This is a genomic window from Pseudomonas sp. Cab53, assembly GCF_018325965.1.
Lineage (GTDB): Bacteria > Pseudomonadota > Gammaproteobacteria > Pseudomonadales > Pseudomonadaceae > Aquipseudomonas > Aquipseudomonas chlororaphis_E.
In genome coordinates this window covers 2,210,386-2,323,549 of record NZ_AP021902.1, presented here as the reverse complement: position 1 = coordinate 2,323,549, position 113,164 = coordinate 2,210,386, and the positions used below count along the sequence as shown (strand labels likewise).

At 63.1% G+C, this 113,164-nt stretch carries 112 protein-coding genes and 3 pseudogenes (2 of these 115 running past the window's edge); 67 read left to right on the top strand and 48 right to left on the bottom strand.

Translation table 11 applies throughout. The features are described 5' to 3' along the window. The 4 genes in view from KI241_RS10250 to KI241_RS10235 are tightly spaced (each overlapping or abutting the next) and all read left to right on the top strand, a layout consistent with a single transcriptional unit that may run on beyond the window. Positions 1-811, top strand: partial view of an FAD-dependent oxidoreductase gene (locus KI241_RS10250; RefSeq protein WP_042728475.1) — the 3' portion only. The gene continues 437 nt to the left of window position 1, outside the view; 811 of the gene's 1,248 nt are visible here — the last part of the coding sequence; its start codon lies beyond the left edge, outside the window; the stop codon is at positions 809-811. Beyond that, complete coding sequence (locus tag KI241_RS10245) at positions 808-1,617, top strand: DUF1365 domain-containing protein (protein WP_042728474.1); 810 nt, start codon at positions 808-810, stop codon at positions 1,615-1,617. The genes KI241_RS10250 and KI241_RS10245 overlap by 4 nt, the downstream gene beginning before the upstream one ends. Then, a complete protein-coding gene (locus KI241_RS10240) occupies positions 1,592-2,854 on the top strand; it encodes a cyclopropane-fatty-acyl-phospholipid synthase family protein (protein ID WP_212803649.1) in 1,263 nt (420 codons plus the stop codon). Before KI241_RS10245 ends, KI241_RS10240 begins: the two co-directional genes overlap by 26 nt. Next, the gene (locus tag KI241_RS10235; protein ID WP_212803648.1) at positions 2,854-3,342 is read left to right on the top strand and encodes a DUF2878 domain-containing protein; all 489 of its coding nucleotides are present in this window, start codon (positions 2,854-2,856) and stop codon (positions 3,340-3,342) included. The genes KI241_RS10240 and KI241_RS10235 overlap by 1 nt, the downstream gene beginning before the upstream one ends. A 12-nt stretch (positions 3,343-3,354) precedes the next feature. Here the strand turns inward: KI241_RS10235 and KI241_RS10230 are convergent, their stop codons facing one another. From KI241_RS10230 to KI241_RS10220, 3 genes are read right to left on the bottom strand one after another with little or no spacing between them, the layout of a single operon-like run. Beyond that, the gene (locus KI241_RS10230) at positions 3,355-3,660 is read right to left on the bottom strand and encodes a DUF6482 family protein (RefSeq protein WP_042728471.1); all 306 of its coding nucleotides are present in this window, start codon (positions 3,658-3,660) and stop codon (positions 3,355-3,357) included. Further along, on the bottom strand, positions 3,657-4,193 hold the full coding sequence (locus tag KI241_RS10225; RefSeq protein WP_042728470.1) for a DUF3833 domain-containing protein: 537 nt from the start codon (positions 4,191-4,193) through the stop codon (positions 3,657-3,659). Before KI241_RS10225 ends, KI241_RS10230 begins: the two co-directional genes overlap by 4 nt. A gap of 2 nt (positions 4,194-4,195) precedes the next feature. Next, on the bottom strand, positions 4,196-4,735 hold the full coding sequence (locus tag KI241_RS10220) for a chalcone isomerase family protein (RefSeq protein WP_042728469.1): 540 nt from the start codon (positions 4,733-4,735) through the stop codon (positions 4,196-4,198). Positions 4,736-4,838: 103 nt separating this feature from the next. On the opposite strand from KI241_RS10220, the gene KI241_RS10215 reads away from it, so the two are divergent. After that, positions 4,839-5,330, top strand: a complete 492-nt coding sequence (locus KI241_RS10215; protein WP_212803647.1) for a DUF1543 domain-containing protein — start codon at positions 4,839-4,841, stop codon at positions 5,328-5,330. Positions 5,331-5,396: 66 nt separating this feature from the next. Here the strand turns inward: KI241_RS10215 and bdcA are convergent, their stop codons facing one another. Next, positions 5,397-6,110: an SDR family oxidoreductase gene (gene bdcA / locus KI241_RS10210; protein WP_123578806.1), complete on the bottom strand. Its 714-nt coding sequence runs from the start codon at positions 6,108-6,110 to the stop codon at positions 5,397-5,399. 28 nt (positions 6,111-6,138) lie between these two features. Then, positions 6,139-7,104 carry an SDR family NAD(P)-dependent oxidoreductase gene (locus KI241_RS10205; protein WP_123578805.1) on the bottom strand — a complete coding sequence of 322 codons (966 nt, stop codon included), beginning with the start codon at positions 7,102-7,104 and terminating at the stop codon, positions 6,139-6,141. A 211-nt stretch (positions 7,105-7,315) separates the two neighbouring features. Here KI241_RS10205 and KI241_RS10200 point away from each other — a divergent pair, with 211 nt between their 5' ends. Beyond that, positions 7,316-7,894, top strand: coding sequence for a TetR/AcrR family transcriptional regulator (locus KI241_RS10200; protein ID WP_123578804.1), 579 nt, complete (start codon positions 7,316-7,318; stop codon positions 7,892-7,894). Positions 7,895-7,970: 76 nt separating this feature from the next. On the opposite strand, the gene KI241_RS10195 is transcribed toward KI241_RS10200, so the two are convergent. Beyond that, complete coding sequence (locus KI241_RS10195; RefSeq protein ID WP_212803868.1) at positions 7,971-8,876, bottom strand: alpha/beta hydrolase; 906 nt, start codon at positions 8,874-8,876, stop codon at positions 7,971-7,973. Between the two features lie 87 nt (positions 8,877-8,963). On the opposite strand from KI241_RS10195, the gene KI241_RS10190 reads away from it, so the two are divergent. The 4 genes from KI241_RS10190 to KI241_RS10175 all read left to right on the top strand — a co-directional run bounded on the left by KI241_RS10190 (position 8,964) and on the right by KI241_RS10175 (position 11,211). Then, positions 8,964-9,353 carry a MerR family transcriptional regulator gene (locus KI241_RS10190; protein WP_123578803.1) on the top strand — a complete coding sequence of 130 codons (390 nt, stop codon included), beginning with the start codon at positions 8,964-8,966 and terminating at the stop codon, positions 9,351-9,353. Positions 9,354-9,507: 154 nt separating this feature from the next. Beyond that, positions 9,508-10,224 carry an AzlC family ABC transporter permease gene (locus KI241_RS10185; protein WP_123578802.1) on the top strand — a complete coding sequence of 239 codons (717 nt, stop codon included), beginning with the start codon at positions 9,508-9,510 and terminating at the stop codon, positions 10,222-10,224. Continuing rightward, positions 10,214-10,522: an AzlD domain-containing protein gene (locus tag KI241_RS10180; RefSeq protein ID WP_123578801.1), complete on the top strand. Its 309-nt coding sequence runs from the start codon at positions 10,214-10,216 to the stop codon at positions 10,520-10,522. The genes KI241_RS10185 and KI241_RS10180 overlap by 11 nt, the downstream gene beginning before the upstream one ends. Positions 10,523-10,569: 47 nt before the next feature. Continuing rightward, positions 10,570-11,211 (top strand): LysE family translocator, encoded by a 642-nt coding sequence (locus KI241_RS10175; RefSeq protein WP_047735645.1) that lies wholly within the window; start codon positions 10,570-10,572, stop codon positions 11,209-11,211. Between the two features lie 48 nt (positions 11,212-11,259). Here the strand turns inward: KI241_RS10175 and KI241_RS10170 are convergent, their stop codons facing one another. The 3 genes from KI241_RS10170 to KI241_RS10160 form a co-directional block, all read right to left on the bottom strand. Then, the gene (locus tag KI241_RS10170; protein WP_042728463.1) at positions 11,260-11,694 is read right to left on the bottom strand and encodes a DUF6678 family protein; all 435 of its coding nucleotides are present in this window, start codon (positions 11,692-11,694) and stop codon (positions 11,260-11,262) included. Positions 11,695-11,712: 18 nt separating this feature from the next. Further along, positions 11,713-12,468 carry a DUF4253 domain-containing protein gene (locus tag KI241_RS10165; RefSeq protein ID WP_123578875.1) on the bottom strand — a complete coding sequence of 252 codons (756 nt, stop codon included), beginning with the start codon at positions 12,466-12,468 and terminating at the stop codon, positions 11,713-11,715. A 141-nt stretch (positions 12,469-12,609) separates the two neighbouring features. Beyond that, the gene (locus KI241_RS10160) at positions 12,610-13,344 is read right to left on the bottom strand and encodes an SDR family oxidoreductase (RefSeq protein WP_042728461.1); all 735 of its coding nucleotides are present in this window, start codon (positions 13,342-13,344) and stop codon (positions 12,610-12,612) included. 112 nt (positions 13,345-13,456) lie between these two features. Here KI241_RS10160 and KI241_RS10155 point away from each other — a divergent pair, with 112 nt between their 5' ends. After that, entirely contained in the window at positions 13,457-13,819 is a 363-nt protein-coding gene (locus KI241_RS10155) for a helix-turn-helix domain-containing protein (RefSeq protein WP_042728460.1), read from the top strand. A gap of 119 nt (positions 13,820-13,938) precedes the next feature. On the opposite strand, the gene KI241_RS10150 is transcribed toward KI241_RS10155, so the two are convergent. Continuing rightward, on the bottom strand, positions 13,939-15,150 hold the full coding sequence (locus KI241_RS10150; RefSeq protein ID WP_212803646.1) for an MFS transporter: 1,212 nt from the start codon (positions 15,148-15,150) through the stop codon (positions 13,939-13,941). Between the two features lie 96 nt (positions 15,151-15,246). Between KI241_RS10150 and KI241_RS10145 the strand changes: the two genes are divergently transcribed. From KI241_RS10145 to KI241_RS10120, 6 genes are all read left to right on the top strand, one after another. Further along, complete coding sequence (locus KI241_RS10145; RefSeq protein ID WP_212803867.1) at positions 15,247-16,068, top strand: helix-turn-helix transcriptional regulator; 822 nt, start codon at positions 15,247-15,249, stop codon at positions 16,066-16,068. A 57-nt stretch (positions 16,069-16,125) separates the two neighbouring features. Continuing rightward, positions 16,126-16,284, top strand: coding sequence for a DUF2986 domain-containing protein (locus KI241_RS10140; RefSeq protein ID WP_080964271.1), 159 nt, complete (start codon positions 16,126-16,128; stop codon positions 16,282-16,284). A 238-nt stretch (positions 16,285-16,522) separates the two neighbouring features. Further along, positions 16,523-17,503 carry an MBL fold metallo-hydrolase gene (locus KI241_RS10135; protein WP_212803645.1) on the top strand — a complete coding sequence of 327 codons (981 nt, stop codon included), beginning with the start codon at positions 16,523-16,525 and terminating at the stop codon, positions 17,501-17,503. A 100-nt stretch (positions 17,504-17,603) separates the two neighbouring features. Next, the gene (locus KI241_RS10130; protein ID WP_212803644.1) at positions 17,604-18,515 is read left to right on the top strand and encodes a LysR family transcriptional regulator; all 912 of its coding nucleotides are present in this window, start codon (positions 17,604-17,606) and stop codon (positions 18,513-18,515) included. A gap of 187 nt (positions 18,516-18,702) precedes the next feature. After that, a complete protein-coding gene (locus KI241_RS10125) occupies positions 18,703-19,656 on the top strand; it encodes an alpha/beta hydrolase (RefSeq protein WP_042730595.1) in 954 nt (317 codons plus the stop codon). 230 nt (positions 19,657-19,886) lie between these two features. Then, a complete protein-coding gene (locus KI241_RS10120; protein ID WP_212803643.1) occupies positions 19,887-22,052 on the top strand; it encodes an ATP-binding protein in 2,166 nt (721 codons plus the stop codon). Between the two features lies 1 nt (position 22,053). On the opposite strand, the gene KI241_RS10115 is transcribed toward KI241_RS10120, so the two are convergent. The 3 genes from KI241_RS10115 to gabT all read right to left on the bottom strand — a co-directional run bounded on the left by KI241_RS10115 (position 22,054) and on the right by gabT (position 24,599). Continuing rightward, entirely contained in the window at positions 22,054-22,542 is a 489-nt protein-coding gene (locus KI241_RS10115) for an Lrp/AsnC family transcriptional regulator (protein ID WP_042730597.1), read from the bottom strand. A gap of 45 nt (positions 22,543-22,587) precedes the next feature. Next, on the bottom strand, positions 22,588-23,244 hold the full coding sequence (locus tag KI241_RS10110; protein WP_212803642.1) for a 2-haloalkanoic acid dehalogenase: 657 nt from the start codon (positions 23,242-23,244) through the stop codon (positions 22,588-22,590). A 62-nt stretch (positions 23,245-23,306) separates the two neighbouring features. Beyond that, positions 23,307-24,599, bottom strand: a complete 1,293-nt coding sequence (gabT, locus tag KI241_RS10105; protein ID WP_042730599.1) for a 4-aminobutyrate--2-oxoglutarate transaminase — start codon at positions 24,597-24,599, stop codon at positions 23,307-23,309. A gap of 287 nt (positions 24,600-24,886) precedes the next feature. On the opposite strand from gabT, the gene KI241_RS10100 reads away from it, so the two are divergent. From KI241_RS10100 to KI241_RS10085, 4 genes are all read left to right on the top strand, one after another. Then, a complete protein-coding gene (locus tag KI241_RS10100) occupies positions 24,887-25,813 on the top strand; it encodes a glyoxylate/hydroxypyruvate reductase A (protein WP_212803641.1) in 927 nt (308 codons plus the stop codon). Between the two features lie 155 nt (positions 25,814-25,968). Next, the gene (locus tag KI241_RS10095; RefSeq protein ID WP_212803640.1) at positions 25,969-27,063 is read left to right on the top strand and encodes a DUF6161 domain-containing protein; all 1,095 of its coding nucleotides are present in this window, start codon (positions 25,969-25,971) and stop codon (positions 27,061-27,063) included. 253 nt (positions 27,064-27,316) lie between these two features. After that, positions 27,317-28,174, top strand: a complete 858-nt coding sequence (locus KI241_RS10090; protein WP_212803639.1) for a GNAT family N-acetyltransferase — start codon at positions 27,317-27,319, stop codon at positions 28,172-28,174. 41 nt (positions 28,175-28,215) lie between these two features. Beyond that, the gene (locus KI241_RS10085; protein WP_212803638.1) at positions 28,216-28,923 is read left to right on the top strand and encodes a cupin domain-containing protein; all 708 of its coding nucleotides are present in this window, start codon (positions 28,216-28,218) and stop codon (positions 28,921-28,923) included. 104 nt (positions 28,924-29,027) lie between these two features. Here the strand turns inward: KI241_RS10085 and KI241_RS10080 are convergent, their stop codons facing one another. The 13 genes from KI241_RS10080 to KI241_RS10020 all read right to left on the bottom strand — a co-directional run bounded on the left by KI241_RS10080 (position 29,028) and on the right by KI241_RS10020 (position 44,678). Continuing rightward, positions 29,028-30,116 (bottom strand): tartrate dehydrogenase, encoded by a 1,089-nt coding sequence (locus KI241_RS10080; RefSeq protein ID WP_212803637.1) that lies wholly within the window; start codon positions 30,114-30,116, stop codon positions 29,028-29,030. 40 nt (positions 30,117-30,156) lie between these two features. Next, positions 30,157-31,614 (bottom strand): NAD-dependent succinate-semialdehyde dehydrogenase, encoded by a 1,458-nt coding sequence (locus KI241_RS10075; RefSeq protein WP_123578794.1) that lies wholly within the window; start codon positions 31,612-31,614, stop codon positions 30,157-30,159. Between the two features lie 324 nt (positions 31,615-31,938). Further along, positions 31,939-33,096: an acetylornithine deacetylase gene (gene argE / locus KI241_RS10070; RefSeq protein WP_042732804.1), complete on the bottom strand. Its 1,158-nt coding sequence runs from the start codon at positions 33,094-33,096 to the stop codon at positions 31,939-31,941. After that, a complete protein-coding gene (locus KI241_RS10065) occupies positions 33,093-34,247 on the bottom strand; it encodes an FAD-binding oxidoreductase (protein WP_123578792.1) in 1,155 nt (384 codons plus the stop codon). Before KI241_RS10065 ends, argE begins: the two co-directional genes overlap by 4 nt. Beyond that, a complete protein-coding gene (locus KI241_RS10060; protein WP_212803636.1) occupies positions 34,244-35,635 on the bottom strand; it encodes an NAD(P)/FAD-dependent oxidoreductase in 1,392 nt (463 codons plus the stop codon). The genes KI241_RS10065 and KI241_RS10060 overlap by 4 nt, the downstream gene beginning before the upstream one ends. After that, a complete protein-coding gene (locus tag KI241_RS10055; RefSeq protein ID WP_042729084.1) occupies positions 35,617-35,925 on the bottom strand; it encodes a (2Fe-2S)-binding protein in 309 nt (102 codons plus the stop codon). The genes KI241_RS10060 and KI241_RS10055 overlap by 19 nt, the downstream gene beginning before the upstream one ends. After that, positions 35,922-37,766 carry an ABC transporter ATP-binding protein gene (locus KI241_RS10050; protein WP_212803635.1) on the bottom strand — a complete coding sequence of 615 codons (1,845 nt, stop codon included), beginning with the start codon at positions 37,764-37,766 and terminating at the stop codon, positions 35,922-35,924. Before KI241_RS10050 ends, KI241_RS10055 begins: the two co-directional genes overlap by 4 nt. Before the next feature lies 1 nt (position 37,767). Beyond that, on the bottom strand, positions 37,768-38,643 hold the full coding sequence (locus tag KI241_RS10045; RefSeq protein ID WP_042729086.1) for an ABC transporter permease: 876 nt from the start codon (positions 38,641-38,643) through the stop codon (positions 37,768-37,770). Continuing rightward, the gene (locus tag KI241_RS10040) at positions 38,640-39,596 is read right to left on the bottom strand and encodes an ABC transporter permease (RefSeq protein ID WP_042729087.1); all 957 of its coding nucleotides are present in this window, start codon (positions 39,594-39,596) and stop codon (positions 38,640-38,642) included. Before KI241_RS10040 ends, KI241_RS10045 begins: the two co-directional genes overlap by 4 nt. A gap of 45 nt (positions 39,597-39,641) precedes the next feature. Beyond that, complete coding sequence (locus KI241_RS10035) at positions 39,642-41,285, bottom strand: ABC transporter substrate-binding protein (RefSeq protein ID WP_123578790.1); 1,644 nt, start codon at positions 41,283-41,285, stop codon at positions 39,642-39,644. Between the two features lie 85 nt (positions 41,286-41,370). Next, positions 41,371-42,645, bottom strand: coding sequence for an FAD-binding oxidoreductase (locus KI241_RS10030; protein ID WP_042729089.1), 1,275 nt, complete (start codon positions 42,643-42,645; stop codon positions 41,371-41,373). A gap of 35 nt (positions 42,646-42,680) precedes the next feature. Then, positions 42,681-43,349, bottom strand: a complete 669-nt coding sequence (locus KI241_RS10025; RefSeq protein ID WP_212803634.1) for a haloacid dehalogenase type II — start codon at positions 43,347-43,349, stop codon at positions 42,681-42,683. 444 nt (positions 43,350-43,793) lie between these two features. After that, positions 43,794-44,678 carry a LysR family transcriptional regulator gene (locus KI241_RS10020; RefSeq protein ID WP_042729091.1) on the bottom strand — a complete coding sequence of 295 codons (885 nt, stop codon included), beginning with the start codon at positions 44,676-44,678 and terminating at the stop codon, positions 43,794-43,796. Positions 44,679-44,772: 94 nt separating this feature from the next. Between KI241_RS10020 and KI241_RS10015 the strand changes: the two genes are divergently transcribed. The 4 genes from KI241_RS10015 to KI241_RS10000 all read left to right on the top strand — a co-directional run bounded on the left by KI241_RS10015 (position 44,773) and on the right by KI241_RS10000 (position 48,930). Then, the gene (locus KI241_RS10015; RefSeq protein WP_212803633.1) at positions 44,773-45,909 is read left to right on the top strand and encodes a DSD1 family PLP-dependent enzyme; all 1,137 of its coding nucleotides are present in this window, start codon (positions 44,773-44,775) and stop codon (positions 45,907-45,909) included. After that, complete coding sequence (locus tag KI241_RS10010) at positions 45,899-46,084, top strand: hypothetical protein (RefSeq protein ID WP_042729093.1); 186 nt, start codon at positions 45,899-45,901, stop codon at positions 46,082-46,084. Before KI241_RS10015 ends, KI241_RS10010 begins: the two co-directional genes overlap by 11 nt. After that, complete coding sequence (locus tag KI241_RS10005; protein WP_042729094.1) at positions 46,081-47,265, top strand: FAD-binding oxidoreductase; 1,185 nt, start codon at positions 46,081-46,083, stop codon at positions 47,263-47,265. Before KI241_RS10010 ends, KI241_RS10005 begins: the two co-directional genes overlap by 4 nt. Before the next feature lie 216 nt (positions 47,266-47,481). After that, positions 47,482-48,930: an aldehyde dehydrogenase family protein gene (locus KI241_RS10000; RefSeq protein ID WP_042729095.1), complete on the top strand. Its 1,449-nt coding sequence runs from the start codon at positions 47,482-47,484 to the stop codon at positions 48,928-48,930. Positions 48,931-48,934: 4 nt separating this feature from the next. On the opposite strand, the gene KI241_RS09995 is transcribed toward KI241_RS10000, so the two are convergent. The 3 genes from KI241_RS09995 to KI241_RS09985 form a co-directional block, all read right to left on the bottom strand. Continuing rightward, entirely contained in the window at positions 48,935-49,327 is a 393-nt protein-coding gene (locus KI241_RS09995; protein ID WP_212803632.1) for a GFA family protein, read from the bottom strand. 62 nt (positions 49,328-49,389) lie between these two features. Continuing rightward, positions 49,390-50,133 carry a CPBP family intramembrane glutamic endopeptidase gene (locus KI241_RS09990; RefSeq protein ID WP_212803631.1) on the bottom strand — a complete coding sequence of 248 codons (744 nt, stop codon included), beginning with the start codon at positions 50,131-50,133 and terminating at the stop codon, positions 49,390-49,392. Positions 50,134-50,172: 39 nt separating this feature from the next. After that, entirely contained in the window at positions 50,173-51,099 is a 927-nt protein-coding gene (locus KI241_RS09985) for a LysR family transcriptional regulator (protein WP_212803630.1), read from the bottom strand. A 141-nt stretch (positions 51,100-51,240) separates the two neighbouring features. On the opposite strand from KI241_RS09985, the gene KI241_RS09980 reads away from it, so the two are divergent. After that, complete coding sequence (locus KI241_RS09980) at positions 51,241-51,645, top strand: Rid family hydrolase (protein WP_212803629.1); 405 nt, start codon at positions 51,241-51,243, stop codon at positions 51,643-51,645. A gap of 110 nt (positions 51,646-51,755) precedes the next feature. Here KI241_RS09980 and KI241_RS09975 read toward each other — a convergent pair. The 4 genes and pseudogenes from KI241_RS09975 to KI241_RS09960 all read right to left on the bottom strand — a co-directional run bounded on the left by KI241_RS09975 (position 51,756) and on the right by KI241_RS09960 (position 54,766). Then, a pseudogene (locus KI241_RS09975) lies at positions 51,756-52,234 on the bottom strand (VOC family protein). A 70-nt stretch (positions 52,235-52,304) separates the two neighbouring features. Then, positions 52,305-53,606 carry an Nramp family divalent metal transporter gene (locus KI241_RS09970; protein WP_042729101.1) on the bottom strand — a complete coding sequence of 434 codons (1,302 nt, stop codon included), beginning with the start codon at positions 53,604-53,606 and terminating at the stop codon, positions 52,305-52,307. Between the two features lie 151 nt (positions 53,607-53,757). Then, positions 53,758-53,985 (bottom strand): hypothetical protein, encoded by a 228-nt coding sequence (locus KI241_RS09965; protein ID WP_042729102.1) that lies wholly within the window; start codon positions 53,983-53,985, stop codon positions 53,758-53,760. After that, positions 53,978-54,766, bottom strand: coding sequence for a VacJ family lipoprotein (locus KI241_RS09960; protein ID WP_042729103.1), 789 nt, complete (start codon positions 54,764-54,766; stop codon positions 53,978-53,980). Before KI241_RS09960 ends, KI241_RS09965 begins: the two co-directional genes overlap by 8 nt. Positions 54,767-54,806: 40 nt before the next feature. Between KI241_RS09960 and KI241_RS09955 the strand changes: the two genes are divergently transcribed. From KI241_RS09955 to kefC, 5 genes and pseudogenes are all read left to right on the top strand, one after another. After that, positions 54,807-54,950 (top strand): hypothetical protein, encoded by a 144-nt coding sequence (locus tag KI241_RS09955; RefSeq protein ID WP_160310716.1) that lies wholly within the window; start codon positions 54,807-54,809, stop codon positions 54,948-54,950. A gap of 42 nt (positions 54,951-54,992) precedes the next feature. Then, a complete protein-coding gene (locus KI241_RS09950; protein WP_042729109.1) occupies positions 54,993-55,703 on the top strand; it encodes a response regulator in 711 nt (236 codons plus the stop codon). Further along, positions 55,700-57,052, top strand: coding sequence for a HAMP domain-containing sensor histidine kinase (locus tag KI241_RS09945; protein WP_042729104.1), 1,353 nt, complete (start codon positions 55,700-55,702; stop codon positions 57,050-57,052). The genes KI241_RS09950 and KI241_RS09945 overlap by 4 nt, the downstream gene beginning before the upstream one ends. Before the next feature lie 209 nt (positions 57,053-57,261). Beyond that, complete coding sequence (gene kefF / locus KI241_RS09940; RefSeq protein WP_212803628.1) at positions 57,262-57,783, top strand: glutathione-regulated potassium-efflux system oxidoreductase KefF; 522 nt, start codon at positions 57,262-57,264, stop codon at positions 57,781-57,783. Between the two features lies 1 nt (position 57,784). Then, positions 57,785-59,598: pseudogene (gene kefC, locus KI241_RS27970) on the top strand (glutathione-regulated potassium-efflux system protein KefC). A 15-nt stretch (positions 59,599-59,613) separates the two neighbouring features. Here the strand turns inward: kefC and KI241_RS09930 are convergent. Then, positions 59,614-60,486, bottom strand: a complete 873-nt coding sequence (locus KI241_RS09930) for an aldo/keto reductase family oxidoreductase (RefSeq protein ID WP_047737169.1) — start codon at positions 60,484-60,486, stop codon at positions 59,614-59,616. Positions 60,487-60,586: 100 nt separating this feature from the next. Here KI241_RS09930 and KI241_RS09925 point away from each other — a divergent pair, with 100 nt between their 5' ends. The 5 genes from KI241_RS09925 to KI241_RS09905 all read left to right on the top strand — a co-directional run bounded on the left by KI241_RS09925 (position 60,587) and on the right by KI241_RS09905 (position 65,442). Further along, positions 60,587-61,486: a LysR family transcriptional regulator gene (locus KI241_RS09925; RefSeq protein ID WP_047737171.1), complete on the top strand. Its 900-nt coding sequence runs from the start codon at positions 60,587-60,589 to the stop codon at positions 61,484-61,486. A 208-nt stretch (positions 61,487-61,694) separates the two neighbouring features. Next, on the top strand, positions 61,695-62,378 hold the full coding sequence (locus KI241_RS09920; protein WP_212803627.1) for an SOS response-associated peptidase family protein: 684 nt from the start codon (positions 61,695-61,697) through the stop codon (positions 62,376-62,378). A gap of 93 nt (positions 62,379-62,471) precedes the next feature. After that, a complete protein-coding gene (locus KI241_RS09915; protein WP_042731687.1) occupies positions 62,472-62,852 on the top strand; it encodes a RidA family protein in 381 nt (126 codons plus the stop codon). Between the two features lie 197 nt (positions 62,853-63,049). Then, positions 63,050-63,589: a thioesterase family protein gene (locus tag KI241_RS09910; RefSeq protein WP_042731686.1), complete on the top strand. Its 540-nt coding sequence runs from the start codon at positions 63,050-63,052 to the stop codon at positions 63,587-63,589. 89 nt (positions 63,590-63,678) lie between these two features. Continuing rightward, on the top strand, positions 63,679-65,442 hold the full coding sequence (locus KI241_RS09905; RefSeq protein WP_042731685.1) for an L-lactate permease: 1,764 nt from the start codon (positions 63,679-63,681) through the stop codon (positions 65,440-65,442). 43 nt (positions 65,443-65,485) lie between these two features. Here KI241_RS09905 and KI241_RS09900 read toward each other — a convergent pair whose 3' ends face one another. Then, positions 65,486-65,821 (bottom strand): hypothetical protein, encoded by a 336-nt coding sequence (locus KI241_RS09900; RefSeq protein ID WP_042731684.1) that lies wholly within the window; start codon positions 65,819-65,821, stop codon positions 65,486-65,488. 245 nt (positions 65,822-66,066) lie between these two features. On the opposite strand from KI241_RS09900, the gene KI241_RS09895 reads away from it, so the two are divergent. After that, on the top strand, positions 66,067-66,723 hold the full coding sequence (locus KI241_RS09895) for a polysaccharide lyase family 7 protein (protein WP_042731683.1): 657 nt from the start codon (positions 66,067-66,069) through the stop codon (positions 66,721-66,723). Positions 66,724-66,834: 111 nt separating this feature from the next. Here the strand turns inward: KI241_RS09895 and KI241_RS09890 are convergent. Beyond that, positions 66,835-67,911: pseudogene (locus KI241_RS09890) on the bottom strand (SMP-30/gluconolactonase/LRE family protein); the annotation flags it as partial. A 250-nt stretch (positions 67,912-68,161) separates the two neighbouring features. Between KI241_RS09890 and KI241_RS09885 the strand changes: the two are divergent. Then, complete coding sequence (locus KI241_RS09885; RefSeq protein WP_042731688.1) at positions 68,162-69,124, top strand: DMT family transporter; 963 nt, start codon at positions 68,162-68,164, stop codon at positions 69,122-69,124. A 76-nt stretch (positions 69,125-69,200) separates the two neighbouring features. Here KI241_RS09885 and KI241_RS09880 read toward each other — a convergent pair whose 3' ends face one another. Further along, positions 69,201-69,734 (bottom strand): cysteine hydrolase family protein, encoded by a 534-nt coding sequence (locus KI241_RS09880; RefSeq protein ID WP_042731681.1) that lies wholly within the window; start codon positions 69,732-69,734, stop codon positions 69,201-69,203. Positions 69,735-69,761: 27 nt separating this feature from the next. Further along, positions 69,762-71,489 carry a gamma-glutamyltransferase gene (ggt, locus tag KI241_RS09875; protein ID WP_047737179.1) on the bottom strand — a complete coding sequence of 576 codons (1,728 nt, stop codon included), beginning with the start codon at positions 71,487-71,489 and terminating at the stop codon, positions 69,762-69,764. Between the two features lie 107 nt (positions 71,490-71,596). On the opposite strand from ggt, the gene KI241_RS09870 reads away from it, so the two are divergent. Further along, positions 71,597-72,031 (top strand): GNAT family N-acetyltransferase, encoded by a 435-nt coding sequence (locus KI241_RS09870; protein ID WP_047737182.1) that lies wholly within the window; start codon positions 71,597-71,599, stop codon positions 72,029-72,031. Between the two features lie 28 nt (positions 72,032-72,059). On the opposite strand, the gene KI241_RS09865 is transcribed toward KI241_RS09870, so the two are convergent. Then, on the bottom strand, positions 72,060-72,410 hold the full coding sequence (locus KI241_RS09865) for a hypothetical protein (RefSeq protein ID WP_047737184.1): 351 nt from the start codon (positions 72,408-72,410) through the stop codon (positions 72,060-72,062). 130 nt (positions 72,411-72,540) lie between these two features. Between KI241_RS09865 and KI241_RS09860 the strand changes: the two genes are divergently transcribed. The 7 genes from KI241_RS09860 (at position 72,541) to KI241_RS09830 (ending at position 76,475) form a co-directional block, all read left to right on the top strand. Beyond that, positions 72,541-72,876: a DUF6388 family protein gene (locus KI241_RS09860; RefSeq protein ID WP_123578775.1), complete on the top strand. Its 336-nt coding sequence runs from the start codon at positions 72,541-72,543 to the stop codon at positions 72,874-72,876. Positions 72,877-73,004: 128 nt separating this feature from the next. Beyond that, positions 73,005-73,397: a sulfurtransferase complex subunit TusD gene (gene tusD / locus KI241_RS09855; RefSeq protein ID WP_042732610.1), complete on the top strand. Its 393-nt coding sequence runs from the start codon at positions 73,005-73,007 to the stop codon at positions 73,395-73,397. Continuing rightward, positions 73,397-73,759: a sulfurtransferase complex subunit TusC gene (gene tusC / locus KI241_RS09850; protein WP_042732604.1), complete on the top strand. Its 363-nt coding sequence runs from the start codon at positions 73,397-73,399 to the stop codon at positions 73,757-73,759. Before tusD ends, tusC begins: the two co-directional genes overlap by 1 nt. Continuing rightward, positions 73,759-74,052: a sulfurtransferase complex subunit TusB gene (gene tusB / locus KI241_RS09845; protein ID WP_042732605.1), complete on the top strand. Its 294-nt coding sequence runs from the start codon at positions 73,759-73,761 to the stop codon at positions 74,050-74,052. The genes tusC and tusB overlap by 1 nt, the downstream gene beginning before the upstream one ends. Next, complete coding sequence (locus KI241_RS09840; protein ID WP_042732606.1) at positions 74,049-74,384, top strand: TusE/DsrC/DsvC family sulfur relay protein; 336 nt, start codon at positions 74,049-74,051, stop codon at positions 74,382-74,384. Before tusB ends, KI241_RS09840 begins: the two co-directional genes overlap by 4 nt. Continuing rightward, entirely contained in the window at positions 74,381-75,382 is a 1,002-nt protein-coding gene (locus KI241_RS09835) for a glycosyl transferase family protein (RefSeq protein WP_212803626.1), read from the top strand. Before KI241_RS09840 ends, KI241_RS09835 begins: the two co-directional genes overlap by 4 nt. Positions 75,383-75,470: 88 nt before the next feature. Continuing rightward, complete coding sequence (locus KI241_RS09830; RefSeq protein ID WP_212803625.1) at positions 75,471-76,475, top strand: glutathione S-transferase family protein; 1,005 nt, start codon at positions 75,471-75,473, stop codon at positions 76,473-76,475. A 138-nt stretch (positions 76,476-76,613) separates the two neighbouring features. Here KI241_RS09830 and cysG read toward each other — a convergent pair whose 3' ends face one another. The 6 genes from cysG to KI241_RS09800 form a co-directional block, all read right to left on the bottom strand. After that, positions 76,614-78,008 carry a siroheme synthase CysG gene (gene cysG / locus KI241_RS09825; RefSeq protein WP_047737197.1) on the bottom strand — a complete coding sequence of 465 codons (1,395 nt, stop codon included), beginning with the start codon at positions 78,006-78,008 and terminating at the stop codon, positions 76,614-76,616. Further along, on the bottom strand, positions 78,009-79,289 hold the full coding sequence (serS, locus tag KI241_RS09820) for a serine--tRNA ligase (protein ID WP_042731100.1): 1,281 nt from the start codon (positions 79,287-79,289) through the stop codon (positions 78,009-78,011). Between the two features lie 15 nt (positions 79,290-79,304). After that, on the bottom strand, positions 79,305-79,679 hold the full coding sequence (gene crcB, locus KI241_RS09815) for a fluoride efflux transporter CrcB (protein WP_042731101.1): 375 nt from the start codon (positions 79,677-79,679) through the stop codon (positions 79,305-79,307). After that, entirely contained in the window at positions 79,676-81,001 is a 1,326-nt protein-coding gene (locus KI241_RS09810; RefSeq protein ID WP_042731102.1) for a replication-associated recombination protein A, read from the bottom strand. The genes crcB and KI241_RS09810 overlap by 4 nt, the downstream gene beginning before the upstream one ends. 145 nt (positions 81,002-81,146) lie before the next feature. Continuing rightward, positions 81,147-81,770, bottom strand: a complete 624-nt coding sequence (gene lolA / locus KI241_RS09805) for an outer membrane lipoprotein chaperone LolA (protein WP_042731103.1) — start codon at positions 81,768-81,770, stop codon at positions 81,147-81,149. Between the two features lie 57 nt (positions 81,771-81,827). Then, positions 81,828-84,233, bottom strand: coding sequence for a DNA translocase FtsK (locus KI241_RS09800; protein WP_042731104.1), 2,406 nt, complete (start codon positions 84,231-84,233; stop codon positions 81,828-81,830). A 318-nt stretch (positions 84,234-84,551) separates the two neighbouring features. Here KI241_RS09800 and trxB point away from each other — a divergent pair, with 318 nt between their 5' ends. The 4 genes from trxB to infA all read left to right on the top strand — a co-directional run bounded on the left by trxB (position 84,552) and on the right by infA (position 87,360). Next, positions 84,552-85,511, top strand: a complete 960-nt coding sequence (gene trxB / locus KI241_RS09795; RefSeq protein ID WP_042731105.1) for a thioredoxin-disulfide reductase — start codon at positions 84,552-84,554, stop codon at positions 85,509-85,511. Positions 85,512-85,596: 85 nt separating this feature from the next. Then, positions 85,597-86,277, top strand: coding sequence for a leucyl/phenylalanyl-tRNA--protein transferase (aat, locus tag KI241_RS09790; protein WP_042731106.1), 681 nt, complete (start codon positions 85,597-85,599; stop codon positions 86,275-86,277). Between the two features lie 57 nt (positions 86,278-86,334). Continuing rightward, on the top strand, positions 86,335-87,042 hold the full coding sequence (locus KI241_RS09785; RefSeq protein WP_042731107.1) for an arginyltransferase: 708 nt from the start codon (positions 86,335-86,337) through the stop codon (positions 87,040-87,042). A 99-nt stretch (positions 87,043-87,141) separates the two neighbouring features. Beyond that, a complete protein-coding gene (gene infA / locus KI241_RS09780) occupies positions 87,142-87,360 on the top strand; it encodes a translation initiation factor IF-1 (protein WP_002553999.1) in 219 nt (72 codons plus the stop codon). Positions 87,361-87,595: 235 nt separating this feature from the next. On the opposite strand, the gene clpA is transcribed toward infA, so the two are convergent. Together clpA and clpS are read right to left on the bottom strand one after the other, a co-directional pair. Further along, positions 87,596-89,866 carry an ATP-dependent Clp protease ATP-binding subunit ClpA gene (clpA, locus tag KI241_RS09775; protein ID WP_042731108.1) on the bottom strand — a complete coding sequence of 757 codons (2,271 nt, stop codon included), beginning with the start codon at positions 89,864-89,866 and terminating at the stop codon, positions 87,596-87,598. Positions 89,867-89,895: 29 nt separating this feature from the next. Continuing rightward, positions 89,896-90,258, bottom strand: a complete 363-nt coding sequence (gene clpS, locus KI241_RS09770) for an ATP-dependent Clp protease adapter ClpS (RefSeq protein ID WP_003180089.1) — start codon at positions 90,256-90,258, stop codon at positions 89,896-89,898. Positions 90,259-90,499: 241 nt separating this feature from the next. Between clpS and cspD the strand changes: the two genes are divergently transcribed. After that, the gene (gene cspD, locus KI241_RS09765) at positions 90,500-90,751 is read left to right on the top strand and encodes a cold shock domain-containing protein CspD (RefSeq protein WP_144419493.1); all 252 of its coding nucleotides are present in this window, start codon (positions 90,500-90,502) and stop codon (positions 90,749-90,751) included. Positions 90,752-90,830: 79 nt separating this feature from the next. Here cspD and icd read toward each other — a convergent pair whose 3' ends face one another. Further along, positions 90,831-92,087, bottom strand: coding sequence for an NADP-dependent isocitrate dehydrogenase (icd, locus tag KI241_RS09760; protein ID WP_042732083.1), 1,257 nt, complete (start codon positions 92,085-92,087; stop codon positions 90,831-90,833). 496 nt (positions 92,088-92,583) lie between these two features. Here icd and KI241_RS09755 point away from each other — a divergent pair, with 496 nt between their 5' ends. The 16 genes from KI241_RS09755 to nuoG form a co-directional block, all read left to right on the top strand. Further along, complete coding sequence (locus KI241_RS09755) at positions 92,584-94,809, top strand: NADP-dependent isocitrate dehydrogenase (protein WP_042732084.1); 2,226 nt, start codon at positions 92,584-92,586, stop codon at positions 94,807-94,809. A gap of 196 nt (positions 94,810-95,005) precedes the next feature. After that, a complete protein-coding gene (locus KI241_RS09750; protein WP_042732085.1) occupies positions 95,006-95,452 on the top strand; it encodes an NUDIX hydrolase in 447 nt (148 codons plus the stop codon). A gap of 59 nt (positions 95,453-95,511) precedes the next feature. Further along, positions 95,512-96,636, top strand: a complete 1,125-nt coding sequence (gene mnmA / locus KI241_RS09745; RefSeq protein WP_042732086.1) for a tRNA 2-thiouridine(34) synthase MnmA — start codon at positions 95,512-95,514, stop codon at positions 96,634-96,636. Next, entirely contained in the window at positions 96,633-97,256 is a 624-nt protein-coding gene (gene hflD / locus KI241_RS09740) for a high frequency lysogenization protein HflD (protein WP_042732087.1), read from the top strand. Before mnmA ends, hflD begins: the two co-directional genes overlap by 4 nt. A 272-nt stretch (positions 97,257-97,528) precedes the next feature. After that, positions 97,529-98,899: an adenylosuccinate lyase gene (gene purB / locus KI241_RS09735; protein WP_042729779.1), complete on the top strand. Its 1,371-nt coding sequence runs from the start codon at positions 97,529-97,531 to the stop codon at positions 98,897-98,899. An 84-nt stretch (positions 98,900-98,983) separates the two neighbouring features. Continuing rightward, entirely contained in the window at positions 98,984-100,150 is a 1,167-nt protein-coding gene (locus KI241_RS09730; RefSeq protein ID WP_042729780.1) for a cupin domain-containing protein, read from the top strand. Next, positions 100,143-100,568: a GNAT family N-acetyltransferase gene (locus KI241_RS09725; RefSeq protein WP_042729781.1), complete on the top strand. Its 426-nt coding sequence runs from the start codon at positions 100,143-100,145 to the stop codon at positions 100,566-100,568. The genes KI241_RS09730 and KI241_RS09725 overlap by 8 nt, the downstream gene beginning before the upstream one ends. Positions 100,569-100,928: 360 nt before the next feature. Continuing rightward, the gene (locus tag KI241_RS09720) at positions 100,929-103,127 is read left to right on the top strand and encodes a hypothetical protein (protein WP_212803624.1); all 2,199 of its coding nucleotides are present in this window, start codon (positions 100,929-100,931) and stop codon (positions 103,125-103,127) included. A 190-nt stretch (positions 103,128-103,317) separates the two neighbouring features. Further along, entirely contained in the window at positions 103,318-104,079 is a 762-nt protein-coding gene (locus tag KI241_RS09715; protein WP_042729783.1) for a secretin N-terminal domain-containing protein, read from the top strand. Between the two features lie 504 nt (positions 104,080-104,583). Beyond that, on the top strand, positions 104,584-105,909 hold the full coding sequence (gene aceA / locus KI241_RS09710) for an isocitrate lyase (protein WP_041021072.1): 1,326 nt from the start codon (positions 104,584-104,586) through the stop codon (positions 105,907-105,909). Positions 105,910-106,533: 624 nt separating this feature from the next. Next, positions 106,534-106,947, top strand: a complete 414-nt coding sequence (locus tag KI241_RS09705) for an NADH-quinone oxidoreductase subunit A (RefSeq protein WP_030141323.1) — start codon at positions 106,534-106,536, stop codon at positions 106,945-106,947. 10 nt (positions 106,948-106,957) lie between these two features. Further along, a complete protein-coding gene (locus tag KI241_RS09700; RefSeq protein ID WP_030141322.1) occupies positions 106,958-107,632 on the top strand; it encodes an NADH-quinone oxidoreductase subunit B in 675 nt (224 codons plus the stop codon). A 74-nt stretch (positions 107,633-107,706) separates the two neighbouring features. Next, a complete protein-coding gene (gene nuoC / locus KI241_RS09695) occupies positions 107,707-109,491 on the top strand; it encodes an NADH-quinone oxidoreductase subunit C/D (protein WP_042729784.1) in 1,785 nt (594 codons plus the stop codon). Between the two features lie 2 nt (positions 109,492-109,493). Next, on the top strand, positions 109,494-109,991 hold the full coding sequence (gene nuoE, locus KI241_RS09690; protein ID WP_042729785.1) for an NADH-quinone oxidoreductase subunit NuoE: 498 nt from the start codon (positions 109,494-109,496) through the stop codon (positions 109,989-109,991). Further along, on the top strand, positions 109,988-111,346 hold the full coding sequence (nuoF, locus tag KI241_RS09685; protein ID WP_042729786.1) for an NADH-quinone oxidoreductase subunit NuoF: 1,359 nt from the start codon (positions 109,988-109,990) through the stop codon (positions 111,344-111,346). Before nuoE ends, nuoF begins: the two co-directional genes overlap by 4 nt. A gap of 142 nt (positions 111,347-111,488) precedes the next feature. Further along, positions 111,489-113,164, top strand: partial view of an NADH-quinone oxidoreductase subunit NuoG gene (gene nuoG / locus KI241_RS09680; protein WP_212803623.1) — the 5' portion only. It continues 1,039 nt past the right edge of the window; only the first 1,676 of its 2,715 coding nucleotides appear in the window; the start codon lies at positions 111,489-111,491; its stop codon lies beyond the right edge, outside the window.

The following is a 113,164-nucleotide window of genomic DNA, read 5'->3' as shown; positions in this document are numbered from 1 at the left end:
CAGCTACCTGCAAGCGCAGGGCTACGGCCAGCGCTTCATCGAGCACTACATCGTGCCGATGGGCGCGGCGATCTGGTCGATGTCCCCCGCGGATATGCTCGACTTTCCCCTGCAGTTCTTCGTGCGCTTTTGCCGCAACCACGGCTTGCTATCGGTGAATCAGCGTCCGCAATGGCGGGTCATCGAAGGCGGCTCGCGCAGTTACATCGCGCCGTTGTGCCAACCGTTCGCGCAACGTATCCGGCTCAACTGCAAGGTTCACCGGGTCAGCCGCGACGAAGGCGGCGTAACGCTGACCAGCGCCGCCGGCCCGGAACGCTTCGACAGCGTGGTGTTCGCCTGCCACAGCGACCAGGCCCTGGCGCTGCTGGAAGCGCCCAGCCCGCAAGAACGCGCCGTACTGGGCGCCATCCGCTACGCAGACAATGACGTCGTGCTGCACACCGACAGCCGCCTGCTGCCGCGCCGCAGGAGGGCCTGGGCCAGCTGGAACTATCGTCTCGGCGGCAGCGACCAGGCCCCGGCGGCCGTGACCTACAACATGAACATCCTGCAAGGTATCCAGGCATCGGAGACCTTCTGTGTAAGCCTCAACCAGACAGCGTTGGTGGACCCGGCAAAGATCATCGCCCGCTTCCAGTACGCCCATCCGCAGTACAGCCTGGCCGCATCGGCTGCGCAAGCGGACCACGCGCAACTGCAAGGCCAGCAATTGAGTTACTACTGCGGTGCCTATTGGGGCAACGGCTTTCACGAGGACGGGGTGGTCAGCGCGCTGAAGGTGGCTGAGCATTTCGGAGAAACATTGTGAACAGCAGCCTTTGCCTGGGCTGGATCAGCCACCGTCGCCTGTCGCCACGGCGCCATGCCTTCCGCTACCGGATCGGCCTGTTCTACCTGGACCTGGACGAGCAAGCCTGGCTGCTCGGCCTGTCGCGCTGGCTGCGGCGCTGGCGCCTGGCACCGCTGAGCTGGCGCGAGAGCGACTACCTGCCGGCGCGGACCCGTCAAGGCGAGTCACTGGCCCAGGCCGCCCGCCTGCTGGTCGGACAGGCCACGGGACAAACGCCCGAGGGCCCGGTCCACCTGCTCACGCAGTTGCGTTGCTGGGGCCTGTCGTTCAACCCGGTGAGTTTCTATTTCTGCCACAACCGCGACGGGCGCCTGGCGGCGATCCTGCTCGAAGTGCGCAACACGCCGTGGCGTGAGCGATTCCACTACGTGCTGCCGGTGCAAGACGACCTCGCCAAACCGTTCGCCGTGGCCAAAGCCTTCCATGTGTCGCCGTTCATGCCGATGGACATGGACTATCGCCTGCGATTCGCCCTGGACGAACAGCACGTGCGCATCCACATGGAGAACTGGCAAGGCACCGACAGGGTTTTCGAGGCCGACCTCGCCTTGCGCCGCCAGCCGCTGGATCGAAAGGCGTTGCATCGATACATCCTGGCGTTCCCCTGGATGAGCCTGCGCACTGTCTCGGCCATTTACTGGCAAGCCTTGCGCCTGTTGTTCAAGCGCACCCCAATCCATGACCACACGACCCGCCCGGGCGACCTGGCGCTCGGCCAACCTTGCGAGAACCCCGACCATGTCCAATTCCACCCTGAGCGTTAGCAAGTCCACGGGCCTGGCGCCTTTGCTCGGCGGGCTGGCCCGCACCGCCGTGCTCGCTCAACTGGGCAAGCTGCGCCACGGTCACCTGCGGCTGCTCAGCCATGGGCGGCAATGGAACTTCGGTGATGCCGCCAGCCCGTTGCAGGCCGAAGTGGAGATCCTCGACGACACCACCTGGGGCATGATCGCCGGCAACGGCTCAATCGGCGCGGGCGAGGCCTATATCCACGGCTTCTGGCGCAGCCCGGACCTGGCCTTGGTGACCCGCCTGTTCGTCGCCAACCTGGACGTGCTCGATGCCCTTGAAGGCGGCCTGGCGCGCCTGGGTCGCCCGGCCCTGCGACTGCTGCATCGGTTGAACCGCAACAGCCGACGCGGTTCCCGGCGCAACATCCTAGCCCACTACGACCTGGGCAATGCCTTGTTCGAGCGGCTGCTGGACCCGACCATGATGTACTCCGCCGCCCAGTTCGAGCACGCCGGGCAAACACTGGAACAAGCCCAGTTGCACAAGCTGGAAAACATTTGCCAGAAGCTTGAGCTGCGCCCCGACGATCATCTGCTGGAGATCGGCTGCGGCTGGGGCAGCCTGGCGATCCACGCGGCCATCCGGCACGGTTGCCGGGTCACCACCACGACCCTTTCCGAAGCGCAGTACGCCTATACCGTGCAGCGCGTGCAGGCCCTGGGGCTGGAGCAGCGCGTGACGGTGCTGCGCGAAGACTACCGCGACCTCAAGGGCACCTTCGACAAGCTCGTCTCGATCGAAATGATCGAGGCTGTCGGCCACCGCTACCTGCCGGTGTATTTCCGCCAATGCGCGGCACTGCTCAAACCCGAGGGCCTTATGCTGTTGCAGGCGATCACCATCCGAGACCAGCGCTATGCCCAGGCACGGCGCTCGGTGGACTTCATCCAACGCTACATCTTCCCCGGCGGCGCCCTGCCCTCGCTGAGCGTGATGCTCGACACCGCCAGCCGTCACACCGCCCTCAACCTCGTGCACCTGGAGGATTTCGGCCTGGACTACGCCCGCACCCTGGAACATTGGCGCGATAACTTGCGACAGGCGCGTACCGAACTGACGACGCTGGGCTACGACGATACGTTCCAGCGTCTGTGGGAGTTCTACCTGTGTTATTGCCAGGGCGGTTTCCAGGAGCGCGCCATTGGTGTGGCGCACCTGCTCTGGGCCGCGCCCCAGGCAAGGCGTGCGGCCTTGCCTGGACAGGCTTGATGCCCAGGCGATGGCTGGTCGCCAATGCCCTCTGGTTGCAGGTCGGCTGGTGGATCTGCGTACTAGGGGCTCAGCATCCCTGGCTGTTGTTGCTGGTGCCCGTCGGCCTGGCCCTGCATCTGTGGCTGTGTCCGGACTTCAATGGCGAGGTAAAGGCCCTGCTGCGCACCGCCCTGGTCGGTTGTGCGCTGGATAGCCTGCTAGGGGCGTTGAACGTATTCCGCTTCGACAGCTGGCCGCTGCCCCTGTGGCTGGCGCTGTTGTGGCTGGTCCTGGCCAGCGGCTTGCGCCACAGCCTGGCCTGGACCGGCCGGCCCGTCTGGCGCGCGGCGATGCTCGGCGCAGTGGGAGGTCCGTTGGCCTACCTGGGCGGCGCCAGGGTGGCGCAGGTCGAGCTGCCGCTGGGCGTCATGGAAACGGGCCTGCTGTTGAGCGCGGTCTGGGCATTGGCCTTTCCCCTGCTTGTGCGCCTCGCGGCGTGGCGCTGACCCACGGCCTAGCTACCACTGGCTAGCCAGCGTCAACGGCAGCCGCAAGGGCGTGATGGGGCCGTCACGCTGCCCACACATTTCATCATGCACCACATGCTGCACCAACGTGCACGGCACGGGTGGCAGATCGATCAGCAACTGGCGCAGCTCGGTGGATGAACGCAATCGAACAGGCTGGCCCTGGGCATCGCTCAGGGTGACCGGACCGGTACCGGTCATGGCGCGCAGGAGGTAGAAGCCGCCTTCCAGCGACAGCAACTCAAGCGCTTCGACTTCACCGGCCGTGACTCGCTCAGTGAGTTGACTCAAATTCATGGCGTGCCCTCCGGCAAGCGGCGGAAGAACAAGGTGATCTGGCCGATCTCCACCCCCAGTTTGCTCATGCTCGAACGGTTGATCAGGGTGTCTTCATCCATCAGGTACATCCAGTCGTCCAGGTCCACTTCCCAATGCCGTCCTTCCACGGGCAAGTCCAATCGGTAACGCCAACGCAGTGCGTTACCGGCCACTTCGCCCCGGGCCTCGCCGATCACATCCCCGGCGGTTCCGCGCCAACGACCCGGGCCGTCCGGCACAATCGTCCAGGTACGCTGCTGTCGCGTGCCGTCGCTGTAGAGGAAGTGTTCATCGAGGATCAGACGCTCGCCTTCACGGCGACTGTCGATGCGAACGTGGAAGCGCTTGACCACTTCTCCGGACCGCTTCTGGAACATCCCCCAGGCCTGCACCGGTCGCGAGAAGAACGCCGCCAGGTCCAAGCGCGGTTGTTCCCCGGCATAGTGCTCGACGCCGACATTGCCGCAACTGCCGAGAAACAGGCAGGCCACCAGCAAAAGTGCTTTGTACATGTTCAGGTCCCTCGGTCGTTGTCCGCCAGGCCTAGCAGGCGCTGGCGCAATTGTGGGTCGCGGGCCCGCGGATCCAGCCAGATGGCGAAGAACGCCCGGGCAAACACCGGGTCGGCTACTTCATGGCTGAGCTTGCCGTCCACGTAGAAGCGGCAACCCTTGCCCGGCAGGTACAGGCCAGTGATGCGCATGCCGGGGCGCACGTCCACGAATGCGGCCTGCATCGCCTGGGTCCAGGCCTCAACGGATTGGGCTGTCACGCTGTCGGGGCCTAGCCGCTGCATTTCCTCGAGGCTGGCCTGCACCAGCGTTTCCCGGGATATCGATCGGTGATAAAGCAACTCCAGCGCGAAGGGCTGGTTCCAATCCTGTACCGGGCCGGCGGTCCACAACCGGGCGGTATACAGGCGCAGGCCGAACCAGGTGAAATCGCCCTCCCCCAGCCGTTGCGCGGTGGGCAGCGTCGTTCGCCAGTCTGCGGCGGCCGAGGCCATCACCGTCAGCATCAGGCAAAGGCAGGCCCAACGAACAGAGTGCGCCATGGAGAACCTGTAGAATACGAAAATATCTGTACAAGATTAGTTTCTTGTACAGATAAATTCAAACTTTGTATAGATTATGCGCAGTCCCTGGTGAGGAGTTTTCATGCTGTACGTAGTCATGCTCGGCGGTCGTCACCCCCGAGCCAGCATCGAAGTACACGACGTGGTGTTCGCCCAAGCGGACTCACTCGAACAGGCGTACCCCCAACTGCGCCAGGCGTGGTTCGGCAGCCGTCAGGGTTTGCATATCGATTCCTGGCTGGAAATCGACGGCATCGACACCTACCGCGTCGAATTCAGCTCGATGGCCCCAGGCCCCGACGAACCCAAGCTGTTTTTCATCAACCTGGGTGGCTACGAGCGCGAAGTGTTTGGTGAAGCCCACCGCTACCTGCTGGTAGTGGCCCGAGACAAGACCCAGGCCAAGCAATTGGGCAAGCGCCGCATGCCGGCGGATTGGCTCAAGGCCCACACCGACGCCGTGCTCCAGGTGGACGATTGCCTGCCGGTGGACTGGGTAAACGGCCACTACGTCCACCTGGTCACGGGGGCTCACAAGGGGATGGGTCAATACAGCGACTACAGTCTGATCTGAAGATCTGATTGCCTGCCAACGACTGAAATCCCCAAGCAAAACGGCTTCAATGCGCCTGGCCGATTGTCAGGCCCCGAACGCGCCATCAATGGTGTGCATCGCGCCTGTGACGAAACCGGCCTCCGGGCCAGCCAGCCAAGCGACCATGGCCGCCACCTCTTCCGGCCTTCCATGGCGTTTGATGGCCATGAAACTGTGCATGAGATCCTTCATCGGTCCGTCCGCCGGGTTCGCGTCGGTGTCAATCGGACCGGGCTGGACCACATTGACGGTAATTCCACGCGGCCCGAAATCCCGGGCGAGTCCACGGGCCAGCCCTTGCAGCGCGGATTTGCTCACGGCGTAGGACGCCATCCCAGGGACCGGCATCCGATCACCGTTGACGGAACCAATGATGAGGATACGTCCTCCTTCGGGCATCCGCCGGGCCGCTTCCACTGCTGCGAAGTAAGGCGCATGAATGTTGATCCGAAAGAGCCGCTCGATCGCATCCGGGTCCTGCTCCAGCGCATCGCCGAAAATCGCGATGCCTGCATTGACCACCAGCACATCCAGAGGACCGCTGTCGCGCACCCGCGCGATGACCGCATCACGGTCGGAACTGTCGGTCTCGACGGCGATGCTGTTTGTTTCGTTGGCAAGCTGCTCAGCGGCCTGTTTCGAGCCGGCATAACTGAACGTCACCGCAGCCCCCTCCGAGGCGAAACGCCGCACGATCGCAGCCCCAATTCCCCGGCTGCCGCCGAGCACCAAAACAGATTTATCGTTGAAAGCTGACATGTGATTCTCCTGGAAATCGCGGGTTCTATTACACGCTGCCGATCATTTGCTCGCTTCTTTCCCAGAGCGCTTGCGCCTTGGAAGGATCAAGCGCGTACGACCTCGCGCCATCAGCAAACGGGTTCGAGGTATCGACAATCGGCGCGACCGCGCAATCTTCGAGATAACGTCCGCCAATCGCGTCTTTTTCTGCGAGGACGGCGGCCCAGACCGAGGTGGCCGCCGCTTGTGGAATCGATTTGAGTTCCAGGGGCGGCAGACCTGCTTCGGCCCGCGCGTTGCCCACGGTTTCAAAAAGGCCCTGCAACGCTTCCTGCGGGAAATGGCGCGGTAGATCGGTCAGGCTGTTGCCAGGCATCACCGCCGCGGCGCGGATGCCACGGCTGCGGTGCCGTTGGTCAAAGGCAACGGCGAACAGTGTGGTGGCTGTTTTCGAGCGGCCGTAGGCGACAAAGGGGTCGTAGGCCTGTTGTTCGAAATTCGGATCGTCCAGATCGATGTCGGCGACGCGATGCGCCTGGGAGGACAGCACCACCAGGCGTCCGTTGTCGACGAGCAGCGGCGCGATGCGATTGATCAAGGCGAAATGGCCCAGGTGATTGGTTCCTAGCTGGACCTCGAAACCATCGACCGTATGCCCGAACGGCGTTGCCATCACACCCGCATTGGCAATGATGGCGTCGAAGGACTGGCCATTGGCAAGTAACCTGTGCGCGGTGGCGCGAACGCTTTGCAAGGAGGCCAGGTCCAGCTCGAGCAACGCCAGGCTGCCCCCCGCTCGCGCAGCTTCTTCAAAAACCGAAGCCGTGGCCTTCTCGGCTTTGGCGAGGTCTCTGACCGTCCCCACCACCGTGGCACCGTGGGCAACCAATGAGCGTGCGGTTTCCAGGCCAATGCCCGAAGACACGCCGGTCACCAGGTAGCGCTTGCCATTGAGTTCGAGACCGGAGAGCACGTCGTCCGCGGTCGACTTTGCGCCAAACTTATTCGTCATTTGATATCCCTTGTTCATGCACTGGAAAATTTCGACCGGCTCGACCTGCGTCGAGGGTCATTCGAACGTCCTGCGCGCTACCCGCACAGCGAGGACTGACTGCATTTAAATTTCATAATCACCGTTACAGTAACGACTGTTATTAAATTGACCTTGCCCCAGGGTGTCAAGGCATTTAATATCGATCGTTATGAAAAAACGGAGGTAAGAAATGGGTCGTCAGCGCGAGTTCGACGTGGATCAGGCGTTAGAGGCTGCCCTGGGTGTGTTCTGGCGCAAGGGCTACGAGGGCACCTCGTACACGGACCTCACGCAGGCCACCGGGGTGGAGCGGCCAGGCCTGTATTCGGCGTTCGGCAACAAAGAGGCCCTGTTCCGCCGGGCGCTGGAGCGCTACTACGAGGTCTACCTCGCTTTCTTCCCCGAAGCGATGTTGCAGCCGACCTCGCGCCAGGTGGTCGAGCACATCCTGCGGGGGGTGGCCGAACTCAATACCCGCTACCCCGACCGCAGGGGATGCCTGGGTATACAGGGAGTGCTGGCCGGCTCGGACGACGCCGAACCCATCCGGCAAGCGCTGATTGAGGCACGGGCAGAGGGAGAGACGGCACTGCGCGAACGGTTCGAGCGGGCCAAGGCTGAGGGCGATCTGCCCGAGTCGGCCAACTGCGCTGCCCTGGCGGCGTTCATCATGGCGGTGACCCACGGCATGGCCGTTCAAGCCAAGGCTGGCTTCAGCCGTGAAACACTCGAGGCGGTGGCCGACCAGGCCTTGTCGACCTGGCCATAGCCTTTGTAATGCGTGGTTGTCCCTCAGGTCACTGCGGTCCCTTGCCTCGGACTATCAACTCGGCCGGCCGCAATGGCTAATGCCGTGTCGCTGCGTCAACGAAGACCGACAGATCGCGATTGAAACGTTCGGCCTCCTCCAGGAAAGGAGCATGCCCCGAGTTCGGATAAAACTTGCCTAGGACTGAGGCATTCAACGCCTTGGCGCGATTGAACGAAGGTTCAGCCTGCACCAGGGCGTCGCGCGCCCCATAAATCAACAACAATGGCTTGTGCATCGCGCCCAGGCCCTTGGGGGCGTCCAGCGACATGCCATGCACCGCTTTCTGCATGTTTTCCGACGCCATGGCCGCATTCGCCACCAAGCGCTGGAACGTATCGGCATCAGGCCGCGTGGCAAAACACAGCGCGACAAACTCACGTTCGGCATCGAGATGGGTCTTGAGATCAGGCGATGCCATTCCACTGTACACACGAGTGTGCGCAACGATTTGCTCGGGTTTCAGCTCAATCACACCCCCCACGTACACGGCACCGGCAATCTTCGCGTCGCCATAGGCTGCCAGGTAATTTGTCGCCACCGCCGCCCCCAGCGACCACCCCACCAGCACAGGCCGTTGGGCGCCGGAGCCCGCAATCACCGCGGCCAGATCATCAGCCCAACGGCGTCCATCACGATAGGCATCGGCACGCTCGGGCCGGCCGGAACCGCCATGCCCCCTCAGGTCGTAGGTAATGAGACGGTAGCGCTGCAGTTCAGGGCTATTGACCTGCTTTTCCCAACTCAGATGGCTGCCCAGCAAGCCGTGAATAAAGAGGATGGGTGAACCATTCGGGTCTCCCGCTTCTTGCACGGCATTGGACACGCCATCGGGCGCCGTCACGGTGTACGGCTGCACGGCAGCCTGTGCCAGCAAAGACACGCCCATGAGCGCGATGCCGGCACACCCGCTTCGCCAGGGGTTGAAGGCCTTGAAAGACATCATGTTAAAGCTCCTGCGAATGGAAAGCGCGCAGCCTAAACCCTGACATTAGTGTCACGGTCAAGCAGCAATGCTATGGTTCGATCCATGAACCAGACATCGCCTCCCGCCCCGCTGAAGATTGGTGCCCTGGCACGAGCAACCGGCGCCAGCGTGCGCTCGATTCGTCATTACGATCAGCAAGGCTTGCTCACGTGCACGCGGGCCGATAACGGCTACCGGGCATTCCCCGCAGTCGCCATCACGCAGGTCAAGCAAATCCAGCGCCTGATCGCCAGCGGCTTCAGCCTGGATGAGATCCGCACCTTCCCCGACTGCATGCTGCTGATCGAAGGGGCGAAAGCCTGCGCTAACATCACCGACACCCAGCGCAAGCGGCTGGCGATGCTCGAACAGCAGATCGAAGCGCTCGAACACCAACGCCAACGCTTGCGCGCCATGCTGATTGAAGGCTCGGAGCCCGATCAGGCGCCCTGACCGCGTCGACTGCAACATTGCTCCCAGCGCCAGACGCTACCATTCGAAATTCGAATGGGACCCATGACGCTTATTCGCTTTTCTGAACCCCACGATTGCTTCCACAATGGCGCCCCTGTAGCGGTACAACTTGAGGCAGTCGTGAGGTGAAGGTGTGTTGAGTGTCGATGCGGGCTCCGTGAGCCTGGATAGGAACCTGGTGTGGAGTGGCTTCAAGCAGCTGTTACCGATTTCCCTGTTCGTGATTGTCTTCGCCGTTGCCTTCGGCCTTGCCGCTGCGCAAACCGGCCTGGACGCAACGTCAACCTTGCTGATGAGCACGCTGGTATTCGCCGGCGCCGCGCAATTTGCCGTGCTTGACCTGTGGGGGCCGCACGTTCCGGTGCTGCCGCTGGTGGTGACGGTATTCGCGATCAATGCCCGGCATCTGCTGATGGGGGCCACGTTGTATCCCTGGCTGCGGGAACTGCCCCGGGCCCGGCGCTATGGCGTGATGCTGGTGGTCTCGGACGCCAACTGGGCGATGTCCATGCAGGCGTTCAGCAACCGCAAGCCAGGCCTGGGCCTGCTGTTTGGCGGTGGCCTGGCGCTGTGGTCGGCCTGGGCGCTCGGCAGTTGGCTGGGGTTGAAGTTCGGCAGCGTCATCCAGGACCCGGTGAGCCTCGGCCTGGACATGGTCATGGGCTGCTTTCTGCTCGCCATGGTACTCGGAGGCCAAAAGAACCTGCGCATGCTGATCATCTGGAGCGTGGCCGCCGGTGCGTCGTTGCTGGCGTACAGGTACCTGCCTGAAAACGCCCACGTGGTCACCGGGGCATTGGCCGGTGGTGTGCTGGGCGCGGTCTGGACGGAGAAAAAACATGAGCATTGAGACCTCAGGCTACGGCACATTCCTCATCATCCTGATCATGGCCGTGGTGACCCTCGCGACGCGTTGGGGCGGCGTGTTCGTGATGTCATTCGTCCCGATCAACTACCGGGTGCAGCAGTTCATCAACGCCATGTCCGGCTCGGTACTGGTGGCGGTGCTCGCGCCGCTGGCGGTCACCGGTGACAACGGTGCGCGGCTGGCCCTGCTGACGACCGCCGTCATGATGCTAACCCTGCGCAAGCCGCTTCCAGCAATTGCCGCCGGGATCCTGATGGCGGCTTTATCCAGGCAATTCTAGGTTTGTCTTGTACTATGCCCGTCTCCAACCACCTATGAATGAGACCAATGGACCTGCACTCAATCCTGGCCTTTACACTGGTCGCCGCGATTGCCATCGCAAGCCCCGGCCCTGCGACCGTGATGGCGATCAATAACAGCCTGGCCTACGGGCCGCGGTACGCAGTATGGTCTTCGCTGGGCAATGCCTGCGGGCTGTTCTGCCTGTCGGCGGCGGCGATGTCCGGCCTGGGTGCCCTGCTTGCCAGCTCCGAATGGATGTTCAACGCGGTGAAGGTCCTGGGTGCCGGTTATCTGTTCTACCTGGGCGCCAGGCAATTGCTCACTCGGCAGCCGATCCTCGCCCAGCAGATCCAGCCAGACGGAACAGTCCAAGCCCCGTCGCGCAAAAAGCTCTACAAGTCGGCGTTCCTGACCGCTGCCACCAACCCCAAGGCGACGATGTTCTTCACCGCCCTCTTCCCACAATTTATCGACCAGGGCGCAGCGCTGTTGCCGCAATTCCTGTTGCTCACCTCGATATTCATGGGGTTGTCGTTGGTGTCACTGAGTCTGTACGCAGCCGCTGCGGCCCAGGTCAAAGGCCTGCTGACCCGTCCAGCGTTCTCCATATGGATCAGCCGGCTGGTGGGCTCGACGTTCATCGGTTTTGGCGCCGCCATCCTTGCGATGCGTCGGCCTGTTTCCTGAAGGGCCTTGGGCGACTCTTCCGTGGCTTCGTCCGACATGCGCAACTTGTCACGCGGGTGGAAAATCCTCATAACACTTAGGCAAGTAACCCCAGATCCTCAACACATCGCCACGCACTTCGAATTCGAATCCAATCCGTGCGACCACTGCCGATAGTTCGTCGGTGTGGTCGATGGTTGTCCGGGCCAGCAGCCGTCCCCGGAACGGGCCTTCTTGCGTCAGGCCGATGTCGAACCATTCGACGCAGGCGAATGGAAACGGCAAATGGTAGAACCATTCCACATCCCACCCCGAGATGTAGCCGGAGACTGACTTGTACCGCCAGGACGGGCACCATCCCTCGCGCTGGCGGAAATGGCTGATCAGTTCATCCCACTTGGTGTTGTTTGACGCACTCGCCAGGTTTCTTGCAGCCACGGCGGCGCTGATCTTCTTGCGCATCGCCTCGTCGTGGCCAATGCCGGCTGTTGGCAGTTCGTTCATGCGCGGTCCACCTGTCAGCTACTCCACATACCGCAACCAAAGGTGCGTACGCCCGTTGATCGCCGCCATGACCCGGGCAATCACCGTTTCGCGGTCTTCGTCACGGGTGTTGTACAACGCACAGAAATCCGCCGCCACCGCAAGGGCCTCCTCTGGGGCGGGCGGTTCTGCGCGCAGGTAGCCGAGATAGGATGCCCCCACCCCGATCAATTCATAACCATGAGTCAGCGCAAAATGGCGGGCCACCGCGAAGTTCTGCGCGGGGTCCAGGTCGCAAGTGAAGTAGCCGTTGGGGAAAGCGGCGAGCGCCTGGTAACTCTGTTCAACCGGCACCACGAGTGCCGAGAGCGGCTGGTCGAGCAATGACACCGGGTCTTGCTGATACGCCTCCCACTCTTGCAGGGCTGTTGTGTCGAGGGTCAGGCCGTGGGCGCAGGCGTCCTGGAATGACGTGGCCGCGACCAGGTTCATGAAATTGCGATAGCCGATGGCGAATTCGGCCTTGGTCGTGGGATACCCCAGGTACTCGCCGTTTTCAAAGCATTCGGGCGGCAACCCGGCGATGTCCTGCTCGGATGCACTATCCAGCCCCAGGTTGTCCCGTGCATGCCCGCAGGTGTAGCGGGCCTGGTGCAGGTCATCAAGCGAAAGCAATGGCTTGGTACCTGGGTGACGGGCCGCGATGTGCTGATAAGCGCCGTGCACGTCATCGAAGCTGGAGATGCCGCTGACGCTGTATTCATCGCAGGTGCCTGCGGACGGATTATGAGGCATTGCGTGACCGCGAAACTGGATGTCCATCGAAGGGTTACCTGCTCCATAGAAGTCATGAGGCGAGCGACTGAGCTCGGATCGCTCGCCATCGTTACACCGCTCCTCGCCACAATCAAATGGTGGCAGCTCTTATGCAGCGAGTCAGATTTGCGCCAGGCCGCCGTCGACCGCGAGTTCGCCAGCGGTCATGAAGCTGCTGTCCTGAGAGGCAAGAAAGGCCGCCGCCGCGCCAAGCTCGGCCGGATCAGCCATGCGCTGGAGCGGGTTCATCGAGGCGAAGACCTTCATGCCCTCCTCGCCCAGCGCCTGCTTGGCGAGTTCGGTCGCCGTCGGCCCGGGCGACAGCACGTTCACCCGGATGCCGGTGCCCTTCAGGTCCAGCGCCCAAGTCCGCGCGAGGTTGCGCACTGCCGCCTTGCTGGCGCTGTAGGCACTGAAGCCCGGCGCCCCCGTGGTACCGGCACTCGAACCGGTCAGGATGATCGAGCCACCCTGGCCCATCAGCGGTAGCGCCTTCTGGACCGTGAAGATCGCCCCCTTCACATTGGTCTCGAAGATTTCGTCAATGTGTTCGGCAGTGATTTCGCCAAGCACAAGCTGGCTTCCCGCCCCGGCGTTGGCGAAGACGATGTCGAGGGTCCCGCGCTCGGCCCTCACCGCCGCGTAAAGTCGGTCGAGGTCGGACAGGTCGGAAACCGAGCCCTTCACCGCACGGGCATTGGCCCCGAGTTCGGCCACGGCGGCATCGAGCGCCTCTTGCCGGCGACCGAAAATGAAGACAAAAGCCCCTTCCTCTATGAACCGTTTTGCCGCCGCAAGGCCGATCCCGGTAGCACCGCCGGTGATCACGGCGGTCTTTCCATTCAGTCTGGTCATATCATGCATCCCTCGTTGGCGTTTAACCCAAGCAGAAAATTGCTCGTTGAGCCCGAGGATGCCGCCCTGATAACCTAAGAACAAGTATGCACCTTTTGGTAAGTATCAAAATATGACCTTTTCTCCTGAAATCTGCGGTACCGGCTGCGGGCTCAACGCCACGTTGCGCATCATCTCGGGCAAGTGGAAACCGCTCGTCCTGTTTTTCCTGCGCGAGGGGCCGAAGCGTTATGGCGAGCTCAAGCGTTTGATCCCAGCCGTCAGCGACAAGGTGCTGATCCAGCAGTTGAAGGATCTGGAAGCCGACCGCGTGCTGGCACGGACCGACTACAAGGAAGTGCCGCCGCGCGTGGATTATGCGCTGACCCCGCTGGGGCGTAGCCTGGCCGAGGCGATCATCCCCCTGTGCACCTGGGGGACCGAGAACGCGGAGCAAATAGCCGGCATCTTTGCGGAGCGCGACGCTTTGCCATAGCACAAGCCAAACAGGCTCCTGCTGCGACTCCCGGTCAGTCGATCACAGCAGGACTAACCGTTCGTGGCTCGACGTTCCAGGCCATGGTGTGCAGGTGCGCCGCAAGGCGCACCTGCGGTTCAGACGCCCTTGGTGGACGGCAACAGGACCGTCAGCACACCCAGCAACGGCAAGTAGGAACACAGGGTGTAGACGTATTCGATACCGTGGATGTCGGCGAGGTAACCCAGCAGCGCGGCACCGATGCCGCCAAAGCCGAACATCAGGCCGAAGAACACGCCGGCAATCATGCCGACATTGCCCGGCACCAGTTCCTGGGCAAAAACCACGATGGCGGAGAACGCCGAGGCCAGGACGAAACCGATGATCATGCTCAGCACGCCGGTCCAGAACAGATCCACGTAGGGCAGTGCCAGGGTGAACGGCGCCACGCCCAGGATCGAGAACCAGATGACCTTCTTGCGGCCGATCCTGTCGCCGATGGGGCCACCGAAGAAGGTGCCAGCGGCCACCGATCCCAGGAACAGGAACAGGTACAGCTGGGAACTGGTCACTGACAGCTGGAATTTTTCGATCAGGTAGAACGTGAAATAGCTGGTGAAGCTGGCCATGTAGAAATACTTGGAGAACACCAGCAACGCCAGGACCACCAGGGCCGCAGTCACTCGCTGCCTGGACAGGCCGTGGGTCGCCTTGCCGCCCTGCTTGAGCTTGAACAGGTTGAGGTGGTTGCGATACCAGCGGCTCAGGCCGTACTGCACGAGGATCGCGAATGCCGCAAACAAGCCGAACCAGGCGACGTGACCCTGGCCATAGGGAATCACGATGGCCGCGGCCAGCAGCGGGCCGAAGGCGCTGCCCGCGTTGCCGCCTACCTGGAAGGTCGACTGCGCCAGGCCATAGCGGCCGCCTGAAGCGAGGCGTGCCACGCGCGAGGTTTCCGGGTGGAAGGTCGACGAGCCAATGCCCACCAGCGCGGAGGCCAGGAGGATGGCACCGAAGCTGCCGACGAACGCCAGCATCAGAATGCCGATGAGGGTGCAGACCATCCCGGCGGGCAGCAGCCAGGGCTTGGGATGACGGTCGGTGTGATAGCCCACCCACGGTTGCAACAGCGAGGCCGTCAGTTGGAAGGTCAGTGTGATCAATCCCACCTGGGTGAAGGTCAGGCCGTAGTTGGCCTTCAGCATCGGATAGATGGAAGGCAGCACGGCCTGGATGAGGTCATTGATCAGGTGCGCGAGGGCGCAGGCACCGATGACCCGCATGACAAGCGGGCTCGTTTGATTGACGACGGAGGCCGTGGTCGGGGCTGTGGCGGTGGTGGACATGACAAAGCTTCCAGGCGATGGGTCTGAAAAAAAAAACGTAGGCAGAAGGTGACAGCACTTTCTGACAGGCGCGGCATCATCCTAGAATCCAAAAAAATGTCTGTCTCACTGGACAAGGGAATCAACCGTCGCAAAAAGGACATCATGATCAAACCGTTGAATGAAGCATTGCTCGAGATCGACGAAGGCGCCTGGACGATGATCGGGAGGGCGACCGATTACCCGGACAATTGGCTGATCGCCTCGCACTCCCATGAAAAGCACCAACTGATCTACGCTGTCGAAGGGGTGATGGTGGTGCACACGGCGTCCAGTCAGTGGACGGTGCCGTCGAATCGAGGGCTGTGGATGCCCTGCGGGCAGGTGCATTCGGTGCGCTGCGTCGGGCACGTGAAAATGCGCAGCCTGTTTGTCCGGCCCGATGCCGCCGCAGACCTGCCGACGGAAACGAAGGCGGTGAGCATTTCCGCCCTCTTGAGCGAATTGATCAAGGTTGCCGTGCACCTGCAACTCCCCTATGCCCCGAACACCCGAGCCGCCCGGGTGATGCAGCTGATTCTCGATGAACTCGCCCTGCTCCCCACCCTGCCCCTGCACTTGCCACAGCCGGCGGACCGGCGCATCAAGAAGATCTGCGTCACGTTGCAAGGCGACCCCGCCGACGGCTCGACGCTGTCGGATTGGAGCGCCCGCCTGGGCCTTGACGAGAAGACCATCCAGCGGCTGTTCCGCAAGGAAACCGGCATTACTTTCGGGCAGTGGCGGCAGCAGGTGCGCCTGTTGCAGGGGGTCGAGCGCATGGCAATGGGCGAGAAGATCATCGACGTTGCGCTGGCGCTGGGCTACGAAAGCCCGAGTGCGTTCACCAACATGTTCCGCAAGCAGTTTGGCAAGACACCGAGCACGTTCTTCAAATAGAGCCGCGCGCTTCACGCTGCTGATATCATCCGCGCGCTTACACACCGAGTAGCCGTCATGAATCGTCGCAAGAAAATAAAGCAGTTGCTGCAGGCCCATGCGAAAAAGGCCAGCGCCAAACTGGCACCGCAGAAACCCAAGTACATCAGCAAGGCGGATCGCCTGAAACTGGCGGCCGAGGCTGAACAAGCGCCGGAGGCGCCTGTCGAGCATTGAGGGGGTGCGCCACTTTCGCGAACAAGCTCGCGAAGGCGCCAGCACTTCCCACTTTCACCTGCCTGACACCCCGCCCGGCTTTGTAGCCTGCATCCCACTGGAGGCCCACGGCTTGAAACTGCTGGCCATCCACCGGGCCGATGCCTCGTATAACCAACACAACCGTTCTCCCTGGTGCGCACCTGACCTACGCTGATTCGCGCGATCAACGAAGCCTGCGCTATCAAGGAGTTTCGACATGTTCAACAAAGTCCCCCTCCCGCTCGCGACACTGTTTACCACCCTGGTTCTGGCGGGGACGATCACCTCGGTAAATGCCGCCGCGACACCGGTCGCGGAGCCCTTACCCATCCACAAACCGCAGGTGGCAGGTGTCTACCGATTCCAGGTCGGCGCCTTCCAGATCACCGCCCTGAGCGACGGCACGCTGCCGCTGGACCTGCACCCGCTGCTGCGAGGCATCAGCGCCGAGAAGATCGATGCGTTGCTGAAAAAAGGCTTTATTCGCAACCCCGTCGAGACGTCGATCAACGCCTATGTGATCGACACCGGCCCACGGGTGCTGCTGGTGGATACCGGAGCCGGCGAGCTGTTTGGCCAGGTGGCGGGCAAGTTGCCCCAGAGCCTGGCGGCGGCCGGTTATAAACTGGAGGACATCAGCGACGTCCTGCTCACCCACATCCACGCCGATCACTCCGGCGGGCTGTCGCGCAACCGGCAGATGATGTTCCCCAATGCGACCGTCCACGTGGCCCAGGCCGACGTCGATTTCTTCCTCGACCCGGCCAATCTGACCAAGGGGCTCAAACCCCAGGACCTGGAGAAGAGCCAGAGGACCGTTGGGCCTTACGTCGATGCGGGCCGGGTCAAGACCTTCAGCGGCCCTACGACCCTGGTGCCCGGCATCACGGTGATCCCGACACCTGGCCATACCCCAGGCCACAGCGTCTACCGGGTCGAGAGCCGGGGTGAGAGCATCGATTTCTGGGGCGATCTCCTCCACGTCGGCCCGGTCCAGTTTGCCCGACCTGACGTGACGGTCACTTTCGACGTCGACCAGGACCGCGCACGCGCCCAGCGCCAACAGCAGTTCAAGGCCTCGGCCAACGAGGCGCGCCTGTCGGCGGCCGCGCACTTGCCGTTCCCGGGGATAGGCCACCTTCGCGCGCAAGCCGGGCACTATGAATGGGTGCCGGCCGACTATCGCAACCGTGACTGAGACGGGCGAGCAAGCCCGGGCCGCCCTGTACAGACCACTGCCTGGTTTGATTTGATGCCCGTACAGCCGCCTGCCTGAAGGCGCTGATCGGGAGATCATGATGAACTACACGGATTTCGACGCGGCACTGCTGCTGACGCTCAAGGCGCTGCTGGAGGAACGCAACGTCACCCGGGCCGCCGCCCGCTTGGGCATCAGCCAGCCGGCCCTGTCGGCGCGGCTGGCACGCTTGCGAGACATCCTCGCCGACCCGCTGTTCGTGCCGGCGGCAAACGGCCGAGGCGTCGTGCCCACGCCCCGGGCGCAAGCGCTGGAGCAAGAATTGCTGCAGGTACTCGAAGGCCTCAGGCGCCTGGCCAGTGAACCCGATGCATTCGATCCGGCCACAACGACCCGCACCTTCGTCATCGCGTTATTCGAAACGCCGGCAGCGCTCCTCGCACCGGCGCTTTGCGCCGGCCTGGCGCGAGAGGCCAAGCACGCCAGGCTGGCTTTCGTTCAGCCTGCGCACGATGTGTTCGAACGCCTGGAGCAAGGGCAGATCGACCTGCTGATCACCGTGCCGGAGGCCCTGCGTGACGATGTCATGCAGCGCGCCCTCTGGGAGGATGGTTTCCTGACCGCCCAGCGCAAAGGCCATCCACGGGGAACCGGCCCGCTCGATCTCGACGTTTTTTGCGCCCTCGACCACGTGCTCGTCTCTTCCGAAGGCGGACGCTTCGCAGGTGTGGTCGACGATGCACTGGTGGGGCTGAACCGCGTGCGCAACGTGGTGTTTTCCATTCAAAGCTATGCCCTCGCGCCCTCGTTGATTGCGGCAACGGATGCGGTGTGCACCCTGCCCGCGCGTTTCCTTGCCCAGTACCGCGACCGCCTGGACCTGTTCGAGCCCCCCGTCGAACTGGCGACCCTGCGCCTGTCGCTGGCCTGGCATCCGCGCAACAACAAGGATGCCGGGCACCAATGGCTGCGCCGCCAAGTTTACCTGGCGGCGCAGGTGGAGCCTGCCTAGCGGGTCTCAGCGCCTCTTTCCCAACAGGTTCGCCCCCACCCAGCGGAGCGAAGCCCAGCTATCGGTCAAGCGCATAGTTGCTATCAATACCCGCACCGTTCTCGACATCGGCGTCCCTCTCTAATCTGCACACCAAGCGATCGACAACGGTCGCAACCAGACAGACCAACCCCTTAGGAGAGAGACCATGAACACACTGAACCGCACCCTGGCCGTCGCCACCTTGGCACTGGCCTCCCTCGGCGCCGAAGCCGCCACCCCGTCCCAGGCCACCGCCCCGGTGTCCGCGGTCGGCAGCGTGATCCAGTCCGCCAGCTACATCACCACAAAAGATGGCGTGCAGCTGTACTACAAGGACTGGGGCCCGCGTGATGGCCAGGTCGTGACGTTCAGCCACGGCTGGCCGCTGGACTCCGACAGCTGGGAAGCGCAGATGATGTTCCTCGCCTCCAAGGGCTACCGCGTGATTGCCCACGACCGTCGCGGTCACGGTCGCTCCAGCCAGCCTTGGGAAGGCAACGACATGGATCACTACGCCGATGACCTGGCAGCCGTGATCGAAGCTTTGGACCTGAAGGACGTGACCCTGGTCGGTTTCTCCACGGGCGGCGGTGAAGTGGCGCGCTACATTGGTCGCCACGGCACCGGACGCGTGAAGAAAGCCGTGTTGGTGTCCTCCGTGCCGCCGTTGATGCTCAAGACCGACACCAACCCCGGCGGCCTGCCCATCGAGGTGTTCGACGGCCTGCGCAAGGCGTCCCTTGAGAACCGCTCGCAGCTGTACCTGGACATCGCCTCGGGGCCGTTCTATGGCTACAACCGCAAGGGCGCCAAACCGTCCCAAGGCCTGATCCAGTCTTTCTGGGCGCAAGGCATGCAAGGCGGCAGCAAGAACACCTACGATTCGATCGCGGCGTTCTCGGCCACCGATTTCCGCGCCGACCTGAAGAAGTTCGACGTGCCGACCCTGGTGATCCACGGTGACGACGACCAGATCGTCCCCATCGACGCCTCGGGCAAAGCCTCGGCCGCACTGATCAAGGGCGCCCGACTGATTGTCTACGCCGGGGCCCCTCATGGCCTGACCGAGACCCACAAGGATCGCCTGAACCAGGACTTGTTGAAGTTTCTTCAGCAATAACGCTGCGCAAGCCGCTCGCTCCCCCAGGGATGGCCCGCAACCAGGCAGTCCATGGGGGAGCGAGCTTGCTCGCGAAGGCGGTGGATCAAGCCATGTTGCAGCGCCTGACCTACCGCCTTCGCGAGCAAGCTCACTCCCACAGATGAAGTGAACAGGCACGGTCATCGATTCGTGTGAACCTAGCCCGCGCCCGGCCCTCGGATATGGAAGACGGAGCAAGGGTGACCCACATGGCAATGGAAGATACGTTACTGCGCCAACGCAAGGTGCTGGCCGAACTCGGTGAGCTGGCGCTGGTGTCGGACGACCTGGAGCACATCCTCGACGAGGCGTGCCGTCTGGTGGGCGATGCACTCGAAACCCACATGGCGAAATTCATGCTGCTGGAAGAGGACGGGCTCACGCTGACCGTGCGCAACGGAGTCGGTTGGGCCCCGGGCGTGGTGGGCCAGGTCCGGGTGCAGGCGCTGGACGGCACCCCCGAACGCCACTCGCTGGACACCGGCAGTGCGGTGATTTCCACGGACATCGCCACCGAAACCCGTTTTCGCTATCACGACTTCCAGATCCAGAACGGCGTCCAGGCTTTCGTCAACGTGCTGGTCCATGGCGCCACCGAAGCGCGACCGTTCGGGATCTTCGAGGTCGACTGTCGCCATCCACGACAGTTTACCCAGAGCGATATCGATTTTTTGCGCGGCTACGCCAACCTGATCGGGGCGGCCTTGAAGCGCTCCGTGACCTTGCACGCCATGCGCCTGACCGAGGCAAAGCTGCGCGAGAGTGAAAGGCACTACCGGATCGCGGCCGAGCTCAACCCACTCTGGCCCTGGACGGCCACCAGCGATGGCGCGCTGCTGTCGCTGGATCCGCGCTGGTACGACTACACCGCCCGGACCCCGGAGCAGACGCTGGGGCGCCAATGGTTGAACGCCGCGCACCCCGACGACAAGCTCACCATCGCCCGGGCGTGGAACCAGTCCCTGGCGAGCCTGCAACCCTTCGACGCGCAGATTCGCCTGCGCCGGCACACCGGCGAATACCGCTGGTTCAGGGTCCGGGCGTTGTGCAGCCTCGACGCTGCCGGGCACTGCGAACAATGGTATGGCACCGTCGAAGACATCAACGAGCGGGTGCAGCTGGAAGCCGCATTGCGAGACTGGAACGACCAGCTCGAAGCACGCATCGCCCAGCGTACCGGGCAATTGGAGGCCGAACAGCACGAGCGCGCCCTGGCCGAGTCGAAGCTGCGGCAAAGCCAGAAAATGGAAGCGGTCGGCCAGCTCACCGGCGGCATCGCCCACGACTTCAACAACCTGCTGGCAGGCATCACGGGCAGCCTGGAGCTGATGCAGCGGCGCATCGACAACCAGCAGTACGCCGAGCTGTCGCGCTACAACGCCGTTGCCTTGACCTCGGCGACCCGGGCCGCCGCCCTCACCCAGCGGCTGCTGGCCTTTTCCCGGCAGCAATCGCTGCAACCGGCCGTCCTCGAACCGCGCAAGGTGGTGGCCGGCCTGGAAGAAATGATCCGCCGTTCCGTGGGGCCGAATATCGTTGTGGAGTGTTCGTTCCGCAACAACGACCCGATCAAATGCGACCCGAACGAACTGGAGAATGCCCTGCTCAACCTGGCGATCAACGCCCGGGACGCCATGCCCGAAGGCGGTGTCCTCAAGCTCGACGTCCACCGCTACGTGATCGAGGAAAACGGCGCCGACGCAAAACTGTTGCCGCCGGGGCCGTATGTAGCGATCGCAGTCTCGGACTCGGGAACGGGCATCAGTGCCGACATCCTGTCCCGGGTGTTCGACCCCTTCTTCACGACCAAGCGCCTGGGCGAGGGATCGGGGCTGGGCCTGTCGATGATCTACGGATTTGCCCAGCAGTCCGCAGGGCACGTCAGGATCCAGAGCAATGTCGGCGAAGGTACGACGGTGACGATGTATTTCCCGGTGGCGCGCCGCGCCTCCCAACGCACGAAAACCGCCGCGCCCGACAGCGCGGCGCCGGTGCAACCCGGCGGCAACGAAACGGTCCTTCTGGTGGACGACGAAGCGGCCATCCGGCAGATGGTCTCGGAGTACCTGGCGGAAACCGGTTATCGCGTCGTCGAGGCTCTGGACAGTGTCTCGGCCTTGCAGCAAGCCGAAAAAGCCGGGGCCATCGACCTGTTGCTGACCGACATCGGCCTGCCCGGCGCCATGAACGGCATCGGCCTCGCCGAAGAATTGCGCAAGCGCGACCCGGGGCTGAAGGTGCTGTTCATCACCGGCTTCGCCGAGGGGGAAAGCCTGGTCAGCGTCAATGCGACGACCTGGATCATGACCAAGCCCTTCAGCCTGACCGACCTGGGGCGCCGGGTGCGCTCGCTGATCCAGTCGGCCAAGCGCTGACTCAATGGCGCAGCAGCTTGCGCAGCGGAATCTCGTCCTTGCGCACCGGAGACTTGATGACGATGTAGCTGAAGTACTTGGAGATGCCGATGTTGCGGTCCAACAGACTTTCCATCACGTCCTGGTAATCCTGGATGCTGCGGGTCATGAAGCGCACCAGGTAGTCGTAGCCGCCGCTGATCAGGTGGCATTCGAGCACTTCATCCACCAGGCGAATATTGGATTCGAACTTGGCGAAATCCTCGCGCTTGTGGTCGCTCAGGGTGACCTCGGTGAAGACCGTCACCGAATCGGTGATCTTGGCCAGGTTCAGATGGGCCTTGTAGCTGGAAATATACCCCAGCGATTCCAACCGCTTGACCCGTTGCAGACAGGGACTTGCCGACAGGCCAACGGCATCGGCCAGGCTGACGTTGGTCATGCGACCGTCTTTTTGAAGCTCTACCAAAATGCTGATATCGATCCGGTCCAGTTTCGCTAAACCTTCCATCGCATACCTCTTGCCTGCCGTTTGTAAGACAATCTTCTAACAAAATCAGCGTCGTAAAGACAGCTGATGCTGAGCCACCAGGTCAGCCATGCTGTCGATGCAGTAGTCCGCGCTGCACGGCCGGGACGCTTTGTCGGGGTCGCGACAGATCAGGCAGGCCGCCCCGACGACCAATGCACGGGCGCCCGGGCGGGTCACCCGCAGGACCGCCTCGGCGTCGAGGGCATTGGCCTGCAACCAGGCGTGATCCTGCAAGGGATCGCTGGCCAGGGAAATGAAATCTTCCGGCTCGATGCCCAGCCGCTCGCACAACACACCGCGATCTTCGGCATCCCGGTCTCCCTGCACCAGCAGGCGATAGAACTTGCGCAGGTAGAGCATCGCACCCGGCCCATCCTCGAACAACGACCAACTGGCGGCCGAGCGGGCGAAACTCATGCCCTCCTCCCAACTGACCTTGAGCCTCCAGTGTTCGGCCAATTGACGGTGGGCAAAGCACAGCAGGCCACTGAAGCCCAGCTCGCCGAAACGCGGGTACAAGGCTTGCAACACCTCGTCGAACTCGGCCAACACCCGGGCCTTGTCCTGCGGCTCGCCACGCTGCTCCAACAGCGGCTGCAACGCCGTCCAGACACCGGAATCGCGGTCCACCAGAACCTCGTCGCAGTCGATCAACAACGCTCGATATTCAGTCAGCCTCATGGGTAAACCTCTGATGAGTCCCTAATGCCGTTCTTCCAAGGAATTGCGCCGAGTGTGGCGATTCAATTCATGACTCGCGCCAACGCGCCCTCGAGAATCTGCAGCGCTTCGTCGACCTGCGCTTCGTCGGTCACCAGCGGCGCCAGGAAGCGCAAGACGTTGCGATAGACCCCGCACTTGATCACCAGCAGCCCGCCCAGCCGGGCCTCGTCGATCAGCCGCTGGTTCAACTCAGCATCCGGCGTGCGGGCTTCGTCGTCCTGGATCAGCTCGATCGCCAGCATGAAACCGCTGCCGCGCACGTCGCCGATACGCGGGTAGCGGGCCTGCAAGCGCAACAAGCCCTGGCGCAGGCGCTCGCCCAGGGCTTCGCCACGGGCCAGCAGGTGCTCCTGCTCGTAGGCGTCGATCACCGCCAGCGCCGCCGCGCACGACAGCGCGTTGCCGCCATAAGTGCCACCCAACCCGCCCGGCAGCGGCGCATCCATGATCTGCGCCTTGCCGACCACGCCCGACAAGGGCAAGCCTCCGGCCAGGCTCTTGGCGACGGTGACCAGGTCCGGCTGGATCCCGGCGTGCTGGTAACCGAACCATTTACCGGTGCGACCGAACCCGGTCTGGATCTCGTCGAGGATCAGCACGATACCGTGCTTCTCGGTCAGCGCCCGCAGCGCCTGGAGGAACTCGGCGGGGGCCGCGAGGAAACCGCCGTCGCCCTGCACCGGCTCGATAATGATGGCGGCGACGCGCTCGGGCGCCACTTGGGTCGCCAGCAATTCGTCCAGGGCCTGGAGCGCCATCTCGCTGGTAACGCCGCGATAGGCATTCGGATAAGGCGTGTGGAAGACCTCCGGGGCGAACGGTCCGAAATTCTGTTTATACGGCTGGCTCATGCCGGTCAACGTGGTGCCGAGCAAGGTCCGACCGTGGAACCCGCCGCGAAAGGCGATCACCGCCGAGCGTTGGGTGTGGGCCCGGGCGATCTTCACGGCGTTTTCCACCGCTTCGGCGCCGGAGGTGAAGAACGCCGCCTTATAGGCCTGCTCGCCGCCGATCATCCGGCACAGCCGCTGGGCCAGGTCGAGGTAAGGCGTGTAGGCCACGACCTGGAAGCAGGCATGGGACACCTTCTGCAACTGGGCCTGCACCGCCGCGACGACCTTGGGGTGGTTGTGGCCGATGTTCAACACACCGATACCGCCGACGAAGTCCAGGTAACGCTTGCCGTCCACGTCCCACAGTTGCGCACCCTGGGCCCGGTCGATCACCAAGGGGTGAGCGGTGACCAGGCCACGGGGCACGAATTGATCACGTTGACGGAGCAGACTTGGGGTTTCTTCGACTTTACTGTTCATTGGCATTTCCCATCGTGAGCCTCGCACCCGGGAAGCGGCTGCGGTGTGATCACAGGTTAAGCGTTCGACACGATTGTCTAAGCCGAACTTGGTCACTGAGAAATTCGGATCGACTGTTTACACGTCGGCAAACAGCAGAATCCGCCAAGGCGCCCCAGGCCCATCGAATCTGCCGCCCCGAGGGCTCTGCAACGCAGCGCCGGGTTTTATCGCCGCGCCTTTCGACAGATCCTGCTCCGCCGTTGAGGCATGCTTGAGGCTCCTTGATTTCAGGCGAGAAGCGATCCATGGCCCTGCTCTACAAAGCTGACCCGGTACGCGGTGAACACTGGCAACGGCTGTTCGCCGAACACGCGCCGGACATCCAATGGCGTGCCTGGCCAGACATCGGCGACCCTCGGGAAATCCGCTACCTCGCGGCCTGGCAGGCACCGGACGACATCCAGACACTGCTGCCGAACCTGCAAGTGCTGTTCGCCCTGTCGGCGGGGGTCGATCAGCTCGACCTCGACCGCTTGCCGGCCACGCTGCCGGTGGTGCGCCTGCTCGACCCGGGCATCACCCAGGGCATGTGCGAATACGCCAGCTTCGCCGTGCTCGGCCTGCACCGCGACATGCTGCGCTACCGCCAGCAGCAGGCCCAGGGGAACTGGCAGGCGCACCGGCTGGTGCCCGCGCAACAACGCCGGGTCGGGGTCATGGGCCTGGGCTTGCAGGCACGGCAGATACTCGCCACCTTGCAGGCCTTCGGCTTCGCCTTGTCGGGTTGGGCGCGTAGCGAACATCGCATCGACGGGGTGACCTGCTTTGCCGGCGCCGAACAACTGCCGGCCTTTCTCGGCCAGTGCGACATCGTCGTGTGCGTGCTGCCGCTGACCGAGCAGACCCGTGGGATCCTCGACCGCTCGTTGTTCCAGCACCTGCCAAAGGGGGCCGCGCTGGTCAACATGGGCCGCGGTGGGCACCTGGTCGAAGCGGACCTGCTCCAAGCCCTGGCGAGCGGCCAATTGAGCGCTGCCGTGCTCGACGTCCTGGAACAGGAGCCGGCCCCGCCGGACCATCCGTTCTGGACTCATCCGCAGATCCTGCTGACGCCCCACATCGCCGCCATGACGCAACCCGACAGCGCCTTTGCGGGGTTGCTGGAAAACATTCGTCGGCATCAACGGGGCGAACCGATGCTGGGATGCGTGGACCGAGCGCGCAGTTACTGACCGCGACGGGCGCAAGACCAGGCCGACAAGAGGCGTGCAGCCGTGGCAAGGCGCTTATCCCGCCGGGCTGCGCTGTTGCCCCACAGCACGCCAACTACCTTTGGCCTCCACCGAAGTGATAGCATTTAGCCTTCAACTTCTGATGGACCGCCTGCATGAATGAAGCTGCAAGGACGCTGATCACATTGAACGGCGAACGCTATGTGTTCGAAAGCATCGCCGCCAAATGCGAGTTCATGAAAAACGAACTGAGCTTCTGGAAAGCGCAACATGAAGCGCTCCAGGTCAAAAATATGTCTGCGAAGCACCAAGCCTTCGAAAACCTGGCCAACAGCCTGGCCGTCCTCCGATACGAGATCGAGGTCAATGAGAACGACTTTATCTACGATGACCAGCCCGAAGAGAGACTCTGGGATGTCTGGCTCTACAGCGAGTCCCCCGCAACGCGCAAATGGCTGGAGTTGCACGCACAACAACCGAAGGTGGCGGAAGGCTTCTATGACGGGATCTTCCTTGGAAAAAGCGAGCACCTGGATTCATTCGATCACCTGACGGGCTACCTGGCGGCTTATGAGTTCAAGCTGCCCCTGGAAAGCGCCTTCGCTGGCCGTGCCGCTGCGCAAACCTTGGCCCTGCGCGACGTCCATTCCAAGTTCTTCAAAGCCAAAGCCAGGCTCACCCGCAAAGCTGAAAAAGAGCTGAGTACGTTTTCCGACTGGCACAAGACCGAAGAGGCGGCCTGGACCCAGCGCCTCAACACGTTGGAAGCCACCTACCGGGAAAAGCTGCGTCTGGAGGGACCGGCCACCTACTGGGCGAAGAAAGCCAGCGAGCACCAGACCCGCGGCTACATCTGGACCGGCGTGCTCGGCGTCATCCTGTTCGTCTCTGTCATCTGGCTATGGACGTCTTTCAACATCTGGTTGAGTGGCGCGCGGACTCCGGTGGGGCTCAGTCAGATTGAAGGCGCGCTGATTTTCGTCTCGCTCCTGTCGACGCTGGCCTTTACCGTCAGGACGCTCTCCAAGCTGATCTTCAGCGCGTTTCACCTGCAACGGGACGCCGAGGAACGAGAACAGCTCACGCACCTGTACCTGTCCTTGAACAACGACACGCAAGTGGACGAAGAGTCGCGAAAGATCATCCTGCAGTCGCTGTTCAGTCGCTCGGAAACCGGGCTCATTTCCAACGAGTCCGGCCCGACCATGCCCGGGCTGACCGACCTGTTGTCGACCTTGAAAAAAGGCTGATCGCCCGCCCAAAGGCCCGTCGCGTGACAGGCGATACACGGCAAGCCCCGCGCCGGGCCACTGAAAAACGGCCCGGTATTTACTGCTGGCCAAGCCGCGCATTTGAGCAAGAAATGTGGCGGCAAAAGCCGCGGCTTACCTAACCTGCCGAATCAATTGCTGGCGCTTGTCAGGGCCCGTTGCAGGTGAGATACAAGCACCAGCAGCGGTTGAATCCGCCCCCATCAAGCACCTTTTCCAGCGGTGACTCGCCATGTCCAATGCGCAACGCCCCACCTATTCCTACCGTTCCATGACGGCCGCCGATGTCCCTTCGGCGCACGCATTGTCGGTGCAGTTGAAATGGCCTCATCGGCTGGAAGACTGGGCCATGTTGCAGCGTGTCGCCCACGGGTTCGTCGTGGAAGACCAAGGCCGCGTGATCGGTTCGGCCTTCACCTGCCCTCAGGGCGGCCATGCCACCATCGGCCTGGTGATTGTCAGCGACGAGTACCAGGGCCAGGGAATCGGGCGCAAGTTGATGGAACTGGCCATCGAGGCCTGCGGCGCGCGGACGGCCATCCTCAATGCCACGCTGGCCGGCGCGCCGTTGTATGCCAGCCAGGGTTTCGTCGACTTCGGGCATGTCCAGCAGCATCAAGGGCAGGCGCGGGTGCCGGCCCTGCAAGCATTGGCCGCCGGTGAGCATTGCCGGGCGTTGACCAGCACCGACAACGCCCGCCTGATCCAACTGGCCAACGCCGGCAGCGGGCTGGATCGGGAAGCCCTGCTGACGGACCTGTTCGAGGTCGTCGAGCATTCGGTGGGCATCGAACGCGACGGCCAGTTGTGCGCCTTCGCCCTGTTGCGCCCCTTTGGCCGTGGCCGCTGCATTGGCCCGGTGGTGGCGCAAACCGCCGAGCAGGCCCGGCACTTGATCACTCAATTGTTGGCCCGGGTGCCGGACGCCTTCGTGCGCATCGACATTCCCGTCCACACGGGCCTGGCGCCCTGGCTGGAAGACGCCGGGCTCAAGCAGGTCGACAGCGTCGCCCAGATGGCCCGGGGCACGCCGCCACAGCCCAGCGGCGGCGTGCAGCAGTTCGCGCTGGCGACCCAGGCCGTCGGCTGAGCATTTACCGTTCCGAACAACATTCCAAGAGAGTCATCGCCATGCTCGAACCCACCGCCATGCTGCTGGCCCACGCCGACGGCCGCCTCCCCTCGACCCCGTTCACCGAAGGCACCCTGGGGCCCAACGATCCGTTCGACAGGCTCATTGCCTACCATGGCGCGGATGGCATGGCGGCCGGGGTGGTCCGGGCGAGCGGACGATTGACCGTCGAGGATTACCCGTTCAGTGAAACGATCGTGGTGCACGCCGGCGACGTCACCCTGCGTAGCCCGGCGCTAACGCTGCAGCTCAAACCAGGGGACAGCGCGGTGATCGGCCGCGGTACGTCACTGGAGGTCGAGGCACACCCTCAGTCGCTCTGGGCCTTCTGCGCCGATGCGCAGGCGATCGATACGCGGATGCCCGGGCTCACGGCACTGCCCGCCCACACCCTGCTCTCGCCTTCGGCGGCGCCCGATGCGCAGATCCTGCTCAGTGCCGCGCCGCAATGTCGCTCGCACAATCTGTTCGTCGAGGAGGCCACCGACCTGCGCGTCGGCCTCTGGGATTCGACGCCCTACACCCGCGGCTCACGACCGCACAAGCTGCATGAACTGATGCACCTTCTAGAAGGCAGCGTCACCCTCCAAGTCGCCGATGGCCGCGAACTGCTGGTCGGCACGGGCGATACAGTGTTCGTGCCGCTGAATGCGCCGTGTGCCTGGAAGAGCCTGGTCTATGTGCGCAAGGTGTATGTCGTCAGGTAGGACAGGTTGAATCCCCCCCCCGCCCCACCCACAGGGTTTACCTGCGCAGTCCCATAAAAAAGCCCGCAGTGCGCGCGGGCAAAGGTGCTGCGAGTGGATGGCGTTCAATCGGCCCGGAGCGCCTCGGTAATTGCCCTGCCGACGTCCTGGGTCGAGCCCTGGCCGCCCAGGTCGGGGGTGATCGGGCCTTCGGCGATCACCTGCTCGATGGCCTTGAGAATGCCGTCGTGGGCGGCGCGGTAACGTTCATCGCCGTTGCCGAGGAAGTCGAGCATCAATGCCCCGGACCAGATCATCGCGATCGGGTTGGCGATGTTCTGCCCATAGATGTCCGGCGCCGAACCATGCACCGGCTCGAACAGTGACGGAAAGCGCCGCTGCGGATCGAGGTTGGCCGAGGGCGCGATGCCGATGGTGCCGGCACAGGCCGGACCAAGGTCAGAGAGGATGTCGCCGAACAGGTTGGACGCCACCACCACGTCGAACCGATCCGGTTGCAGGACGAAACGCGCGCACAGGATATCGATGTGTTGCTTGTCCCATTGCACCTGCGGGTACTGCTCGGCCATCAGCGCCGTGCGCTCATCCCAGTAGGGCATGCTGATGGAGATGCCGTTGGACTTGGTCGCCGCCGTCAGGCGCTTGCGCGGCCGGGCCTGGGCCAGGTCGAAGGCGAACTTGAGGATGCGATCGACACCGCGCCGGGTGAACACCGACTCCTGGAGTACGAACTCGTGCTCGGTGCCTTCGAACATCTTGCCGCCGACGGAAGAATATTCGCCCTCGGTGTTCTCGCGGATCACCACGAAGTCGATGTCCCCCGCTTCGCGTCCGGCCAGGGGGCACGGCACGCCGGGGAACAGGCGCACCGGGCGGATGTTCACGTACTGGTCGAAGTCGCGGCGGAACTTGAGCAGCGAGCCCCACAGCGACACATGGTCCGGGACCTTGTCCGGCCAGCCCACGGCGCCGAAGTAGATCGCGTCGAAGCCCTTGAGGCGCTCGAACCAGTCGGCGGGCATCATCTGCCCGTGCTCCAGGTAGTAGTCGCAGTGGGCCCAGTCGAGCACTTCGATGCTCAGCGCCAACTGCCATGTTTTTGCGGCCTGCTCCAGTACCCGCAATCCTTGCGGCAGGACTTCCTTGCCAATGCCATCGCCGGCAATGGCGGCGATTCGAAAGGGTCTATTCATCTATCGTGGCTCCACGGTGTTGGTTCGAACGGTGACCGGCTCACAGCCCACCGATGTGGAAGGCTTTGACTTCCAGGTATTCATCCAGGCCGTACTTGCTGCCTTCGCGTCCCAGGCCGGATTGCTTGACCCCGCCGAACGGCGCGACCTCCATGGAAATGATCCCGGTATTGAGGCCGACCATGCCGAACTCCAGCGCTTCCCCGACCCGCCATGAGCGGCGCAGGTCCTGGGTGAAGTAGTACGCCCCCAGGCCATAGGGGGTGGCATTGGCCAGGGCCAGGGCTTCTTGCTCGGTGCTAAAGCGCATCAGCGGCGCCACCGGGCCGAAGGTTTCTTCGCTGGCCAACAACATGCCGGCGTGGGCCTCCCCCAGCACCGTCGGCTGGACAAACTGGCTGTCGCCGTCAGGCACGCCCCCACACAGCAGCCGAGCGCCCTGGCTCAGGGCATCGTCGATATGTCGGGCCACCTTGTCGACCGCGGCCGGATTGATCAGCGGGCCGATCGTCACGTCAGCCTCCAGGCCACTGCCAACCTTGAGCTTGCCCACCTCTTCCACCAGGCGCGCGGCGAAACGCTCGTAGATGCCGTCCTGCACCAGGATGCGGTTGGCGCACACGCAGGTCTGGCCGGCATTGCGAAACTTGCTGAGCATGATGCCGGCCACGGCTTGCTCCAGATCGGCGTCGTCGAACACGATGAACGGGGCATTGCCGCCCAGTTCCAGGCTCAGGCGCTTGATGTGCTCGGCGCTCTGGCGCATCAGCAAACGGCCGACGGCGGTTGAGCCGGTGAAGGAAATCTTGCGCACGACCGGGTTGCTGGTCAGCGCTTCGCCGATGGCCGTCGGCAGGCCGGTGACGACGTTGAACACCCCGGCCGGAATCCCCACCCGCTCGGCCAGCAGCGCCAGCGCCAGCGCCGACAACGGGGTCAGGTCCGACGGCTTGACGATCACCGGGCAGCCCGCCGCCAGGGCCGGCGCACATTTGCGGGTGATCATCGCGTTGGGGAAGTTCCACGGTGTGATGGCCGCGCAGACGCCCACCGGCTGCTTGAGCGTGAGCAGGCGCCGGTCGCCGCTGGGCGTCGGGATGGTCTCGCCGTACACCCGGCGGGCTTCCTCGGCAAACCATTTGACGAAACTGGCGCCGTAGCGAATTTCGCCTTTGGCTTCGTTCAGCGGCTTGCCCTGTTCACAGGTCATGATCAGCGCCAGGTCGTCGAGGTTGTCGATCATGGCCTGGTACCAGCGCTCCAGCAGCACCGCGCGCTCGGCAGCCGGGCGCGCACGCCAGGCTGGCCAGGCACGCTCGGCGGCCTCGATGGCGCGGTGGGTTTCGCCGCCCTGCATCGCCGGCACCCGCGCGAGGCACTGGCCGCTGGACGGGTCCAGCACGTCGAGGGTGGCCGCGTCATCAGCGGCGGCCCATTGACCATCGATGTAGGCGAGTTCTACCAGCAGGCTGGGGTCTTTCAGGCGATTCTTGAGCATGGTCGTGTCCTGTTCCGAGGTCATTCCAGTCTAGGGAGATGCCACGGGGCAGGATGCTGAAAGGGTATTTTGGCGCAGTGTTGGATGCTGAAAATCGCGACGGGACGGCAGGCTCTACCGACCGCCGGAATCAACCTGATCCTGATGATTCCCCTTGTTGGAGAATCCCGAGTGGGGGCAAGCTCGCACAGTTGTTTTTGGGGTGGCTGCGATAATTGCGGCAAGCAGAAACCCCGTGGGAACGGGCTTGCTCGCGAAGGCGTCAGGTCAGCTACCTAGGCAGCGGCAGACACACCATTTTCGCGAGCAAGCTCCCACAGGAGTCTAGCGCTTGAGCGATCCCAGCAGCCCATCCAGAAATCGCTCGCCCGCTTCCATCTGGCTGATCTCGATGAACTCATCGGGCTTGTGCGCCTGTTCGATCGAGCCCGGGCCGCAGACCACCACCGGCACGTCCAGGCGTTGCTTGAACAGGCCGCCCTCGGTGCCGAAGGAGACCTTGGCGGTGCCGGTGTCCGGGGCGGCGAAGGCCTTGAGGAAACGCACCGCCTCGACGCTCGGGTGAGTGTCCAGGCCCGGGTAGACGTTCACGGTTTCGATCTCGATGGCCGCCACGCTGGACAACTGCCTGGCCTCCCTGACGATCAATTCGGCGTGTTCGCGCAACTGCTCCAGGAACCCGTCGAGGTCATCGGCCGGCAGGTTGCGCACCTCGAAATCCAGGGTGCACAGGTTCGGCACGATGTTCAGCGCCTTGCCACCGACAATCTGTCCCACATGCACGGTGCTGTAGGGCACGTCGTAATCCGCATCCTGCGCTCCGTGCGCCTGCAACCGCTGCTGGCTCTGGCGCAAGGCGGCGATGAAGTCGCAGGCCAGGTGGATCGCATTCACCGAGCGCGGCGCCAGCGACGAATGCGCCTCCAGGCCACGGCAGTAGGTGCGGTAGGAACCCTTGCCCTTATGGCCGAGCACGAACTGCATGTTGGTCGGCTCGCCGATCACACACAGGAACGGTCGCACCGGCGCCAGGTGCAGCACATCGAGCAAGCGTCGCACCCCCACGCAACCGATTTCCTCGTCGTGGGACAACGCCAGCTGCAACGGCCGGCTCAACGGATGCTCGGCTGCATCGAGCATGGCGTCGATGGCCAGGGCGATGAAGCCCTTCATGTCGCAGCTGCCACGGCCGTAGATCCGGCCGTCCCGCAGCGTCGCCTGGAACGCCGGGACCGTCCAGGCCTGCCCGGCCGCCGGCACCACGTCGGTGTGCCCGGACAACAGGATCCCCGGCAACTCCCGTGGCCCGGTGCTGGCGAACAGGTTGGCTTTCTTGCCGCTTTCATCCTCGACGATCAGTGAATCGATGCCCTTGCTCAGCAACAGGTCGCGCACATATTCGATCAAGGCGAGGTTCGACTGCGAGGAGACCGTTTCAAAGGCCAGCAGGCGTTCGAGGATGGCCAGTACCCGAGGTTTCATGAGGCCTTGCTCCGTTGCTCGGCGGATGAGGCGAACCGGCGAATGGAAAACGGCTCGATGGAAGTGCTGGTGCTGCCGGTGCTGATCAGTTCGGCCATGACGTCGCCGACGCCCGGGCCGAGCTGGAAGCCGTGGCCGCTGAAGCCGAAAGCATAGAACAGACCGTCGACATTGCCGCTGCGACCCATCACCGGCAAAGCATCCGACAGGTAGCCTTCGATACCGCTCCACACCCGGATGATGTTGAGGTTGTCGATGCCCGGCACCAGGCGCCGCATCTGCTCCAGTTGGTTGAGGATGCTGCGCGGCTCGACGTAGGCCCGGCGGTTGAGCATGTCCGGCTTGCTGCGATATCCCCCGCCAATGATGATGTTGCCCCGCGGGATCTGGCGGAAGTAGATCACCTCTTCGGGGATTTTGGTGTACACGCCGATCACCGTCGGCAAGGCATACGGCACCGGTTCGGTGACGGCCATCTGCGGGCCGTTGGTTTCCAGGGGAACCGGTTCGCCGAATTGCGCCGAGAGCTTCTCGCCCCAGGCACCGGCGGTGATCAGCAACTGCGCGGCGCTGAACTGGCGGCCATCGGTGGTGGTCACGCCAAACCCGTCGCCACTCTTGTGCACTTCGGCCACCTCGGTGCGCTCTTCGATCCGCGCCCCGAGCCGCCGGGCCGCCCGCGCAAACGCAGGTGCCGCCAGGCGGGGGTTGGCATGCCCGTCGTGCGGCGCATAGGAGCCGCCCTTGACATCCTTGCCCAGAAACGGGAAGCGCTCGTGCAGGTCGGCGCCCCGGTAGATCTGCAAATCCAGCTGCGCCGCCTCAGGCGCCGCCGCGTAGGCTTGGAGCTCGGCAATTTCATCCTCGCGATAACACACGCGCATGTGACCGCTGGCGATGAATTCCAGGTCATCGTCGATCAACTCCGGCAGGCGCTTCCACAAGGCCCACGAACGGTTCGCCAGTTCCAACTGCCCGAGAAAACGCCCCTGGCGTCGCACATTGCCGAAGTTCACACCGCTGGCGTACTGACCGACCTGGTCACGCTCCAGCAGGATCACCGACTGCCCCCGCTGCCGCAGGAAAAACGCCGTGGCCGAGCCCATCAGGCCGCCGCCGACAATCACCACATCGGCTCGTTGCACCGTCATGGGGTTACCTCCCGGGTCAGCATCGAAAGCGGTTTCACCGGTGCCTGGCCACGTTGGCGCCCCACCTCCTGCACCGGGATGCCAGCGGCGGCGGCGATCACTTCGGCCCCGGCCTGGGAACAGTAACGACCCTGGCAGCGGCCCATGCCGACCCGGCTGAACGCCTTGGCCCGGTTCACTTCGCAGGCGCCCTTCTCGCTGACGGTGCGGCGCAACTCGCCGGCGCTGATCATTTCGCAGCGACAGACGATGGCCTCGTCCGGCAAGGCCCCGGCTTGTTCGGCAGGCCAGGGGAATGCCTCGGCCAGGCCCAGGCGAAACGCATCCATGACCTTGAGCGCACGCTGCTGATCGGCCAGGTGTGTCGCCTCCACCGGCTGCTGCAGGTCAGTGAGCAGCGCCATGGCGACCAGGCGACCGGCATGTTCGGCGGCATCGGCACCGCGGACCTTCGCCCCATCGCCGGCCGCGTAGACGCCACTGACCGAGGTCCGGCCCTCAGCGTCCGTGTCCAGCCACCATTGACTGCTCGCCTCGTCAAAGCGCAGGCGACAGCCCGCCAGGTCGGCCAGTTGGGTCTCCGGCCGCAGGTGGTAACCCAGCGCCAGCGCGTCGCATGCCACGGTCAACGTCTCGCCATTCGCGCGGCGCACCCGCACGCCGCTGACGCCACGGCTGGCCTCGCCGAGCACGCCGAGGGGAGAAATGCCCAGGTGCACCGGGATCTTCGCCCGATACAGTTGCGCCAGCAGTTTCAGCCCGGTGAACAGTAATCCCGGGCGTGCCATGAGCTTGGGCAAAGCCTTGAGCCGATGGCCCAGGGGCGAGGTGTCCAGCACCGCGGCCACCGAGGCCCCGGCTTTCACATACTGGCTGGCGACCAGGTACAGCAACGGCCCGCTGCCCATGAACACCACGCGATGGCCGATGGAAACGGCCTGGGCCTTGAGCGCGATCTGCGCCCCGCCGAGGCTGTAGGTGCCGCCCAGTTGCCAGCCTTCGACCGGCATCAAGCGGTCGGTGGCACCGGTGCAAAGAATCAGGGCGTCGTACTCCACCGTCGAATGCACGCCCTGGCCGACGCAACACAGCTGGCCCGGCGTCAGGTTCCAGACCAGGGTGTCCGGGCGATAGTCGATCTGCGGGCGCAGGCGATCGAAGCTGTCGTGCAAGGCCCTGGCCTTGTCCGCCTCGGTGCCGTACAGCGTCGCGTAGCTGCGAGTGAAGCCTTCGGGCTGGCGGCGATAGATCTGCCCGCCGTCGCGACGATTTTCGTCGATCAGGATCGGCCTGAAGCCCGCCGCCACCAGGGTCTCGGCGCACCGCACGCCGGCCGGGCCCGCGCCGACGATGGCAATTCGATGAGTGTTCATCCGCGCAGTGGCCATATCGCCTCCGGTTGCCGGGTGATGATGTCCAATCCTTCGCGCACTTCATTGGAACAAGCGCGCAGGCGCTCGCCGCCGCGGGTCCAGACCCAGCAATCCTGGCAGGCGCCCATCAGGCAGAAGCCGGCGCGGCTGCCGGGGTCGAACTCCGACTGGCGCAGCGCCGGGCCATGGGTCAACAGCGCGACCATCAGCGTGTCGCCCTGCAACGCCTCGATGGGTTCGCCATCGACCTTCAATCGGACAACGGGCCGGCCCTGTTCGGCCAACCTCACAAAACGCGCGTTCATGCGTAGGCTCCCACGATCATGCTGTTTGAATCCTGTTGGGTCTTGAGCAGCTCGCCGCTGTCGTGATGACAGAGCACTTCGCTGCCGCCGTCGATGATTCGTCGCGGCGGCGCGGTGCGATTGCACACGCCATCGACCCGCACCGGGCAACGTTCGAGAAAGGTGCACAACCCCGGCACATCGGCCCTCGGCCCCAGGGCGGGCAGCGAGCCGCAAGTCGTGGCGCCGCAGCTTTCCAGCCAGCCCTGGCGCATTTCTGGCACCGAATGGATCAACAGGTCGGTGTAGGGATGGAACGGCGCCTGGGCGAAGGCTTGCCGCGCACCGGCCTGGACCTTGTAGCCGCTGTACATCACCACGATGTCGTCGCACAGCGCCCGCACCGTGGAGATGTCATGGCTGATGAACAGGTAGGAAACCCCCAGTTGCTGGCGCAGGTCGCGCAGCAGTTCGAGGATCGCCGCGCCGACCACGGTGTCGAGGGCCGAGGTCACTTCATCGCACAGGATCAGGTCCGGCTTCGCCGCCAGCGCCCGGGCCAGGTTGACGCGCTGTTTCTGCCCGCCGGAAAGCTCGCCGGGGCGGCGTTCGGCCAAGTCCCGCGGCAGGCGTACCAGGTCCAGCAGCTCACCGATACGCTCACGCAGGGCCGCGCCCTTGAGGCCGAAATACATCTTCAGCGGCCGACCCAGGATGGTGCTGATGCTGTGCATCGGATTGAGCGCGGTGTCGGCGTTCTGGAACACCATCTGGATCCGTCGGAACTGTTCATCGGTGCGCTCGGACAGGCTGCCACCCAAGGGTTGCCCGTCGAACGTCAGCCCGCCGACCGCCGGGGTCAGCAACCCCGCCACCACCCGCGCCAGGGTCGACTTGCCCGAACCCGACTCACCGATCACACCGATGGCCTGGCCCCGGCGCACCGTCAGGTCGATGTCCTCCAGGACGCGGATCGTCGGCATGCCGCGCGCATCCTTGTTGCCGTAGCCGGCGGTCAAGCCCTGGATGGTCAGCAGCGGCGTGTCTTGCGCCACGCCGCACGGCGGGCGCAGGGTCATGTCCGGTCGCGCCGCCGCCAACAGGCTGCGGGTGTAGGCGTGGGCCGGGCCCTTGAGCAACGGCGCGGTGGCGCTCTGCTCGAAGATCTGCCCGCCGTTGAGCACCACGATCTGGTCGGCCATCTGGGCCACGACGGCCAGGTCGTGGGACACGTAGACCGCCGTGGCGCCGCGCTCGCGCACCACGCGTTTGAAGGCACGCAACACATCGATCTGGGTGGTCACGTCCAGGGCAGTGGTCGGCTCGTCGAGCACCACCAGCAGCGGGTCGCTGATCAGCGCCATGGCCGCCATGACCCGCTGCAATTGTCCGCCGGACACTTGATGAGGATAGCGGCGGCCGATGCGTTCGGGGTTCGGCAACGCCAGGTCGCGAAACAACTCCATGGCCTTGGCTTCCAGCGTGGCCCGACTGCCCAGGCCATGGATCAGTGCCCCTTCCACCACTTGGTCGATCAACCTCTTGGCCGGGTTGAACGCCGCCGCGGCGCTTTGGGCGATGTACGAGACTCGGTTGCCACGCAAGCCCTGCAACTCGCTTTCGCTCAATGCGAGCATGTCGTGCTCGCCGATCTGCACCACCCCACCCGCCAGGCGACAGCCGCGCCGGGCGTAGCCGAGCAGCGCCAGGGCGATGGTGGTCTTGCCGGAGCCGGACTCGCCGATCAGGGCCAGCACCTCGCCTTTTTCCAGGGCGAAGCTCACGCCCTTGACGATCTCCACGTCACCGCGCTCGCCACTGGCGACCACCCGCAGGTTGTCGACTCGGATCAATTCACTCATATCAATGGCCTCCCGAACGTCGATTGCGCCGTGACGACAGGCGATCGATAAACAGATTGACGCCAATGGTCAGGGTGCCGATGGCCAACGCCGGGATCACGATGGCCGGTGCGCCCTGGTTGAGGCCACCGATGTTCTCGCGCACCAGCGATCCCAGGTCGGCGTCCGGCGGTTGCACGCCGAGGCCGAGGAAGCTCATGCCGCTGAGCAGCAGGACGATGAAGCCAAAGCGCAACCCCAGGTCAGCCAGCACCGGGTTGAGCATGTTCGGCAGAATTTCCACACAGGCGACGTACAGCCGCCGCTCGCCCCGGGTGCGGGCCACTTGCACGTACTCCAGCGCCTCGATATTCACCGCCATGCTGCGGGCGATGCGAAACGCGCCCGGCGTGTAGCTCAGCACCGCCGTGCACACCAGCAGCGTCACCGACGAACCGAAGGCCGAGACCATGATCAGCGCCAGCATCTTGCTCGGGATCGAAATGAAGGCGTCCATCAGCCGACTGATCAGTTCATCCAGCCACTTGGGCGAGACCACTGACAGCAGCGCGCAACTGGTGCCGAGCCCACTGGCCAGGACCGCCGCCACCAGCGCCAGGCCCACCGTGAGGCGCGCGCCCACGAGAATGCGGCTGAGCATGTCGCGCCCCAGGTAATCGGTGCCCAGCGGGTAGGCCGCGCTGAAACTGTCGAAGATATTGTCGGAGACCACTTCGCCCACCGGGTGCGGTGCCAGCCAGGGGCCGAAGATCGCCACCAGCAGCCAGACCGCGCACATCACGGCGCCGATCAGCCCCAGCCAGGACGAACCGTGAGCGTCCTTGCCCAATGCCAGTGCGACCGCCGCCGTCGGGGATTTCACAATGGGATTGTTCATTGGTTTCTCAGCCTCGGATTGGAAAGGATCGCGCACAGATCGGCAATCAGCACCAACATCAGGTACGCCGTGCAGAACAGCATGGTGCAGGCCTGGACCAGCGCCATGTCACGGTTGGTCACGGCATCGACCATCAGGCTGGCGATGCCGGGGTAGTTGAAAATCGTCTCGACGATCACCACCCCGCCCAGCAGGTAGGAGAGGCTCAAGGCGATGGCGTTGGCGATCGGTCCAATCGCGTTGGGCAAGGCATGCCGCAGCACCACCCGCACCGCACTCACGCCCTTGAGGCGGGCCATTTCCACGTAGGGGCTGTCCAGTTGATCGATCACCGCTGCCCGGGTCATGCGCGCCATCTGCGCAACGATCACGCAGCACAGCGTCATCACCGGCAAGGCGTAGGTGCGCATGAACTGCCACGGCGAGGTGATTTCACTGGCGTAGGACAGTGCCGAAAGCCAACCCAGGTTCACCGCGAAAATCAGCACCGCCAGGGTCGCGACCAGGAACTCCGGCACCGCCACCATCATCAGGGTGAAGAAGCTCATGAAACCGTCGACGCGGCCACCACGCCACATCGCCGAGCCAATGCCCAGGATCAATGCCACGGGCACCGAGACCAGCGCCGTGGTGGCCGCCAGCATCAGCGTGTTGGGCACCCTGCCTGCCATCAGCTCGGTGACCGGCACGGCATTGGAGACCGACACGCCGAGGTCGCCACTGAGCAGGCTCGTCAACCAGTGCAGGTAGCGCAGCACGCCCGGCTGATCGAGGCCCATCTTCACCCGCAGCGCCGCGACCTGCTCCGGCGTGGCGAACTGTCCAAGGGCCTGTTGCGCCGCATCTCCCGGCAACACCGCCGTGATGGCGAACACCACCATCGAGACGATCAACAGCGTCACGATCGCGGCGCCTGCGCGCCGGCCGATCAGCCACAGTGTGCTGCTATTCATCACCCTGCCCTCCTGCCCGGTCACCCGGCCGATACCCGACGCTCATCAGGCGTCCAGCCAGACTTGCTCGGCGAACATGTAGCCCATGAAACCGCCCAGCGGGTTGGTGCCATAGCCCTTGACGCGCTGGTCGACGCCGTCGATGTTGCTGATGAACACCGGAATGCCGATGCCGCTGTGGTCGTGCACCAGGGTCTGCATGTCGGCGTACATCTTGCCGCGCTTGGCCTCGTCGGTTTCCCCCCGGGCCTGCACCAACAGTTGGTCGAACTGCGGGTTCTTCCAACCGGACTCGTTCCACGGCGCCGAGGACTGGAAGAACTGCGAAAACAGCATGTCGGCGTTGGGACGCGGGTTGATGTTGCCGAAACTCAGCGGGTGCTTGGCCCAGTGGTTGGACCAGTAGCCATCGCTCGGCAGGCGGTTGACGTTGAGCTTGAGCCCGGCTTCCTTGGCCGATTGCTGCAACAGCACGGCCACGTCCACCGAACCGGTGGCGGCCGGCGAGCACATCAACGGCATGCTGATGCTTTCCATGCCGGCCTTCTTGAGCAGGAACCTGGCCTTCTCCGGGTCGTAGACCCGCTGAGGCAGGTCGGCGTTGTAGAACCGTGCGCCGGGGGCGATGGGGTGGTCGTTGCCGACCCGGGCGAAGCCACGGAAGATCGCCGACTTGACCTGCTCGCGGTCCAGCAGCAGTTTCAGCGCCTCGGTGAACTCGGCGCTCTGGCCGGGCATCTGGTCCTGGCGAATGATCAGGTCGGTGTAGTTGCCCGACGGGGAATCCACCACACGATGGCCGCTGCTGTCCTTGATCCGCGTGGTCGAACGCGGGTTGACCTCGTTGATGATCTGCACGTCGCCCGACAGCAGCGCGTTGACCCGCGACGGCTCGTCGCCGATGCCGATGAATTCGATCTCGTCCAGGTACGGCAGGCCGGGTTTCCAGTAGCCGGTGTTGCGTACACCGATCGAACGCACCCCAGGCTTGAATTCCTTGACCTTGTACGGCCCGGTCCCGATGCCCTGGTTGAAGTCGCTGGTGCCCTCCGGGACGATCAGCAGGTGAGAAACGGCGAGGATCGACGGCAGTTCGGCATTCGGGCCGCTCAGGCGGATCTGCACCTCGTGGGTGCCGGTGGCCTTGACCTCGGCGAACTGCTCCGCCAGCGACATGACCTTGGAACCGGTGATCGGGTCTTTGTGGCGCATCAGCGAATACACCACATCGGCAGCGGTCAGCCCCTTGCCGTTGTGGAACGTCACTTCCTTGCGCAGGGTGACGACCCAGAGCGTGGCGTCGGTGGTGTCGATGCGTTCGGCCAGCTCCAGTTGCGGCACCATGTGGCTGTCGAAACGGGTCAGGCCGTTGTAGAACATGTAGTGACGTACGTAGTCGGTGGACGACGAGCCTTTGGCCGGGTCCAGGGTATCGGCGGTCGAGCTGGAGATGCCCGCGACGCGGATACGCCCGCCGGGCTTGCCTTTGCCGGGGTTGGCCTGTTCATCGGCGAACAACTTGCCAGCGGCGCCGAACAGGCTGCCGGCCCCCGCTGCCGCGACACCCGCCAGCCCCAGCATCTGCAAGGCGTGGCGACGCGACATGCCGCGGTTGAGCCCTTCGAAAACACGCAGACTTTCTGTGCCGGTAATCAACTGGCTGTCGATGCTGTTCTTATTGTCAGTCATGTCAGTTCTACCTTTCCAAGTGATAAGGGCTCGGTTGCGCACGGTTGACGCAACGTGAATGGAACGCCAAGCAACTTCATGAAACTCAGTGCAGGTAGTCCTGCAGCCGGTAGTACGCCCCCACCAACGGCAGGAACCAAGGCTTGCCGAAGTGGCCGGGGATGGCCGGCCAATCGAGTTCACGCCAAGGATTGGCCTCGGCCTTGCCGGCCATGACCTCGGCCATGACCTGGCCCATGTGCACCGACATCTGCACGCCATGGCCGCTGTAGCCCATGGAGTGGAACACCCCGCCATGCTGCCCGGCCCGGGGCAGGCGATCGGACGTCATGTCCACCAGGCCGCCCCAGCAATAATCGATCCGGGTGTTCGCCAGTTGCGGGAACATCCGCACCATCGCCGCTTGCAGCACCTTGCCGCTCTTGGCATCGGACACGCTGTCGGACATGGCAAACCGCGCGCGGCCGCCAAACAGCAGGCGATTGTCCGGCGTCAACCGGAAGTAATTGCCGATCATCCGGCTGGTGACATAGGAGCGCCGGGCCGGCAGCAGGCTGTCGATCAATGCGTCAGGCAACACCTCAGTAGCCACCACGAAGCTGCCCACCGGGACAATGCGCCGCCGATACCAACCCAAGCCGCCCTGCTGGCTGGCGCCGGTCGCCAACAAGACCTGCGAGGCGTGCAACGTGCCCTTGCTGGTGTTGACCCGATAGCCGCCGGCGCTGGCCTTCCAGTCCTTGACCGTGACGCCCTGGAAGATCAGCGCGCCGTGACGCGCCGCCGCCTCGGCCAGGCCGATCCCGAAGCGCCCGACGTGCATCTGCACGCCGTTGCGCTGCAACAGGCCGCCGTGGAACTGGCTGGAGTTGACCTCCGCCCGGGCCTCTTGCGCAGACAGCAATTGGACCTGGGCATCGACCTCCTTGCGAATCAGCTCGCAAGTGCGCGCCAACCCTTCGTAGTGCATCGGCTTGGCGGCCAGTTTGAGCTTGCCGTTGCGCTTGAGGTCGCAGGCAATCCCCTCCTGCTCCACCAGTGAAACGACGCTTTGCACCGCGCTTTCGTAGGCCTGGTAATAGGCACGCGCCTTATCGGCGCCAAGGCTGGCGGTGAGTGCGGCGTAGTCCTGGGCCACGCCGGTGCTGCAATGGCCGCCGTTGCGCCCCGACGCTTCGCCGATCACTCTGCCGGCCTCCAGCACTACCACGCTGGCGCCCTTCAAGGCCAAGGCGCGGGCCGCCGCCAGGCCGGTGAAGCCACCACCCACGATGGCGACGTCGACCTGCCCCGGCAACCCGCCGAGCTGGGCACCGGTGAACGCCGGTGCGGTATCGAGCCAATAGGACTCACTGCCCATGTCTAACCCCTTTGACCTTGAAGAATGCGTGCGCCTCAGAGCCCGACCAGGCCGGGCAAGCCACCGATATCGGCGATCTGGTGGTAGCCGTAGATGGCGTTGCCTGGTTGTTCATGGCCACGGGCGACGAAGGCTTTGTTCCTGATCTTCATGTCGTGGGCGGGCATCAGGTCGTAGCGGAAACTGGACGAGACGTGCAGCACGTCCTCCGGCCCGCAGCCTAAGTTGTCGAGCATGAATTCGAAGGCCGCCAGGCGCGGCTTGTAGGCCTGGGCCTGCTGGGCGGTGAAGACTTTATGAAAAGGCGCGCCGAGCTTGTCGACGTTGGACATGATCTGCTCGTCCATCGCGTTGGAGAAAATCACCAGGGGGATCTTGTCGGCGATCTTCGACAGGCCCGCCGGTACGTCGGCGTGCGGGCCCCAGGTGGGAACGGCATCGTAATAGAGCTGGCCTTCGCCCCGGTACTCGACGCCCCAACGCTTGCAGACCCGCATCAGGGCGGTCTTGATGATTTCATCATAGGGCCGCCAGTCACCCATCACCTGGTCCAGACGATAGGCGGCGAAGTCCGTGACGAACTGGTCCATCTGCCCGGCGCTGACACGGTCGGCAAACAGCTCGCGGGTCATGGTGCCCATCTGGAAATTGGTCAACGTGCCGTAGCAGTCGAAGGTGATGTACTTGGGTCGAAGAAAGCTCATGAGTGCGGGTCCTGATGATGGTTGAGGGCCTGACGTGGCAAACATTGCTGCGGGTCGTGAGGCGTCGCGGCATCGCTGCATCACGTTTTCATTACAACACCATGAGACCGTGGAAAAACGGTTAAAAATACTGGCCGCTTGGTACAAACCACCGTTTTGCGGGGCTCCCTCAGCAGACTTTGCGGGATGCTCCAGGCGTGGGCGCTGCACCCGTGTTTCTGAGGCTTTGCGGGCAGTTATGGTGCGCAAACCGGCGCTGCAAAGGGTGCTTTACGGCAGAATCTACGCCTGGAATAGGCAGTGCTGCCGGCTGTGTGGAATGGACGATCGCTTTCGCGAGCAAGCTCGCGCCCACAGGAGGTATCGGGTGTTGCTGCACTGGATGCACCCCACCAAACCACTGCGGGAGCGAGCTTGCTCGCGAAGGCGGCAGGCCTGTAGAACTCAGGCCTTCAATTCAGCCTCGAAGAAGCTCACCAAGGCCTGTACCCGTGCGCTGCGGAGCTTGCGCGAGGGCACCAGCAGGTTGATCGGGGCGCTGTCGAATTGCCAATCAGCGAGCACCCGCACCAGGCGGCCTTCGGCGATGGCTTTGCTGACGTCCCATTGCGAGCGCAGCACCAAGCCCAGCCCCTGCTCGGCCCAACGCCGGGCCACGCTGCCGTCGTTGCTCAATAGCGCGGGCTTGATGCGCAACGTCTTGCGCCCCTGCCCGTTGCGCAGATGCCACAGCGTGACGTCTTCATCGTTTTCCCGAATACAGATGCAGCGGTGTTCAGCCAGTTGCTCAGGTAACGCAGGCGTACCGTACTGCTCCAGATAGGCCGGACTTGCGCAGAGCCATCGATCATTCTGGGTCAGGGGCCGGGCCACCCACTGGCTGTCACTGAGGGCGCCGACGTGTATCACCGCGTCGCTGTCATGGCGATCAGGCCAGGGCGTTTCGCGCAAATCCAGGTGCAGGCACAGGTGCGGATGCAGCCGGGCGAAACGGGCCAGCAGCGGCGCGATGCGTTGTCGACCATAGCCGAACGGCGCCGCCAGCCTGAGGGTGCCGGCCAGCTGATCGTCCTGTTGCTTGAACGACTCGGGCAGCGCCTCCAACTGCTCCAGCAACAGCGCGCTCTGGCGCGAGAACCGCTCGCCGTCGGCGGTCAGGCTCAGGCGCCGGGCGTCGCGGTTGGCCAAGGTCAGGCCGAGCAGCGTTTCCAGCTTGCGCAAACGCATGGATAGCGCCGGAGGCGAGACATTGAGGGCCCTGGCGGCGGCACTCAACGAATCGGAACGCGCCAGCGTCACGGCCATGCGCAGGTCTTCGATGGCAATCATTCAATTCAACTTAATGATAGATGACGAAGCATTGAACCATAACTTCACGATGGCTGCGTAGAGTCGCCCTGTCTCCCCTCACCGAGTCCTGCCCATGCCTGCCTCCCTTGCCTCTCTCGACACCCCCGTTGCGCTCATCGATGTGCCGCGAATGCAGCGCAATATCCAACGCATGCAGCAACGCATGGACGCATTGGGCGTTCGCCTGCGCCCGCACATCAAGACCAGCAAATGCCTGCCCGTGGTCCAGGCACAGATCCAGGCCGGCGCCAGCGGGATCACCGTCTCCACCTTGAAGGAGGCGCAACACTGTTTCGCCAACGGCATCCAGGACATCTTCTATGCGGTCGCCATGGCTCCTGGCAAATTGCCCCAGGCCCTGGCCCTCAGGCGCAAGGGCTGCCAGCTGAGCCTCCTGGTCGACAGTCTGGCCGCCGCCCAGGCCGTCGTCGATTTCGGCGGGCACCACGACGAACGTTTCGCCGTCTGGATCGAGATCGATTGCGACGGCCATCGATCCGGCCTGCGGGTCGAGGACCCGTCGCTCGTCGACATCGCGCGGACACTCAGCGACGGCGGCATGCACCTGTGCGGCGTGATGACCCACGCCGGATCCAGCTACGAACTCGACACGCCCCAGGCGCTGCAAGCCTTGGCCGAACAGGAGCGGCACGCCTGTGTCAGCGCCGCCCAGCGCATCCGCGAAGCCGGCCTGGCCTGCCCGCAGGTCAGCATCGGCTCGACACCCACGGCCTTGTCGGCGCAGCACCTGGAAGGCGTCACCGAAGTTCGCGCCGGGGTGTATGTGTTCTTCGACCTGGTGATGCACAACGTCGGTGTTTGCGCCGCCGACGAGTTGGCCCTGAGCGTACTGACCACCGTGATCGGTCATCAGAAAGACAAAGGCTGGATCATCACCGATGCCGGCTGGATGGCCATGAGTCGCGACCGGGGGACGCAGCGCCAACGGCGCGACTTTGGCTACGGCCAGGTGTGCAACGAGGCCGGCGACTGGATCGACGGCGCGCGGCTCACCGGCGCCAATCAGGAGCACGGCATCATCACCCTGGAACAGCCCGCAAACGTGGACATCACGACACGGTTTCCCGTCGGCAGCCGCCTGCGCATCCTGCCCAACCACGCGTGCGCCACGGGCGCGCAGTTTGCTCAGTACAGCGCCTGTGAGGCCAGCGGCGAAATCCAGACCTGGAGTCGCCTGCATGGCTGGTGAAATCGACTTGATTCATACCCCCCAGCCTGCCGCGCCGGGTAGGCATTACCCCCAGGCCGTGGTCCCGGTGCCGGCCCTGCATCTCGGTTACCTCATCGAAATCGAAGCGCTGGCCGGTGTCCCCGAGGGCACCTATTCACCCTCGCCCCATGGGCCCATCGAGCACACATCATGAAGCCACAAAAAAGCGATGTACTGATTATCGGCGGCGGCATCATGGGCTCGGCGTCGGCGTTTTTCCTGCGCCAGCGCGGGCGTTCGGTGACGTTGCTGGAACGCGACCTGATCGGCCAGTACGCCAGTGGGGTGAACTTCGGCAACGTGCGGCGCCAGGGACGATTCCTTGGCCAACTGGAGCTGTCCAACCGCTCCTACGGGTTATGGAAACGGCTACCCGAACTGATCGGCGACGACCTGGAATTCATTCCCAGCGGCCACATGCGCGTGTGTTATCGCGAAGACGAGATCGCCGAGCTGCAGGCCTACGCCGACGCCCCCGAGGCTCGGGCGCTGGACTTGCAGATCATCACCGGCAAGGCCTTGCACGAGCGCTTTCCCTTCCTCGGCCCCGAGGTCAAGGGCGGCTCCTACGCCCCCCACGACGGTCACGCCAATCCGCGCCTGGCGGCCCCGGCCTTTGCCCGCGCGGCAACCCGGGCCGGGGCCCACGTCCGCGAACGCACGGAAGTGGCCGACGTGCAAAAGGTCAACGGCGAATTCCACGTGACCACCACCGACGGCCAGCAGTTCATCGGCGAGCAGTTGCTGATCACGGCGGGCGCCTGGGGGGCCAGGCTGTCCGAACAGTTCGACGAAGCCGTGCCCCTGGAGCCCAACGGGCCACAGATGTCGGTCACTGAACCGGTGCCCTATGCGTTGCCGACAGTGATTGGAGTGTTCACCAAGATCAAGGAAGAAGTGATCTACTTCCGGCAGATCCCCCGGGGCAATCTCATCATCGGCGGTGGCAACCGCTGCAAGCCGGACATGATCAACCGTCGCGCCTACTTCCGGCCGGAAAGCCTGCTCAACCAGATGCACCAGATGAGTCGCCTGCTGCCGGGGGTCGGCCACCTCAACATCATCCGCGTGTGGAGCGGCATCGAGAGCTATACCCCCGACTCGCTGCCGATCATGGGCCCCAGCGGCAGGGTGCCGGGGCTGTTCTATGCCTTCGGGTTCTGCGGGCATGGTTTCCAGCTCGGCCCAGGCGTCGGCGATGTCATGGCCGAGTTGATCAGCACCGGCAGCACCGGCACCTTGATCAGCCCGTTCGACATCCGCCGCTTCACCGACCCGATGGCCCTCGCCACGCCGCTCTCGGCCAGCATCGCGAGCACCGGCAAGCTTGTCTGAACCGCCCAAGCCATCGGCTGACGACCCGAGGTTTTTTGCGCCATGAAACCTGCGTCGCTACGTTTTGCCCAGTCTGCCCGGCAGATACAGCAGATTATCCTTTGCCAGGCTCAACAACGGCACAAGCCATCGCAACGGCTTTGATAGTTTATTGATGAGAAACGGCATCGCGATCTGCTGCCGGCCATCGCATTACGCCCCATGGGAGCCCGTTGGATGACCACCCGATCTTCGAATAGCCCGCTGAAGCATGGGCAGTTTTACATCAACGGCGACTGGTCGTTTGCGGCCCACCCGGCCACGCTACCGGTGGTCAACCCGGCCACCGAAGCGGTAATCGCCGAAGTCGCCCGCGGTTCCAGCGAGGACGTCGACCGGGCAGTCGCCGCCGCCCGTGGGGCCTTTGCGGGGTGGGCCGCGACCCCGGTGGCCACGCGCGCATCGATCCTGGGCAGACTCCATGAGCTGATCCTTGAACACAAGGAGGCATTGGCCCAGACGCTCTCGCTGGAAATGGGCGCCGCCATCGGTTTCGCCCGGGCCATGCAGGTGCCGCTGGCGGCCGAACATGTCCGGGTGGCCCGTGACCTGCTCGCCACCTATGCGTTTCGCAAGGTCGAGAACGGCACCGCCATCGACCGCGAGCCCATTGGCGTCTGCGGCCTCATCACGCCGTGGAACTGGCCGCTGTACCAGATCACCGCCAAGGTCGCCCCGGCGATTGCCGCCGGCTGCACGGTGGTCCTCAAACCCAGCGAACTGTCGCCGTTGAGCGCCCTGCTCTTCGCCCAACTGGTGCATGACGCCGGCCTCCCTCCAGGCGTTTTCAACCTGGTGAACGGCAGCGGTGCCGACGTTGGCGCGGCCATGGCGGCGCATCCGGATATCGACATGATCTCCATCACCGGCTCGAACCGCGCCGGCGCGCTGGTGGCCCAGGCCGCCGCGCCCACGGTCAAGCGCGTCACCCAGGAACTGGGCGGCAAATCACCGAACCTGCTGATGCCGGACGCGGACGTGGCCAAGGCCGTGCCGCCAGGCGTGATGTCGGCATTTCGCAACGTCGGCCAGTCCTGCAGCGCACCGACCCGGATGATCGTACCGCGCAGTCGCCTGGCGGAGGTCGAAGCCCTCGCGGCCGCGACCGCCAACGCGATCATCGTTGGCGATCCGCAATCGGAAGCCACCGTCCTCGGCCCCATCGCCAACGAAGCGCAGTTCAACCGCGTGCAAGGCATGATCGCCCTCGGCCTGGAGGAAGGCGCAAAATTGCTGTGCGGCGGGCCAGGCCGCGTGCCCGGCTTTGACAAAGGTTTCTATGCCCGGCCGACGGTATTCTCCCAGGTGGACAGTGCCATGCGCATCGCCCAGGAAGAGATCTTCGGCCCGGTGCTGTGCATCATCCCCTACGACACGCTGGACGAAGCCGTCGCCATCGCCAACGACACCGTCTACGGCCTCGGGGCCCATGTCCAGGGCCAGGACCTCGACCAGGTGCGCAGCGTGGCGTCGCGCATCCGCGCAGGCCAGGTGCTGTTGAACTACCCGGCCTGGAATCCGATGGCGCCGTTCGGTGGCTACAAGCGCTCGGGCAATGGCCGCGAGTATGGCGTCCATGGGTTCGAGGAGTATCTGGAGACCAAGGCGATTGTCGGCTTCGGTTGATCGCCTACGGCTCTGACCGCCCAGGGCCCTTACGGTCGCCTGCGTACGGTTTCATGTGCACGAACGCCGGCAACCAGGCCTCGCGCCGCCGGGTCCAGCACTCGTAGGTCGGCATCAACTGATCAGGGGCATCCAGGGCGCCCAGGTTCACCTCGATTTCATCCCCGCTGCGGGCGAACACCGACGAGCCGCAGCGCGGACAGAAAAAACGCCCGGCGTAATCGCGCGTCTCGCCTTCGATCCTAACCGCCGTCTCAGGGAATATGGCCGCCGCGAAGAACAATGCCCCATGGTGCTTGCGGCAGTCGAGGCAGTGGCAAAGCCCCACTCGATAAGGGCGGCCCGAGGCTTCGATACGCACGTTGCCACACAGGCATCCGCCGGTGAATCGGTCCATGGTGTGGTTCCTCTTGGCCAGGGTATCGATACACCTTCGACCCCTCTTGCATCTGGTTTGCTTCAGCCGTTGCCCACCATCGGTACCGCCATCAGCAAGATCGCGGTACCGTGCGTCGCGGTCGATGCCACGACCCCGTGGCGCATGCGCACCCACCCACAAGCCAACCCCTCCACCAACGTGAAAAGAAGAATTGGCCAGCCAAGCGACGTCACGCTCAAGGCGAGGAACCCATGGCACGCCGCAAACGCCACACCACTGATCAGCGCCGCTCGCAGGGCGCTGACGTGCTGTTCGAGATGGCCCTGAAGGAAACCGCGAAACAGCACTTCTTCCAGCATATTGGCACCATAGGCCAGCACCACCATGCCCGGCAACCATGCCCAATAGCCTGGCAGCATTGCCGCATCAGTCGCTTGACAAAGCCGCAGCGGCAAGCCGATCAAGCCTCCCACGCCGACGCCCAGGGCAACGCCCGCCAATCGACTCCCCTTGGACAACACCACCAGTTGCCACAGGTCGGGCAACAAGCGAGCACCCAGTGCGATCAGCCCCAGCGACGACAGCCCCAGTGTGGCCAGCACGAACGGGTTGGCGAGAAAGCTGATCTGCAAGTCACCCTTGAGCGACCACAGGCGCAGCGGTGTCATCACGTCGCGCATCAGCACGAACGCCATCAGCAGAATCAAAATACGCGTTCCTGTCAGGGCCTTGGGCGTCAAGCCGAACCACAGCCCGAAGAGCACCAGGCCGGGTATCAGGTACAACGCGTAGTCCAGCAGTATCACGATTGCCTGGGCGATCATCCGTCTTCCTTGCTTGGAAATGCATGCAGCGGTCAGTAGTCACGGATCATGACGATTGATAACGGGCGCATGCAACGCCATCAACTCCGCGACCCATTCGATGAACACCCGCAACTTGGCGCTGAGGTGGCGGTTCGGCGGATAGGCCAGGTAGAGCGGCATGGGCTCTATGCGCCAGTCTTCGAAAAGCGGCACAAGCTGGCCTTGCGCTTCGTATGGCCTGGACATGTACCGAGGCAGCCACAGCACCCCCAGCCCCGCGAGGCCCGCCGCCAGGTAGGCGTTGCCATCGTCGACGGCCAGCGCGTAGCGGCCCTTGACCTGCAAGCGCTCGCCCCGGCGATGCATCGCATACGGCATGGGTTTGCGCGTGCGCGCCCAGAGGAAACCAACGACACGGTGCTGGGAATCTTCCAACGCCTGCGGATGATCCGGCGCGCCGTGACGCGCCAGGTAACCCGGCGCGGCGAAAATGCCCAGGGCCAGATCGCCGATGCGCCGGGCAACCAGTGACTGATCCACCAGCTCGCCGCCGCGCACCACGCAATCGACGTTTTCATCGAGCATGTCGACAATCCGGTCACTGACACCCAGGTCGATCTGGATGTCCGGGTACCGCGCATAAAACGCAGGCAAGGCCGGCACCAGGATCATGGCAGCGAGCGGACTCGGCACGTCCACCCGCAGCCGTCCACGGGGCAAGGTCTGCGCACCGGCGAGGCTGGTCTCGGCATCGTCCATGTCCGCCAGCAGCCGGATCACCCGTTCGTAATAGGCCGCGCCGTCAGCGGTGACGTTGACCTTGCGCGTGGTGCGATTGAGCAACCTGACCCGCAAGCGCGCCTCCAGTTGCTGGACCAGTTGCGTCACGGTGGTCTTGCTCATGTGCAGGGTTTCGGCAGCCTTGGTGAAGCTGCCCGCCTCCACCACCCGCACGAACGCCTGCATCGCATCGAAACGATCCATATCTGCCTCGGCACTTGTCGGATTGTTTGGGTTTTACAAATAGTGATCGCCAAGGTTGCTCGTTTATCGCCTGGGCACAAGTCCCTAGAGTGACTTCATCGTTGATTTCGGGTCGCTCACGGCCCATTGATGGAGGTCTGCATGACACAGCGTGACGTTGTTTTCCCCGCCGGACGCCAGGCGCTTTATGAGCGCAATCGCTATTCGCCGGCCATTCGTTCCAACGGGTTTCTGTTCGTGTCAGGGCAGGTCGGCAGCACCGAGGAGGGTTCGCCGGTGCCCGAGCTACAAGCCCAGGTGCGGCAGGCGTTCAACAACCTGAAAGCGATTCTCGCGGCCGCCGATTGCACCTTCGACGACGTGGTGGACGTCATCGTTTTCATCGTCGACCCCGAAGCGAAATTCGAGGCCATCTGGGAGGTTGTGCCCGAATTCTGGGGCAACGCTCCGCATCCGACCCTGACGGCGGTCGGTGTGACCTGGTTGTATGGGTTTGAGTTTGAAATCAAGGTGATTGCCAAGGTGCCGGAGGGTGGCAAGGGGTAAGTCTTCGGCCGACGCCTTCGCGAGCGAGCTCGCTCCCACAAAGGCGCGCGGTAGGGCGCCGCAGAGCCATTTGTGGGAGCTTGCTCGCGAAGGCGGTGGATCAGCCGTGATCAACCCCTGACGGCCGCCTCGATCGCCGCGATGTCGATCTTGGTCATCGTCATCATGGCGTCGAAGGCGCGCTTGGCGATCGCCTGGTCCGGGTGAGTGACGGCCTCGCTCAGGACCCGGGGGTGATCTGCCAGGAGATGCCCCACTTGTCCGTGCACCAGCCACAGGCATTTTCCTGCCCACCGTTGCTCACAATGGCGTGCCACAGACGGTCAGTCTCGGCCTGGTCATCAGTGGCCACCTGGAAGGAAAACGCAATGCCGTGCTTGACCGAAGGCCCTCCGTTCAACCCCAGGCACGGGATGCCCATCACCGTGAACTCCACCGTCAACTCATCGCCTTGTTTGCCCGAAGGGAAATCGCCCGGCGCACGGTGCACGGCCAGCACCTTGCTGTCCGGGAAGGTCTGCGCATAGAACTGGGCCGCTTGCAGCGCAGCGCCGTCGTACCAGAGACAGATCGTGTTCTTGTTGTTCATCCGCGTTCTCCGAGAGAGGGACTGGACGGTGAAGTCTAGCAGTCCCCTATCGAGCCGGGCCTATCGCCCATCAGGTGAACAGATCGACCCCCAGCTGGAACGCCACCCACAGCGCCAGCCCCGTCGCGAACAGCAGTGCGATGTTCTCGAACAGGTTGTTGCGGTATTGCTTGCTCAGCAACGATTTCTGGTTGGACATGATCAACAGGCCCAGGGAAATGACCGGCAGGCCGACGATGTTCAGCGCGCTGACACCGATGGTCAGGGTGACGAAGTCCGGCATGCCGGGCATCGACCAGATCAACGGTGTGACGAGGATGAAGAGCATGAACCACTTGTGCATCGGGTCACGGTGGAACTCCTTGCCGTAGCGCTCCCGACGCTTGGGCAGGACGTGCTGGAAGGCATCGGTAATGAGCATCGGGAACGCCGTGGTCTTGCCGGAAATACTGGCGAACAGCGTGGCGAATACGCCGACGAAGAACACATACCAGCCGATGGGGCCGAAGAAGATTTCCAACGCCTTGCCCAGGTCACCCAGGGTTTTGACTTCAATGCCGTTGGGCCGCAGGATCTCGGCACCGACGATCCAGATCGCCAGGTTGATGACAATCCCCACGAACACCGCGAACAGCAGGTCGTTGCGCTGGATGCGCTTGTGCTCGGGCCCGGTCCAGCCCTTCTGGCGCATGACGTATGGATGCACGAAGTTGGCAATCGAGCCGGCCACCGCGCCAATCACCGAGACTGCCACCAGCAGCGCACCGTGGACACCTTCGTCCGCAGGAATGCTGAAGCCGATGGTGCCTTTGACGATCCCCACCACATCCGGTCCGGACATCACGGCCAGGGCGATGAACGCCAGGGTCATGATCGCCAGCAGCGCCTTCATCACCCCTTCGATCATCGAATAGATGTTGCGCCCCACCAGCAGCCACACCGCCAGCACCACCGCCACCGAACACAGCAACGGGTAGTCGACCCGCAGCAGCATCGCCAGGGACTCGCCAGCGCCCTTGATCATGTAGGCGTTCATCAAGTGGCCCATGAGCAGCGCGTAGACCAGCAGGAACCAGGCGAAGAACGGGTTGAGCTGGGCGTACCCCTGCAAGATGGTCATGCCCTGGTTATTGCAGAGCTGGAAGCGCGCGATGATGTTGACGATCAGGTACCTGAGCAGCAGCGACACCGCCAGCACCCACATCATCGCGTAGCCGTAGTTCGCACCGGCCACCGAAGAGGTGATCAGGTCGCCGGCGCCGAGCCAGGAAAGGACCGCGATGATGCCCGGGCCCAGAAGCTTGAGTATTCGTACAAAGCGGCCTTGGGCGGGCGCGGCGGCCTTGCCTTCGACGGACGGAATGCTCGACATGGATGGAATCTCCGTTATTTTTTTTGTGAGAAACGGGCCACAGTCGAACACATTAGATACGACATCGTACAACCATTCTTGAGCCTCAAGTATGTAGAAATGTTTCATTGATCCGCGGCCGGAAAAGCTGGCAATTTGACAGCCAGCGCCCTCAGCGCTCGCCGTTCTCGACCATCCAGCGCACCATGTCCACCAACGCCACTCGATGCTGGTGCACGGCGCACCAACCGGCGTGGTCCTGGCTGAACCGTTCGACATAGCGGCTGAGCACCACATGGCGCCCATCCTCGGCCAGGTGCAGCTCCACCTCGCGGCAGTGCAAGGCCCCCTGCTCAAGCGTGCGCATCCGTCGATGCAAGACCAGCGCGCCCCTACTCATCGGCGTTCTCCTCGTCCGGGCATGTTGATTGACCGGTCACCACGGCGCCCAGCTTGCCCTCGGCGACAACATCGGCGCGCCGCTGTGCCACGGCCTCTCGCAGGGCCGCGTAATAGTCCGGTCGGGTCCGCAGTTCGTCTGTCAGCGGCAACGCCTGCGCACGTCCATCGACGATGCCGCCGGCGGTGTTGAGCGTGCCCAGGGTGTCGACGGTGCTGCTGTTGTCACCGAACGGGCTGACCATGAAATCGATCACCTTGCCCGTGGCGTCCCGCAGGTTGGCCGTGCCCAGTATCGGCAGTTCCACGGTCGGCCCCGCCGCGATGTTCCAGACGCCGAACGTCTGGCCGAAATCGGCCTCGTGGCGTTCGATACCCAGTTTGCCGGAGACGTCGACCAGGCCGACGATGCCCGCCGTGGTGTTGATCACGAAACGGCCCAGGGTGTTGACCGAGCGCTGGCCGTTGCCTTGCAGCAGGTCGTTGACGAACACTTTGGGCTCGCCGAAGTTCGCCACGAAGTTGTGCACCCCGGCCTGGAAGAACCCAGGGAGCTTGCGGTAACCGCGGGCCACCGGGGCCAGCGCATAGTCATCCACCGTCCGGTTGAAGGCGAAGATGCCGCGATTGATGGGCTCGGCGGGATCATGGACGCCATAGCGCGCATGCTCGCAACGGCCGGGCGTGGCCGCCGGCGTCTGGGCACAGCCGCTGGCGAAGGCGGCGAGTGCCAGGACCAGGGAATATCGAACACGTAACGAAGCGGGATCGGTGAGCGGCATACGGGGCTGTCTCGCAAGGAATTGAGGAAGTGCTGCCTGAATGCCCGTGGCGAGTGTGGTCGCAGGCAAACTGACTGACACCGGCGCAATCCTGCCGCCGTTTTCTTGCCCGAAGATTTCCGCAACATTGCCCAGCGGCAACTTTATTTCCGAATTGAAATATATGACGCGGGCCCTGGATTGACCCTAGTATCGACGCCTGTATTCCTTGCCCAGCGTGCCCGCCGTGAGCCATTTACTACTGGTGGACGACGACCTCGAAGTCCTCGCCCTCTTGCGCAAATTCCTCGAACAACATGGCTACAGCGTGGACGTGGCCGCCGACGGTCGCGCCCTCTGGCAAGCGGTGGAACGCCGGTTGCCGGACCTGATCATCCTCGACGTCATGCTGCCGGGCGACAGTGGCCTGGTGCTGTGCCAGCGACTGCGGGCCGAGCACACCGTGGGCATCGTCATGCTCACCGCCATGGGCGAATTGAGTGATCGCGTCGTGGGCCTGGAGCTGGGAGCGGACGACTACCTGACCAAACCGTTCGATGCCCGCGAACTCCTGGCCCGGGTCCGCGCCGTCCTCAGGCGCACCGGCGAAACCAGGAGCCCCGCCAACGACACGTCCCGCTGGGTGCTGGCGTTCGATAACTGGCAACTGGACGTCACCCGCCGCGAACTGCGTTCACCGGACAACGTCATGATCCCGCTCTCCACCGGCGAGTTCGAACTGTTGCTGGTCTTTGTCGAGCACCCGCGCCGGGTGCTCAGCCGCCAGCAGTTGCTGGACATGGCCCGTGGCGAGACCTACGACGCGTTCGACCGCAGCATCGACGTGCAAGTCAGCCGGCTACGCCGCAAGTTGGAAACCGACAGCACCGGCGCGTCGATGATCCGCACCGTGCGCAACGGCGGCTACCTGTTCACGCCCCAGGTGGTAAAACGATGAAACCGCCGCGCTCGGGCGCCAAGCGCCCACGGGACACCCTGGCGCGCTGGATCGCCCTGACGACCCTCGGTGCCATGCTGACGTTGCTGGCCCTGAACGCGCTGTTCAGCCAATTGGCCGATGCCTGGGCGCGCCCGCCCCTGATGGAAACCGGCCTGTTCGAAAAGATCTCCGCCATCAGCCGCATCATCGACTCGGCAACGCCCGAACAGCGCCCCGCCATCGCCAGGGCCGCCAGCGACCAGGCATTCAACACGCAATGGCTGCAACACCACGACGACGCACGAGTGCCGGTGATCGACGACGACCCGCAATACAACGACGGCGCGGCGCGGCTGCGCCAGCAACTGGGCAGGCCGGATGCGCGGATAGAAGGCTACGAGCCGAGCGACTGGCCCGCTGGCGAACCCGGCGGGCGCTACGCCGCGCTGATCGAGTTGAGTGATCATTCGTGGGTGATGTTCTCCATGCCCGCGCGCAACTGGGGGCTGGAAGACTGGGAGCGCAACCTGATCATCCTGGCGTTGATCCTGCTGTCGACCTTCATCGTGGCGTTGGTCGCCACCCGGCACCTGGCCGCGCCTCTGGAACGCTTCGCCGAAGGGGCCAGGCGCTTTGGCGTGGATCACCGGGCCCCGCCCATTCCCGTGATCGGCCCTTACGAAATCCGCCAGGCGATCCTCGCCTTCAATGCCATGCAGGCCCAGCTCAGGCACTTCATCGAAGACCGCACGCAAATGCTCGCCGCCATCTCCCATGACCTGCGGGCACCGTTGACCCGCATGCGCCTGCGCGGGGAGTTCATCGACGATGCCGAGCAGCAATCCCGGCTGTTCAGGGACGTGGACGAGATGCAGGCGATGGTCAACTCGGCCCTGGAGTTCTTCCGCGACGACGCCCGGCTGGAGCATGCCACCGCCTTCGACCTGGCCGAACTGCTGCACACCGTCGTCGATGATTTCAAGGACGCCGGCATCGAGGTGGCCTTCGAGGGCGCCCAGCGGTTCGTCTATGTCGGCCGGCCCATCGGGATCAAGCGCGCCTTGGTGAACCTGATCGACAACGCGATCAAGTACGGCAGCGAACCGGCGGTGCAACTCAAGGCCTGGACCGATCACGTCGAGATTCGCATCCTCGACCGCGGCCCAGGCATTGCCCCCGAATACCAGGAGCGGGTATTCGCTCCGTTCTTCCGCCTCGAAGGCTCACGCAACAAAAACACCGGCGGTGTCGGCCTGGGCCTGTCAGCAGCCCGGGCCACCGTGCTGGAGCATGGCGGGACGCTGAGCCTGAACAATCGTCACGGTGGTGGACTGGAGGCCAAGGTCCTGCTGCCCTTGAATGGTTAGCCCGGCAACGGCTGGAAAAAACCCCACGATGAATAATGCGCTAAACAATCGGCGCCTTCCTCGATAGGATGTCCGGCCCCGCTGCCCCGGCCCTGTCCGGGAAGGCGCTTTTTTTCTGCCCGACACCGCGCTCGGGCGCAATCGTTCCCCCTTCACTCACGTGTGCCAAAGGATCGACGGAGCCAATTGAACGTTATGGAGTTCACCCGATGATTCTTATCATTTACGCCCATCCCTACCCCGATAAATCGCGGGTCAACCAGGAGATGCTCAGGCGCGCCGCCCGTCACCCGGACGTGGTCATCCGCTCCCTCTACGAGCTGTACCCGGACTTCGACATCGATGTCGAGGCCGAACAGCGGGCAGTCGAGCAAGCGCAACTGGTGGTGCTGCAACACCCGATGTACTGGTACAGCGCCCCGCCACTGCTGAAATTGTGGATCGACAAGGTGTTCACCCAGGGCTGGGCCTATGGCAAGGGCGCCGTCGCCCTCAAGGGCAAGCCCTTGCTGTGGGCCGTCACCACCGGTGGCGCGCACGATCATTTCCAGATGGGCGACTACCCCGGTTTTTTGGCGCTGACCCAACCCCTCCACGCGACAGCCCTCTACTGCCACATGCGGTGGCTGGAGCCGGTAGCCGTGCACGGCGCGTATGCCGGTGCCTGCGACGCCCAAGACGCACAAATCGAGCACTATTGCGCTCGCCTGGCCGCCTGGAAGGACGATTGAAATGGAAACACATAGCCTGATTGAAATGCTCATCTACCTGGGCTCGGCGGCTCTGATCGTGCCGATCGCCGTCCGGTTGGGGCTGGGCCCGGTGCTGGGCTACCTGCTCGCCGGTTGCGCCATCGGTCCCTGGGGCCTGAAGCTCGTCACCGACGTCAAGGCGATCCTGGAATTCGCCGAGATCGGCGTGGTGCTGATGCTCTTCATCATCGGCCTCGAACTGGACCCCAAGCGCTTGTGGGCGCTGCGCAAAATGGTGTTTGGCGGCGGCGCGCTGCAAATGCTCGCCTGTGGCGCAGCCATCGCCTCGTTCTGCGCGCTGCTTGGCCTGAACTGGACGGCGGCGCTGCTGGTGGGCCTGACCTTGAGCCTGTCCTCCACGGCCATTGCCATGCAGGCCATGAGTGAGCGCAACCTGACCGCGACTGCCGTGGGGCGCAGCAGTTTTGCCGTGCTGCTGTTCCAGGACATCGCCGCCATTCCCCTGGTGGCCATGATCCCCTGTTGGCGGCCCACGGCGGAACCCCGTCAGGCGCCGACCTGGCCTTGTCGATCGGCAAGATCGTCGCGGCAGTCGGCCTTGTCGTGGTGCTCGGCCGTTACGTTTCCCGGCCGCTGCTGCGCTTTGTCGCCAAATCCGGCCTGCGGGAAATCTTCAGTGCCGTCGCCCTCTTCCTGGTATTCGGCTTCGGGTTCCTGCTGGAGGAAGCCGGCCTGTCGATGGCGATGGGCGCATTCCTCGCCGGGGTGCTGCTGGCCAGCTCGGAATACCGGCACGCCCTGGAAAGCGACATCGAGCCGTTCAAAGGCTTACTGCTGGGGTTGTTTTTTATCGGCGTGGGCATGTCGATCGACTTCGGCACCCTGATCCATGCGCCGCTGAAGGTCCTGACCCTGACCCTGGGTTTCATCCTGATCAAGCTGCTGGTGATCCGGCTTATCGCACGCGTGCTCAATGTCCCCGGTGGCCAGCGCTCATGGCAGGCGGTGCTGCTCGGCCAGGGCAGCGAATTTGCCTTCGTGGTGTTCGGCGCCGCGACGGTCGCGGGCATCCTGACCGAGCAATGGGGTAAAAGCCTGACGCTGGCCGTGGCCTTGTCCATGTGCCTGACGCCGTTGCTCATCCTGCTGTTGGCGCGCATGGAGTCCGCCAGCAAGAAGAACCGCCAGGAATCCGACCTGGTCGACCCGCAGACGCCCCGGGTGATCATCGCCGGGTTCGGCCGGTTCGGGCAAATCGCCGGCCGCCTGCTGATGTCCTGCGGCGTCGAGGTGGTGGTCCTGGACCACGACCCGGACAACATCGAGACCTTGCGCAAATTCGGCGTGAAAGTGTTCTACGGCGACGCCACCCGCCTCGACCTGCTGGAAGCGGCCGGCGCGGGCCAGGCCGTGGTGATGATCAATGCGATCGACGACCAGGAAGACAACCTGAAGCTGACGCGCCTGGTCCGGGAACACTTCCCCGGCTTGAAGCTGCTTGCCCGGGCCCGGGACATGGGGCACATCATCGCCCTGCGGCAACTGGGCGTGGAGGCCGCCGAGCGAGAAACCTTCGAAAGCGCGCTGGCGCTGGGTCGAAGCGCCCTGGTGCAGATGGGTGTGGGCAGCTACGAGGCACGGGAGCGCGCGGACCAGTTCCGTCGCCTGAACCTGCAGATGCTCGACGAGATCGTGGCCCACCCGGCGGACGACCTCGACTTCCGCCACAACGCCTACCTACGAGCCAACGCATTGCTCGAAGAAATGTTCAACGAAGACCGCGCCCGGCCGACCCACGGCTGGTCCGAACAGCATCGGCCGGAGCCGGACTGAGTCGCGCGCCCGACGTCAGCCCACCTCCACCAAGGCGTCCAGCTCGGCGAGCAGCGCCGGTGCAAGGGTCAGCTCGCTGGCACTGAGGTTTTCCCGCAGGTGCGCCAACGATGACGTACCCGGGATCAACAGGATGTTGGGCGCCCGTTGCAGCAGCCACGCCAGGGCCACGCACAGCGGCGACGCCTCCAGGCGCGCCGCGACGCTGGACAGGGTTTGCGATTGCAACGGCGTGAAGCCGCCCAACGGGAAGAACGGCACGTAGGCGATGCCTTCGCGGCCAAGCTCGGCGATGAGGGACTCGTCGGCCCGATGGGTCAGGTTGAAGTGGTTCTGCACACAGACAACCTTGGCGATGCCCTGGGCCTGCCTGACCTGCGCGGCGGTGACGTTGCTCACGCCCAAATGCCGGATAAGCCCCTGGTGCTGCAACTCAGCCAGGGCCGTGAAGGATTGCTCGATGGATTCGTCCGACGGTGAATTCATATTGCCCCATACCCGCAGGTTGACCACATCCAGCACATCCAGGCCCAGGTTGCGCAGGTTGTCGTGCACCGCCTGGGTCAACTCGGCGGGGCTCTGGGCCGGGTTCCAGGATGCATCGGCGCCGCGCACTGCGCCCACCTTGGTCACGAGGGTCAAGTCCTCGGCGTAGGGGTGCAACGCTTCGCGAATCAACCGGTTGGTGACGTGCGGGCCGTAGAAGTCGGCGGTGTCGATGTGGTTGACCCCGCTAGCCACGGCCTCACGCAGCACCGCGACGGCCGCCGCCGGGTCCTTGGGTGGCCCGAATACATGGGGCCCCGCCAGTTGCATCGCCCCGTAGCCCATGCGCTTGACCGCACGGTCGCCCAGTAGAAAAGTGCCTGCCTTGTCTGCAATGCTCATCGCGTGCCCCTTGGATCAATGAAAGTACGAGCACTATAAGCATTGACCATTGCGCTGATAATCAGGTGCAATCGGCACAGCTTGTACGACGGAGAGAACAATGGCGGCAGATATCCAGGACTTGCTGGCCTTCGTGGCGGTGGTCAACGCAGGGGGCTTTCGCGAAGGCGCGCGGCTCAGCGGCAAGTCTGCCTCCAGCCTCAGCGATGCGGTACGCCGGATGGAGCAGCGCCTGGGCGTGCGCCTGCTCAACCGCACCACTCGCAGCGTGGTACCAACCGAGGCCGGTGCCCGGTTGATGGAGCGCATCGTGCCGGCCCTGGGCGAGGTCGAGTCGGCGCTGGACGTGGTCAACGAATTTCGCGACCGCCCTTCGGGCACGCTGCGGCTGAACGTACCGGCCAGCGCGGTCAGGCTGGTGCTGCCCGCGATCGTCACGCCGTTCCTGAAAAGCTACCCCGACATTCGCCTGGAGGTGATTGCCGAAGAAAGCTTCGTGGACGTGCTCGCGGCCGGTTGCGACGCCGGCATCCGCTACGACGAGCGCCTTGAGCAGGACATGATCGCTATCCCCATCGGCCCGCGTTTCCAACGCTTCGCCACGGCGGCCTCACCGGCGTACCTGGACGCCAGGGGCCGCCCCGAACACCCGCGGGACCTGCTCCAGCACGCCTGCCTGCGGGGCAAGTTCGCCAGCGGCGCCATGCCGCCGTGGGAGTACGAACGCGACGGCGAAACCGTGAGCGTCGACCCGAGCGGCCCGTTGATCGTGCGGATCGGCGGCGCGGTGGACCTGGCGGTCCAGGCCGCCCTGGATGGGCTAGGCGTAATCTACCTGTTCGAAGACTGGCTGCGCCCCTACCTCGACAGCGGCGCCCTCGAACCGGTCCTCGAACCCTGGTGGCAGCGCTTCACCGGCCCCTTCCTCTACTACCCCGGCCGCCGCTACCTGCCCTCGCCGCTGCGGGCCTTCGTGGATTTCATCCAGGCCCGCAAATGACGGTGGCGGCCCGCCTCGACAGGGCTGCACGCCGATCCGGCGGTTTCGGCCCAGCCCACCCGCCACTCGTCCCCCCGCCCTCAGGATTTTCGAACCAAGCGTCTCGCTACGGCTCGTAGCTACATGACACCGCTGCAAGCGACGGGGCATCACGGCTTAAACGGCGGGCGCATTGAGTGTCCTTGCAGTTCACTGCCGGAGTTTCGCCATGTACGAATGCCTAGTCCAACAGGTTTCCTCGAAGGAGTCCCTGGCGTTTTTTGCCCAACGCGATACCCACGGCACGGGTTTCAAGGCCTGTGCGCCCGCCGCCGGGCTGTCGGTGACGGCTCAGTTCAAACCCCACGACCAGCAGAACCTGATCAAGCCGAACATGCAGCTCAGTGCCATTCGCTGCCGGGGCGGGCGCCTGGAGTGCATCAAGGTGCGCTGGGGTTGGTCGCCGATCTGGTCCGTCGGAACGATGCCGCCGCTGACCCATCTGCCGCTGCACCTGGTGATGCGCTCCAAGGTCTTCGATCGAATCAAGCGCGAGGGCCGGGTGCTGGTGGCGGTGAACGGCTGGTACGAGTCGGCCGACGCCACCGTGGCGCCCGCCTCCCCGCGCCTGAGCTACACCGCGTCCAACCAGGGCGCGCCGATCTTCCTCGCGGCCCTGGCCCAGGCCAGCGAAACCCCCAACGGCTGCGACGGCCTGACCCTGGTGACCTACGGCGACATCGCCAGCAAGCAGCAGCGCCTGCTGGCCTTCACCGGCGAGGAAGCCCTCCAGTGGCTACGGCCCGACCTGGATTGGGAACAGGCGCAGCAGATCGCGGCGAGCGCGGCGCTGATCAACCCACCCCTCGGACACATCCCGCCACCCCAACGGCTGATCCAGGGCCGAGGCTGACAGCGCCACTCAAGGAAATCACGAAAGGCTCGACGAGGGACGGTAGACTGGCCGCGCAACACCGCCCCTCATCCTTTCGAACAAGAGACTTGCATGGCCAATCCAGACATCACCTTCACCCCCGACCCAGACGCAGATTCCATCTCCTCCGACGTTGCCGGCTTCGGCGGCCTGCTGGTTTCCACCCAGATCCCGACCCGGGCCGATGGCAGCCTGGAGCTGGGCGACATCACCTTGCAAAGCGAATGCACCTTGCAAGCCCTCAAGACCGCCCTGGAGCGCGCCGGCAGTTCCATGGACCGGGTCCTGCACCTGACCATCTACCTTACCGACATGGCGGATCGCGGTGCCTTCAACGAAGTCTACAAACGCTTCTTCGCCAAACCCTGGCCGGTGCGCGCAGCCGTGGGCGTGGCGGCGCTGGCAGTAGAAGGCATGCGCGTGGAAGTGACGGCAATAGCCGCCAAGGCCTGATGTTGCCGGTATAACCTGCAGGGTAGAGGCACTTATGTGGCAAGGGGATTTATCCCCTCGCCACAGGTTCCAGCATAAACCTCGGGCTCCGCGACCTGCCCCAAACGCGCGTTTTCCCGAAAAACAGTCATTTACGCACCTAGCCCGGCCTCGACCACGCCGCTAAAGTGCGCCGTTTCCATCCTGGTGGCGTGCTCATGAATCTCTGGTTCCGACTCTTGTTGATGCTGTTGCGTCGTCCCTGGCGCAAGCCCACTGACCCTTTGGGCACCACCGTGGTGCGGATGCGCGTCTGGCCACTGGACCTGGACCTCAACCGCCACGTCACCAACGGGCGCTACTTCACCCTGGCCGACGTCGGGCGCATGGATTACGTGCTGCGCAGCGGCGCCTACAAAGTCGCCCTGCGCCAACGCGCGGTGCCGATCGTGGGGGATGTCTGGGGCAAGTTCCGGCGCGAACTCAAGTTGTTCGAAGCGTTCGAGGTGCACTCGCGGATGCTCGGCTGGGACGACAAGTGGACCTTCATGGAGCATCGCTTCATCAGCCAGGGGCGCGTGGTCGGCGTGGTGATCATGCGGGGCCTGTTCCGCTCGGCCCGGGGCACGGTTGCACCGGGTGAGTTCATCCGCGCACTGGGGCTGGCCGAACAGTCGCCGGCGCTGGCGCCCTGGTTGAGTGCCTGGTCGCAAAGCTGCGATGGCTTGAGCCTGGCGCTGCGAGAGGAGCAAAACTGACGGGACGGCCTACCGCCCAATCCCCTTCTATACTGTTCTGCCAACCCCACGGGGCCTGCACTTCCAATAATAAAAAGCAGAGGTGGAACATGGTCTGGCAACAAGTCTACGATCCCTTCGGTAATGCAGTGCTGTCGACGCTCCTGGCGGCGGTCCCGGTGGTGGTGATGCTGGCGTCCCTGGCGTTCTTTCATATCAAGGCGCACCTGGCGGCGCTGCTGGCCTTGGCGTCGGCCCTGCTGATCGCGATCTTCGCCTTCGGCATGCCCGCCGGGATGGCCGGGTCGGCGGCGTTGTACGGCGCGGCCAACGGCCTGTTACCCATTGGCTGGATCGTGCTCAACATCATTTTCCTGCACCGACTGACCACCGAGAACGGCTCGTTCAAGGTCCTGCAGGATTCCCTCGCACGCATCACCGACGACCGGCGCCTGCAATTGCTGCTGATCGCCTTCTGCTTCGGCGCATTCTTCGAAGGCGCGGCCGGCTTCGGTACGCCGGTGGCGGTGACCGGGGCCATCTTGATCGGCCTGGGCTTCTCGCCCCTGGCCGCCTCGGGCCTGGCCTTGATCGCCAACACCGCGCCCGTGGCGTTCGGCGCCCTGGGCACGCCCATCATCACCCTGGCCAAGGTCACCGGCCTGGATGAAATGGAGCTGTCGATGATGGTCGGCCGGCAACTGCCGTTCTTCTCGGTCATCGTCCCGTTCTGGCTGATCTGGGCATTCGCCGGCTGGCGCAAGATGCTGGAAATCTGGCCGGCGATCCTGGTGGCCGGCGTCAGCTTCGCCATCCCGCAGTTCCTGGTCTCCAACTACCACGGGCCGATGCTGGTGGACGTGATTGCCGCGCTGATTTCCATGGCCTGCCTGACCGGCTTCCTCAAGGTCTGGAAACCGGCCACGGTGCACACCTCCGCCGCGCTGTCGGGGCGGGTCGATGACTCGAAGATCGAGGCCAGCGAGCAGGCGCAGCCCGTCGCCGGCGGTGCGTTCGCCAGCGATGCGCGCCCGGCCGTGCTGCGGGCGTGGATGCCGTGGATCATCCTCACCGTGTTCGTCTTCGCCTGGGGCACCCAGGGCTTCAAGAACCTGTTCGACACCCGTCCGGCGCTCGACCCGCAGACCCAGTCGGTCAAGCTGGATCAGCAAGGCAAGCCGGTGCGCGAGGCCAATCCGCTGTTCTCGCCGATGCTGACATTCACTACCCTGCACCAGCAGATCGAGAAAGTCCCGCCGGTGGTGCCACAACCGAAAACCGAGGAAGCGATCTACAAGTTCAACTGGTTCACCGCCACCGGCAGCGGCATCTTCCTGGCGGCCATCCTCGGCGGCCTGCTGATGGGCTATTCGATCCCGCAACTGCTGCGCCAGTACCTGCGCACGCTCTGGGTGGTGCGCTATTCGCTGATCACCATCGTGGCGATGCTGGCCCTGGGGTTCCTCACGCGCTATTCGGGGCTGGACGCCACCATGGGTCTGGCCTTCGCCGCGACGGGCATCTTCTACCCAATGTTCGGCACACTGCTGGGCTGGCTCGGCGTGGCGCTGACCGGTTCGGACACGGCGTCCAACGTGCTGTTCGGTGGCTTGCAGCGGGTCACGGCGGAACAGTTGGGGATCAGCCCGGTGCTGATGGCGGCGGCGAACAGTTCCGGCGGGGTGATGGGCAAGATGGTCGATGCGCAATCGATCGTGGTCGCCTCAACCGCGACTCGCTGGTACGGCCATGAAGGGGAAATCCTGCGCTACGTATTCTTCCACTCGGTCGTGCTGGCGATCCTGGTGGGCGGGCTGGTGACGTTGCAGGCGTATGTGGTGCCGTTCAGTCGGATGGTGGTCGGGGGGCACTGAGGGGACTGTGGCGAGGGAGACGCTGACTCGCCACAGCGATGGCTTACTGAACGTTCTTCAGCTTGACCACATCACCGGACACCGAGGTGGTGTAGCCGGTCAGGACCCACGCCCAGAACCAGTTTTCCTGGACTTGGGTGTTGATCATGGCGTCGCCGCCCTTAGCCTTGATCGCAGCGGTCTGGGCGCGCACGAAACGGCTGTTCTGCTGGATCGGGATCACCCCGAACAGCAGCAGGCCGGTGGCCTTGGCTTCACTGTGGCCGACTACGGTGTATTGGCTGCTGTCGTATTGCTGGGTTTTCATCGGGGCGCCGGTGCAGCCCGCCAGGGCCAGGCCGAGCAGTGCGCAGGCAGCGATCTTGCTGAGGTGGTTCATTGAATACTCCATGGGAAAACGCCCGGGATCCATCTCTCGGGCGGCGCGTACTCTAACCGATCAGCATCAGATTGACAGCATTCACTTGTTCAGCTGCGAGGCGCCACCCAGAGCCGCTCGTCAGTTGCCACTCCAGCGAAACGGCGCGCCGTCGATAAACCAGTCACTGCGCCCGGCAAGGCCATTGGTTGCCCAGCAGACCAAGTATCGATGAACGACGGCCAGCCCCGTTGGAGCGCTTGAGCATGATTGACCTGACTGTCTGGAACATCACCCTGCCCGTGCAAACGCCGGCCCTGACCGTAGCCACCAAGGCCATGCCGACGCTACAGAGCCCGTATTTCAACCGCAACGGCGAGCGCATCGTGTTCTGGGCACCGGTGACCGGTTCCCACACCGGCAAAAGCGACTTCCCGCGCTCCGAACTGCGGGAAACCGGTAAGGACGGCAAGCTGCGCAACTGGCGCTACAACAGTGGCCTCAACACCCTCAACGGCACCTTGTCGGTAAACCAGGTACCGTCGGAAGGACGGGTCGTGGTGGCGCAGATCCACGCCAAGGACGCCCCCGCCCCGCTGCTGAAACTGGTGTATCGCTACGCCAAGGGCACCGGCAACCTCGACGTGGAATACCGGGTCAAGCCCAAGGACGTGAAGAGCCCGGTGCTCTTCAGCGTGCCGAACATGGCGCTGAACAAAGCCTTCACCTATGCGTTGCAGATGGACAAGCAAGGCACGCTCACCGTGCTGATCAACAGCCTCGGCAAGCAGGTCAAGCTGGACCCTTCCTGGTACGCCTACGACTTTTACTTCAAGGCCGGCGTCTACACCCTGGACAACGTCGGGTACGCCAGCGAAGGCGGGAAAGTGACCTACACCAGGCTGGACGTCGGCCATAAATGACCGGCGTCGCCCCTTCCGTGGCGAGGGCGCTTGCTTGCGCGGGGCTGCGAGGCAGCCCGCGCCACAGGAAAAGGGCTGCCTGACAGCACTCGATCGATCAGGCGAACGTCGCCCCCGCGTATTCACGAACAGTGAATACAACGAATGGCTGCCCGCCATGAACAACCGGTTACCTTCCCGGCCGCCAAAGCAGACATTGGGGCAGCGTTCCGGCAGGGAGATGTGCCCGATAGCCTTGCCTTGAGGGTTGAACACCCGCACGCCATCGAGTTTTTCCAGGTCGGCCTTGGGGTCACCGTTGCCGCCCCAGCCGCACCAGAGGTTGCCGCTTTCGTCGCACTTGATGCCATCGATGGCGGCGTAGTCCAGGCCCTCGATGTGCTTGCGCCGCTCGCCCAAGGTGCCGTCGTCCTTGACCGTGATCGCCCAGATCAGGCGGTTGGGCTTGGCCCGGCCTTCGACCACGTAGAGGATTTTCTCGTCCGGGGAAAAGCACAGCCCGTTCGGCCCCGCCAGGTCGTCGATCACCCGGCTGAGCGTACCTGTCTCGCCATCGATGCGGTACACCGCATGGGGCTGGGCCGGCGTGACTTTGTGCCCTTCGTAGTTGTTGCCGGTCTGGAACGGCGGGTCGGTGAACCAGATCGAACCGTCCTTCTTGCAGACGATGTCGTTGGGCGAGTTGAGCGGCTTGCCCTCGAAACTGTCCGCCAGCACGGTGATCGTGCCGTTGTGCTCGGTGCGGGTCACGCGCCGGCCTTCGCTGGACGTGGTGGAACCTTCGCACACCAGCAATCGTCCCTGGCGATCCCGGCACATGCCGTTGGAGAAGTTGGAGTGTTCGCGGTACACCGAGAGATCGCCGGTGATTTCATCCCAGCGCACGATGCGGTTGTTGGGAATGTCACTGACCAGCAGGTAACGACCGTCGCCGATCCACACCGGCCCTTCCGCCCAGCGCAGGCCGGTGGCGAGCTTTTCCACGCTGGCGTTGAAGATGCGCAAGTCCATGAAGCTAGGGTCGAGGATATTGATCAACGGGTCCGGGTAACGCTGGCTCAGCGGTTCGGCCTGGGCGAGCCCCGGCAGGTTGCCCAAGGTAGCGGCAGCCGCCGAAACCACCAGGGATTTTTTCAGGAAGACCCGACGCCCCTGATCGGCGGCGGTTGAAGATTGCGAAGCATCCATCGTGCGTCTCTCCGTTATTGTTATTGGACGGGAGCACAGTTTTACTCCGTGATAAGACATCGTACAAGACAGGCAATTCAGCGTTTTTTCGCGATGCTCCGCATTTCAGCCCACTGATGGCGAGCCACTGATACCGACTGCGCGCTTGTTTCCTGGCCCTTCGTGGGGTAAAAACTCATGTTGTACGATAACTAATAACAATAACGGCCATCCGAAATACTTGCTCGGCGGCCTGCCCTTCGAGACCGCCATGACCCTCGCTACTGCCGCTCCCACTCCACTTCCCCGGCACCTCGCGGTGCTTGTCCTGCTGTGCATGGGCTGCGCCTTTGCCGGTAATCATGTCGCCGCCCGGGCCGCCTTCGACGACGGCGCCGGCGTGTTGCTGGCGATACTGCTGCGCTCGGGCGGGACCTTGCTGGTGCTGGCCGCCCTGGTGCTGTGGCAACGCCAGAGCCTGCGCCTGCCCCGCGGTGCGTGGCGCTGGCAGCTGACGCTGGGGTTGTTGATCGGTGCCCAGAGCCTATGCCTCTACTCCGCCGTGGCGAGGGTGCCCGTGGCGTTGGCGCTGCTGGTCGGCAACCTCTTTCCGATTCTGCTGGCGCTGCTCACCTGGGCACTGGGTGGGCCCCGCCCGACCGCACGCACCGCCGCACTGATGGGGATGATCCTGGTGGGCCTGGTGTTCGTGCTGGAGGTGCCGGCGCGGCTGGCCTCTGAACAGAGCGTCGGCCCGCAATGGCTGGTCGGGGTGGGGCTGGCCTTCTGCGCCGCCTGCGTGTTTGCCTGCGCCTTGTGGATTACCGACCACAAGTTGTCCCAGGTGCGCGGCTCGGTGCGCAGCCTGCTGACGATTTTCATCGTCTTCAGCAGCGTCAACCTCGCCGGCCTGACCGGCGCCCTGCCCGGCGGTTTCGACCTGCCGGCCAGCAGCACCGGCTGGCTGGCCCTGGCCACGCTGGTGGTGCTCTACGGCACCGGGTTCACCGTCCTGTTCATCTGCGTGCCGCGCCTGGATATGCCACGCAACGCCCCAGTGATGAACATCGAACCGCTGGCCACGCTGCTGATTGGCTGGCTGGTGCTGGACCAGATGCTCAACCCGGGCCAGGTGCTGGGCGGCGCGATCGTGGTCACCGGTATCGTGCTGCTGACGTACCGCAAGGTTGAACGGGCCAAGGCGCCCGTGGCCGGGGTGGCTGGGCGTAACTGAAGCACCGGCGTCGCGCCCTGGCGACCAGGTTTTGTGGCGAGGGAGCAAGCTCTCTCGCCACAGGTGCTGGGTGAGGTCAGAACCGCACGGCCTCCGCCGGCACCACATCGATCCGCGACACCGCGCTGCTCAGGCGCCCCAGGCGGTTGTTGTGGTTGGCGATGATCTGCTCTGCCGTCATGCTGCCGTTGTCCACCGTAGAGTGGGCGTCTGCCGCCAGCACCAGGTCATAGCCGAGAGCATGGGCCTGGCGCACGGTGGCGTTGACGCAGTAATCGGTCTGCAGCCCGCAGACCACCAGCCGATCAATACTCCGCGCTTGCAGCAGCGACAGCAGGTCGGTCTGGTAGAAGGCGTCCGGCGTGGTCTTGCGCACCCGCAGATCGTCTGCGTCAGTCAGCAGGCCGTCAGCCAGTTGCCAGGCGTCGCAGCCATGGGTCAGCGAACCTTCCAGCTCCTCATGCTGGACCAGGATCACCGGCCAGCCGGCCGCCCTGGCCTTGGCGCTGAGGTCGTTGATGGTCCGGATGACGCGCTGGATGTCGAAACATTCTTCTTCGCCACTGCACAGTCCGTTCTGGACATCGATGATCAGCAATGCGGTGCTCATGACTTTCCTCTGCAAACGTTGATGGGATCAGTAACCCAACGACAACCCAGTGTTACGGCGAGGGTCGTTGGCGCCATAGAAGCGGTTCTTGCCCACCGGTTTGCCACCCAGCGACGGCGCACCGACCAGGATCGCCGCGATGTGGTTGGGGTCTTGCGGGCCGGCGAACTTGTGGCCCCAGCTTTCCAACAGCTTCTGCGTATCGGGGCTGGCGGCGAAGGTTTCCAGGTTGGTCTCCTCGGGCATCCACTGCTGATGGAAACGCGGCGCATCGACGGCTTCCTGAAGGTTCATGCCGTAGTCGATCACATTGAGGATGGTCAACAAGGTCGCCGTGATGATGCGGCTGCCGCCCGGCGTCCCCACCACCATCACCGTCTTGCCGTCCTTGGTGACGATGGTCGGGCTCATGGACGACAGCGGCGCCTTGCCCGGTGCGATGGCATTGGCCTCGCCCTGCACCAGGCCGTACATGTTGGGCACGCCGACCTTGGCGGTGAAGTCGTCCATCTCGTCGTTGAGGATGACCCCGGTCTTGCTCGCCATCACCCCGGCACCGAACCAGTCGTTGAGGGTGTAGGTGACGGAAACGGCGTTGCCCCACTGGTCGACGATGGAGTAATGGGTGGTGTTGCTGCCCTCATGGGGCGCCACGCCCGGCTTGATCTTCTGCGAATCGCCAGCCTTTTGCGGCTCGATGGCGGCGCGCAACTTGGCGGCGTATTGCTTGTCCAGCAGGTGGTCGATGGGGTTCTTCACGAAGTCCGGGTCACCCAGGTAGCTGTTGCGGTCCACGTAGGCGTGGCGCATGGCTTCAATCTGGTAATGCATGCCCTGGGCCGAATGAAAGCCCAGCTCCTTCATCGGATAGCCGTCGAGGATGTTCATGATCTGGCACAACACCACCCCACCGGAACTGGGCGGTGGCGCCGAGACAATGTGGTAGCCGCGGTAGTCGCACTCCACCGGTGCCAGCTCACGGGTCTTGTACTTGTCCAGGTCGGCCTGGGTGATGATGCCCTTGTTGGCCTGGCTGGAGGTAACGAGTGCATCGGCGACCCAGCCCTTGTAGAAGCCATCGGCGCCCTTGGCGGAGATTTCCCGCAGGGTCTTGGCGAGGTCCTTCTGCACCAGTTTCTGGCCAACCTGCATGGGCTCGCCGTTGTGCAGGAAAATCGCCCCGGAGTCGCGCATGTCCTTCTTGAACACATCGGTTGCGGTTTCCAGCAGGTCGACATCGCCCTGCTCGAGGGTGAACCCTTCTTCGGCGAGGCGAATGGCCGGGGCGATCAGTTCAGCCCGGGGCTTGCTGCCGTATTTCTGCAACGCCAGCTCCATGCCGGACACGGTGCCGGGCACACCCACCGCCAAGTGGCCACGGGTGCTGAGTTCGGGCACGACGTTGCCGTCCTTGTCCAGGTACATGTTGGCGGTGGCCGCCAGAGGGGCTTTTTCGCGGAAGTCCAGGAAGGTCTTGCGGCCGTCGGCCAGTTGGAGGGTCATGAAGCCGCCGCCCCCCAGGTTGCCCGCCGCCGGGTAGACCACCGCCAGGGCATAGCCCACCGCCACTGCTGCATCCACGGCATTACCGCCGTTCTTGAGCACATCGACGCCCACGTGGGTGGCCAGGTGCTGGGCGGTGACCACCATGCCGTTTTCGGCGGCAACCGGCGCCTGGGACGCGGCCTGCGCGGCCAGGCAGCCAAGGGTCAGCGAGGTGGCCAGGAGGGTCCTGGCAAGGGATTGGAACATCATGGGTCAGGTCTCTTCTTGTTTTAGGACCTAGCCAGTATGGCCCGGTTTGCGCAATGCGCCCGTTGCGATAGTCTCGCGCAGATCATTCCCGCTTGAGGACATCCCCAATGACGCTGCGAATCGAACGCACCGATGCGCCCACCGACGAGGAGCGCCAGGCCATTCTCGCGCCGCTGCGCGCCTACAACAGCGCCCAGACCGGCGCCACGGTGCCCGAGCTCGTCGCCTTGCTGATACGCGACGAGCACAGCACTGAAGTCGTCGGCGGGCTCTACGGGCGAATATTTTTCCGCTGGCTCTACATCGAGTTGCTGGTCGTGCCGGAACAGGCCCGCGGCCAAGGCACGGGCTCGACCCTGATGCAAATGGCCGAAGACCTGGCGCGGGAGAAAAACTGCGTGGGCATTTTTCTGGACACCTTCGACTTCCAGGCACCGGCGTTCTATCGCAAGCAAGGCTTCACGGAAGTCGGCCACATCGACGACTACCCTCCGGGCCACCAGCACTTTTTCTTCCAGAAGCGCCTGAAAGCTGCGGACTGAACGCCCACAGGGCTGCTGGGCCGGCGACTTACAAACAGGTCGCCAGCGCCGCCAACCGACGCTTGGCGACGAAGTCGTCGTGCTGGGCGTAGTAGTTCAACGCGGTGCCGTTGGCGCCGGCCAGGACATCGACGAACGATTCGGCGGAGCGGGTGTACACCGTCAGGCCACCCTTCTCGCCGGGTTGCAGGTACGCCGCGGCATCGACGCCGAACACTGCTTCGTCCTGCCAGGCAAACTGCACGCACTGGGCCACGACCTGCGCAGGCTTGTCCGAGGCCAGGGTCTTGTAGGGCGCCTGGGTCCGGGCCTGGTTCATCGCCGAACCCGCACAGCCAGCCAGCAAGGTAGCGGCCAGGGCCACCGTCAACATTCGCATTGCGTTCTCTCACCGAAAAAAGCCGACTGTAGCACTACGACCCGAACCGTCGCGCTGCTTTACTGAAATTTACCCGCGACAGCAGGCCTCGATTCGCGCAACCTGTGGGCCATCAACCAAAGGAGTCACCATGGCGGCAACCGAACAACAACACGAACGGGCCCTGGCCAGGTTTCTCGACGAACGCCCGCACCTGCGCCACGAACTGGACACCCTCAACCCGCTGCTCGCCCAGGCCAAGGGCGAGACCGCCGAACAATATCGCGCCGAACGGCTGCATGAAGCCTTCGAAGCCGAGGCCGAGCGCCAGCACCTGTTCGCCTGGGAATTGACCCTGCAACTGACCGCCGCCTCGCCCGAGGACTACCAGGCCCAGCGCCTGGAGGTGCACAAGGAAGTGGCGGAAATGGCGGGGATGGACTGGGCGGAGTATTGCCAGCTGCATGGCCTTGAAGACAAGCCGTAACCGTGGCGAGGGAGCAAGCTCGCTCACCACACAGTGATCGCCATGCCCTTCGTGTCGAGCCCCCTTGGCAATCGCCCCACCGCCCATAAAGCTTTATCATGGCCGCAGTTTCGCTGACCGGGTCTGTCATGAAGTTCGCCATCGCGCTGTTTTCCGCCGCCCACGCGCCCTCCTCGCGCCGTGCCTTGCTGTTCGCCCAGGCTGCGCTGGCCGGTGGGCACGAAATCGTGCGGTTGTTTTTCTACCAGGACGGCGTCTATAACGCCGGCGCCAGCATCGTCACGCCCCAGGACGAACAGGACCTGCCACGCGAATGGCGCACGTTCGTCAGCGACCACCAGCTCGACGGCGTGGTGTGCATCGCCGCGGCGTTGCGCCGGGGTGTGTTGAACGATGAGGAAGCCCAGCGCTACCAGCGTTCGGCGGCCAGTGTCGAGGCGCCCTGGGCCCTGTCCGGCCTCGGCCAGTTGCACGATGCAATCCAGGACGCGGACCGCCTGATCTGTTTTGGAGGCGCTTGATGCCCAAGTCATTACTGCTGATCAGCCGCCAGGCCCCATGGTCGGGCCCGAGCGCCCGCGAAGCGCTGGACATCGTCCTGGCCGGCGGCGCGTTCGACCTGCCCATCGGCCTGCTGTTTCTCGACGACGGCGTGCTCCAGTTACTCGCGGCGCAAGACGCCAGGGCCGTCCAGCAGAAGGACCTGAGCGCGAACCTGCAGGCACTGCCGCTGTTCGGCGTCGAGCAACTGTTTGTCTGCGCCGACAGCGCCGCCGAGCGCGGCGTCGCCCCGGACACGCTGGCGCTGGACGACGTGAATGTACTGGACGCGGCACAGATCGCCGCGCTCATTGACCGCTACGACCAGGTGATCACCCTCTGATGTCGACCTTGCACGTATTGTCTCACTCGCCCTTCGGCGACTCTCGTTTCGCCAGTTGCTTGCGCATATTCGGCGAACACGATGCCCTGCTGCTGTGCGGCGACGCGACGTATGCCCTACGGCCTGGCACCGCGCCGTTTGAAACCCTGCTGGGCCGCGGCCTGAAACTGTTCGTGCTCGCTGAAGACGTCCAGGCCCGCGCCTTGCAAGCGCCAGACTGGGCCAAGGCCATCGACTATCCGGCCTTCGTCGAACTGTCGATCGAGCATGACAAGGTCAACACCTGGCTATGAACACGTTGAATGTGGGCGAACGCGCCATCGCGCTGGACAAGGACGGCTACCTGGCCGACCTGGACGACTGGTCGGCCGATGTCGCCACGGCCCTGGCCGCCACCGAAGAAATCGAACTGAGCCCCGAGCACTGGGAAATCCTCGAACTGCTGCGCGGCTTCTACCGCGAGTTCCAGCTCTCCCCCGCGACCCGGCCACTGATCAAGTACACCGCGCTGAAATTGGGCGCGGACAAAGGCAACAGCCTGCACTTGAACCGACTGTTCAAAGGCACTCCCGCCAAACTCGCCGCCAAGCTGGCGGGCCTGCCCAAACCGACGAATTGCCTATGACCGACTTTGCTTCGCTGACCCTAGAGACCCCGGCCGAACATCCGTTCGCCCCGTTCGTGCGCATCCTTGGCAAAGGCAAGCGCGGCGCCCGCAACCTGACCCGCGAAGAAGCGCGCCAGGCCATGGGCCTGGTGCTGGATGAACAGGTCGAGGACACCCAGCTTGGCGCTTTCCTGATGCTGTTGCGGCACAAGGAAGAAAGCGCCGAGGAAATGGCCGGTTTCACCGAAGCCCTGCGTGAGCGCCTGGTCGTGCCGGGGTTGACGGTGGACCTCGACTGGCCAACCTACGCAGGCAAGAAACGCCATTTGCCGTGGTACCTGCTGGCAGCCAAGTGCCTTGGGCAGAACGGCGTGCGGATCTTCATGCACGGCGGCGGCGCTCATACGTCGGGTCGCCTCTACACCGAACAATTGCTGGGCTTTCTGCAAATCCCGCTGTGCCGGGACTGGCAGCAAGTCGCCGGCGCCCTGGACAACGGCGGCCTGGCCTTCATGCCACTGGTGGACTGGGCGCCGCAAATGCAACGGATGATCGACCTGCGCAACACCCTCGGGTTGCGTTCGCCTATCCATTCCCTGGCGCGGATCCTCAACCCGCTGGGCGCACGGTGCGGGTTGCAAAGCATTTTCCACCCCGGCTACCAGGCCGTGCACCGCGAAGCCAGCGGCTTGCTGGGCGATACCGCCATCGTGATCAAGGGTGACGGCGGCGAAATCGAGATCAACCCGGACGCCGACAGCCACCTCTACGGAACGTCCGGCGGCGTCAGCTGGGACGAGCAATGGCCGCGACTGGCCGAACAGCGCCACGTCAAGCCGGAAAGCCTCGACCCCGAACACTTGAAGGCCGTCTGGCGCGGTGACGTACAGGACAGCTACCCGCAATTGGCCCTGATCGCCACCATGGCCTTGGCCTTGCGCGGCCTGGGCCTGACTCGTGAAGCGGCGTTCGAGCGCGCCCGCCAGTACTGGGACGGCCGGGATCGTTCGATTTAACTGATGATTAACGCCTAACCTTTGCGCTTTTTGTTCGAACCTATCGGAATAGACTCCTCTCCAACGTTTATAGATCGAGGAAATCGAGATGGGTTTGTTAGTTGAAGGCCGCTGGCAGGACCAGTGGTATGAAAGCAAGGACGGCAGCTTCCAACGCGAGCAGGCGCAGCGCCGTCACTGGGTGACCGCCGATGGCAGCGCCGGCCCTAGCGGTGAGGGCGGTTTCGCCGCCGAGGCCGGGCGCTATCATCTATACGTCTCCCTGGCCTGTCCCTGGGCCCACCGCACGCTGATTTTCCGCAAGCTCAAAGGCTTGGAAAACCTGATCGACGTCTCGGTGGTCAGCTACCTGATGCTGGAAAACGGCTGGACCTTCGACAAAACCCACGGTTCCACCGGCGACAAACTGGACGACCTCGACTTCCTGCACCAGCGCTACACCGCCGACACCGCCGACTACACCGGCCGCGTCACCGTGCCGGTGCTGTGGGACAAGCAACAGGGGCGCATCGTCAACAATGAATCGGCGGAGATCATCCGCATGTTCAATGGCGCATTCGACGGCCTGACTGAAAATCACCTGGACCTGTACCCGGCGCACCTGCGCAGCGAGATCGACGCGCTCAACGAGCGGATCTACCCGGCGGTGAACAACGGCGTGTATCGCGCCGGGTTCGCCACCACCCAAGCCGCCTACGAAGAAGCCTTCGACGGCCTGTTCGCCGAGCTGGACCGGCTGGAGGCCCTGTTGGCCAGCCGCCGCTACCTGGCCGGTGAATACCTGACCGAGGCGGACATCCGCCTGTTCACCACGATCATTCGCTTCGACGCGGTGTATTTCGGCCATTTCAAATGCAACCTGCGGCGCATCGCCGACTATCCGAACCTGTCGAACTGGTTGAGGGAGTTGTACCAGTGGCCGGGCATCGCCGAGACCGTGGACTTCGTTCACATCCAGGGTCATTACTACGGCAGCCACAAGACCATCAACCCCAATGGGATCGTACCGAAGGGGCCGAAGCAGGACTTCACCGGGGCCCATGATCGGGCGCGGTTGAGTGGGAAAGGGATTTGGCGGGGGACTGGGGATTGATCCGGGAAGTCCGTTGTCACTGAGGGCCTCTTCGCGAGCAAGCCCGCTCCCACACTGGACCGTGTATGGCCACCGATTCATGGTGAACAACGATCCAACGTGGGAGCGGGCTTGCTCGCGAAGGGCGCGACGCAGTCTTCAGACCTGCCCCTGGGCCCCTTCGAACCACGCCAGCTTCTCGCGCAGTTGCACCACTTCCCCCACGATCACCAGCGTCGGTGCATGCACCTCATGCTCCGCCACCAGCCGCGGCAAGTCTGCCAGGGTGCCGGTGAATACCCGCTGGTTGACCGTCGTGCCTTGCTGGATCAAGGCCGCCGGCGTATCCGCCGCGCGGCCATGCCTGATCAGCTCGCTGCAGATCATCGGCAAGCCCACCAACCCCATGTAGAACACCAGCGTCTGGGCCGGGGAAACCAGGTCTGCCCACGGCAAGTCGCTGCTGCCATCCTTGAGGTGGCCCGTGATGAAACGTACCGACTGGGCGTGGTCGCGGTGGGTCAACGGAATGCCCGCGTACGCCGCGCAACCACTGGCCGCGGTGATACCCGGCACGACCTGGAACGGGATGCCGTGGGCGGCCAGTTCTTCGATCTCTTCGCCGCCGCGACCGAAAATGAACGGATCGCCGCCCTTCAACCGCACCACGCGCTTGCCCTGTCGGGCCAGGTCCACCAGTTGCTGGTTGATCTGGTCCTGGGGCACGGCGTGTTCGGAGCGACGCTTGCCCACATAAACCCGCTCGGCGTCACGCCGGCACAACTCGAGGATCGCGGGCGCCACCAGGCGGTCGTAGAGCACCACGTCCGCCTGTTGCATCAGCCGCAAGGCGCGGAAGGTCAGCAGGTCCGGATCACCGGGCCCTGCCCCCACCAAGTAGACTTCGCCCGGCGCATGCGGCGCCTGGCCGGCGATCTTCTCGCGCAGCAGACGCTCGGCCTCGGCGCCCTGCCCGGCCAACTGGCGATCAGCGATCGGCCCCTGGAACACGTCTTCCCAGAACGCCCGGCGTTGCTGTACGTCTGGGAACAGGCCCTTGACCTGGCTGCGAAACCGCGCCGCCAGGCCGGCAAGTTGCCCGTAGGTCGAGGGAATCCAGGTTTCCAGCTTGGCCCGGATCAACCGCGCCAGCACCGGTGCATCACCGCCACTGGACACCGCGATCACCAGCGGCGAACGGTCGACGATCGCCGGGAAGATCACGCTGCACAGGGCCGGCGCGTCCACCACGTTGACCGGCACGCAGCGCCGATGGGCATCGGCCGAGACCCGGGCGTTGAGTGCCTCGTCGTCAGTGGCGGCGATGATCAGGCCGCAGCCGTCCAGGTCCGCTTCGAGGTAACCGCGCAGGACGCATTCGCCACCGCTGCCACTCACCAGTTCGCGCAATTGCGGTTCGATTTCGGGTGCGACCACCCGCAACAGCGCACCGGCATCGGCCAGCAGGCGGGACTTGCGCAAGGCAATCTCCCCGCCGCCAACCACCAGCACGCGACTGCCGCGCAGGTTGTGGAACAGTGGCAAATATTCCATTTAGCCGATGACCTCGATACCGCCCATGTACGGCTTCAACACCTCGGGCACACGGATCGAGCCGTCGGCCTGCTGGTAGTTTTCCAGCACGGCCACCAGGGTCCGGCCCACGGCCAGGCCGGAGCCATTGAGGGTGTGCACCAGTTCCGGCTTGCCGGTCTCCGGGTTACGGAAACGCGCCTGCATGCGGCGGGCCTGGAAGTCGCCGCAGTTGGAGCACGACGAAATCTCACGGTACTTGTCCTGGCTCGGGATCCACACTTCCAGGTCATAGGTCTTGACCGCGCTGAAGCCCATGTCGCCGGTGCACAGCGCCAGGGTGCGATACGGCAGCTCCAGCAGTTGCAGAACCTTCTCGGCGTTGGCCGTCAGGCTTTCAAGCGCTTCCATGGACTTGGAAGGCTCGACGATCTGCACCATCTCGACCTTGTCGAACTGGTGCTGGCGGATCATCCCGCGGGTGTCGCGCCCCGATGCCCCGGCTTCGCTGCGGAAGCATGGGGTGTGGGCGACGAACTTGATCGGCAGTTGCTTGGCGTCGACGATCTCGCCGGCCACGATGTTGGTCAGCGACACTTCGGCGGTCGGGATCAGGTACAGGTCGGCCTCGCCTTCGCGGCCGATCTTGAACAGATCCTCCTCGAATTTCGGCAACTGGCCGGTGCCTTGCAAAGCCGGCGCCTGGACCAGGTACGGGGTATAGGCTTCCTCGTACCCGTGCTCGGTCACGTGCAGGTTGATCATGAATTGCGCCAGGGCGCGGTGCAGGCGGGCGATCGGCCCACGCAGCAAGGCAAAACGGGCACCGGACAATTTGGCGGCGGTTTCGAAATCCAGCCAGCCGAACTTCTCGCCCAGGGCGACATGGTCCTGTACCGCGAAGTCGAAAGTCTTCGGCGTCCCCCAGCGGCGCACTTCGACGTTGCCGTCTTCATCCTCACCGACCGGCACCGACTCGTGTGGCAGGTTCGGAATGCCCAGCAGGATCGCGTCCAGCTCGGTCTGGATCGCGTCGAGGGCAATCTTGCCGTTGTTGAGTTCGCTGCCCATGTTCTCGACACTGGCCATCAACGGAGCAATATCCTCACCGCGCTGCTTGGCCTGGCCGATGCTCTTGGAAATGGCGTTGCGCTCGGCCTGGAGCTTCTCGGTGGTCGTCTGGACAGTCTTGCGCTGTTCTTCCAGCGCTTCGATGCGCGCGACGTCCAGGACAAAGCCGCGGGACGCCAGGCGGCCCGCTACGTCCTGGAGGTTGCTACGTAACAGTTTGGAATCGAGCATGTCGGTCTCTCGTTATCAAAGTTTGGTCAGGGACAGGCCGACCCAGGTGGCGAGCAGCCCGCCGAATACGCTGATGGCCGCATAGCCCAGGGCCAGCGGCACCTGCCCGCTTTCCAGCAGGCGCACCGTATCCAGTGAAAAGGATGAAAAAGTCGTCAGGCCGCCGAGGAAGCCGACGATAAGCCCCGCGCGCATTTCAATGGGCACTTCGGGACGAATCAAAAACAGACCGTATAGAACGCCGATCAGCAGACAGCCCACGATATTAACGGCGAGCGTCGCGGTATAGAAGTACCGGGGCCAATTTGCATTGATCCAATTGCCCGTGGCGAAACGCAACAACGTGCCGGCCACGCCGCCGGCGGACACTGCAAGGATCAGGGGGATCAAGGTTTTCTCCGCTGCCGTGGGCTCAGGCGATCGAGTTGGGCCAGGTGGTTGAGCTTTTCGCCGATCTTCAATTCCAGGCCCCGGGGCACGGGTTCATAGAACCGCTGGGGTTCGAGGGCCTCGGGGAAATAATCCTCGCCGGCGGCGTAGGCGTCCGGTTCATCATGGGCATAGCGGTATTCTTCGCCATAGCCCAGCTGTTTCATGAGCTTGGTCGGCGCATTGCGCAGGTGCAGCGGTACTTCGAGGGAGCCGTGCTCGGTGGCGCTGCGCATCGCGGCCTTGAAGCCCATGTACACCGCATTGCTCTTGGGCGCGCAAGCCAGGTAGGTGATGGCCTGGGCCACGGCGAGCTCGCCTTCCGGGCTGCCGAGGCGCTCCTGCACATCCCAGGCCGCCAGGCACAGGCTCAAGGCCCGCGGATCGGCGTTGCCGATGTCTTCGCTGGCCATGCGCACCACGCGCCGCGCCAAGTACAACGGATCACAACCGCCATCGATCATCCGCGCGAACCAGTACAAGGCCGCGTCGGGATTGGAACCGCGGATGGATTTGTGCAGCGCCGAGATCTGGTCGTAGAACGCCTCGCCGCCCTTGTCGAAACGACGACGGGTATCGCCCAGCAGGCTTTGCAACAGCTCGACGCCGATCTCGCTGTTGTCCTCGGCCAGGTCGGACGCGTTCTCCAGCAAGTTGAGCAACCGCCGGCCATCGCCGTCGGCGGCGGCACACAGGATCTGGAAACCTTCCTCGTCAAGCGTCAGTTGGCGCTTGCCCAGGCCGCGTTCCTCGGTCAGCGCCCGGTGCACCAGCTTGCGCATCGCCGACTCGTCGAGGCTCCTGAGCACATAGACCCGCGCCCTCGACAGCAAGGCGTTGTTGAGTTCGAACGACGGATTCTCGGTGGTCGCGCCGATGAAGATCAGCGTACCGTCCTCGACGTACGGCAGGAACGCGTCCTGCTGGGACTTGTTGAAACGGTGCACTTCGTCGACGAACAGGATCGTGCGCTTGCCGTATTGGCCGGCCTGCTGCTTGGCCACTTCCACCGCCTGGCGGATTTCCTTGACCCCGGCCAGCACCGCGGACACCGTCTCGAAGTGGGCATCGGAAACTTCCGCCAGCAACCGCGCCAGGGTGGTCTTGCCCACGCCCGGCGGGCCCCAGAAGATCATCGAGTGCAGGGCCCCCTGCTCCAGGGCCTCGCGCAGCGGCTTGCCGCGGGCGAGCACATGCTCCTGGCCGACGTACTCATCCAGGTTGGTCGCGCGCAGGCGGGCGGCCAATGGCTGGGCAATCGGTGCGCTTCGAAACAGGTCCATCACTGCTTATGCAACCTCACTCGATCCTGTTGCCGGAGACCCTTGTGGGAGCGGGCTTGCCCGCGAATGCGGCAGGTCAGTCAACATTGATGTTGAATGTTACATCGCATTCGCGGGCAAGCCCGCTCCCACAAGTCGGCTGTGCTTATTCCTGGATGACGTCGGCACCCTTGGGAATGTCGAACTTGAACTTGGACGCGGCGATCGGCTCGTTGGCCTTCACGCCGGTGAACAGGATATTGGTGCGCTGGCCGACGCTGTCGATCAGTTGCATGTCATTGACCAGGCCATTGCGGAACGACAGGCGCAGGCTGTCGAACAGGCTGTCCTTGGTCTTGGGCTTGAGGGTGAAGTCGATCACGCCGCCCGCTTCCTTGGCGCTGATGTCGAAGCTCTGGCTGATCTTGGAAATGTCACCCGACAGCAGCAACGCCGGAGTCTGGGTCAGGCGCTGGTCGAGGGTCTTGATGGTGACCTGCTCCAGGTCCGGGTCCCACAAGGAGACCTTCTTGCCATCGGACACCATCAACTGCTCGGCCGGCGCATCGGTGTGCCAGTAGAACAGGCCTGGACGTTGCAGCGCCATGTCGCCGGCGGTTTCCTGCAACTGGGTGCCGCTGCCGTCCAGGGTCAGTTGGGAGAAGCGCGCGGTCAGGGTCTTGGATGTTTCCAACAGCTGGGTCAGGCGGGCCACGTCCTTTTCGTCAGCGTGGGCCGACAAGGTGGTCAGGGCCAGTACGGGCAACAGCAACATGCGAATCAGGCGCATGGGAATCCTCATGAATTCATAGGGGGGCGAGCGGCGTGAAGCACGCCGCTCGGGTCGTTAGTCGCGCATCGGGCCCGGCGCCAGCACTTCGCGCGAGCCGTTGGTGTTCATGGCCGTCACGACCCCGGCCATTTCCATGGCTTCGATCATGCGCGCGGCGCGGTTGTAGCCGATCTTCAACTTGCGCTGAACCGCGGAAATCGAGGCCCGGCGGCTTTCCAGGACGAACTGCACCGCTTCGTCATAGAGCGCGTCGGTTTCAGCATCTTCTTCACCGCCGCCGCTGCCGCCCTCGAAGCCACTGCCGGCTTCCTCGACGCCATTGAGAATGTCGTCGTTGTATTCAGGTGCCCCGCGCAGCTTCCAGGCTTCCACCACGCGATGCACTTCATCGTCGGAAACGAACGCGCCATGGACCCGGATCGGCAGGCTGGTGCCCGGCGGCATGTAGAGCATGTCACCGTGACCGAGCAACTGCTCGGCACCGCCCTGGTCGATGATGGTCCGCGAGTCGATCTTGCTCGACACCTGGAACGCCATGCGGGTCGGGATGTTGGCCTTGATCAGGCCGGTGATCACGTCCACCGACGGCCGCTGGGTCGCCAGGATCAGGTGGATACCGGCGGCACGGGCCTTCTGGGCGATACGGGCGATCAGCTCTTCGACCTTCTTGCCGACGATCATCATCATGTCGGCGAATTCGTCCACCACCACCACGATGGTCGGCAGCTTGTGCAGCAGCGGCGCTTCATCGTGGATGTTTTCGCGGTGGTACAACGGGTCGCTCAGCGGGGTGCCGGCCTCTTCGGCCTCCTTGACCTTGGCATTGAAGCCCGACAGGTTGCGCACGCCCATCTTCGCCATCAGCTTGTAGCGGCGCTCCATCTCGGCGACGCTCCAGCGCAAGGCGTTGGCAGCGTCTTTCATGTCGGTGACCACCGGGCACAGCAAGTGCGGAATGCCTTCGTAGATCGACAATTCGAGCATTTTCGGGTCGATCATGATCAGCTTGGCGTCTTCCGGGCCCGACTTGAACAGGATCGACAGGATCATCGCGTTCACCCCCACCGACTTACCCGAACCGGTGGTACCGGCCACCAGCAGGTGGGGCATCTTCGCCAGGTCGGTGATCACCGGCTTGCCGCCGATGTCGTGGCCCAGGGCCAAGGTGACCGGCGACTTGTGGTTGTCGTACTCGGTGGTCGACAGCACTTCGGAGAAGCGCACGATCTGCCGGTCTTCGTTGGGGATCTCGATGCCCACGGTGGTCTTGCCGGGAATCACTTCCACCACCCGCACGCTGGTCACGGCCAGGGAACGTGCCAGGTCCTTGGCCAGGTTGGCGATGCGGCTGACCTTCACGCCGGCGGCCGGCTGGATCTCGTAGCGGGTAATGACCGGGCCCGGGTGAATCGAATCCACCGAGACCTCGACCCCGAACTCCTTGAGCTTGATCTCCAGCAGATGGCCGACGGCCGCCAGGGATTCGGGAGAATAGTTGAGCTGTTTCTTTTCGGCCGGGTCGAGGATCGAGATCGGCGGCAAGGTGCCTTCCACGGCGCTGTCGACGAACAACGGCACCTGTTTTTCCTTCTGCACGCGCTTGCTCGGCTCCGGCGGCTTGGGCGGGGCCATGCTGATGACCGGCGGCACCTGCTTCTCGCGCTCGGACATGTGTTTGCTCAACGCCTGCTCGCGTTCGATCAGGCGCTCCTTGACCTTGGCCTGCTCGCGCTTGTCCGGCAGCGTCGGGGCCACCACGTCGTGGACGCGGTCGTCGACTTCACGCAGTTGCGCCACCAGTTGCTTGCGCTCGGTGCGCGCCGCCCACCAGCGGTTCATCGCACCCTGGATCAATTCGATCAGGTCGAGGGTGATCTTGCCGGTGACGTCCATGACCTTGAACCACGACAGGTCAGTGAACACCGTCAGGCCGAACAGGAACAGGGCGATGAACAGCAGCGTGCTGCCCTGGATGTTCAAGGCGTTCCTGGCCAGGTCGCCGAGGCTTTCCCCCAGCGCCCCGCCCGCCCCGGCCGGCAAGCCGGTGGGCGCATGGAAATGGATATGAGCCAGCGCAGCGCCCGACAGCACCAGGAACACCAGGCCGATCAGCCGCCAGGAGAACAGCCAGCCGCTCCACTCCCACGGCTCGTGGCGCTGACGGAAGATCTGGTAGGCCTTGATCGCCAGCAGCAACGGGAAAATGTAGGCGAAATAACCCAGGACCATGAACAGGATGTCGGCGCTGTAGGAGCCGGCCGGCCCGCCGAAGTTCTGCACGTCCTCGATCTTGCTGTTGTGGCTCCAGCCCGGATCGTCCTTGCCGTAGGTTAGCAAAGCCATCATCAGGAACAGGCACAAGGCACCGATCGCGATCAACGCACCTTCCTTGAGCCGGTAGTGCAATTGCTGGCGCCAGAGCGGAACGACTGTTTTAGGTGCTGCGGTGGATTTCTTCAAAACGCTTCTTTTCCTGCGCCAACGGCGCGTCCATCTGTTGAATGACTATAAAAAACTGCTCAAGACGAACAGGTAAAAAAGTGAATGTGCACAACCGGTACTACTTTTACCACTGTGAGGTGCATCCAGAAAACCGCAGGTGCTGCCGAAAATTTTGATCTTTAGCCCATCCTGCGCTCAAAACTCAAGCATTGTACGGGTTTGTCGGCCCCGAGGCATCGCCCGGCCCCTGGATCCCCACCTGGCCCAGAACGGCCTGCACAGGCGTCAATTGGACCATGCATTGTCTTTTGTGACAAAGGCTTATGAGGTGTTTTTATGAACGAAGTGAAGCATTCACGCTTGATCATTCTCGGCTCCGGGCCTGCTGGCTACAGCGCGGCGGTGTACGCCGCCCGGGCCAACCTCAAGCCCGTTGTCATCACCGGCATGCAGGCCGGTGGCCAGCTCACCACCACGGTGGAAGTCGACAACTGGCCGGGCGATGTCGAAGGCCTGACCGGGCCGGTGCTGATGGAGCGCATGCAGCGGCACGCCGAGCGTTTCGACACGCAGATCGTCTACGACCATATCCACACCGCCAAGTTGCAGCAGCGCCCGTTCGAACTGATCGGCGACAGCGGCACCTACACCTGCGACGCCCTGATCATCGCCACCGGCGCCTCGGCCCAGTACCTGGGGTTGCCGTCGGAAGAAAGCTTCGCCGGCAAGGGCGTTTCCGCCTGCGCGACCTGCGACGGTTTTTTCTACCGCAACCAGGTGGTCGCGGTAGTCGGCGGCGGCAACACCGCGGTCGAGGAAGCCCTGTACTTGTCGAACATTGCCCGGGAAGTCCACCTGATCCACCGTCGCGACAAGTTGCGCTCGGAGAAGATCCTGCAAGACAAGCTCTTCGAAAAAGCCGCCAACGGCAACATAAAGCTGCATTGGAACCAGAACCTGGACGAGGTCCTGGGCGATGCCAGCGGCGTGACCGGCGCTCGCCTGCGCCACAGCGAGACCGGCGAAACCAGCACCTTGTCCCTGGCTGGGGTGTTCATTGCCATCGGTCACAAGCCCAACACCGAACTGTTCCAGGGCCAGTTGAACATGCATGACGGCTACCTGCTCGTGCGCGGCGGCAGCGAGGGCAATGCCACGGCCACCGACATTGAAGGGGTGTTCGCCGCCGGCGACGTCGCCGACCACGTCTATCGCCAGGCCATCACGTCTGCCGGCGCCGGCTGCATGGCCGCGCTCGATGCGGAGAAGTATCTCGATGACATTCCGGCCGTTTGACGGTTAGTCTTGTGGCGAGGACCTGACAGCCCTCGCCACAGTTCATCTGCGCGCGCCCACCCTCCCCTTCTGCAAGCGAATGACAATGCTGACCTGGTTACAACGCAACTCCCTGGATTTCCCACCGCTGGAAAAAGCCATGCGCGACCCCAACGGGCTGCTGGCCGCTGGTGGCGATCTGTCCGCTGACCGCCTGGTCCAGGCCTATCGCCACGGCTGCTTTCCATGGTTCTCCGAGGGCCAGCCGATCCTGTGGTGGTCTCCGGACCCTCGCACGGTGCTGTTTCCCGACGAGCTGCACGTCTCCCGCAGCCTTGGCAAACTGTTGCGCAAGCAACGCTACCAGGTGACGTTCGACCAGGACTTCGCCGCCGTCATCCGGGCCTGCGCCGCGCCACGGGACTACGCCGAAGGCACCTGGATCACCGAGGCCATGCAGAGCGCCTACCTGGAGCTGCATCGGCGCGGCTTCGCCCACTCCGTGGAGGTCTGGGACCAGGGCGCGCTGGTGGGCGGTCTGTACGGCCTGGCAATGGGGCAGCTGTTTTTTGGCGAGTCCATGTTCAGCCGGGCCGACAACGCGTCGAAATTCGGCTTCGCCACGCTGGTCCAACACCTCAAGGCCGCCGGCTTCGTGCTGATCGACTGCCAGATGCCTACCGAGCACCTGCACAGCCTGGGCGCCCGGTCGATCCCCCGTGCAACGTTCGCCGGCTACCTCGAGGCGCACCTGGATCAACCCAACCACGCGACCTGGGTTTGCTGAGCGACATTGGCGCTCCTGGCTTACACTTAACCCCATAGCTTATCCCGAGGGTTGATCATGACCGAGTTGGCGCGTTTGAAGTTCTATGCCACTCAGCCCCACTCTTGCAGTTACCTGCCGGAGGAGCAGGCCACGACGCTGTTCCTCGACCCCAGCCAGCCGATGGATGTGCATGTCTACGCTGACCTGTCGGAAATGGGCTTTCGTCGCAGCGGCGATCATCTCTACCGGCCCCATTGCCAGCACTGCAACGCCTGCGTCCCGGCGCGCATCCCCGTGGTGCAATTTGCGCCCAATCGCCAGCAGAAACGCATTTTCAAGCGCAACGCCGACCTTCAGGTCCGGCCGGCCAAGCCGCAGTTCACCGAGGAGTATTTCGACCTGTATCAACGCTACATCGAGCAACGCCATGCCGATGGCGACATGTACCCGCCCAGCCGCGATCAATTTTCCACCTTCCTGGTGCGCGACCTGCCTTTTTCGCGCTTCTACGAGTTCCGTCTCGACGGACGGTTGGTGGCGATTGCCGTCACCGACCTGCTCCCCAACGGTCTTTCAGCGGTGTACACCTTCTATGAGCCAGAGCAAGAGCGACGCAGCCTGGGGCGCTTCGCCATCCTCTGGCAAATCAGCGAAGCCCGGCGCCTGGGGCTCGATGCGGTGTACCTGGGCTACTGGATCAAGAACTGCAAGAAAATGAACTACAAGACCCAATATCGCCCCATTGAACTGCTGATTAACCAGCGCTGGGTTGTCCTGAACTAGAACCCCTTGGCTTGCCCCCCTTTTTCGGGCACAATGCACGCCGCTTTTGCCTGGCGCAGTTGCACCGGGCCATTCACTGGACACCGAGGGCTTTACTGCATGTCGAAAGAAGACAGCTTCGAAATGGAAGGCACTGTCGTCGACACCCTGCCCAACACCATGTTTCGCGTGGAGTTGGAAAATGGGCACGTCGTAACCGCGCATATCTCCGGCAAGATGCGCAAGAACTACATTCGTATTCTTACCGGTGACAAAGTGCGCGTCGAGCTGACGCCCTATGACTTGAGCAAAGGGCGCATCACTTACCGCGCTCGCTAACAAGTCAATACAAGACGCCCGGCTGATGCCGGGCGTTTTTGTTTGTCCGCGATTTGATAATCCCCCGCCTCTCCTGTGGGAGCGGGCTTGCCCGCGAAAGCGGTGGATCAGCTTTCATGGATGTCAAATGAGAAACCGCATTCGCGAGCAAGCTCGCTCCCACAGGGGTTAGGGTGCGGTTGCGAAGACAACAAAAAGGCGCCTTTCGGCGCCTTTTGCTTGTTACGGGTTTCGATCAGGCCATTTCGGCCGTGGTTTCGAAGTCGAAGGTCAGTTCGCCGTCCTTGATGTCGATGTGCACCACACCGCCATGCTCGGACAACTCGCCAAACAGGATCTCCTCCGCCAGCGGACGCTTGATCTTGTCCTGGATCAGGCGAGCCATTGGCCGTGCACCCATCGTCACATCGTAGCCGCCTTCCGCCAGCCAGCTGCGCGCCGCGTCGGTGACTTCCAGCAACACACGCTTGTCTTCGAGCTGCGCCTGAAGTTCGGTGAGGAACTTGTCCACCACGCTCTTGATCACCTCATGGCTGAGGCGACCAAACTGGATGATGGTATCCAGGCGGTTGCGGAACTCAGGCGTGAAGCTCTTCTTGATCACTTCCATCGCATCGGACGAATGGTCCTGATGGGTGAAACCGATCGAAGCGCGCGCCGCCGTCTCGGCACCGGCGTTGGTGGTCATGATCAGGATCACGTTGCGGAAATCCGCCTTGCGCCCATTGTTATCGGTCAGCGTACCGTGGTCCATGACCTGCAGGAGCAGGTTGAAGACTTCCGGGTGGGCCTTCTCGATCTCATCGAGCAGCAACACGCAATGCGGCTGCTTGGTGATGGCCTCGGTCAGCAAGCCGCCCTGGTCGAACCCGACATAGCCCGGAGGCGCACCGATCAGACGGGACACGGTATGGCGCTCCATGTACTCGGACATGTCGAAGCGCACCAGCTCGATGCCCATCGCCTTGGCCAGTTGCCGCGCAGCCTCGGTCTTGCCCACGCCGGTAGGCCCGGCGAACAGGAACGAACCCACCGGCTTGTCCGGCGACTTGAGTCCGGCGCGGGACAGCTTGATAGCCGTCGACAACGAGTCGATGGCCGCGTCCTGACCGAACACCGTCAGCTTCAGGTCACGCTCCAGGTTGCGCAGCAGTTCCTTGTCGGAACTGGTGACATGCTTGGGCGGAATCCGCGCGATCTTCGCCACGATGTCCTCGACCTGAGGCACGTCGATGCGCTTGACGCGTTTGTCCACCGGTTGCAGGCGCTGATAGGCACCCGCCTCGTCGATGACGTCGATGGCCTTGTCCGGCATGTGCCGGTCATTGATGTAGCGCGAGGCCAGTTCGGCCGCCGCGCGCAGGGCTTCATCGCTGTACTCGATGTTGTGGTGCAGCTCGAAACGCCCTTTCAGGCCGCGCAGGATACCGATGGTGTCTTCCACCGACGGCTCCGACACGTCGACCTTCTGGAAACGCCGCGCCAGGGCCCGGTCCTTCTCGAAGATGCCGCGGAATTCCTGGAACGTGGTCGAACCGATGCAGCGGATATCACCCGACGACAGCAGTGGCTTGAGCAGGTTGGACGCGTCCATGACCCCACCCGACGCGGCGCCGGCACCGATGATGGTGTGGATCTCGTCAATGAACAGGATCGCCTGCGGACGTTTCTTCAACTCGCCGAGCAACGCCTTGAAACGCTTCTCGAAATCGCCGCGGTACTTGGTGCCGGCCAGCAAGGCACCCAGGTCGAGGGAATACACCACGCTGTTGGCCAGCAGGTCCGGCACCTGGTTGTCGACGATGCGCTTGGCCAGGCCTTCGGCGATCGCGGTCTTGCCTACGCCCGCCTCGCCCACCAGCAATGGGTTGTTCTTGCGCCGCCGGGCGAGGATCTGCGCCACGCGCTCGACTTCGAGCTCTCGGCCCACGAGCGGGTCGATACGCCCCTGGCGCGCCAGTTCGTTCAGGTTGCTGGCATAGGCATCCAGCGGATTGCCCGAAGAAGAAGACTCACCGCCCTCGTCGTCCTGCATATCCTGCTCACCCTCGGAATGATCGCCATGCCCCGGCACCTTGGAGATGCCATGGGCGATGTAGTTGACGACATCGATACGTGCAACGCTCTGTTGCTTGAGCAGGAATACGGCCTGGCTTTCCTGCTCGCTGAAGATCGCAACCAGCACGTTGGCGCCGGTGACTTCACGCTTGCCCGAGCTCTGTACATGGAAGACAGCACGCTGCAGGACACGCTGGAAGCCCAGGGTTGGCTGGGTTTCCCGATCCTCGTCATGAACGGGGATCAAGGGCGTGGTGGAGTCGATGAACTCCTGCAGGTCATGCTTGAGTTTATCGAGGTTCGCGCCGCAGGCACGCAATACGGTGGCGGCAGCCTCGTTATCCAATAGGGCCAGCAGCAGGTGCTCGACGGTCATGAACTCATGACGCTTCGAACGAGCCTCCTTGAAGGCAAGATTGAGGGTGACTTCGAGCTCGCGGTTTAACATAGCTTCACCTCATACCCAAGTGGTCGGCGTTAACCGTCCTTCTCGATTTCACAGAGTAGCGGATGCTGGCTTTCCCGGGCGTACTGGTTGACCTGCATGGCCTTTGTCTCGGCGATGTCGCGGGTAAACACTCCACATACTGCCCGTCCCTCTGTATGAACGGCCAGCATGACCTTGGTCGCCAGCTCGCGATTCAGGTTAAAAAACACCTCGAGCACTTCGACGACGAAATCCATCGGTGTGTAGTCATCGTTGAACAAAACCACCTTGTACATCGGTGGCGCCTGTAATGCAGGCTTTGCCTCCTGAACAGCAATGCCTGCGGAATCGTCGTCGTGTAGATCCGGGCGATCCTGATTGAATGTTAGTCGAATCTGGCTGACTGCATGCATGGAAAGAAAGGTTCGTTTAGTTGGCGAATACAGTGATGGGGGCGCTTTCGGGCGATTTCAACCACGACCACCCGGCCACCTTGACTATCGGCAAAACGGTGTTACAACCAATAGAGCCCATCGTGGGTTAAAAAGGTCCGTGGCTTCTACCCTGTTTTCAAGATTAGCCTGCGGATGGACTGGATGATACTCCAGTGATGGAGTGCGTTGCAGAGGGATATGGTTTATGTCGGCTGTCAAGATGAGTGGCAAGGTGAAATGGTTCAACAATGCCAAGGGCTACGGATTCATTATCGCAGCCGGCCGGGATGAAGACCTTTTCGCCCATTACTCGGCAATCAGCATGGAAGGCTATAAGACCCTGAAGGCTGGACAACCTGTGACGTTCGAAGTCATCCAGGGACCCAAGGGCCTGCACGCGGTCAACATCAAGGTGGACTGCGTCGAAGACACCGCCGCCCCCGCACCCGCCAGGGTCGTCGAGACGCTTTGACCGGCAACTACCCCGGACGAACGAAAAATGCCCGGCTCGATCGACTCGAGCCGGGCATTCGCGTTGGGCGCCGATCCGTTTACATGTGCGAGATCAGGGCATCGCCGAAGCCCGAAGACGACACCAGCTTGGCACCGTCCATCAGGCGTTCGAAGTCATAGGTCACGGTCTTGGCCGAAATCGCGCCGTTGGTGCCCTTGATGATCAGGTCGGCCGCCTCGGTCCACCCCATGTGACGCAGCATCATTTCAGCCGACAGGATCAGCGACCCCGGGTTGACCTGGTCCTTGCCCGCATACTTGGGCGCAGTACCGTGGGTGGCTTCGAACATCGCCACGGTGTCGGACAGGTTGGCACCTGGCGCGATACCGATCCCGCCCACTTCCGCCGCCAGGGCGTCGGAGAGGTAGTCACCGTTGAGGTTCAACGTCGCAATCACATCGTACTCGGCCGGACGCAGCAGGATCTGCTGGAGCATCGCATCGGCGATGGCATCCTTGACGATCACGTTCTTGCCGGTCTTCGGGTTCTTGAACTGCATCCATGGGCCGCCGTCGAGCAGCGTCGCGCCAAACTCCTCGGCCGCCACTTCGTAGGCCCATTCCTTGAAGGCACCTTCGGTGAACTTCATGATGTTGCCTTTGTGCACGATGGTCAGCGAATCCCGGTCATTGTCGACGACATATTGCAAGGCCTTGCGCGCCAGGCGCTGGGTGCCTTGCTTGGACACCGGCTTGACGCCAATGCCGCAGTTTTCGTCGAAGCGGATCTTGGTCACGCCCATTTCTTCTTTCAGGAACTTGATGACCTTGGTGGCTTCGGCCGAGCCGGCCTTCCACTCGATGCCCGCGTAGATGTCTTCGGAGTTCTCGCGAAAGATCGTCATGTCCACGTCACCCGGCTTCTTGACCGGGCTCGGCACGCCTTCGAACCAGCGCACCGGGCGCAGGCACACATACAGGTCGAGTTGCTGGCGCAGCGCCACGTTGAGCGAACGGATGCCGCCACCGACCGGCGTGGTCAGCGGGCCCTTGATGGACACCACGTAATCCTTGACCGCATCCAGGGTTTCCTGGGGCAGCCAGGTGTCCTGGTCGTAGACCTGGGTGGCCTTCTCACCGGCATAGACCTCCATCCAGGAAATCTTGCGCTTGCCGCCGTAGGCCTTCTGCACCGCAGCGTCCACAACCTTGATCATGACCGGACTGATATCGACGCCAATGCCGTCGCCTTCGATGAAGGGGATGATCGGGTTGTCGGGAACATTAAGAGAATGGTCTGCATTGACGGTAATTTTGTCACCGACGGCTGGAACCTGAATCTTTTGATACCCCATGCTGAACTCCATTGCTTGGATTGAACATCTGGCTGCATTCGAGCGTAACCCAGTTGTATCGGCACGCAAACCCTACGTTCGACTCATCCGGCACAAAGCGCTGCAGTTGGCCGCGTACAAGCCTGAAAACCAAGGGAAAAGTGCCAAACATGAGCATAGTCCGACCGCCCGCGCCTGCGACGTTTAGACCAATGGACGTGTACGGAAGTCTATGAAGCATCGGCAGATTGCCAGCTACCTATGTATAATGCCGCCGCTGACCACAGGGTCACGACGGCCGGACGCTTGCGCTTGAGAAGAAAAAGCCAGGATTTTCCGCCAGTTACGAAGCCGGACCGTTACCGCGGCTCCACCGCTTGACGCTCGACTGATGCACCCAACATCACCGCGAAGAAACCTCGACATTCGGCTCACGGATGACTTTGAACGAACGCGCTTACCCGGCGCCCCTCGAGTTTCTGCGCATGCTTTAGCAAAGAAGAGAGTTAATCCGAATATGCCCACCCGCTCGAAGATCATCTATACCTTCACCGACGAAGCTCCCGCCCTCGCCACCTATTCACTGCTGCCGATCGTCGAAGCCTTTACCGCTTCGGCCGATATCGCCGTGGAAACCCGCGACATCTCCCTCGCAGGGCGCATCCTGGCCAGCTTCCCCGAGCAATTGGGTGACAAAGCCGTAGCCGACCACCTCGCCGAACTGGGCGACCTGGCCGTTACGCCTGAAGCCAACATCATCAAACTGCCGAACATCAGTGCTTCGGTGCCGCAACTGCAGGCCGCGATCAAGGAATTGCAGGCCCAGGGCTACGCGCTGCCGGACTACCCGGAAACCGTGACCAGCGATGCCGAGAAAGACGCTCGCGCCCGTTACGACAAAGTCAAAGGCAGCGCCGTGAACCCGGTCCTGCGCGAAGGCAACTCCGACCGTCGTGCGCCGCTGTCGGTCAAGAACTACGCGCGCAAGCACCCGCACAAGATGGGCGCCTGGGCAGCGGACTCCAAGTCCCACGTGGCCCACATGAGCAACGGTGATTTCTACGGCAGCGAAAAAGCCGCCCTGATCGACGCCGCTGGCAGCGTGAAAATCGAGTTGATCGCCCAGGACGGCACTGCCACTGTCCTGAAGGAAAAAACCACCGTGCAAGTCGGTGAGATCCTCGACTGCGCCGTACTGAGCAAGAAAGCCCTGCGCGAATTCATCGCAGCCCAGATCGAAGACGCCAAGAAACAAGGCGTGCTGCTGTCGGTGCACCTCAAGGCCACCATGATGAAGGTCTCCGACCCGATCATGTTCGGTCAGATCGTGGCCGAGTTCTATAAAGACGCCCTGGCCAAGCACGCCGAGGTGCTGGAGCAGATCGGTTTCAACCTGAACAACGGCATCGGCGACCTGTACGCCCGCATCAAGGCCCTGCCGGCCGAGCAGCAGGCGCAGATCGAAGCCGACATCCAAGCGGTCTACGCGGTGCGTCCATCCCTGGCGATGGTCAACTCCGACAAAGGCATCACCAACCTGCACGTGCCGAGCGACGTCATCGTCGACGCCTCGATGCCAGCCATGATCCGTGACTCCGGCAAGATGTGGGGCACCGATGGCCAACTGCACGACACCAAGGCTGTGATCCCGGACCGCTGCTACGCCACCATCTACCAGGCGGTGATCGAAGACTGCAAGCAACACGGCGCCTTCGACCCCACCACCATGGGCAGCGTGCCGAACGTCGGCCTGATGGCCAAGAAGGCCGAGGAATACGGCTCCCACGACAAGACCTTCCAGATCAAGGTCGACGGCGTGGTGCGTGTATCCGACAGCACCGGTCGCACTCTGCTGGAGCAGAACGTCGAGGCTGGCGACATCTTCCGCATGTGCCAGACCAAGGACGCGCCGATCCAGGATTGGGTCAAGCTGGCCGTCAACCGTGCCCGCGCCAGCAACACGCCGGCGATTTTCTGGCTGGACCCGATGCGCGCCCATGACGGCGTGGTCATCGAGAAAGTCCAGGCCTACCTGAAAGACCACGACACCAACGGCCTGGACCTGCGCATCATGTCGCCGGTCGAAGCGATGAAGTTCACCCTGGCCCGCACTCGCGAAGGCAAGGACACCATCTCGGTGACCGGCAACGTGCTGCGCGACTACCTGACCGACCTGTTCCCGATCATGGAACTGGGCACCAGCGCCAAGATGCTGTCGATCGTGCCGCTGATGAACGGTGGTGGCCTGTTCGAAACAGGCGCCGGCGGTTCCGCGCCCAAGCACGTCCAGCAACTGCTGGAAGAAAACTTCCTGCGCTGGGATTCCCTGGGCGAGTTCCTGGCCCTGGCCGCGTCCCTCGAACACCTGGGCGTGACCTACAACAACCCCAAGGCACTGGTGCTGGCCAAGACCCTCGATCAGGCCACTGGCGAGTTCCTGGACCGCAACAAGTCGCCTTCGCGCAAAGTGGGCGGCATCGACAACCGTGGCAGCCACTTCTACCTGACCCTGTTCTGGGCCCAGGCACTGGCCGCACAGAATGACGATGAAGCCCTCAAGGCTCAGTTCACCGCCCTGGCCAAGACGCTGACCGACAACGAAGAGAAGATCGTTGCCGAACTCAACGCCGTGCAGGGCAAGCCCGTGGACATTGGCGGCTACTACTTCGCCAACCCGGAACTGACCAGCAAGGCCATGCGCCCGAGCGCCACCTTCAACGCGGCAATCGCTGCGCTGGTGTAAGGTCCTCAGGAAGCACCACGAACCCCGGCCTTGTGCCGGGGTTTGTGTTTTCAGCCTTGCCACATCACCTTGTGGGAGCGGGCTTGCTCGCGAAGGCGGTGGGTCAGCGAACGAATAGGCCGACTGACCCACCGCTTTCGCGAGCAAGCCCGCTCCCACATTAATCGCATTCAGACATTGAGATCGAGGACGCCACATGAATTGGAACCCCCACATCACCGTCGCCACCATCGTCGAGGACAACGGCCGCTTCCTGATGGTGGAGGAATCCAAGGGCGGGCGCGCGGTGCTCAACCAGCCCGCCGGGCACCTGGACCCGGATGAGACGCTGATCGAGGCCGCCGTGCGCGAAACCCTGGAAGAAACCGGCTGGGACGTCGAGCCCACCAGCGTGGTGGGCATCTACCTGTACACCGCCCCCAGCAATGGCGTGACCTACCAGCGGGTCTGCTTCGCCGCCAAGGCGCTCAGGCACCACCCCGAGGCACCGCTGGACGACGGCATTCTCGGCGCCCGATGGCTGACCCGCGACGAACTGCTCGAACAGCGCGAACGCTGGCGCAGCGAGCTGATCATCCGCTGCATCGACGATTATCTGGCCGGTCATCGCCACAGTCTGACGCTGATCCGTCCTTCTCTTTAGCCTTGAGCGCCCGGGCCTGATAGAATCGCGTCCTTTTTCAAGACACTCATTGAACTGCTATGCGCGATCCAGCCCCTTCTGACACACAAAAGAAGCGCGTCATTGTCGGCATGTCCGGCGGCGTGGACTCTTCCGTTTCCGCCCTTCTGCTGATCGAGCAGGGTTATGAGGTGGAAGGCCTGTTCATGAAGAACTGGGAAGAAGACGACGGAACCGAATACTGCACCGCCATGGACGACCTCGCGGACGCCCAGGCCGTGTGCGACAAGATCGGCATCAAGCTGCACACCGCCAACTTTGCCGCCGAGTACTGGGACAACGTGTTCGAGCACTTCCTGGCCGAGTACAAGGCCGGTCGCACGCCGAACCCGGACATCCTCTGCAACCGCGAGATCAAGTTCAAGGCGTTCCTCGACTACGCGATGATGCTCGGCGCCGACCTGATCGCCACCGGTCACTACGTGCGCCGCCGCGACATCGACGGTCGCACCGAGCTGCTCAAGGGCCTGGACCCGAACAAGGACCAGAGCTACTTCCTGCATGCGGTCGGCGGCGAACAGATCGCCAAGACGCTGTTCCCGGTGGGCGAACTGGAAAAGCCCGAAGTACGGGCCATCGCCGAGAAACACGCCCTCGCCACCGCGAAGAAGAAGGACTCCACCGGGATCTGCTTCATCGGCGAGCGCCGCTTCAGCGACTTCCTCAAGCAATACCTGCCGGCCCAGCCAGGCGAGATCAAGACAACCGAAGGCGAAGTCATCGGCCGCCACCATGGCCTGATGTACCACACCATCGGCCAGCGCCAGGGCCTGGGCATCGGCGGCCTGAAAGACGCCGGCGAAGAGCCGTGGTACGTACTGATCAAGGACCTGGAACACAACGAGCTGATCGTCGGCCAGGGCAATGACCATCCGTGGCTGTTTTCCCGCGCCCTGCTCGCCTCCGACATCTATTGGGTCAACCCGATCGACCTCAGCGAGCCACGCCGCCTGACGGCCAAGGTCCGCTACCGGCAGGGCGACCAGCCTTGCACCCTGGAAAAGACCGCCACCGGCTACCGAGCCACGTTCGACGATCCGCAACGGGCGGTCACGCCTGGCCAGTCCGTGGTGTTCTACGATGGCGAAATCTGCCTGGGCGGCGGCGTCATCGAAGTGGCCGAGCCCTGGAGTAGCAAGGCATGACCCCGATCCAGGAACAACTGACGGCGTTGGGCGGCGTGTTTCTCGCCGCCGTGCTGGTGGACCGGATCGCCAAGACCGGCCAGGCCTCCGAAGCGGGCCTGAGCTGCATGCTCGGCAGCCTGCTGGTTCGCGACCCCAAGGACACCCTGGAAGTCTACGGTGGCGACGACCTCAACCTGCGCGAAGGCTACCGCGCACTGGTCGGCGCCCTGGAGCGCGACCCCAGCGCCTTGCAGCGCGAACCGCTGCGCTACGCCCTGTCTATGCTGGGGCTCGAGCGCCAGCTGGCCAAGCGCGACGACATGCTGGAGACCATCGGCAAGCGTCTGCCGCAGATTCAATCCCAGGTCGAACACTTCGGCCCGTCCCACGAGAATGTCGTGGCCGCCTGTGGCGCCCTGTACCAAGACACCCTGAGCACCCTGCGCCAACGCATCCAGGTGCACGGCGACATGCGCAACCTGCAGCAACCGAGCAACGCCTCGAAGATCCGCGCCCTGCTGCTCGCCGGGATCCGCTCGGCGCGGTTGTGGCGGCAACTGGGCGGCCATCGCTGGCAACTGGTGATCAGCCGGCGCAAGTTGCTGAAAGAGCTTTACCCATTGATGCGCAACGAATAAGTCGCTTCAACCGGTTTTTTTTGTGGCGAGGGGATTCATCCCCGTTGGGCTGCGAAGCGGCCCCAAACCAGGTAACTCGGTGCGCCAAGAAGATTGAGTTCGCTGCTTTTAGGGCTGCTGCGCAGCCCAACGGGGATGAATCCCCTCGCCACAGGTAATAAACAGTTTTATTTCGTTACGCGTAACACGCCGGTCAGTTGGCGACGGATCGGCGATTGTTTTCATGTATGATACGCGCCCCATTTCGTTGCCCGACTGTCCGAGAACACCCCATGCAGCTCTCTTCGCTCACTGCGGTTTCCCCTGTAGACGGCCGCTACGCCGGCAAAACCCAGGCCCTGCGCCCGATTTTCAGCGAGTACGGCCTGATCCGTGCCCGCGTCCTGGTTGAAGTGCGCTGGCTCCAGCGCCTGGCCGCCCACCCCGCCATCGGCGAAGTCCCGGCGTTTTCCGCCGAAGCCAACGCGGTGTTGAACACCCTGGCGGACAACTTTGCGCTGGAGCATGCCGAGCGCGTCAAAGAGATCGAACGCACCACCAACCACGACGTCAAGGCCATCGAGTACCTGCTCAAGGAGCAGGCGGCCAAGCTGCCGGAACTGGCCAACGTGAGCGAGTTCATTCACTTCGCCTGCACCAGCGAGGACATCAACAACCTGTCCCACGCCCTGATGCTGCGCGAAGGCCGTGACGAGGTGATGCTGCCGCTGATGCGCCAGGTCGCCCAGGCGATCCGCGAGCTGGCCATCCGCTTTGCCGACGTCCCAATGCTGTCCCGCACCCACGGTCAACCGGCATCGCCGACCACCCTGGGCAAGGAACTGGCGAACGTGGTGTACCGCCTGGAGCGCCAGATCGCTCAAGTGGCCGCCGTGCCGCTGCTGGGCAAGATCAATGGCGCCGTGGGCAACTACAACGCCCACCTGTCGGCCTACCCGGACATCGACTGGGAAGCCAACGCCCGCGCCTTCATCGAAGACGAACTGGGCCTGAGCTTCAACCCGTACACCACCCAGATCGAGCCGCATGACTACATTGCCGAGCTGTTCGATGCGATCGCGCGCTTCAACACCATCCTGATCGACTTCGACCGTGACATCTGGGGCTACATCTCCCTGGGTTACTTCAAGCAACGCACCATTGCCGGCGAAATCGGTTCCTCGACCATGCCGCACAAGGTCAACCCGATCGACTTCGAAAACTCCGAAGGCAACCTGGGCATCGCCAACGCACTGTTCCAGCACCTGGCGAGCAAGCTGCCAATCTCCCGCTGGCAGCGCGACCTGACCGACTCCACCGTGCTGCGCAACCTGGGCGTGGGCTTTGCCCACAGCGTCATCGCCTACGAAGCCAGCCTCAAGGGCATCGGCAAGCTGGAACTGAACGAGCAGAAGATCGCCGCCGACCTGGACGCCTGCTGGGAAGTCCTGGCCGAGCCGATCCAGACGGTCATGCGCCGCTACAACATCGAAAACCCCTACGAAAAACTGAAAGAACTGACCCGCGGCAAAGGCATCAGCCCTGAAGCGTTGCAGACTTTCATCGATGGCCTGGACATGCCCGCCGACGCCAAGACCGAACTGAAGAAGCTGACCCCGGCCAGCTACATCGGCAACGCCGCGGCACAAGCCAAGCGCATCTGACGCACCGCTGCACCCTTGAGACGCCCGGCCGCGCCGGGCGTTTTTATTCGCGTATGAAAAGTATATTTTTTCAATAGGTTACACATGAATCCTGATATTCCTCTGCAACTTCTGGGCGGCATCACGGCACGGGAGTTCTTGCGCGACTACTGGCAGAAAAAGCCCCTGCTGATCCGCCAGGCCATTGCTGACTTCGAAAGCCCGATCGATGCCGACGAACTGGCCGGCCTGGCCCTGGAAGAAGAAGTCGAATCGCGCCTGGTGCTCGAGCACGGCGAGCGCCCCTGGGAACTGCGTCGCGGCCCGTTCGCCGAAGACGAATTCAGCCAACTGCCGGCGCGAGACTGGACCCTGCTGGTGCAAGCCGTCGACCAGTTCGTCCCGGAAGTCAGCGAACTGCTGGAGCACTTCCGCTTCCTGCCGAGCTGGCGCATCGATGACGTGATGATCAGCTTCGCTGCCCCAGGTGGCAGCGTCGGCCCGCATTTCGACAACTACGACGTATTCCTGCTGCAAGGCCATGGCAAGCGCAACTGGAAGATCGGCCAGATGTGCGACTCCGACAGCCCGCTGCTGCCCCACGCCGACTTGCGCATCCTCGCCGACTTCGAGGCCACCGACGAATGGGTCCTGGAACCCGGCGACATGCTCTACCTGCCGCCGCGCCTGGCCCATTGCGGGGTGGCCGTGGATGACTGCATGACTTACTCCGTGGGCTTTCGCGCACCGAGCGCGGCCGAAGTGCTGACCCACTTCACCGACTTCCTCAGCCAGTTCCTGCCGGACGAAGAACGCTACACCGACGCCGACGCGCGCCCGGTAAGCGATCCACACCAGATCCAGCACGATGCTCTCGACCGCCTCAAGGGCCTGCTGGCCGAACACATGAGCGACGAACGCCTGCTGCTGACCTGGTTCGGCCAGTTCATGACCGAGCCACGCTACCCGGAACTGGTGGTTGGCCCGGAACTGGAAGAAGACGACCTTTTGGCCGGCCTGGAACAAGGCGCGGTGATCATCCGCAATCCGAGCGCGCGCCTGGCCTGGTCGGAAGTCGACGACGACCTGCTGCTGTTCGCCAGCGGCCAGAGCCGCTACCTGCCGGGCAAGCTGCGCGATCTGCTGAAGATGATCTGCGCCGCCGACGCCCTGCACATCGAGAACCTCGGCCCCTGGCTGGCCGATGAAGACGGCCGCGGCCTGATCTGCGAGCTGGTCAAACAAGGCAGCCTGGGGTTCGCCGATGAATAAAATTCACGTTCGTGTCGCAGACTGGCAAAAGGATAACGCCGAGATCCGGCGCATTCGTGAAGCGGTGTTCATTGCCGAGCAATCCGTCCCACCCGAGCTGGAATGGGATGCCGACGACCAGGGCGCCGTGCACTTCCTCGCCTTCGAAGGCGATTTCCCCATCGGCACCGCGCGCCTGCTGACCGACGGCCATGTCGGGCGCGTCTCGGTGCTCAAGGACTGGCGCGGCCTGAAGGTCGGCGACGCCCTGATGCACGCGGTGATCGCGGAAGCCGAGAAGCGTGGCCTCAAGCAACAGAAACTCAGCGCCCAGGTGCACGCCACGCCGTTCTATGAGCGACTGGGCTTCGCCGTGGTCAGCGAGGAGTTCCTGGAAGCCGGGATCCCTCATGTGGATATGGTGCGCGGTAGCGCCTGAGCGCTGCGCCCCACGATTGATCGAGCACCAGCAAGAAAGCCATGGGCTTGCATGCAGGTTGCCCAAATAAATGGATCGGCAAAAAAGCGGCCATCGTGAGATGGCCGCTTTTTTGCATAACACCTAATACCAGAAACCTTCCTTAAGCACCCTCCCGATAAACGGATCACCGTTGGTCAATACTGCCATTTCTGACAGTAGCCGCTTGAATCGTCAGCCCCTAGCATCGAACTGAAACTTGGAAAAGACGATGAAGTTAGGTCTGCTGCCTACGCGTTGCACACATGGGCACCCAGAACAGTATGTGAGTTTAGCTTTTCCAATCCTTCAGTTTATGTTTATGCCGAATGGAGAAGTGAAATGACAGCTATGATTCTAAATCCCCTTTATGATGAGATTGCAGTCGCCCGCAGACCCAAAGTGACAGGCACCAGCAGCCCAAACGCTGCCATCACGCTCTACGAGTCCAATGTCGGTAATAAGATATGGGGTAGCACTTATGCAGATGCCAGTGGCAACTGGACCCTTGTACCCAGCGAAGACCTGCCGCTGGGGAGGTTTGGGCTAGTAGTCTCGGAAAATGGTGAATGGTCGAATAATCGTTATGTCCAAGTACGGGATTGGGACTTTCTCATTAACACCCCCGAAGAGGATGCCCGAGTAATACGACGCCCCACGATATCCGGAATCTCCGAACCCGATTCAAAAATAGATATTTATGAGTCTAATGTCGGAAACAAGATATGGGGTAGCGGCCATGCCGACAAATATGGATCTTGGAGCATTACACTTTCCGAAGATCTACCAGACGTCAGGTTTGGGCTGGTTGCCAATGATGGTAAACAATGGTCAAACAATCGATATGTCACTGTAACGGCGGGTGTTCTCTCTCCGACGCCGTCTTTTTCTCTGCTCATCTGGTACCCTCACGAGGATGATCAGGTACCACGACGCCCCACGGTAGCCGGATTCGCCGAACCCAATTCAAAGATAGATATATATGAGGCTAATGTCGGCAACAAGATATGGGGCAGTGGCAATACCGACCCATATGGATATTGGAGCATCGATCTTCCCGAGGATCTGCCAGAGACCAGGTTTGGTCTGATTGCCAGTGATGGCAAACAATGGTCGAACAATCGATATGTCAATGTATCGAACTTGGGCAATCCATCCCCAGGGCAAAACACCGCCCTGAACATCGACAGGCCCGGCGAGGACACTCAGGTATCGCGGCGTCCGATGGTATCCGGAACCGCTGCTCCAAATTCGAAAATTGACATCTACGAGTCATATGTCGGAAACAAGATATGGGGCAGCGGTTATGCTGACCAGTATGGACGATGGTACATTATCCTCTCCGATGATCTGCCGCAGACCAGGTTCGGGCTGGTCGCCAACGATGGTAATGGTTGGTCAAACAATCGATATATTTATGTGGCCCCCTCCCCCCCAGACATTGACAAGATCGCCCACCAAGTGACTGGCTATTTAAACGAGATTGTCCCGTTTGCGAATAAAATACTTGGACTTATACAAAGCGGCGCTTACACCCCTCCCTCCGGGGGCGGAAGTGCAATACCTATTACAGGAGATGTTGTAGGTGTCGCCTTGAATGTATACAACGATATAAAAGAGTATGGCTTCATATGGAATAGAACACCTGACACCACACGCCACGACCGCACGGGGGTCATACTCACAGTCGACGCAAATACGCGGACTCCGCAACGTGCCAGCGTATCCGTAAGCAGGGACTGGCTGGTGTCATTTGTATCTTCAAGTGTTGCTTTCCCGGTGCCGATCCCCCTGCCTGCCGACACATGGGAATACGGCCATAATCTTTACTGCAAAGCAGCTGGCGACACCAATTATCCTATAGCCAGCGGTGACAATAACTTCCCTTTCAATGGGCCGGGAGCCTATGTTGGACAATTGCTCTATAAGTTTGGGGAGAACGGAAAGGCCTTGCCGATTTATAACGAACACTATGCAAGCACACTGAGCGAGCAAGGTGAACTTTTTCTGAGAATGAACATACCTGACGAGCGGCTTACCCGATGCTACGGCGCCATGCAGGTTTACGTCGGCACATTCAGACCCAGTGGAGAACTCGTATTCGTTACAGTAATCCCGGACAGCGGCTGGGTCAGGTGCGGCATCACCAGACATCAGAACTGGGACAAGATCGTTCACTTGGGAAATTCCAGTGAACCGATATTCATGGCGCTCGATGCACCGGCCGTCTCACGAAAAAACAACTGGGGAGCCCCGGCGCTCACCACTACGGTTGCCTCGATTTCAGGAGATTGCGGCCCAGCAGGCGTATCGGAAAAACTTATTTCCATCGTCGGCGACACGTCTTATCCCTACAGCGGGCCAGGCGCCAGATATGGCCAGCTCATCTATAAATGGGGAGAAAACGGGACACCGCTGCCCGCTTGGCATTCGGAGGAGCGAGGTGAACAGAAGATCGGAGACATTTTCTTGAGAATGAACGACAGGGGAGACGGCATGCATGACAACCAGTCAAGCCTAATACGAGTCATTGTCAGCTGAGGCGCGGCAGACTTTCTGAGACAATCTCATCAGATGGGCGGTTCGCCGCCTATCGCTCTACCAGACGCCTGTCCAAGAAAACGCCCCGCCATCCTCCAATGCCGGGGCGTTTTGCTGCCTATCATTCAACTTGCACCACGCTGGGCCGACAAACTGGCAATATCAAGCCTTTGTCCCGCGGAGAAATGGAATGTCCCTACGCACCCTCCTGACCACCCTGCTACTGGGGTGCAGCCTGTCTGTGATGGCCGACACGCAAATCGTCCCGTTGAATTACCGAACCAGCGCCGACTTGCTGCCGGTGGCGCAGAATTTCATGGGCAAGGACGGCCAGGTCAGCGCCTATGGCAATCAACTGATCGTCAATGGCGAGCCCGGCAAGATCGAAGAACTGCGCCAGTTCCTGGCACAACTGGACACCGCCCCCAAGCGCCTGCTGATCACGGTCGACACCAACGAGAACAATCTGCAGGGCGACCAGGGCTATTCCATCAACGGCGCCGCCCCCAGCCAGACCCGCATCATCAACCGCAGCACCGCGAGCCGCGACGGCGGCGTGCAGCAGGTGCAGGCCAGCGAAGGCCAGCCGGCCCTGATCCAGGTGGGCCAGAGCGTGCCGTTCACCAGCAGCCAGAGCGACAACTACGGTCGCGTGCAGAGCCAGACCGAATACCGCAACGTCACCCAGGGTTTCTACGTCACCGCTAGCGTCACCGGCGAAACCGTTCACCTGAGCATCAGTACCAACCGTGACCGCATGAGCCAAGAACGTCCCGATGTAGTGAACGTGCAAAGTACCGACACAACCGTCAGCGGACGCCTGGGCGAATGGATCACCCTGGCCGGAGTGAATCGCCAGACCCAGGCCGATAAACAGGGGCTGACCCGCAGCTACTCGACCCAGGGCCGCGATGACATGATTTTGCGGGTCAAGGTCGACACCCTGAACTGAAGCACCAAAAACTGACTGATGAGTCGTATTAGACCAAAGATGTAGTGCTCAAAAAAAAGCACTACAAAACGTTTGACGAGCCAAAAAACCGAAGGCATGATGGCCTCGCTCCCGCTAATCAGGGGCCCTGGCAAGGGCCTTCGGGTCGACGCTTGCAACCACCCTGCGAGCCGATTCGTGTCTGTACCGCCCACAAGGTGTGTTTGACGAGGTTGCGACTGGAACGAAGTTGTCCCGAGGGACGGAAGCGTAACTAGGTAACCCGGCATCACTCTGAGTTCGTATAAAGGCCCACGACGCCCGCATGCGCCCGCAGTTCGCCCCTACCTGCTCACTTTCCCCTCGAGCCCATCGTTCATCCCGTCGCCGCCCCGCCTGAACCGACTTGTCCGCCCGGCCCCCTGGCCAGCGAGCAGCCTCCTTCGCCAATGACTGGCGCCGTAGGCACGCAGGACATTTGACCCAGACCGATTTTTTCTACACGACGCGACGAGGTTTATCTCCATGGCACTGACACGCGAACAGCAAATTGCAGCCCTTGAAAAAGACTGGGCTGAAAACCCGCGCTGGAAAGGCGTGAAGCGCAATTATTCCGCTGCTGACGTCGTCCGCCTGCGTGGCTCGGTTCAACCTGAGCACACCTTTGCAAAGATGGGCGCCGAGAAGCTGTGGAACCTGGTCACCCAGGGCGCCAAGCCATCCTTCCGTCCCGAGAAAGATTTCGTCAACTGCATGGGCGCCCTGACCGGCGGCCAGGCCGTTCAGCAAGTCAAGGCCGGCATCCAGGCGATCTACCTGTCGGGCTGGCAAGTGGCCGCGGACAACAACTCCGCCGAGTCGATGTACCCTGATCAGTCGCTGTACCCGGTGGACTCGGTGCCAACCGTGGTCAAGCGCATCAACAACTCGTTCCGTCGCGCCGACCAGATCCAGTGGAAAGCTGGCAAGAACCCGGGCGATGAAGGCTACATCGACTACTTCGCACCGATCGTGGCTGACGCCGAAGCCGGTTTCGGCGGCGTCCTGAACGCCTACGAACTGATGAAGAGCATGATCGAGGCAGGCGCCGCCGGCGTGCACTTCGAAGATCAGTTGGCCTCGGTGAAGAAATGCGGCCACATGGGCGGCAAGGTACTGGTTCCGACCCAGGAAGCCGTGCAGAAGCTGACCGCTGCCCGCCTGGCCGCCGACGTTGCCGGTGTACCGACCATCATCCTGGCCCGTACCGACGCCAACGCCGCTGACCTGCTGACCTCCGACTGCGACCCGTACGACCAGCCGTTCGTGACCGGCACCCGCACTCAGGAAGGCTTCTACAAGGTCCGCGCCGGCCTCGACCAGGCCATCGCCCGCGGCCTGGCCTACGCGCCGTACGCCGACCTGATCTGGTGCGAAACCGCCAAGCCGGACCTGGACGAAGCCCGTCGTTTCGCCGAAGCGATCAAGAAGGAATACCCGGACCAGATCCTGTCGTACAACTGCTCGCCTTCCTTCAACTGGAAGAAAAACCTGGACGACGCGACCATCGCCAAGTTCCAGCGCGAACTGTCCGCCATGGGCTACAAGCACCAGTTCATCACCCTGGCCGGCATTCACAACATGTGGCACAGCATGTTCAACCTGGCGCACGACTACGCCCGCAACGACATGACCGCCTACGTGAAGCTGCAAGAGCAGGAATTCGCTGACGCTGCCAAAGGCTACACCTTCGTGGCCCACCAGCAGGAAGTGGGCACTGGCTACTTCGACGACATGACCACCGTGATCCAGGGCGGCACCTCGTCGGTGACCGCGCTGACCGGTTCGACCGAAGAAGAACAGTTCCACTGATCCGCCTGAACGGCCCTTGCGGACCGAGTAAAAACTAACCGCAAGGCCTATATCTGACGCCCCGACCGGTTCGGGGCTTTTTTTCGCCTACGCTTCAAGGGGCGAAGCGCCCTTGTGGGAGCGGGCTTGCTCGTGAAGGCGACGCGCCAGGCAATGAATGCACAACTGACACACCGCTTTCGCGAGCAAGCCCGCTCCCATCAGAAACGGAAGAACCTTCAGAAAAATTGATCGAACGCAGTATCAGGCAGTCTGAAAAAGAGTAAAACGGCCGGCGCTGACAATTGCAGTCACTACCCTGTAAGAAAAGTACTCAGCTACTGCGCGGGCTTACTTGATGAAACGCCCGCACAAACAATAACAATTATCATTTAGGCGAACATCTCTTTGTTACAACCAACGCGAAATATTATTGAAGAATCAACGGCCAATGCCCATCCCACCGGGGCCGCGGGGCCTTGGAGGTGCGCTATGTCCTTATTCCAATAAATAATTTCGCTATAGGAATTTTACTTGCCCGGTGTTTAGCCATAAAATCACCGCGATTGATTGCTGCGACATATCGTCACTGCGTTATTTCTTTTCAAGCTCAGAGGCCCTTGCCCTCTGTTAAGGATTTCCAGCATGCCCGAAGCGACAGGACTCATGGCCCACAACTGGGGCTTTGCCATTTTCCTTCTGGGCGTCGTCGGCCTGTGTGCCTTCATGCTCGGCGTGTCGAGCCTGCTCGGGTCAAAAGCCTGGGGCCGCAGCAAAAACGAACCGTTCGAGTCCGGCATGCTACCTACCGGTGGCGCCCGCTTGCGGCTCTCAGCCAAATTCTATCTGGTCGCGATGCTCTTCGTGATCTTCGATATCGAAGCCCTCTTTCTCTTTGCATGGTCTGTGTCCGTCCGCGAAAGCGGCTGGACCGGATTCGTCGAAGCACTCGTTTTCATAGCAATTCTGTTGGCAGGTCTTGTCTACCTTTACCGGGTGGGGGCACTTGATTGGGCTCCGGAAGCTCGGCGCAAGCGGCAAGCGAAGCTGAAACAATGAGGCTTTGGCAATGCAATACAATCTCACCAGGATCGACCCCGATGCTCCTAACGAGCAGTATCCGATTGGCAAACGGGAAACCGTCGCCGATCCGTTAGAAGATCAAGTCCACAAGAACATCTTCATGGGCAAGCTCGAAGACGTGCTGAACAGCACGGTCAACTGGGGTCGCAAGAACTCCCTGTGGCCGTACAACTTCGGCCTTTCGTGCTGCTACGTGGAAATGACCACCGCCTTCACGGCGCCCCACGACATCGCGCGCTTCGGCGCCGAAGTGATCCGGGCCTCGCCGCGCCAGGCGGACTTCATGGTTATCGCCGGAACCTGCTTCATCAAGATGGCGCCGATCATCCAGCGTCTCTATGAGCAGATGCTCGAACCCAAGTGGGTGATCTCCATGGGTTCGTGCGCCAACTCCGGTGGCATGTACGACATCTATTCCGTCGTTCAAGGGGTGGACAAGTTCCTGCCCGTGGACGTCTACGTGCCTGGCTGCCCGCCTCGCCCTGAAGCTTTCCTGCAAGGCTTGATGCTGTTGCAGGAGTCGATTGGCCAGGAGCGTCGCCCACTGTCCTGGGTCGTTGGTGATCAAGGCGTTTATCGCGCCGAGATGCCGTCGCAAAAGGAACAGCGTCGCGAACAGCGTATCGCAGTCACCAACCTGCGCAGCCCCGACGAAGTCTGATCCAGCTCTGTTCCTCACAGTAGAAACGAGAACCTGGCTTCATTCTTTACGTTGACCGAAAGCGATAAATAACCATGACTACAGGCAGTGCTCTGTACATCCCGCCTTACAAGGCAGACGACCAGGATGTGGTCGTCGAACTGAACAACCGTTTTGGCGCCGACGCGTTCACCGTCCAGTCGACCCGCACCGGCATGCCGGTGCTGTGGGTTGCCCGCGCCCGACTCATCGAAGTCCTGACCTTCCTGCGCAACCTGCCCAAGCCGTACGTCATGCTCTATGACCTGCACGGCGTGGACGAGCGTCTGCGCACCAAGCGCCAGGGCCTGCCCGACGGCGTCGACTTCACCGTGTTCTACCACCTGCTGTCGATCGAGCGTAATAGTGACGTAATGATCAAGGTCGCCTTGTCCGAGAGCGACCTCAGCGTGCCGACCGTGACCGGTATCTGGCCGAACGCCAACTGGTACGAGCGTGAAGTGTGGGACATGTACGGGATCGACTTCCCCGGCCACCCGCACCTGTCGCGCATCATGATGCCGCCGACCTGGGAAGGTCACCCGCTGCGCAAGGACTTCCCGGCCCGGGCCACCGAGTTCGACCCCTTCAGCCTGTCGCTGGCCAAACAACAGCTCGAGGAAGAAGCCGCGCGCTTCAAGCCTGAAGACTGGGGCATGAAGCGTTCGGGCGCCAACGAGGACTACATGTTCCTCAACCTGGGTCCGAACCACCCTTCGGCCCACGGTGCGTTCCGCATCATCCTGCAACTGGACGGCGAAGAAATCGTCGACTGCGTCCCGGACATCGGCTACCACCACCGTGGCGCCGAGAAAATGGCCGAGCGCCAGTCCTGGCACAGCTACATCCCGTACACCGACCGCATCGATTATCTCGGCGGGGTGATGAACAACCTGCCGTACGTGCTCTCGGTCGAGAAGCTGGCCGGGATCAAGGTACCGGAGAAGGTCGACGTCATCCGCATCATGATGGCCGAGTTCTTCCGTATCACCAGCCACCTGCTGTTCCTGGGCACCTACATCCAGGACGTCGGCGCCATGACCCCGGTGTTCTTCACCTTCACCGACCGCCAGAAGGCTTACACGGTGATCGAAGCCATCACCGGTTTCCGCCTGCACCCGGCCTGGTACCGCATCGGTGGCGTCGCCCACGACCTGCCGCGCGGCTGGGAGAAGCTGGTCAAGGACTTCGTCGAATGGATGCCCAAGCGCCTGGACGAATACACCAAGGCTGCCCTGCAGAACAGCATCCTCAAGGGCCGGACCATCGGGGTTGCCGCGTACAACACCAAGGAAGCCCTGGAATGGGGCGTCACCGGTGCCGGCCTGCGTTCCACCGGTTGCGACTTCGACCTGCGCAAGGCACGCCCTTACTCCGGCTACGAGAACTTCGAATTCGAAGTCCCGCTGGCCGCCAACGGTGACGCCTACGACCGCTGCATGGTTCGCGTCGAGGAAATGCGCCAGAGCGTCAAGATCATCGACCAGTGCCTACGCAACATGCCGGAAGGCCCGTACAAGGCGGACCACCCGCTGACCACGCCGCCGCCCAAGGAGCGCACGCTGCAGCACATCGAGACCTTGATCACGCACTTCCTGCAGGTTTCGTGGGGCCCGGTCATGCCGGCCAACGAGTCCTTCCAGATGATCGAAGCGACCAAGGGCATCAACAGTTATTACCTGACGAGCGACGGCGGCACCATGAGCTACCGTACCCGGATTCGCACCCCAAGCTACCCGCACCTGCAGCAGATCCCTTCGGTGATCAAAGGCAGCATGGTCGCGGACTTGATCGCGTACCTGGGTAGTATCGACTTCGTTATGGCCGACGTGGACCGCTAAGCATGAACAGCACGCTTATCCAGACAGACCGTTTCGCCCTCAGCGAAACCGAGCGCTCGGCCATCGAGCACGAGCTGCATCACTACGAAGACCCGCGCGCGGCGTCGATCGAAGCCTTGAAGATCGTCCAGAAGGAACGTGGCTGGGTGCCTGACGGCGCGCTCTACGCCATCGGCGAGATCCTCGGCATCCCGGCCAGCGATGTCGAGGGCGTCGCCACCTTCTACAGCCAGATCTTCCGCCAACCAGTGGGCCGTCACATCATTCGCGTCTGCGACAGCATGGTCTGCTACATCGGCGGCCACGAGTCCGTGGTCAGCGAGATCCAGGGCAAGCTGGGCATCGGCCTGGGCCAGACCACCGCCGACGGCCGCTTCACGCTGTTGCCGGTGTGCTGCCTGGGCAACTGCGACAAGGCACCGGCGCTGATGATCGACGACGACACCTTCGGTGACGTCAAGCCTGAAGGCGTCGCCAAACTGCTGGAGGGCTACGTATGACCCTGACTTCCTTCGGGCCCGCCAACCGCATCCAGCGTTCGGCCGAAACCCATCCCCTGACCTGGCGCCTGCGCGACGACGGCGAAGCCGTGTGGCTGGACGAGTACCAGGCCAAGAACGGCTATGCCGCCGCGCGCAAGGCGTTCGCCGACATGGCCGCGGACGACATTGTCCAGACCGTGAAGGACTCCGGCCTCAAGGGCCGCGGTGGTGCGGGCTTCCCCACGGGCGTGAAGTGGGGCCTGATGCCCAAGGACGAATCCATCAATATCCGCTACCTGCTGTGCAACGCGGACGAGATGGAACCCAACACCTGGAAAGACCGCATGCTGATGGAGCAACTGCCCCATCTGCTGATCGAAGGCATGCTGATCAGTGCTCGCGCGCTGAAGACCTACCGCGGCTACATCTTCCTGCGTGGCGAATACACCACCGCCGCCAGGCACCTCAACCGTGCCGTGGAAGAAGCCAAGGCCGCGGGCCTGCTGGGCAAGAACATCCTGGGCAGCGGCTTCGATTTCGAGCTGTTCGTCCACACCGGTGCCGGGCGCTACATCTGCGGTGAAGAAACCGCGCTGATCAACTCCCTGGAAGGCCGCCGCGCCAACCCACGCTCCAAGCCGCCCTTCCCTGCCGCCGTGGGCGTGTGGGGCAAGCCGACCTGCGTGAACAACGTCGAGACGCTGTGCAACGTGCCGGCAATCATTGCCGACGGCGTGGACTGGTACAAATCCCTGGCCCGCGACGGCAGCGAAGACATGGGCACCAAGCTCATGGGCTTCTCCGGCCGAGTCAAGAACCCGGGCCTGTGGGAACTGCCATTCGGCGTCACCGCGCGCGAGCTGTTCGAGGACTACGCCGGCGGCATGCGCGACGGCTACACGCTCAAGTGCTGGCAGCCAGGCGGCGCCGGTACCGGCTTCCTGTTGCCGGAACACCTGGACGCACAAATGTACGCCGGCGGCATCGCCAAGGTGGGCACTCGGATGGGTACCGGCCTGGCCATGGCGGTGGACAACAGCGTCAACATGGTGTCGCTGCTGCGCAACATGGAGCAGTTCTTTGCCCGTGAATCCTGCGGCTTCTGCACCCCTTGCCGTGACGGCCTGCCGTGGAGCGTCAAGCTGCTGATGGCCATCGAGAACGGCCAAGGCCAGCCTGGCGACATCGAGACCCTGCTGGGCCTGGTGGGTTTCCTCGGCCCAGGCAAGACCTTCTGTGCTCACGCACCGGGTGCCGTGGAGCCGTTGGGCAGCGCAATCAAATACTTCCGCCCTGAATTCGAGGCCGGCATCGCGCCAACCCGCGCCGGTGACCTCAATCAGGTGGTCACGCCGACCATGGTCGGCGCGTAACGACGCTTTACCAGGCGAAGGGTCCGTGCCCTTCGCCTTTCGTCCGATGACGCCTTTTCACCGAGGCTGTTTGGATTCGGACGAACGACAAGATTCCATTAGCCACGCCCGCTGACACCGGGCCAACGAAGAACTTTGAACCATGGCCACTATCCACGTAGACGGCAAAGCGCTCGAAGTCGACGGGGCAGACAACCTGTTACAGGCATGTCTGTCGCTGGGCCTCGACATTCCTTATTTCTGCTGGCACCCCGCCCTTGGCAGCGTCGGCGCCTGTCGCCAGTGCGCAGTCAAGCAATACACCGACGAGAACGACACCCGTGGTCGGATCGTCATGTCCTGCATGACCCCCGCCACCGACAACACCTGGATCTCCATCGACGATGAAGAATCCAAGGCGTTTCGCGCCAGCGTCGTCGAATGGCTGATGACCAACCACCCGCACGACTGCCCGGTCTGTGAGGAAGGCGGTCACTGCCACCTGCAAGACATGACCGTGATGACCGGCCACAACGAGCGCCGTTATCGCTTCAAGAAACGCACCCACCAGAACCAGCAACTGGGCCCATTCATTTCCCACGAGATGAACCGCTGCATCGCCTGCTACCGCTGCGTGCGTTTCTACAAGGACTACGCCGGCGGTACCGACCTGGGCGTGTTCGGCGCCCACGACAACGTGTACTTCGGACGCGTTGAAGACGGCACCCTGGAAAGCGAGTTCTCCGGCAACCTCACCGAGGTCTGCCCGACCGGCGTGTTCACCGACAAGACCCACTCCGAGCGCTACAACCGCAAGTGGGACATGCAGTTCTCGCCGAGCATCTGCCACGGCTGCTCCAGCGGTTGCAACATCTCCCCGGGCGAGCGCTACGGCGAACTGCGTCGCATCGAGAACCGCTACAACGGTTCGGTGAACCAGTACTTCCTCTGTGACCGCGGCCGTTTCGGCTACGGCTACGTCAACCGCACCGACCGTCCGCGCCAACCGCTGTTGGCGGGCGGCACCAAGCTGAGCCTGGACGAAGCACTGGACAAGGCCGCCGACCTGCTGCGCGGCCGCAACATCGTCGGCATCGGTTCGCCACGGGCCAGCCTGGAAAGCAACTACGCGTTGCGTGAACTGGTCGGCGCCGAACACTTCTACAGTGGCATCGAAGCCGCCGAGCTGGAGCGCATCCGCCTGGTGCTGCAAGTGCTCAAGGACAGCCCGCTGCCCGTGCCGACGATGCGCGACATCGAAGACCACGACGCCGTGTTCGTCCTTGGCGAAGACCTGACCCAGACCGCCGCGCGCATGGCCCTGGCCCTGCGCCAGTCGGTCAAGGGCAAGGCCGAGGACATGGCCGACGCCATGCGCGTGCAGCCTTGGCTCGACGCCGCGGTGAAAAACATCGGCCAGCACGCGCTGAACCCGCTGTTCATCGCCAGCCTCGCCGAAACCAAGCTCGACGACGTCGCCGAAGAATGCGTGCATGCCGCGCCTGACGACCTGGCCCGCATCGGCTTTGCCGTCGCCCACGCCCTGGACGCCAGTGCACCGGCCGTCGAAGGCCTCGACAGCGAAGCCGCCGAACTGGTGCAGCGCATCGCCGACGCCCTGCTGGCCGCCAAGCGTCCGTTGATCATTGCCGGCACGTCCTTGGGTTCCAAGGCGTTGATCGAAGCCGCCGCCAACATCGCCAAGGCCTTGAAGCTGCGCGAGAAGAACGGCTCCATCAGCCTGGTCGTGCCGGAAGCCAACAGCCTCGGCCTGGCCATGCTCGGTGGCGAATCGGTGGATGCAGCCCTGCAAGCGGTGATCGACGGCAGCGCCGACGC

Coding starts and splice junctions, on each gene's coding strand:
- KI241_RS10240 (WP_212803649.1), top strand. CDS start 1,592: ATGTCCAATTCCACCCTGAGCGTTAGCAAGTCCACGGGCCTGGCGCCT.
- KI241_RS10235 (WP_212803648.1), top strand. CDS start 2,854: ATGCCCAGGCGATGGCTGGTCGCCAATGCCCTCTGGTTGCAGGTCGGC.
- KI241_RS10230 (WP_042728471.1), bottom strand. CDS start 3,660: ATGAATTTGAGTCAACTCACTGAGCGAGTCACGGCCGGTGAAGTCGAA.
- KI241_RS10225 (WP_042728470.1), bottom strand. CDS start 4,193: ATGTACAAAGCACTTTTGCTGGTGGCCTGCCTGTTTCTCGGCAGTTGC.
- KI241_RS10220 (WP_042728469.1), bottom strand. CDS start 4,735: ATGGCGCACTCTGTTCGTTGGGCCTGCCTTTGCCTGATGCTGACGGTG.
- KI241_RS10215 (WP_212803647.1), top strand. CDS start 4,839: ATGCTGTACGTAGTCATGCTCGGCGGTCGTCACCCCCGAGCCAGCATC.
- bdcA (WP_123578806.1), bottom strand. CDS start 6,110: ATGTCAGCTTTCAACGATAAATCTGTTTTGGTGCTCGGCGGCAGCCGG.
- KI241_RS10205 (WP_123578805.1), bottom strand. CDS start 7,104: ATGACGAATAAGTTTGGCGCAAAGTCGACCGCGGACGACGTGCTCTCC.
- KI241_RS10200 (WP_123578804.1), top strand. CDS start 7,316: ATGGGTCGTCAGCGCGAGTTCGACGTGGATCAGGCGTTAGAGGCTGCC.
- KI241_RS10195 (WP_212803868.1), bottom strand. CDS start 8,876: ATGTCTTTCAAGGCCTTCAACCCCTGGCGAAGCGGGTGTGCCGGCATC.
- KI241_RS10190 (WP_123578803.1), top strand. CDS start 8,964: ATGAACCAGACATCGCCTCCCGCCCCGCTGAAGATTGGTGCCCTGGCA.
- KI241_RS10180 (WP_123578801.1), top strand. CDS start 10,214: ATGAGCATTGAGACCTCAGGCTACGGCACATTCCTCATCATCCTGATC.
- KI241_RS10175 (WP_047735645.1), top strand. CDS start 10,570: ATGGACCTGCACTCAATCCTGGCCTTTACACTGGTCGCCGCGATTGCC.
- KI241_RS10170 (WP_042728463.1), bottom strand. CDS start 11,694: ATGAACGAACTGCCAACAGCCGGCATTGGCCACGACGAGGCGATGCGC.
- KI241_RS10165 (WP_123578875.1), bottom strand. CDS start 12,468: ATGCCTCATAATCCGTCCGCAGGCACCTGCGATGAATACAGCGTCAGC.
- KI241_RS10160 (WP_042728461.1), bottom strand. CDS start 13,344: ATGACCAGACTGAATGGAAAGACCGCCGTGATCACCGGCGGTGCTACC.
- KI241_RS10155 (WP_042728460.1), top strand. CDS start 13,457: ATGACCTTTTCTCCTGAAATCTGCGGTACCGGCTGCGGGCTCAACGCC.
- KI241_RS10150 (WP_212803646.1), bottom strand. CDS start 15,150: ATGTCCACCACCGCCACAGCCCCGACCACGGCCTCCGTCGTCAATCAA.
- KI241_RS10145 (WP_212803867.1), top strand. CDS start 15,247: ATGTCTGTCTCACTGGACAAGGGAATCAACCGTCGCAAAAAGGACATC.
- KI241_RS10140 (WP_080964271.1), top strand. CDS start 16,126: ATGAATCGTCGCAAGAAAATAAAGCAGTTGCTGCAGGCCCATGCGAAA.
- KI241_RS10135 (WP_212803645.1), top strand. CDS start 16,523: ATGTTCAACAAAGTCCCCCTCCCGCTCGCGACACTGTTTACCACCCTG.
- KI241_RS10130 (WP_212803644.1), top strand. CDS start 17,604: ATGAACTACACGGATTTCGACGCGGCACTGCTGCTGACGCTCAAGGCG.
- KI241_RS10125 (WP_042730595.1), top strand. CDS start 18,703: ATGAACACACTGAACCGCACCCTGGCCGTCGCCACCTTGGCACTGGCC.
- KI241_RS10120 (WP_212803643.1), top strand. CDS start 19,887: ATGGCAATGGAAGATACGTTACTGCGCCAACGCAAGGTGCTGGCCGAA.
- KI241_RS10115 (WP_042730597.1), bottom strand. CDS start 22,542: ATGGAAGGTTTAGCGAAACTGGACCGGATCGATATCAGCATTTTGGTA.
- KI241_RS10110 (WP_212803642.1), bottom strand. CDS start 23,244: ATGAGGCTGACTGAATATCGAGCGTTGTTGATCGACTGCGACGAGGTT.
- gabT (WP_042730599.1), bottom strand. CDS start 24,599: ATGAACAGTAAAGTCGAAGAAACCCCAAGTCTGCTCCGTCAACGTGAT.
- KI241_RS10100 (WP_212803641.1), top strand. CDS start 24,887: ATGGCCCTGCTCTACAAAGCTGACCCGGTACGCGGTGAACACTGGCAA.
- KI241_RS10095 (WP_212803640.1), top strand. CDS start 25,969: ATGAATGAAGCTGCAAGGACGCTGATCACATTGAACGGCGAACGCTAT.
- KI241_RS10090 (WP_212803639.1), top strand. CDS start 27,317: ATGTCCAATGCGCAACGCCCCACCTATTCCTACCGTTCCATGACGGCC.
- KI241_RS10085 (WP_212803638.1), top strand. CDS start 28,216: ATGCTCGAACCCACCGCCATGCTGCTGGCCCACGCCGACGGCCGCCTC.
- KI241_RS10080 (WP_212803637.1), bottom strand. CDS start 30,116: ATGAATAGACCCTTTCGAATCGCCGCCATTGCCGGCGATGGCATTGGC.
- KI241_RS10075 (WP_123578794.1), bottom strand. CDS start 31,614: ATGCTCAAGAATCGCCTGAAAGACCCCAGCCTGCTGGTAGAACTCGCC.
- argE (WP_042732804.1), bottom strand. CDS start 33,096: ATGAAACCTCGGGTACTGGCCATCCTCGAACGCCTGCTGGCCTTTGAA.
- KI241_RS10065 (WP_123578792.1), bottom strand. CDS start 34,247: ATGACGGTGCAACGAGCCGATGTGGTGATTGTCGGCGGCGGCCTGATG.
- KI241_RS10060 (WP_212803636.1), bottom strand. CDS start 35,635: ATGGCCACTGCGCGGATGAACACTCATCGAATTGCCATCGTCGGCGCG.
- KI241_RS10055 (WP_042729084.1), bottom strand. CDS start 35,925: ATGAACGCGCGTTTTGTGAGGTTGGCCGAACAGGGCCGGCCCGTTGTC.
- KI241_RS10050 (WP_212803635.1), bottom strand. CDS start 37,766: ATGAGTGAATTGATCCGAGTCGACAACCTGCGGGTGGTCGCCAGTGGC.
- KI241_RS10045 (WP_042729086.1), bottom strand. CDS start 38,643: ATGAACAATCCCATTGTGAAATCCCCGACGGCGGCGGTCGCACTGGCA.
- KI241_RS10040 (WP_042729087.1), bottom strand. CDS start 39,596: ATGAATAGCAGCACACTGTGGCTGATCGGCCGGCGCGCAGGCGCCGCG.
- KI241_RS10035 (WP_123578790.1), bottom strand. CDS start 41,285: ATGACTGACAATAAGAACAGCATCGACAGCCAGTTGATTACCGGCACA.
- KI241_RS10030 (WP_042729089.1), bottom strand. CDS start 42,645: ATGGGCAGTGAGTCCTATTGGCTCGATACCGCACCGGCGTTCACCGGT.
- KI241_RS10025 (WP_212803634.1), bottom strand. CDS start 43,349: ATGAGCTTTCTTCGACCCAAGTACATCACCTTCGACTGCTACGGCACG.
- KI241_RS10020 (WP_042729091.1), bottom strand. CDS start 44,678: ATGATTGCCATCGAAGACCTGCGCATGGCCGTGACGCTGGCGCGTTCC.
- KI241_RS10015 (WP_212803633.1), top strand. CDS start 44,773: ATGCCTGCCTCCCTTGCCTCTCTCGACACCCCCGTTGCGCTCATCGAT.
- KI241_RS10010 (WP_042729093.1), top strand. CDS start 45,899: ATGGCTGGTGAAATCGACTTGATTCATACCCCCCAGCCTGCCGCGCCG.
- KI241_RS10005 (WP_042729094.1), top strand. CDS start 46,081: ATGAAGCCACAAAAAAGCGATGTACTGATTATCGGCGGCGGCATCATG.
- KI241_RS10000 (WP_042729095.1), top strand. CDS start 47,482: ATGACCACCCGATCTTCGAATAGCCCGCTGAAGCATGGGCAGTTTTAC.
- KI241_RS09995 (WP_212803632.1), bottom strand. CDS start 49,327: ATGGACCGATTCACCGGCGGATGCCTGTGTGGCAACGTGCGTATCGAA.
- KI241_RS09990 (WP_212803631.1), bottom strand. CDS start 50,133: ATGATCGCCCAGGCAATCGTGATACTGCTGGACTACGCGTTGTACCTG.
- KI241_RS09985 (WP_212803630.1), bottom strand. CDS start 51,099: ATGGATCGTTTCGATGCGATGCAGGCGTTCGTGCGGGTGGTGGAGGCG.
- KI241_RS09980 (WP_212803629.1), top strand. CDS start 51,241: ATGACACAGCGTGACGTTGTTTTCCCCGCCGGACGCCAGGCGCTTTAT.
- KI241_RS09970 (WP_042729101.1), bottom strand. CDS start 53,606: ATGTCGAGCATTCCGTCCGTCGAAGGCAAGGCCGCCGCGCCCGCCCAA.
- KI241_RS09965 (WP_042729102.1), bottom strand. CDS start 53,985: ATGAGTAGGGGCGCGCTGGTCTTGCATCGACGGATGCGCACGCTTGAG.
- KI241_RS09960 (WP_042729103.1), bottom strand. CDS start 54,766: ATGCCGCTCACCGATCCCGCTTCGTTACGTGTTCGATATTCCCTGGTC.
- KI241_RS09955 (WP_160310716.1), top strand. CDS start 54,807: ATGCCCGTGGCGAGTGTGGTCGCAGGCAAACTGACTGACACCGGCGCA.
- KI241_RS09945 (WP_042729104.1), top strand. CDS start 55,700: ATGAAACCGCCGCGCTCGGGCGCCAAGCGCCCACGGGACACCCTGGCG.
- kefF (WP_212803628.1), top strand. CDS start 57,262: ATGATTCTTATCATTTACGCCCATCCCTACCCCGATAAATCGCGGGTC.
- KI241_RS09930 (WP_047737169.1), bottom strand. CDS start 60,486: ATGAGCATTGCAGACAAGGCAGGCACTTTTCTACTGGGCGACCGTGCG.
- KI241_RS09925 (WP_047737171.1), top strand. CDS start 60,587: ATGGCGGCAGATATCCAGGACTTGCTGGCCTTCGTGGCGGTGGTCAAC.
- KI241_RS09920 (WP_212803627.1), top strand. CDS start 61,695: ATGTACGAATGCCTAGTCCAACAGGTTTCCTCGAAGGAGTCCCTGGCG.
- KI241_RS09915 (WP_042731687.1), top strand. CDS start 62,472: ATGGCCAATCCAGACATCACCTTCACCCCCGACCCAGACGCAGATTCC.
- KI241_RS09910 (WP_042731686.1), top strand. CDS start 63,050: ATGAATCTCTGGTTCCGACTCTTGTTGATGCTGTTGCGTCGTCCCTGG.
- KI241_RS09905 (WP_042731685.1), top strand. CDS start 63,679: ATGGTCTGGCAACAAGTCTACGATCCCTTCGGTAATGCAGTGCTGTCG.
- KI241_RS09900 (WP_042731684.1), bottom strand. CDS start 65,821: ATGAACCACCTCAGCAAGATCGCTGCCTGCGCACTGCTCGGCCTGGCC.
- KI241_RS09895 (WP_042731683.1), top strand. CDS start 66,067: ATGATTGACCTGACTGTCTGGAACATCACCCTGCCCGTGCAAACGCCG.
- KI241_RS09885 (WP_042731688.1), top strand. CDS start 68,162: ATGACCCTCGCTACTGCCGCTCCCACTCCACTTCCCCGGCACCTCGCG.
- KI241_RS09880 (WP_042731681.1), bottom strand. CDS start 69,734: ATGAGCACCGCATTGCTGATCATCGATGTCCAGAACGGACTGTGCAGT.
- ggt (WP_047737179.1), bottom strand. CDS start 71,489: ATGATGTTCCAATCCCTTGCCAGGACCCTCCTGGCCACCTCGCTGACC.
- KI241_RS09870 (WP_047737182.1), top strand. CDS start 71,597: ATGACGCTGCGAATCGAACGCACCGATGCGCCCACCGACGAGGAGCGC.
- KI241_RS09865 (WP_047737184.1), bottom strand. CDS start 72,410: ATGCGAATGTTGACGGTGGCCCTGGCCGCTACCTTGCTGGCTGGCTGT.
- KI241_RS09860 (WP_123578775.1), top strand. CDS start 72,541: ATGGCGGCAACCGAACAACAACACGAACGGGCCCTGGCCAGGTTTCTC.
- tusD (WP_042732610.1), top strand. CDS start 73,005: ATGAAGTTCGCCATCGCGCTGTTTTCCGCCGCCCACGCGCCCTCCTCG.
- tusC (WP_042732604.1), top strand. CDS start 73,397: ATGCCCAAGTCATTACTGCTGATCAGCCGCCAGGCCCCATGGTCGGGC.
- tusB (WP_042732605.1), top strand. CDS start 73,759: ATGTCGACCTTGCACGTATTGTCTCACTCGCCCTTCGGCGACTCTCGT.
- KI241_RS09840 (WP_042732606.1), top strand. CDS start 74,049: ATGAACACGTTGAATGTGGGCGAACGCGCCATCGCGCTGGACAAGGAC.
- KI241_RS09835 (WP_212803626.1), top strand. CDS start 74,381: ATGACCGACTTTGCTTCGCTGACCCTAGAGACCCCGGCCGAACATCCG.
- KI241_RS09830 (WP_212803625.1), top strand. CDS start 75,471: ATGGGTTTGTTAGTTGAAGGCCGCTGGCAGGACCAGTGGTATGAAAGC.
- cysG (WP_047737197.1), bottom strand. CDS start 78,008: ATGGAATATTTGCCACTGTTCCACAACCTGCGCGGCAGTCGCGTGCTG.
- serS (WP_042731100.1), bottom strand. CDS start 79,289: ATGCTCGATTCCAAACTGTTACGTAGCAACCTCCAGGACGTAGCGGGC.
- KI241_RS09810 (WP_042731102.1), bottom strand. CDS start 81,001: ATGGACCTGTTTCGAAGCGCACCGATTGCCCAGCCATTGGCCGCCCGC.
- lolA (WP_042731103.1), bottom strand. CDS start 81,770: ATGCGCCTGATTCGCATGTTGCTGTTGCCCGTACTGGCCCTGACCACC.
- trxB (WP_042731105.1), top strand. CDS start 84,552: ATGAACGAAGTGAAGCATTCACGCTTGATCATTCTCGGCTCCGGGCCT.
- aat (WP_042731106.1), top strand. CDS start 85,597: ATGCTGACCTGGTTACAACGCAACTCCCTGGATTTCCCACCGCTGGAA.
- KI241_RS09785 (WP_042731107.1), top strand. CDS start 86,335: ATGACCGAGTTGGCGCGTTTGAAGTTCTATGCCACTCAGCCCCACTCT.
- infA (WP_002553999.1), top strand. CDS start 87,142: ATGTCGAAAGAAGACAGCTTCGAAATGGAAGGCACTGTCGTCGACACC.
- clpA (WP_042731108.1), bottom strand. CDS start 89,866: ATGTTAAACCGCGAGCTCGAAGTCACCCTCAATCTTGCCTTCAAGGAG.
- clpS (WP_003180089.1), bottom strand. CDS start 90,258: ATGCATGCAGTCAGCCAGATTCGACTAACATTCAATCAGGATCGCCCG.
- cspD (WP_144419493.1), top strand. CDS start 90,500: ATGAGTGGCAAGGTGAAATGGTTCAACAATGCCAAGGGCTACGGATTC.
- icd (WP_042732083.1), bottom strand. CDS start 92,087: ATGGGGTATCAAAAGATTCAGGTTCCAGCCGTCGGTGACAAAATTACC.
- KI241_RS09755 (WP_042732084.1), top strand. CDS start 92,584: ATGCCCACCCGCTCGAAGATCATCTATACCTTCACCGACGAAGCTCCC.
- KI241_RS09750 (WP_042732085.1), top strand. CDS start 95,006: ATGAATTGGAACCCCCACATCACCGTCGCCACCATCGTCGAGGACAAC.
- mnmA (WP_042732086.1), top strand. CDS start 95,512: ATGCGCGATCCAGCCCCTTCTGACACACAAAAGAAGCGCGTCATTGTC.
- hflD (WP_042732087.1), top strand. CDS start 96,633: ATGACCCCGATCCAGGAACAACTGACGGCGTTGGGCGGCGTGTTTCTC.
- purB (WP_042729779.1), top strand. CDS start 97,529: ATGCAGCTCTCTTCGCTCACTGCGGTTTCCCCTGTAGACGGCCGCTAC.
- KI241_RS09730 (WP_042729780.1), top strand. CDS start 98,984: ATGAATCCTGATATTCCTCTGCAACTTCTGGGCGGCATCACGGCACGG.
- KI241_RS09725 (WP_042729781.1), top strand. CDS start 100,143: ATGAATAAAATTCACGTTCGTGTCGCAGACTGGCAAAAGGATAACGCC.
- KI241_RS09720 (WP_212803624.1), top strand. CDS start 100,929: ATGACAGCTATGATTCTAAATCCCCTTTATGATGAGATTGCAGTCGCC.
- KI241_RS09715 (WP_042729783.1), top strand. CDS start 103,318: ATGTCCCTACGCACCCTCCTGACCACCCTGCTACTGGGGTGCAGCCTG.
- aceA (WP_041021072.1), top strand. CDS start 104,584: ATGGCACTGACACGCGAACAGCAAATTGCAGCCCTTGAAAAAGACTGG.
- KI241_RS09705 (WP_030141323.1), top strand. CDS start 106,534: ATGCCCGAAGCGACAGGACTCATGGCCCACAACTGGGGCTTTGCCATT.
- KI241_RS09700 (WP_030141322.1), top strand. CDS start 106,958: ATGCAATACAATCTCACCAGGATCGACCCCGATGCTCCTAACGAGCAG.
- nuoC (WP_042729784.1), top strand. CDS start 107,707: ATGACTACAGGCAGTGCTCTGTACATCCCGCCTTACAAGGCAGACGAC.
- nuoE (WP_042729785.1), top strand. CDS start 109,494: ATGAACAGCACGCTTATCCAGACAGACCGTTTCGCCCTCAGCGAAACC.
- nuoF (WP_042729786.1), top strand. CDS start 109,988: ATGACCCTGACTTCCTTCGGGCCCGCCAACCGCATCCAGCGTTCGGCC.